Here is a 115343-nt window from a genome sequence, read left to right on the forward strand (position 1 = left end):
AATTGTGGGACAGCAATGGCCAAGGCTCCCTCATTTCAATCATGTTCACTTCAATCAGCAGTTAATCCTGCGCATCAATACTTTGACCATTCATATGCAGACTGTCATCACCCATCAGGTACAGATAAGCCGGCATAATCGATTCCGGGGTTGGCAAGGTTAGTGGATCTTCATCCGGATAGGCTTTAGAACGCATCGCAGTCCGGGTTGCACCCGGATTAATGCAGTTAAAACGCACATGTGGATGTACATTTTCTTTGGCAAACAGCTGGCTTACCGCTTCAATAGCAACCTTGGAAACTGAATAAGCTCCCCAGCGTTCACGCACCTGACGGCCTACACCTGAACTGGTAAAGACCACAGAAGCATGCTCAGATTTTTCGAGCAGAGGAAGCAGGGCCTGAGTCAGCACAAAGGGTGCACGCAGGTTGACAGCCATTACATCGTCCCAGACGCCGGGGCTATAGTTTGCCAGTTCAATCCGTTCACCGAGCATGCCTGCATTATGCAGAATTCCGTCCAGACGACCAAACTGTTTACTCAGTGTTTCGAACAGGAGCTCGTAATCACGCTCAGAAGCACTGGAAAGCTGTAAAGGCAGAATTGCCGGGCGTGGTGCACCCAAACCTTCAATTTCATCGTAGATAACTTCAAGCTTGTTCAGGGTGCGACCATGCAGCACTACCGTCGCGCCATGCAGGGCATAGCTGATCGCTGCTGCACGTCCAATGCCATCGCCGGCACCTGTGATCAGGATAATACGATCCTTTAACAGGTCTGAGCGAGGTTGATATTCTGAATACTTCATGAACGACCTCCTTATTTCTTGCTTATTGTTGTGAAGTTTAATGTTCTGACCGGAACCTGAGTTTTAGCCGAGTACTGGCTTTAAAACCAGATCCTGAATTCGTTGATGTAATTCTTCTACACTATGCACGATACAATCGGCCTGCCAGGCGTTTAAATTATCTTTATGTTCTAAAGGCAGATAACCATAGGCTGCCAGAATAGTATACATATTGGCTGCACGTCCGGCATCGATATCACGTGGATGATCGCCGACATAGATACAGTCTTCAGCCGCCAGGTCAATCTGTTTTGCTGCCAGATACATTGGCTCCGGATCCGGTTTGGTACGGCCCACATCTTCCGGGCAGACCAGTACCGAACAGCGCTCTGAGAGATTCAATGCCGCAAGCAGCGATTCACTTAACCAGCGTGGTTTATTGGTGACAATACCCCAAGGAATACTGCGTGCTTCCAAAGCTTCCAGCAGTGGATACATGCCGTCAAACAGGTCAGTATCTACTGCAATATCGGCACCATACAGGTCTAAGAAACGCTGACGATGCGCCAGCAGGAGTGGATCTTCCAGCTCGAGTTCCGGATAGACCAGCTTGACCATGGCACGAGCACCTTCTGAAACCTGAGTGCGGATCAACTCTGGTGCTACTACTTCACGGCCTTCTTCGCGGCACATATCCTGAATAATGCGGACAAAGTCGGCAGCAGTGTCAATTAAGGTACCATCGAGGTCAAAGAGAACTGCTTTCATTCAGCAGCTCCATTCGCCTGTTCTTTTGCCGTATAGACCATATAGTTAACATCTACATTTGGCGCTAACCAGTAACGTTTAGTCAGCGGGTTATAGTGCAGACCCGTCATATCTTTTAGTTTCAGACCTGCGTTGCGGATGTCATGCGCCAGTTCAGATGGCTTGATAAATTTGCTGTAGTCATGCGTACCACGTGCCAGCATACGCAGCACATATTCTGCACCAATAATGGCAAACAGATAGGACTTCGGATTACGGTTAATGGTCGAGAAGAACACATGCCCGCCTGGTTTTACCAGCTTATGGCAAGCCTGAATGATCGATGCCGGATCTGGAACATGCTCCAGCATTTCCATGCAGGTCACCACATCGTATTGTCCTGCTTGTTCCTCGGCGAGTTGCTCAACAGGAACCTGACGGTATTGAATATTGCTGACACCTTCCTGTTCCGCATGTAGACGTGCCACATTCAGGGGTGCTTCACCCATATCGATACCAAGCACATCAGCCCCACGGCGTGCCATGCTTTCGGCCAGAATGCCACCGCCACAGCCCACATCCAGAACTTTTTTGCCGCTCAAGCCGCCAGCATGTTCGTCAATCCAGTTCAGACGTAGTGGATTAATCATGTGCAAAGGGCGGAACTCGGAATGCTGATCCCACCATATGGCTGCGAAAGCTTCAAATTTGGCAATTTCTTGTGGATCAACATTCAATTGCGACATCGGTGTCACCTCAATCAAGTCGTTATATTTTAAAAAAGTTCAATGTTGATTAGTGTAGCGCTTCCTGCAAAAAAAGCGATAAAAGCCTTAAAAAAGTTCACAGAATAAAAACGAAAGCCGCATATTTGATTTATAGTATCTGCATAAGCTAATCATAAAGATTTTGAGGATCATAATTCCAATGAAAAAATTTATTTTAGGCACTGTTGCTGCATCTGTTTTAGCATTTTCTGGTAGTGCGATGGCCAACTTTGTAGCAGGCCAAGACTATCAAGTGCTGGCTAAGCCAGTCAAAGTTGAAAAGCCAGGAAAAATCGAAGTACGTGAATTCTTCTGGTATGGCTGTGGTCACTGCTACACACTTGAACCGCATATGCAGACCTGGTTGAAACAACTGCCTAAAGATATTCGTTTTGTCCGTACTCCAGCTGCGATGAACCCACTATGGGAACAGGCAGCACGTGCCTATTATGTGTCTGAAGCCCTGGGTGTTCGTCAAAAAGCGCACTTGCAGTTGTTCCATGATATCCATGCGAAGCAAAAACCAATTTTAGAACAAGCACAACTCGCCAAGTTCTATACCCGTTATGGTATTTCAGAAGCGAAATTTTACAGTACGTATAAATCATTCCCGATTTCTTCAAAAATCGCCCAGGCGAAAAATCTGGCCGCATCTTATCAGTTAACGGGTGTACCAGCCGTGACCGTGAATGGTAAGTATGTCGTTCAGGGTGATGATGCCAAAGTAATTCAGGTGGTAAATTTCTTGGTAGAAAAAGAGCGTAAGGCAAAATAATTTCTGCCTGATCTTAAAAAACCTGCACCTTGCTGCAGGTTTTTTATTGTTGAAAATATCTATTCTAGCTGCCTGAAGGCTGTTTATGCATGAATGCCTTGAAATAGCAGTTTCATCTGAATAACCGTCTGAGCTTTAAATTCTGCCGCGCGACTTTGTTGAAGATTGACATCTGACAGACCTTGAATACTCAGCCAACCCATCGCCCAATTCAAGGATAAATCCACGAGCATCTGGACCAGCAGCTTCAAGTGTTGAGGCGATTTGATTCCCTGAGCGGAATAAAGATTTCCCAGCTCATCGACCAGATCAGCAACCAAAAATTGCAGTTCTCGCTCAATACTGGTCCGCAAAAAGTCTGATCCGCCCCAACGTTCTGTACTAAAAAATAGCCATGGCTCAGGATGTTCTTCAACAGCCTGAAGGAAAAGATCAATTGAGGTTTCAGTGTCTGAATGTACTTGATACAAGTAAGCTTCTACCAGCCGATTTAAGACACCTTTTAAATTAATGGCGACTTGGTCGAGCAGTTCCAGACCCAATTGCTGCATGTCCTTAAAATGCCGGTAGAACGCCGTCGGCACCAGTCCAACTTCACGGGACAGTTCACGCAGGCTGATATTGCTAAATGCACGACCACGGCTACTCAGTACCAGTGCGGCATCTAGTATTGCCTGATGACTTTGCTGTTTGCGTTCTGCACGTAAAGACATAAAAATCTTCTCGATATTTCCCTTTAAGTTTAACAAAAAATCGGCAATCACGCAGCGCCATTCAGATGGCCTGATTTTGTATTTTGATCGAACAAGACTGAATTGATTTTGTAAATCATGCCAAGGGCCGGGCAATCTTGGCAGAGGCTTCTGCTATACTGAGCCGCAATTATTTTTCAGTCAAAGCAGGACTTATTTATGCGTATCGACCAGCGAGCATTAGATCAATTACGTGACATCAAAATTACCCGCAATTACACACGTTATGCGGAAGGTTCAGTATTGGTTGAATTTGGTCATACTAAAGTGCTTTGTACTGCCAGCATTGACAACTCGGTTCCCCGTTTCCTGAAAGGTCAGGGCCAAGGCTGGGTAACCGCAGAATATGGCATGCTGCCACGTTCAACACATACCCGTAGCGACCGTGAAGCGGCACGTGGCAAACAGAGTGGCCGTACTCAGGAAATCCAGCGTCTGATCGGCCGTAGCCTGCGCGCTATGGTGGACCTGAAAAAACTCGGTGAAAATACGATTACTATCGACTGTGATGTGATCCAGGCAGATGGCGGGACACGTACAGCCTCTATTACCGGTGCTGCGGTAGCATTGATTGATGCGATGAATGTGTTGCTTGAGAAGAAAAAAATCAAGCAAGATCCACTTAAAGGTCTGGTTGCTGCAATTTCTGTGGGTATCTTCAAAGATGAAGTATTACTGGATCTTTGCTATGAAGAAGATTCTAACTGCCAGACTGACCTGAATGTCGTGATGACTCAAGCTGGTGAATTTATTGAAATTCAAGGCACTGCAGAAGACAAGCCATTTACCCGTAGCCAATGCAATGACATGCTGGAAATGGCTGAGAAGGGCATCCAAGAGCTGATCAAGAAACAGCAAGAAGCTTTAGGCTGGTAATTTATCTTCTAGTGAAAAACGCATCTTCGGATGCGTTTTTTTATGGGTATTCTTAGGCTTCAACATTGCCTCACAAAAATTGAACAGGACCTATCTACTGTATCGCTATGTTTCGAGAGATGATTTTCAATCTACTTAACTATAGAGGGTCAACGTATGAAAATATTATTCATGGCACTTTCAGTCTGTACCGTTCTTGGTCTGACTGCCTGTGATAATAATTCCCGTGATGCAGATCGGGATGGTGCTTCTGCACCAGCAGGACAAAATACCAATTAGTCATCATACCCCAGTGTCACTTCATTCATCTTTATTATTTTTTTGTGCAAAAACTGCGCAAAAAAATCGAAAAATAAAAAAAAAGGGTGCTTCGCACCCTTCTTCTATCACGTATTCAGCAAGATCTAGGCATTAAAACGCATGGATAAATCAATTGCTTTCACATCTTTAGTCAGAACGCCCATCGAAATATAATCTACACCTGTACTAGCCACTTCACGTAAATTCTCAATCGTAATATTGCCCGAAGCTTCCAGTTTGCAACGACCTGCTACATGCTTCACCGCATCAACCATTTGCTGCTGGTTAAAATTATCCAGCATTACAATATCTGCCTTGGCTTCAAGTGCCTGATTTAACTCATCCCAGGTTTCTACTTCGACTTCTACCGGTTTACCTGGTGCTATCTGATGTGCCTTGGCAATGGCCTGTTCAATCCCACCGGCTGCCATAATGTGATTTTCTTTAATTAAAAAGGCATCGAACAGCCCCAGACGATGATTCTGACCACCCCCAATCGCTACGGCATATTTCTGTGCAATACGCAGGCCGGGAATGGTTTTACGGGTGTCTAACAGTTTGGTATTTAAACCTTCTAATTGTTTGACATAGCTTGCTGTTTTGGTCGCGACTGCAGACAGGGTTTGGACAAAATTCAATGCCGGACGTTCTACCGTGAGCAGGCTACGCGCAGAACCTGCCAGTTTCAGGAAGGCTTCATTTGCTCCGACACGGTCACCGTCATTCTTCAGCCAAATCACTTCAATTTTTGGATCGTAGGCTTGAATCAGAGCATTCACCCAAGGTTGCCCAGCCAGCACCATATTCTCACGACTGATAATGGTGGCAGTCGCCTGTTCATCTTCAGGTGTCAGCAGGGCAGTGATGTCACCATCACCAATGTCTTCAGCCAGCGCCTGTTGAATATTGATCTGAATCGACTGTTCTAGCAAAGCTTGAGATATGCTCATGAGTATTTCCGTATCTTTTGTAAGCCGTGAAAATTGCGCGTTATATTAGCACTGTTACATAAAAATGAGCGATTTTTCGTACAGTCATCACAGCTGAATTGAGATTTGGATACGAAAGTTTTAGCATTAAGCCAGCTGCATTGCGCAGCAGTCATTTTGATTGGGGATAGGAAAGTTTTTATGCAACAAGCACCTGCATTTCATGTGAAGGATGGACAACTCATCGGTGCACGCCAGATTCCCTCACCCAATTTTAACCAGCGTCCGGAAAATACCGAGATTCAACTGATCGTGGTGCATAACATCAGCCTGCCGCCCTCGCAATTTGGCGGTGGTTATATTGAGCAGTTTTTCCAGAATCAGCTGGATTGGTCAGTACATCCTTATTTTCAGACCATTCAGGGCATGCAAGTGTCCACCCATCTGTTGATTCTGCGTAGCGGGGAAGTGCTGCAGTTTGTCAATTTTAATGACCGGGCCTGGCATGCGGGTCGTTCGACCTATCTCGCTAAGAAAGAATGCAATGATTATTCTATCGGGATTGAGCTTGAAGGCAGCGATGACCTTCCCTTTGAACAGGCACAGTACGATGCACTGGTACAGGTGACTGCCTGTCTGCAAGCCCATTATCCAAAAATCCAGCAACATATTGCCGGACATTCTGATATTGCCCCGGGACGTAAAACTGATCCAGGCCTACATTTCAACTGGGTCGCATTCCGTAAACAATTGCATCATTATAAAAATACATCAATACCTGAATAGGAATGTGATAAAGCAATGAACTTCTGCCAGAAGTTTCATTACAATAGGCAAAATTTAAACATTAGGTGAACAGTATGGCGCTGTGGCGTTCGACCGTCATTGTCAGTGCGATGACCATGTTGTCACGGGTACTGGGTCTGGTCCGGGATATTGTACTGCTCAATGTCTTTGGTGCAGGCAAGGACTTCGATACCTTCGTGGTCGCATTCCGTATTCCCAATTTCTTCCGGCGTCTGTTTGCGGAAGGAGCTTTTTCACAGGCTTTTATTCCGGTATTGACCGAATATAAAACCACACGGACGCATGCCGAGGTACAGATCCTGATTAGTAGGGTATTTGGCTGTCTGTCTACCGTCATGAGCCTACTGACCTTCGTGGCCATGGTGGCTGCACCCGCCATTATTTATGTCTATGCACCGGGCTTCCATGCAGATCCAGAGAAGTTCGCATTGGCATCGGACATGTTCCGCCTGACCATTCCTTATCTGTTGTTCATGTCACTGACGGCTTTTGCCAGCAGTATCCTGAACAGCTACGGTTCATTCACTACACCCGCTTTTGCACCGGTGCTTTTGAATGTGGCAATGATTGCCGGCGCCTTGTGGCTTACCCCGTATATGGCCGAACCGATCATGGCATTGGGCTGGGCAGTATTGATTGCGGGTGCTTTGCAACTGGCGATTCAGATTCCGGAACTGTGGCGCAAGAAACTGCTGATTCCACCCAAAATCGACTTCAAGCATGAAGGCGTAGACCGCATCATGAAACTGATGCTGCCAGCGCTGTTTGGTGTTTCGGTGACGCAGATCAACCTGCTGCTAAATACCATCTGGGCATCCTTTATGCAGGATGGTTCGGTATCCTGGCTTTACAGTGCTGAACGTATGACGGAGTTGCCATTGGGCTTGATTGGCGTGGCAATTGGTACCGTGATTCTGCCATCTTTGTCGGCACGTCATGCCGAACAGGATCAGGTGAAATTCCGCAGTATGATCGACTGGGCGGCGAAAGTGATTGTAATGGTCGGCCTACCGGCCAGTATTGCATTGTTCATGCTTTCTACGCCGATCATTCAGGCGCTGTTCCAGCGTGGTCAGTTTGATCTGGAAGATACCCAGATGACAGCAATGGCGCTCCAGTGTATGAGTGCTGGCGTGATTTCATTCATGTTGATTAAAGTTTTTGCACCAGGTTTCTATGCCCAGCAAGATACCAGAACACCGGTACGTGTCGGTTTAATTGCAGTAGCGGCTAACGCGATTCTGAATGTTGTGTTTATTGGATTCTTCAAGCTGATTGACTGGCATGCAGAACACATGGCATTGGCTTTAGCTTCTTCAGGTTCAGCTTTGGTCAATGCCGGAATGCTATATTTCTATCTGCACAAGCGTGATATTTTCCGCTTTGGTGGCCACTGGAAAAAGCTCATGTTGCAGTTTGGTTTTGCCAACTGTGCCATGATCGCTGCGCTGGCATATGCATTGACTTGGTATAATGGTGAGGTATCGCAATGGATCCGTGTGACTGAAGTCATCGGGCTGTGTATTGTCGGAGTCACAGTTTATCTGCTTGCATTGGTATTGACCGGTTTCCGACCACGACATCTGAAACCATAAAATTCATGCAAAAAAATAAGAGCCATGAGGCTCTTATTTTTTACTTCTTATTCCATCGGTAGATGGTCTTGAGTCAGGACAAAATCCGTTACTCTAGACCTTACCGCGGGACAAGAAACCAACAATTGCAAGAATAACCGCAATTACCAACAGAATAATCGCGAAATCCTTAGACAGACCGGCTACTCCACCAAAACCCAGTAAACTGGCAATCAATGCAATAACAGCGAATATAATAGCCCAACGAAACATCTTTGAATCTCCATGTGTTTTTATTCTCAAAATTAGTATAGGGACAATAAGCTCTTCAAACTGTTAACCTTTTGTTGATAATCTGTCTAATAGTTAGTAATCGTGTGAGTATAGTTATCAAATGCTTACAGTACGTTTATTTTGTGCAGGGCTGCTATAATAGATTGCTCCTGTCTCATCTCTGCCTGCTGTTATGACTGATACTTTGCGTCCTGAATTCTGGAAACACTATACCCTGAACGAGCTGAAGCCTCAGGAGTGGGAAGCATTGTGTGATGGCTGCGGGCTCTGCTGTCTCATTAAATTTGAAGATGAAGATACTCAGGAAGTCACCTATACACGCGTTGCCTGTAAACTGCTTGACTGTCAGACCGCGCGCTGTTCAGATTATCCCAACCGTTTACAATTCGTGCCTGACTGTATTCAGCTCACGCCTGAAAAATTGGCGGCTATTCACTGGTTACCAGCCAGTTGTGCCTATCGCCGGGTGGCTGAAGGAAAACACTTGCCGTCTTGGCATTACCTGATCAGCGGTTCACGTGAAAGTGTCATTAAAGCGCGCAAGTCAGCTGCGGGCCGCTGTCTGAGTGAGCTCGAAGTCGATGAAGACGAAATGGAAGATCATATTGTGCGCTGGGTGCGCTAGAAGTTTCGTTCTAACACACAGTGCTATGCAGTAATTGCTGTGCTGCACTACCCGCCATTGGCCGATAGAAATAAAAACCTTGTCCGATCTGGCAGTCACAATTAATCAGGGTAGAAAGTTGCTCGGTATTTTCAATACCTTCTACCAGCACATCAAGCTCAATACTGGACCCAATCTGGGTAATAGCTTTGACAATTGCCAGTGCCGAGAGATCAGTATTCAGGCGTTCCACAAAGTTACGGTCAATCTTGATACAGTCCACCGGATATTCCTGTAAACGGGTCAGCGAAGAATGGCCAGTACCGAAATCATCTAAAGAAATATGAATGCCCGCCTGTTTTAACAAGTTCAGTGCGCGAATAACATAATTAGCTCCCCGTTCTGACAGACTTTGTTCGGTAATTTCCAGTTCAACCTTGTCTGCCGAAATATCGAAGCGAGACAGCCGTTCTAATAACTTTTCAGCATAATCGTCACGCAGGAATTCGACAGGCGCTGCGTTGATCGAGATTGGCAGAACTTCTAAGCCTTGTTCCTGCCATTGGGTCATATCTTCAAAGACTTTCAGCTGCATGGTTTCGCTGATTCTTGAGGCCAGTTCATAGTCCTGAAAGGCACAGAAAATACGGGATGGCAGCTGAACCTGGTGGTACTGATCTTTCCAGCGCAGCAGTGCTTCAAAACCAATCACCGCACCATCGGACAGGCGTACCTTGGGTTGATAGTAAGGAATAATCTGGTTTGAATTGATAATTTTACGTGCCAAAATTAGTTGACGGGTCATCTTGTCCAGCGATTCAAACATTTCCTGACTGAACATGCGGATGCCACCGCGACCACTGTTTTTCAGATCATTGAGTGCGATATCGGCACACTTTAATAAGTTAGAACTGTTGATGGCATCACGGGGATAAATGGCACCACCAACACTGATGCCACTATTAATACTTCTACCGGCATAACTGATCGGTATTTCCATCTGCTGACAGACCTTTTTAGCCACCTCTAACAGCTGTGATTCATGCTCAAGATTTTGGACCAAGACAGCAAATTCATCACCCCCTAAACGGGAGACGATGGCTTCAGGTCCAAGATTGTTCTTGAAGCGTTCCCCCAGGACATGTAAAAGATGGTCACCGGCAATATGCCCTAAGGTGTCATTGATATGCTTGAAATAGTCCAGGTCAATCAGGAGCAGCCCGGCTTGGCTCTGTTGTTGCCGTGCTCTGAACAGGACGCGTTTAAACTGTTTGTAGAAGGTACCGCGATTATATAGTCCAGTCAGCTCATCAATTTCTGTGACTGCTTTCAGCCGGGTTTCCACCTGTTTTTGCTGGCTGACATTACGTGAAACACACAGAATCTGTCGAGTCACATTGTGTTCATCCACGATTGGAGTGAGTAAATTATCCCAATACTCTGGTGCTTGACCCTGTAGCTGGCTAGTGCCGGAAAAACGGGCATTCATACCTTGGGCAGCACGCTTTAGCGCACGCCTGCCAGATGGACGGACCTCGGCAGGCAGCAGATTCAGCCAGGACATACCAAAATGCTGTTCGGTTTCGGACAGTCCCAAAGCCTGTCGGCCAGAACGGTTTACATGACTCAATTTACCATCAGGAGTCATGATTTTTATGCAGTCTAAGCTTGCATCCAGCATATTTTGCTGGGTAGCAATGATCTGAGAGAGTTGCTGCTGGATTTCAAAATAATCATGCACATCGGTCAGGGTGATAGCCCAGCGCAGCAGGCTACCCGTTTCATAATGAAACTTCATGTTCAGCAGACACATACGATAACCGTGATCGAGTTTCTGGATCCGGCATTGCAGTTCTGCATTCTGACGTTTATTCAGTGCAGTATGCCATTCGCTAATAAAATTAGATAAATCATCAGGATGAATAAACCGTTGCCAGTATTCCCGACCGTACTCATTCAGGTCAATCCCGAGATAGTCCTGCATGGCCGTATTAAAATATTCAATCTCATCCCGAGTCTGCAACCACATTGGTTGAGGAAGGGCATCAGCAAAATCCTGGATACATGTCAGCTCTGGGCCAGTGGTCGACCTGAAAGTATCTGACGGTAATGAATCCGGTGATTCAAACCGGGCAAAAGTGTCCAAATTCTGCTTATCAAATTCCATGTATTCACCGATACAGAGGTTTTATTTGATCTAACCCCGGACCCACTTATCTATTATTAGAATAAAAGAACATTCATTCAGCGCTAGCTGATCTAAAAAGAATATGATCAAATTTGTATGAAGATGCAAGGTCTAATTCACTTGAAATGATAAAAAATATTGTCATACGTCGGTACAGAGACAGAAGCTAGACAAACTTCATATTCGGAATTAAAAACAGCTAATGCTAGAATGCAAACAGATTAAAAGTGAGCCCATTATAAAATGTCAGACAGCCATATCCCTCTTCCTGAACGTTTGAGGCCACGTGACCTCAGGGAAATTATTGGGCAGGATCACCTGCTCGGTGAAAATGCACCTTTACGTCAGATGATTGATCAGGGGCATTTACCGTCTATCATTTTCTGGGGGCCACCCGGTGTAGGCAAAACCACAATTGCACTTTTACTGGCACAGGCAGTGGATCGGCCCTTTGTCAGCCTGTCCGCATTAAATACCGGGGTGAAAGAACTTCGTGAAGTCATTGCGGAAGGTGGTGATCTGCTGACCCCCGTGGTGTTTATTGACGAGATTCACCGCTTTAATAAGTCTCAGCAGGATGCTTTGTTAAATGCGGTTGAAAAGGGCAAAATTACCCTGATTGGTGCCACCACCGAAAACCCATCTTTTGAAGTCAACAGTGCCTTGTTGTCACGCTGTCAGGTTTATAGTCTAAACGCTTTAAGTGCCGAGGCAATTGAGACTTTATTGACTCAGGCGATTCAGTCTGATCGTTTCTTACAAGAACGTCATATCCAGATTGAAGAATTCGATGCCCTGATCCAGTTTGCAGCAGGAGATGCACGTAAAGCACTTAATTTGCTAGATCTGGTTGCCAGCACCTTTGAACCGGATATGGAAAATATCATCACCAACGCGGTGGTGGTAAAGGTAGCGCAGCAAAATATTGCCCGCTATGATAAGTCTGGTGAGCAGCACTATGATCTGGTCTCAGCCTTTATCAAATCGATTCGTGGCAGTGATCCGGACGCAGCACTATACTGGATGGCACGGATGTTAAAGGGTGGTGAAGATCCAGTCTTTATTGCACGCCGTATGCTGATTGCCGCCTCTGAAGATATTGGTAACTCCAATCCAAATGCATTGTTACTGGCGGGAGAATGCTTCCGTTCTGTTCAGGCCGTTGGAATGCCGGAATGCCGGATTATATTGGGACAATGTGCAGTTTATCTGGCCACCAGTGCCAAGAGCAATAGCACCTATCTGGCCATCAATAAAGCCATGGAATTGGCAGATAAAACTTCTCATCTGCCAGTACCATTACATTTACGTAATGCACCGACCAAGCTGATGAAAGAGCAGGGCTATGGTGTAGATTATCTGTATCCACATAATTATCCAGAACATTTTGTACTACAGGATTATATGCCACCGGAACTGAAAGGAACCAGGCTATATGAGTCAGCACGAAATAAACGTGAGGTTGAAGGAGAACGCTTACAGCAACGCCGCTGGCAACAACAGCAACAGCAGCAATAAAAATTTCTACGGATATCTACGGTTTATCCTTTTAGGTGTCTATTTTTATTGGTTTTCCTGCCAAAAGCTGTACGATCAACTCAGGCTGAACTCAGTCGCAAGTCCATTACTTTTTTAGAAACTTAAAAAGGTGTGCAAAAAAAAGCCCAGTTCAGGGAGAACCGGGCTGAAAATAGGATGTCCTTGGGGGAGATACATCCTAGAGGGTAGAAAAAATTCTGATCGGCAAGTCTGGCGAAAATAACTTCTAATGCCATGACCTCGCCTGCTATAGAAATGATTTTAAGAGCTTTGATCAGAGATGTAAAACTGATTATTTTTATTAATAGAATTCATTTTTTCGATGATTGTAAAAGGCAATAAAAAACCGAGCTAGGCAGCCCGGTTTTCGATTTGATTCTGCTGAGCAGATTGCAGCAATTCATCCATTTTATGGCGAATTCGACCTTCAATTTTGCGTACATTCTTGGCATTCAGAGATTTACTCATGGCACGTAGCGGGATAAACAGTTTATCTCCCATACCATCAACCAGGACAAACTCCGGTTTACCACTGCGCTTTTCACTGTACATGATGCCGGCAATATTCACTTCCCCATAAACAATATGCAGATCGCAGCAGGCATCAAAAAATTCATTCAGTGCTTTGGCATGTGTGTCATTAAACTCGCCAGTACGGCAGAGTTCGTGCAGGGTAATGCCGTTGCCATTTGGACTGATAATTTTCTCGACAACCAGCCCTAAGCCCTGATCTGTTTCCACAAAGCCATAGGGTGTTTCAATCGGGAAACTAAAAATGTTGTGCTTATAATGATTTTTACACAGCTGTAGGTATTGCAATACTTCACGGCGAAACTGCTTATATACACCTTGAGCATGCCCACGTTTAAAACGGCCGAGATGTGCCCATTCACCGTTATCATTGATGCGGTTTGGGTTCATCACTTTAATGGCTTTACTTTCATCAGTCGGATGCTGATAAACCAGTTTATAACCGCCTTTACCTAGAAGGGTAAGATCATTAAGTTGATACATCATGAAGACCTGAATAAAATAAATGGGAGAATTTTTAACCGTAATGTAACATAAAATACACGAAAAAGCCCACCTATACCCTTGGTGAAAGGAGTAAATGATAGTAACCGCTTGAGAAATAAATCAAATAACTGAGTGGTTCAGCTCAAAAAAATTGTAAATTAAGCTTCGAGCAGCTTTTGCATCTGCGCTTTAATTTTAGCCTCAACTTTACGTACATTTTTAGCATTGATACGCTTGCTCATGGCACGTAATGGAATAAGCAGTTTTTCACCCATACCATCGACCAGAACAAATTCAGGTTTATTATGCCGCTGTTCGGTATACATGATGCCGGCAATATTCACTTCACCATAGACAATATGCAGGTCACAACACTGATCAAAGAAGAGATCCAAAGCCTGTGCATGCTTCTCGGTAAATTGTTTTTCACGACAAAGCTCATGCAGGGTAATTCCTCTGCCATTTGGGCTGATAATTTTTTCCACGACTAGCCCCAAACCTTTATCGGTCTGAACAAAACCATACGGAGTTTCAACAGGAAACTCAAACTGGTTATATTGATAGTTGTTCTTGCATAACTGCAGGTATTGCAATAACTCACGGCGGAACTGTTTATACGCCCCTTGAGACAACTGGCGCTTGATCTTGCCATGACCTTTCCAGCCACCATCAATATCTACACGATCCGGATTCATGATCTTGATAATCTTATCGTCTTGCTCGGGGTGCTGAAAAACAATTTTTGAGCATCCTTGGCCCAGACGGGTAAGTTCATCAATTTTATACATCATGTAATGTTCCTGATAAGTCGAGGGATCTCATCCTAGGCCGATGGCGAAATGGACAGATGGGTTAATGCTACCTAAAAATAAGAAAAATTTCATGTGCTGACATAGAAATGATATTTAAACTGATGATTTGCAAAAGCATAAAAATAAAAAACCGAGCCATTCAGCCCGGTTTTTTGAATCTGTCGATAACAGATCAGATATTGTCTAAATCAATACCTAAACGTGCAGCAACTTCTTCATACGCTTCAACCACACCGCCCAGGCCTTGGCGGAAACGGTCTTTGTCTAGTTTTTTCTTGGTATCTTTGTCCCATAGACGGCAACCGTCTGGAGAGAATTCATCACCCAGTACGATACGGTCGTGGAACACACCGAATTCAAGTTTGAAGTCAACCAGAAGCATATTGCCCGCTTCGAATAATGCTTTAAGCACTTCGTTCACTTGGTAAGTCAGTTCTTTCATTTTTGCCAGTTGTTCAGCAGTTGCCCAACCCAGAGCAATCGCTTGAGATTCGTTCACCATTGGATCGCCAAGGGCATCATCTTTAAAGAACAATTCGAATGTAGGAGGTGTTAACTCTTTACCTTCTTCAACACCAAGACGACGGCATAAAGAACCCGCAGCATAGTTACGTACAACACACTCTACTGGAATCATTTTGAGTTTTTTTACCAATACTTCGTTTGGCGTTAATAGCTTCTCAAAATGAGTTTCAATACCAGCAGCAGCCAGCTTTTCCATGATGAAGGCGTTAAAACGGTTATTCACCTTACCTTTACGATCCAGTTGTTCGATCTTTTCGCCATTGAATGCTGACGCATCGTCACGAAAAACTAAAATCAGGTGGTCTTCACTGTCTGTGGTATAGACAGATTTCGCTTTACCAGTATAGAGCAAGGTTTGTTTTAACATGAGGGAACCTTCTACAAAAAAAAATGCCTAGAAAATGTCTAGGCTGGCCAATTTTGGTAAATCTGGTTTAACAGTTCTGCTGCTTTTTCGCGATCGGCAAAACTGTTATCAGGATTAAACACAGCCAGGGTGTTACTCGAACCTGCAGGAGAGAGTCTTAAAACATAGGTCTGCTGATCGACCTTAATCGTTACCTGGTAACGATCTTTGCTTTGACCAACGATGGAATGGTTAAGGCTGCTGAGCGTGGCAAGAGTGTATTGCCATATTGTAGCAGCATTTCCATCAATTTTGAGCAACGGATTTTGATTTCCATCCATCACCAGTTGCGGCTTTCCTGTTATATCTGTAACAGTTTCATCAGCTTGAGTTGAACGAACTGGCTCAGTAGAAGGGCGTGGCAGGGCAAAACGGTTGCCACGTTCATTTTCCAGTTTTGGTGCATGTTCAATCGCAAGCGGATCTACTGTCGGAGCAGGATACAATGGCGTTGCAGGACGAACCATAGCACCTTCAGGGTATTGCAGAGGCTCTAGCGTAGTGGTGTCCTTGTAATCCAAAGTGCCATTTTTAAAGGCCATTGAACTACAACCCGCTAAACTGAATGCTGAAAGGGCAAGGATAAGTCCTAAACGTAATTGCATAGTATTGTGCTCTTATTTAATGACGCCCGCTGCAGCAAGTGCTTCATGAAGCGGAGCGCGATATTGTTCTGCAAGTGGTGTTAACGGCAGGCGAATACCTGTACCGATGAGGCCCATGTCATGGAGTGCCCATTTCACAGGAATTGGATTCGATTCGCAAAATAAAATATTGTGTAAATTTGCAACCTGAGCGTTAAGCGCTTCAGCGTGAGCATCATCACCGCGAATAGCAGCGGCACACACTTCGCTCATGGCTTTTGGTGCAATGTTGGCGGTCACAGAAATGTTCCCTTTCGCACCATGTGCCATCAGCTGATATGCCGTTGCATCATCACCAGAATACACGGTCATGTCTTTGCCTTGTAAGCCAGCAATCAGTGCAGCACCGCGTTCAACATCACCTGTCGCATCTTTAATCCCGACAATTTGCGGGATATCTGCCAGACGAATCACTGTTTCGTTTAACATGTCCACACCGGTACGACCTGGTACGTTGTACAGGATTTGCGGCAGATCTACGGCTTCAGCAATCGCTTTATAGTGCTGATACAGGCCTTCTTGAGTTGGCTTGTTATAATACGGAGTGACTAGCAGTGCAGCATCTGCGCCCAGGTCTTTGGCTTCCTGGGTCAGCTCAATGGCTTCACGTGTTGAGTTTGCGCCTGTGCCGGCGATGATTGGAATGCGTTTGTTCGCGACACGAATGATTTCTTTGATCACTTGCGTGTGTTCACTCATGCTGAGTGTAGACGCTTCACCTGTTGTACCAACCGCGACAATACTGTTGGTGCCCTCTGCAATGTGCCACTCAACCAGCTTCTCGAGACCCTTCCAATCTACGCTGCCATCTTCAAACATAGGGGTGACGATTGCGACAATGGAACCCTGAATGGTCTGTGCTTGCTGAGTCATTTTAAAAAACTATCCTATTTGTCCATCCGAAGAGAATGAGAAAACATATTTGGGATGGGTTTGTATTTTGATTTGTAGCAAATTCAATGCATTTGCGCCGAATTGAATATTGCGTATGCAAATTATGACTGATCAGCAGCATAAGAACAATATGCTTTGCTGAAAGCCGTTCAATTCTTTATACAAAGCTCTGTAACAACAAGCAAGCAATAAAAAGAATGAAGCTTCTTGTAAAACGATAAAAAGAGAAGAGTATTTTCACATAGTCTGGATAATTGGACACTTAAATAGAATTGTCATATAAATGACTGTTTAAGTAAGTTATTACATTGAAAATTCAAATAGTTAAGCGATTTTTTAAGATTTATAAATGATTATCCAATAGCTAAAACATATCAATAATACAAGGATAGACATAGTTAAAAATGCCTTAAAATCGCTGTAATGATTCTTTTTAGATATTAGTGAATCCTTAGATATTTATTGAATGTTGGATTTTTTTAGCTGATCTGTAAGCCTTAAATCCTTAAACAGGAATTTTCTGGCAATGACAATAATTGTTTTTGCGACTTTCTAAGGATTGTATCTCAAACAACAGCACCGACTCCTGTATCTGTATATCCCACTAAAACATTCAACTTATTGGTAGTTAAATCCGACTTCGGTCTCATAGATGATGACGGCTCTATTTGAACGCTGATTGAACAAGGATAATCCAATGGAAAAATCAGATAATAAGCATGCTATCGTCACGGTCGCGATCTGTTTTCTGATTGCAGTGATTGAAGGCTTAGATATTCAGGCTGCAGGTATTGCAGCAGCGGGTATTCGTGAGCATTTTGGTCTCGATAGCTCACAATTGGGTGTATTTTTCAGTGCAGGGATTCTGGGTCTATTGCCTGGTGCACTGGTCGGTGGTCGTATTGCGGACCGTATTGGCCGTAAGACTGTTTTGATCTGGTCTACAGCGGTGTTCGCTGTATTCACACTTTGTACAGTATGGGTCAATAGCTTTAACTCATTATTGGCTGTACGTTTCTTGGCAGGTGCGGGTCTTGGAGCGGCAATGCCAATTTTAATTACGCTTGCATCTGAAGCTGTCACACCTGCAAATCGTGGTCGTGCAGTCGGCTTGATGTACGGTGGTATGCCAGTCGGTGCAGCAATTCTGTCATTGATTGCAGCGACTGAATTTGGTGCAAACTGGAAAAACATTTTTTACCTCGGGGGATTATTACCAATCATCGTGATTCCGGTGATGATGTTCTTATTGCCTGAGTCTAAAGAGTACTTAAAAGCGAAAGATCTAGCAGAAAATGCACCTGCTGATGCTGCGCCTAAAGGTGCGTTTAAAGATCTGTTTAACTCACAAAACCTGCTACGTACCATGTTCATCTGGGTAAGCTACTTCTTCACATTGATAGTGGTATACATCATGCTCAGCTGGTTGCCATCTCTATTCCAAGAACTTGGCTTCACACGTAAAGAAGGTGCTACGGCTCAGTTCTACTTCATGTTAAGTGCGACTGTAGGTACAGTGATTCTAGGTGTGTTAACTGACCGCTGGAAGAAAGCATACGTCATTCTATTAATGTACGGCGGTATCTTGGCCGGTCTATTGGCGCTAAACGCTGCAGGTTCATTAACACAAATGTACATGGCATCAGCGCTAGTGGGTGCATTCGTTATCGGCTGTCAAGGTGTATTGTATGCCTTCGGTGGTATCGTTTACCCAACAGAAGTTCGTGGTACGGGTGTTGGTGTGGCATCAGCAGTAGGCCGTATTGGTGCAATGCTTGGACCAGCAATTGCAGGTAGTCTGTTAACTGCAGGCTTCGGTGCGGCGGGCGTAATCTCAGCAGCGATCCCATGTATTATTATCTCAGCAGTATTCATGTTGTTCTTGGTTCGTAAAATGAACAGTGCGGCATAAGCGAAACTGAATAAAAAACCCGCAGGATGCGGGTTTTTTTATGTCTCAAAGAATGATTCAAACGACATAAATGAACGTCTTAAAACCTATGTCGCTATTCGAATTCAGCCATATTTGTCATGATTGCACTGAAAAATAATTACAAATAAGAAAGAGTGCTTGGCTCAAAAACTACGTATTGCGCATTTGCTATAACAACATCAAAACTATACGCTATGGATCATTCAGGGCGAAATTCAGCGTGAGTTACCTCATCTCCTTGAAACTCAAACACACTCTTTCTGGACGGGCATAGCTCAGCTTTGAAGATCAAGCGCGTATGGATGATGTAAATCTACACATCATTGTCTTTAAGCTTGATGCAATGCCGAAATATTTTGATTGGCTATATACGACGTTACACACGGGCTTATTGTTACTTTCATGTGGCATCGCTAGGTAAAGCCAAAATCTACTTACGTTTTTGTGCGCCATTTGGCCCAAGAATTGCTCGAATATGATTTTTGTCAGAATGCGCAGTCATTCTATTTTTGTCACTGGGACTAAAAAACAGCATGGTTTTTAGGCTATGCTTGGGCATCATCAAGATTTCAAGGAATGAGAGCGTATGCAGCAGAATGCCGCGTTGATTGTTGTGGATGTTCAGAAGGGATTTACCCCGGGAGGTAATCTGGCAGTCGCAGGTGCGGATCAGATTATTCCGAATATCAATCAACTAGGACAATACTTTAGTAATATTGTACTGACCCAGGACTGGCATCCAGAAAATCACATTTCCTTTGCAGCTCATCATCCTGACAAAGCTGCCTATGACACGATCCAGCTAGAGTATGGCCCTCAGGTGCTCTGGCCAAGCCACTGTGTGCAGGGCACTGCGGATGCTGAACTGCATCCAGAATTGGATCTGCCACAAGCGCAGCTGATTATTCGCAAAGGCTTTCATCAAAATATCGACAGTTACTCTGCTTTTATGGAAGCAGACCGGAAAACTAGTACCGGTCTGGCAGGTTATCTGCGAGAACGTGGCATCGATACGGTATTTATTGTTGGAATTGCCACCGATTTCTGTGTGGCGTGGACGGCGATGGATGCCTGCAAACTGGGCTTTAAGTCCTATGTAATTGCGGATGCTACTAAAGGCATTGACCTGAATGGTTCACTGCAACATGCTTGGCAGGACATGCTGGCTCAAGGGGTAAAAAGGATTTATCTGAAAGATATAATCGATGTGGCTTAAGCGCTGGCTTTTTATTTTTGAGCTGATCTGCTTTCAGACGAGTTGATATATTTATATATTTTGAGGTATCAAACGATGCCTCGATTTTCTTTTAAATGCCCCCGGATTTCCCACATGTCAGCACTCCTTCAATTTAGCCAGTTTGTCCAAAAGACCTTTGCTTTGTGGGTGATTCTGTTTTCTGCTATTGCCCTGATGCTACCGGAGCTTTTTGTCTGGCTACGTGCCTATATTCCCTGGATGTTGGGCCTGATCATGTTGGGTATGGGCATGACTATGACAGTAGGCGATTTTAAAAGTGTGTTACAGAGTCCAAAAGCAGTGGCAATTGGGGTAGTGGCCCAGTTTATGGTGATGCCAGGGCTGGCTTTTCTCCTATGTCAGCTGTTCCAGCTCCCGGCTGAAATTGCGATAGGGGTAATCCTGGTGGGTTGTTGCCCGGGTGGAACTGCATCCAATGTGATTACCTACATGGCCAAAGGCAATACAGCCCTGTCTGTGGCCTGTACTTCGGTTTCAACTTTGCTAGCACCTGTTTTAACGCCGACTATTTTCTATCTGTTGGCTAGTCAGTGGATTGAGATCAATGCCTGGTCAATGCTGGTATCAATTCTGCAAGTGGTATTATTTCCGATTATTTTAGGCCTGATTATCCGTGCCATTTTAAAGGCTAAAGTTGAGGCTTATATCCAGGTATTGCCACTGATCTCGGTGATTGCGATTGTCGCAATTGTCGCCGCAATTATTGCTGGCAGTAAAACCCAGATTCTGGAATCCGGACTAATGATTTTAGGCATTGTTGCCTTACACAATGGTCTGGGTTATTTACTTGGTTATTGGGCCAGCAGGATCTTTAAACTAGCTGAAATTGACTGCCGTGCGGTATCGATAGAAGTGGGCATGCAGAATTCTGGTCTAGGTGTGGCTTTGGCTGCGACTCATTTTGCTGCATCTCCCATCACAGCCGTACCGAGTGCCATTTTTAGCTTATGGCACAATATTTCTGGACCAGCCTTGGCCACTTATTGGGCAGCCAGAAAACCCGCTGAGACTGATCAGCAGAACTGATGCCAGCAGAAACAAGGAATAAAAAAAGCCCGATGCTAAGATCGGGCTTTTTACTCTTCAAAATTTATTAGGAGGCTTTAGATTGTTTCGATTTCAGGATATCGGTTCGGAAGCTTTGCGCCAGTTCTGCCATCTCGGCATCCATCCCATTCATCACGAAAGCATGACGAGTTAGGACATTGGTTGGATTTGGCATGCTGACCAGTTCATAGTGATCAGAAATAGATTTAAGTAAGAAGTTCGGGACATGTACCGCACTTTCACGCGCTATCAGTTGCTGTGCCAGACGTTCAGCCGCTTGAGCTGAATTCAGCTGCATTTCATCCACTTTCGAAGCAATCGCGCTACGTGTCTGCAAGACAAAACGTTTATCTTCACGGTAGCGTTTGTACAGCACTTCAGAAAGTAACTGGAAGACATAGCTGATCAGGGTGAGGCAGGCGAGGGCATTGGGCTTGTCTGCGGCAATACTCAGCGTTGCGCCTTTTTCATCAAACTTGTGTACCGTCCAGACATCCGAGCTGTTCAGTTTATAATGTTGTACGCACAGTTCAGTGGCCTTATTTAGGAAGATCTGACACAGGTTGAAATAAGGCACAGACACAGTCTTGTTGACCGAATCCAGCAGCTGTTTGGGATCATAGAACTGGATATTCAGTGAAAGAGTATCTTTTTCGACCACGACTGGCGTGTTGTCTTTTTCCTTTGGCTTATTGTGAACCGCTTGCTGTGCCTGAGCAATTGCCAAAGCCGCATTGTGTTTTTCCTGTTCCAGTGCCTGAGTCAGCGTTTGAATTTCAAATTTCAGACGTGATTCATTATTGATGCGCGCCAGGTATTCGCTGCGGCTTGGACGGGCAATGGCGCGATAAGCTAACCATAATAAACTATGCAGAATGAAAGAGAATAAAATCGCCGTCCACTGGGTACGCAGAATTTCACCGATACTTGGCTCAATCAAAGTAATCTCAACTGAACCGACTTTTTTCTCGTTAAGTAATGCTTCGCGGACAAAAACCTCGCCCTCTCGGGTTTTCGTCAGACCACCAGTGGCTAAAACCTGAGCATTTGCATCTAGGATGCGAATTGAGGCAACACTTGGGTTAGTGGAATAACGATTTGCCAGTAAAGCCAGTGAAACACGATTGGCTGGATCCAGCTCAGCCAGGCTGTCTGTCACCAGTTGACTGGTCATGAGCTGACCTTGGCTGGCACGGTTTTCATTCAGCTGGTGAGTGGTTGCCAATACCAGTAAGAAGGTATGAAGGGCAAAACTTATAATCAGTAGGCTAGCAAATAGCCCTTGTCTAGGCGCATTCAACGTAAACTTCCAAGGCAATTCTATTCAAATTCGATTATGATTCTAACAATAGTTGTAGCTCAGACCCGAGTCAATTCATGCGAGAAATCATTCTTATATCATTCTTAGGACCCGACCAGCCTAATCAATTTACACGATTAATGCAGGTTTTGTCCGCTCATTCCTTACAGATCCTGGATGTTGGACAAGCGGTTATTCATAACCAGTTGACCTTAGGTATTGTTGTATCTTCGGACGACCAGACCGCTACCGCATTAGCCATGAAGGAAATCCTGATTCTAGCACATGATATCGGGTTAACAGTGCGCTTTAAACCGATCTCTGTCACAGAATACAATCAATGGGTCAAAGAAGGGGGTCAGACCCGTTATATCGTGACCGCATTGGCCCCGGAATTAAAGGCTTCCCACTTGCAAGCCGTGACCCAGATCGTGTCCAGTCAAGGCTTTAATATTGAAACTGTAACCCGACTCTCCGGTCGTCCGGTACTGGACGGTGATGATACGGAGGCTGGACCAAAACGTGCCTGTGTACAGTTCAGCCTGAAAGGCCAGATGCTAGATGCCGCAGCAATGCGTACAGCCTGCCTCAGCCTGTCTACGGCACTGAATGTCGATGTTGCAGTTCAGGAAGATAATGTTTATCGCCGTAACCGTCGTCTGGTCTGTTTTGATATGGATTCAACCCTGATCGAGCAGGAAGTGATTGACGAGCTGGCGATTGAAGCAGGTGTCGGTGCACAGGTGGCTGAAATCACCGAACGTGCCATGCAGGGCGAGTTAGACTTCCAGCAAAGCTTCCGTGCACGTGTAGCACTACTAAAAGGTATGGATGCATCTGTGCTGCCGAAGATCGCAGAACGTCTGACCATTACTGAGGGCGCAGAACGTCTGATCTCTACCTTGAAAGCACTGGGTTATCGCACCGCAATTCTTTCTGGCGGTTTCCAGTACTTTGCTGAGCATCTGCAGACCAAGCTAGGCATTGATGAGGTCCATGCCAATGTCCTCGATGTTGAGGATGGGATGGTGACAGGTGAAGTCAAAGGTCATATTGTTGATGGTGCGCGTAAAGCGCATCTGTTAATGACGATTGCTGAAGAGATGGGTATTTCCCTGGAACAGGCAATTGCCGTGGGTGATGGTGCCAATGACCTGCCAATGCTATCGATTGCCGGTTTAGGCGTCGCATTCCGTGCCAAGCCACTGGTCCGTCAGAATGCCAATCAGGCGATTTCTAGTGTCGGTCTGGATGGCGTGCTGTACCTACTTGGTGTGCATGATAAAGACCTCAGCCGTGCCTGAGATTAGCGATTTTTAACATAGAAACGCGGTCAAATGGCCGCGTTTTTTATGCTGATTGATCACGCGCTGAAGAATAGTAGAGGGAGCTGTATAGAAATATACCGATCATCTTAAACGGAAAAATAATTTTTTCAGTGCAGAAAAACGGCGTTTATTTTGTAATGACACGCCAGCATCGATGGGGCAAATGTTTCGGAAAAACTCTAAAAATAAAAAATGTAATGACAAAATAATATCGCGACAGAATATGTCGTTGAACAGAAATAAAGGACTTTTTTTAGTTAAAAAACTCATCATAATGCTGGCATAGATAGACAAATCAATATATTCCACGAAGTGGGTTTTACGACATTCAACCATGAGAACCGCTGCATTGCTTGCATGATCTGGGGTTGGACGGAGGGGATTTTATGGTAACAGCGAATTTAGCAACAATTGTGGGCTTTAGTCTGGTAGCCGCTGCTGTACTTGTTGTGTTCTTCTCGCCGTATCGTCGCTGGTTAAGTTTTATGGTGGCTGGAATGTTTACCTGGGGGCTGATTGAAGTCATTCGCCTGGGAACACAGACACTATTTGAACTGCCAATGACCTATGGTTATTTAGCGGCGTTATCGAGCGTGATGGTCATAGTAACTCTACTGTTGCTACGTGAAGATCGTCGTGCCGAGCGTGCACTGGCCAAGCGCCGCTGCATCGAACATACACCTGTTTATGAAGATGACCAGCAGCAGTTATCCAGCCGATAATTACGCTATTAAAAACAATAAAAACAATAAAAACAAATGCACCTTAGGGTGCATTTTTTGTTAACGATCATCTACAAACTGCATGCTTAACCTCCTTGTAATTTATGCTAGGATAGCTATCAATTTTCGTACAATTACAATAGGCATAACTCATGAAACTGTCGTCAATTCCTGTCCTGAAACTTCCTTTGGTCGATCTCAGTACCGACCCGCTTGATTTACTGGTTGCAGGCTTGGCTTTGCGTATGAAGCAGTTGGCACGTACCAGTCCAAAATTTATTGAATTGGTCCATGAGCGTCAGTTCCGTATCCAGATCGGTACAGATGAAGGTCTGGCGCGCCAGATTATTGTCAATAACGGTGATATTGATACTGTATCAGGGAATGCTGAGCCGGCAGATTTTGTGTTGCAATTTGCAGACAGCGAGCAGGGCGTTAAAACGCTGATGAAAGGTGACCCAACCGCATTTATGACCGGCATGCAAAATGGTACTATCAAAATGGAAGGGGATTTCGGCTTGCTGGTCTGGTTTAACCAGGTGGCGAAAATGCTTCCACCAAAATTGCCAAAACCGGTGAAAGAAAAAGTGAAGCTGGTACGTCAGTTCATCAAAGAGAAAACGGGTAAATAAGATTTAAATTTTTTAAAAGATCTGGAATGCTAGTCAATTAAATAATTGGTTAGCATTTTTTTCGAGCTTAGAAACTATTGGACACGTGAAACGTCATCAGCAACTGTTTCAGGTAAGACTAGATTTAAGAAAGATTGTTTCTGCGAGATATATATTCATTGATAAGATCTGACGAGTTTTGCGGTGAGGAGCATTGCTCCGCAAGATGCCTCCCTTGCGAAGCTTCACTTCTAATTTGGGCAAAACTAAAATAATAAGGATTGATCTAAAATAGTTTATAAAGAAAAACTTTCGAGAAATAAAGATCAGAGAACTTGTTATTCAATTTCTAAATTAAACGTCACCGGTCCATCATTGACCAGATGCACTTTCATGTCGGCGGCAAAAATACCAGTTTGTACATGATCAAACTGGCTTTGTGCATATTCAACCAGCTGTTCATATAAGGCTTTTGCTTCAGCCGGTGGCATGGCCGGACCGAAGTCAGGACGTAAACCTTTTTGGGTTTGGGCCATCAGGGTAAACTGTGAAACCAGCAATAAACCACCGCCCGCCTGGGCAACGTTCCAGCCCATTTTTCCCTGTTCATCATCAAAGAAACGGTATTTTAGGATTTTATCAATCAACTTTTGACCTTTTTCTAAGGTATCTTCCTTGCCAATCCCTAAAAAGACCAAGATACCGTGCTGAATTTCGCCGGTTGTTTCACCCTCAACAACGACTTTGGCTTCTAGCACTCGCTGTAATAATGCGCGCATAATCAATTTCAGTCAGATTCAAAATTGCCGCCATTGTAGCAAGATCAGACTCATCTGATATTAAGCTAATATCTAAAAAACGAGCTTAATTTATTGATTAGCATTGATAATATTTTAAACTATCTAAAAACACGATCGTAATCATAAAAATTATCTGTTTTATCTATTTTTTACTCTCACGTATCTTAGCTGCATGCAGGAAAGGTATTAAATTGAGAGATTTAGAAATGTTTAAGCGTTCATTACTTGTTGCAATGCTTGCAACGGTGACAGCTGCACAAGCTGCGCCATTAACCAAAGATAACGGGGCACCAGTCGGCGACAACCAGAACTCGATCACTGCGGGTCCACAAGGTCCAACTTTGCTACAAGATGTGCAACTGGTTCAAAAACTGCAACGTTTTGGCCGTGAGCGCATTCCTGAACGTGTGGTTCACGCACGTGGTACAGGGGCTTATGGTGAATTCGTTACGACGAAAGATCTGTCTGATTTAACGATTGCTTCTTTATTCAAGGCCGGTACCAAAACTCCAGTTTTTGTGCGTATGTCTACCGTCATTCATGGTAAAAGTTCACCAGAAACCCTACGTGACCCACATGGTTTCGCAGTGAAGTTCTACACACAAGAAGGTAACTGGGACTTGGTCGGTAACCAGACACCGGTCTTCTTTATCCGTGATGCAATCAAGTTCCCCGACTTCATTCATGCCATGAAGCCAAGCCCGGTGACCAACGTACAAGATGCTAACCGTGTGTTTGATTTCCTGTCGAGCCAGCCATGGGCAACCAACATGCTGACCTATGTATACGGCAAGCAAGGTGTTCCAACCAGCTACCGCGAACAGGACGGTTTTGGTGTTCACGCTTACAAGCTGTATAACGACAAAGGCGAATACAAGTACGTGAAATTCAACTTCCGCTCTAAACAAGGCGTGAAGGGCTTGAACGTGAAAGAAGCGGCTGAGCAGCAAGGTAAAGATTTCAACCACTTGACCAATGACCTTTATAACAACATCTATGCAGGTAACTTCCCGAAATGGGATCTGTATATTCAGGTGCTTGATCCTAAAGACCTGGGCAAGTTTGATTTCGATCCGCTAGATCCAACTAAAATCTGGCCTACAAACTTAGTTCCAGAAACCAAAGTCGGTACCTTGACCCTGAACCGTATGCCGAAGAACTTCTTCAACGAGACTGAACAGTCGGCATTTGCGCCAGGTAACCTGGTTCCAGGGATCGAGCCATCAGAAGACCGTCTGTTACAAGGCCGTATCTTCTCTTATTCAGATACACAAATGTACCGTCTGGGTGCAAATCATCAGCAGATTCCAGTCAACCGTCCAGTGGTGAATGTGAACAACAATAACCAGGATGGCTATATGAATGTATCTGAGCGTGACTCAGATGTGAACTATGAGCCAAGCCGTAAAGAGCCAAAAGCTGCAACTGAAAAAGCACGTGCGGTACAAACACCATTATCTGGTCATGTACAGCAAATTGGCGTGAAAGAGCAGAACTTCAAGCAGGCTGGTGAACTTTACCGTTCATATACAGCTAAAGAGAAAGATGACCTGATCATGAACCTTGCTGCTGACCTGGGCAATGTCAAAGATTCAGAAACCAAGCACATCATGTTGTCTTACTTCTATAAGGCAGATGCGGACTACGGTATGCGTATGACCAAAGCTGTAAATGGCGACATCGCCATCGTTAAGGCCAAAGCTGCAAAATTAAAAGACTAATTCCGATTGGTCTTGAGGAACTGGTGACTAGGGCATAGCGCATCACCTCCAAAAAGTCCTGTAATACTCCAAACCTTTCCTGCACCCTAGGGGGAGTTTTACAGGCACTCCGTTTTTTATTTCATCTCAGGTCAATTGAGTCTTTAGAGACTTAAATTTTCCTTTCGATTTCTGTTGGAGTTCATCATGAAAGTTCTGCCATATGCATTTTTAGCCAGTATTCTTGCCTTTAGCTCCGCATTCGCAACTGCTGCTGAAGTGAAGAATGTCTCTCCTGCAAAAACTGCGGCAAGCGTTCAGATGACCTCACAACAGGAATTGATTGATCTGTTTTTTGCTGCTGCTAAAATCGGCAATAGCGAAGTGATCAATGAATTTTTAAAACATGGCTTTCCAGTCGATGTGCGCAATAAAGACGGTTATACCCCGCTGATGATGGCGACCTATTATGGTCATCAGAGTATTGTTACAACCTTGTTGAAACATGGTGCAGACCGCTGTGCCCGAGACAACCGCGGCAATACCGCTTTAATGGGGGCCTTGTTCAAAATGGAATTTGCCATTGCCAAACAGCTGCGTCAGATGGATTGTGATGCCCAAGCCAAAAAGGCCGGACAAAAAACCACGGCTGAATTTGCTAAAGTGATTGGCCAGGAAAAACAGCTACAAAAAATCATCCAGGAAGCAGAAAAACCTAAAGCAAAAGTAGACAAATAAGCTGTTATTTATGGCAGTACTTTGGTCTATATTTCTCCTGGCTGTATGTAATTGCTGTAATATTGCAGGGCTTTTTATGCTTTAATGCAAAGATAAGCACAGCGATATTTCCTAAGTTATGGCGCCAATCATCCAATCCCTGCTTGATACTGACTTGTACAAATTCACCATGTTACAAGTGGTATTACACAAGTTTCCGCAAACACACAGTCTTTATCATTTCCGTTGCCGTAATCTTGAAGATACGGTTTATCCACTCACGGATATCCTGGATGATCTGAACCATCAGCTTGATCTGCTGTGCCAGCTGAAATTTAAAGAAGATGAACTGCAGTATTTACGCAGCTTGCGTTTTATCAAAAGTGATTTTGTGGATTATCTGGAGCTGTTCCAGCTCAAACGCCGCTTTATCAAGGCGACCATCGACAGTGAAGGTCGTTTAGACATTACTGTTGAAGGCCCAATGGTTCAGGCCATGATGTTTGAAATCTTTGTCCTGGCGATTGTCAACGAACTGTATTTCAGCCGGATCCGTACTCCAGAAGTGCTGATAGAAGGTGAACGTCGGCTGCAGGCCAAAATGGAACTGCTGAAACAGTACGATGCTTCGCAGGATTCAAATGATCCGCCATTTCTGGTATCTGATTTTGGTACCCGCCGCCGTTACAGCTTCGAGTGGCAAAAGCATGTGGTGGAAGAATTTAATAAGGCAGCGCCACAAGTCTTCCGTGGAACCAGTAATGTACTATTAGCCAAAGAATTGGGTATTACGCCAATTGGTACGATGGCGCATGAATTTCTGCAAGCTTTCCAGGCACTGGATGTACGCCTGCGTGATTTCCAGAAAGCAGCACTTGAAACCTGGGTACAGGAATATCGTGGTGATCTGGGAATTGCCCTGACTGATGTGGTCGGGATGGATGCCTTCTTACGTGATTTCGACCTGTATTTTGCCAAACTGTTTGATGGCTTACGTCATGACAGTGGCGACCCTTATGAATGGGGGGATAAGGCTTACGCACATTATAAAAAGCTGAAAATAGACAGCAAGACCAAGATGCTGACTTTCAGTGATGGACTGAATCTGGAAAAAGCATGGAAACTGCATCAGTACTTCAAAGATCGCTTCCAGGTCAGCTTCGGGATCGGAACGAATTTGACCAATGACATGGGGCAGACACCGCTGAATATCGTGCTGAAACTGGTGGAATGTAACCGTCAGTCAGTCGCAAAAATTTCCGACAGTCCAGGAAAAACCATGACCGACAATGATACCTTCCTTGCGTATCTGCGTCAGGTATTTGACATCAGCGAAGTCGCTGAACAGTAATCTCAATCAGCCGTCTCCAACCTGAGGCGGTTTTTTTATGCAATGTCCTGTCTGTCAGGGTCGTTAGCATAAATTGTGATAAATAACCCAATAAAAACCGCATAATTGTAAAAATGAGCTGTGCTAAGATCAGACTGATTTGAACCAGAATACCTATGATAACGATGACAGCTTCAGCTTTTAATTTGGGTCTGCTGATAGAAACAGAAGACTTGGTGCCGCATCTGGGCAATGAAAAACTCCGTATTGTTGACCTGAGTCGTGCCTCTGTTTATGAACAGTTGCATATTCCGCATGCACTCCATTTACAGCCAAAAATGCTGGTTCGTCAGGAAGAGCAAGCTTTGGGTTTATTACCGGATCAAGAAGGCCTGGAAGCACTGGTTCGTTATCTGAATATTTCTCCTGAGCATCATGTCGTGGCTTATGATGATGAAGGTGGGGCTTGGGCAGGGCGTCTGTTATGGAACTTACATTGTTTAGGATTTGAGAACACCAGCTTACTCAATGGCGGTATTCATGCCTGGTTAGCGGCTGGGCTGCCGACTTCCTCTGATCCAGTGAAGCTGGAGCCAGTCGAACAACTGGTGCAAATCAACCTGAACCAGGAAAATGCAGTACGGATTGACTATGAAGCCCTACGTCAGCAGGTCGATCAAGGGCAGATCCAGCTCTGGGATTGCCGTACTGAAGATGAATATACCGGCCTGCGTCTGACAGCACGACGCGGCGGTCACATTCCGGGAGCACGTCATTTTGAGTGGAGTACTGCCCTTAACCGTGAAAATCATTTAAAATTACACCCTTTGCAGCGCACACAACAGCGCCTGGAACAACTGGGTTTTAATCTTAAGCAGCCTGTGGTGGTGTACTGTCAGTCACATCACCGCTCTGGGCTGGCCTATATCTTAGGACGTCTGCTCGGCTGGAAAATCCAGGCTTATGACGGTGCGTGGAGTGAATGGGGCAACCGCCTCGATAGTCCAATCGCTACAGGGGAGTTGCCATCTTGAGCATCACATCGCGTTTAAAACAACAATTATTTATCCAGGCTCAGAAAGTGGTGCCACAGCATCGTCTGTCTCGTGTGGTAGGTAAAATTGCAGCCAGTGAAAATCCGGTTGTAAAAACTGCGGTGATTTCTGCTTTTAAAGCCAAATACGGCATCGATATGTCGATTGCGGAGCAGACCAATGCCTTGAAGTTCAAGTCATTTAATGATTTCTTTACCCGCGGTCTAAGAACCGGAGTGCGTGCGGTTGACGCTGACCAGGGCAGTATTGTTTCTCCTGCCGATGGTGCCATTTCCCAGCTCGGCAAGATTGAAAATGGTGATGTGTTCCAGGCCAAAGGCCAAAAGTTTACAGTTGAAAATCTGATTGCCGATCCACAACTGGCGCAGCCATTCAAAAACGGTGAATTTGCCACAGTATATCTGTCACCACGTGACTATCACCGTGTGCATATGCCATTTGCTGGCACACTGACAGAAACCCTGTATGTACCGGGTGAACTGTTCTCGGTCAATCAGACGACAGCAGAAAATATTCCAGGTCTGTTTGCACGTAATGAGCGCATGGTGTGCCTGTTTGATACTGAGCTTGGTCGTATGGCAGTGGTGCTTGTTGGGGCCATGATTGTAGCCGGTATTGAAACCGTGGCGACGGGTAAAGTAAAACCTTCAGGCCGGATTGAATTGAACCAGCATAATCTGTTCCTGGAAAAAGGTGCAGAACTTGGCCGTTTCTACCTGGGCTCAACGGCTGTCATTCTGTTTGAAGAAAACAAGATGCAATGGGATGAGAAGTTTAAAGCCAATTCAACAGTGTTGATGGGTGAAGCTTTAGGGCATACCGTTTAAGAAAATTCCTCCTGACCTTCCTTTGAAAAGGGAGGAATTAAAAGGTACAAAAAAAAGCGCCATCAGGCGCTTTTTTTAGATCTAGAATTTATTTATTGCTTCACAACAATCGAATCGATACCACTATGCTGCAAAGTCTGTTGTGCAATCACTGCCGCTTCTACAGAATCATAAGGGCCGGAAACCACACGGTACCAGACCTTGCCATTTTCAACGCTTCTGACCACATCCGCAGATAGGCCATTCAGGATAATCTCGGCACGGCGTGCATCCGCCTGATCCGGATCATCAAAACTGCGTACTTGTAGAATATAGGTCGCTACTGGTGCAACAGGTTCTTCAGTTACCAGTCCCGGCTCATTCACAGTTTCAGGTGCAGCTTCCTCAGTTCGAGGAGCTTCTACAATGACCACAGCATCCTGTTTATTGGTTTCAGGCACAGCCTGTTCAGGAATTGGAGTAACCTGCTGTTTCGGCAACAGGTCATAGAAGCGATAATCCTTGTTGGTGTCTTCCTCTTCATAATGCTGAGAAGTGATCTGATCATTGTTTGGTTTTACAGGTTCCCATGGCTTCCACAGCATGAGCGCCACCAGAAAACTTAACACGATTAAAATGATCACGAGTGTGCCTAACCATGCAGGAATCAATGGCTTCTTTGGCTTGTTCGGACGTTCAGATACACCGCGTTGCGTTTTTCCAAACACTGGGGATTTCCTCTTGTATTTATTTTACCAGACAGAGAAAGGCATAACCGGTGTTATGCCTTACTCTCTGCATCGTATGTGATCGTAATACAAATGTCATTATACAAATCACCCACTCCACAGGATATTTTTATGAACTAGATGTCAAATTGGACATCTAGTTCATAGTTTTGGCTGTCTGCTTGCATGCTTACTCTGAACAAAGTTCTTCGTCTCGCGTCAAATAGAAAAGCACTGCTTTACATTTCCACTTCGAGCCCAGCCCTCATCTTGCGAGCATGCAAAGCAGTGCTTTGCTTACATGCTCACTTCGAACAAAGTTCTTCGTCTTGCGTCAATGTAAAAGCAGTGCTTTACATTGACTCAGGAGCTGATACGCCAAGAAGTTCCAGACCATTACGGAGCACTTGACGTACATTTACAGACAACAGCAGACGAGCTTGAGTCAGTTCAGCATCATCACCGAGTACTTTGTTCTCATTGTACCAACCATGGAACAATGCAGCCAATTCTTTCAGATAGTTACCCACCTGGTGCGGTTCATAGCTGTTTGCAGCACGAAACACAATCTCAGGGTAGGCTGCCAGTTTTGCTAGGATTTCAGTTTCAGTATCCAGCTCGAGTTTAGCGGCCAGACCACGTGCAGTCACAGCATCAAAGTTTACGCCAGTCGCAACCGCCTTTTCTAACATACGGCAGATACGTGCATGGGCATACTGGATATAGTACACAGCGTTGTCCTTGCTTTGTGATACTGCGAGATCAAGGTCAAAGTCAATGTGCTGTTCAGACTTACGCATCACATAGTAGAAACGTGCTGCGTCATTACCCACTTCTTTACGCAGGTCACGCAAAGTCACGAACTGACCTGAACGAGACGACATTTGTACCATCTCACCACCACGCCATAAGCTGACGAACTGCACTAACAGCACAGTCAGTTTCTTCGAATCATAACCCAGTGCATCAATTGCAGCTTTTACACGTGCGATATAACCGTGGTGGTCTGAACCCCAGATATCAATGATGTCGGTATAGCCACGTTGTAGTTTATTTAAGTGGTACGCAATGTCTGATGCGAAATAAGTCGTTTGACCATTACGGCGTTTGACCACACGGTCTTTTTCATCACCAAATTCAGTTGATTTGAACCAGATGTTGCCATCTTTTTCGTATAAGAAACCACGTTGATCCAGCGTTTGTAATGCTTCTTCAATTTTTTCTGTCAAAGATGCTTCACTGAACCACTGGTTGAAAGTCACACCAAATTCACCAAGGTCATCTTTAATATCATCAAGAATCGCTTTAAGCGCTGCTTGATGGAACACGCGGTAACCTTCGCCAATTAAGCTTTGAGAATTGAAGATTAAACCATCGATATGTTTTTCTTTATCGCCTGAAAGTACGACTTTATTGCCTTCAGCATCCGGTTCTGCCGCATATTGCACATCTTCATGTACGTCTTTGTAGACATCTGCCACTGGGCGTACATAGGCATCGCCATCCTGGTCGATGATGCTTTGTGCGATCTCTTTAACATAGTCGCCTTGATAGGCATTTTTCGGGAATACCAGTTCTTGGCCAGTCAATTCCAGATAACGTAAATAAGTTGAAGTCGCCAGAATATCCATTTGACGACCAGCATCATTCACATAATATTCCCGGTCAACTTTCGCACCTGTTGCCTCTAACAGATTCGCTACGGTCATACCATATGCAGCACCACGGCCATGACCCACATGCAGGCTAGAAGTTGGATTCGCAGAAACGAATTCCACTTGGATGCGTTTTTCCGCATTGGCCTGGGTACGACCATAAGTCGCTTGTTGCGCCTGGATCTGGTCCAGAACTGCGAAACGCTGATCAGCATTCAGGAAGAAGTTAATGAAACCCGGGCCTGCAATCTCGGCTTTGCTGATATCTGCAACTTCTGGCAAGGCAGCAAGAATTTTTTCTGCTAAATCACGCGGCTTCATACCCGCAGCTTTAGACGCGATCATGGCAATATTTGATGCAAAGTCACCGTGGCTACGGTCTTTGGTACGCGTCAAATTACTTGTATTGTTCCAGTCAGATGGGAGTACGTTTTGTGCCTGTAAGGTTTGCACTGCATGATCGAGAGCTGCTTGGATTGCCGTATTCATAATCAGTCGAAAATAGATATCGCAGAAAAACAGCAAATATAGCAAATTTCAGACTCTTTAGGTAAAACCATTTATGGGGGAATAAAAAATATACGATTGGTAGCTGTAAGATTTATACAAAATTGTCATTTATTCGTTCGTATATCACATAAACAATATCGTAATAAGCAAGTTGCAAAATTTGCTATAAAAATGAATCCTCAATCACTAAAAATAACTTATATTAACCAGACTGAAATAATAAAAAGAGCTTGCAGTGGATTCGCAACAACGTCCGGTTATCTTTGGCAATATTCCTAAACTTCCCGCTAAATGGGCACTGATAATTATCCCTTTCATCCTGTCCTGCCTGATGAGCGGTATCATTTCTTTCATTAATATGCTGCGTACTTTGGGCTGGATTGAAGGTTTTATTACCTTATCGCTGCACAACTGGATGATTTCCTAGGCGTTTGCTTTTCCGATCGTGCTGCTATTGTTGCCATTCATACGTAAGCTCACTGGCCTGTTGGTGGATATGAGTGGCTCACAACTGCCGAAGTAGATTGATTGATTGCATACAACTCACAAGTTGATTTACCTGCCGATTTTGAAAAGTATACAGCTGGCCCGAATGATCAATTTTCAGGACTCTGGCTTGCACTAGAGCAAGCCGGAAGATCTCCAGCTTTTTGAGATTAAGCAGGACAAAAGGATTACCAAGATTGTTCTAGCAGGAACTACACCTGACCTTGTACTGCTTAAAACACGCTTAAGGTTTCGTAGGATTATTATCTGACAAATAGAAACTTGGACGATAGCTCAATCCCTGAGATTTGAGCATACCCTAAGAATCAAAGCACATATTCGACAATGGCCCGGATAATCCCCAATACCAGGCCGATAAAGGCCCCGACCACCACGCCGTTGACCCGGATCATATGCAGATCGCCACCGACCTCATTTTCAATCTTGTCAATCATTTCACGTGAATCCCACTCATGAATCCGTTCACTGATAAAACGGATGACTTTCTCGCTGTATTGATCACTTAAGTCAACTGCCATATTACTCATACGGTTATTCAGTAATTCACGCACTGAACTGTTGGAAATGATATTTTCACCCACTTGCTGAATGGCAATACGTAGATTCTCTGCAATACCGGAATCTGCTTTTTCCAGATCTGCCTTGATCGCATCACAGAGAATCACCACGGCACCACTAATGAAGTTCAGTACCTGTGGGCTGTCCAGCAGGGCATCTTTGGCAGAATTTAGACGTTGACTGGCATCACTATCATTGTCAGCCAGTTGCAGCATCAGCTGATGGGCAGACTCTTCAATCTTTAAGCGCCAAGGATGATCGGGATCTGCCAGCATGGCTTCGACGCGCTGAATTACCGAGTCGATACTGCGCTGTTGCACGTCAATCCCGATCCAGCTGGCACCCTTTGCCAATTTCCACACCCCCATTTCCTTAAACAGGGTACGAGTCAGTTCACGGGTCTGCTTCGGATGTGATGTCATCCAGGCATGTACCAGATCGAGACCACGTTGCAATACGTCCTGATGGAAGTCATTTTCCAGCACGGCACGTAGCATCTCACTGGCCAGATGATTGATCTGGGTGCTTTTCACCCATTGCACACTATTGCTCTGAATAAAGCCGGAAATCTGTTCCTGACCGACAAATTCAAAGATCCGTGGAGCAGTCTGCTGGATGACCTGAGTCACCTGACGGTTATTCTCTGGATTTGCCAGCCAGCGGCCTGCTACCAGGCTCAGGTCGGTACTGGCCAGACTACGCTCCACAATCTGGGGAGACAGGAAGTTTTCCTGCACAAAGCGACCCATCGACTCGGCAATACGAGCCTTATTGCGTGGAATGATCTCGGTGTGATCACGCAGAAACCTGGGAATGGGCAACTTGCCAAAAGGATTGCGGAACAGAACGGTAATTGCGTACCAGTCTGCCATTCCACCTACCACACCCGCTTCTGCAGACAGTATCAGGATATGGACCAACCATACATATTCTGGCAGTAATTTGGCAGCGACCATCAGTGCCAGCCAGGTGACGACAGCCACAATTAAGGCAATGGTGGCAAAACGTTTACTGCGTTGCAGGCTCGGTGAACTGGTCTCTGTCTGCATAAAGACTCCTATTTAGTCGTAGTCACGGGCTGTGGCTGCAGTATCTCACCTGTTGGGCTCAGACCATATTTAGCGCCGAGCGATTGTAGAATCAAGCGAGCATCGAAGGCATCTTTGGGCGCCTGTCCCTGTTTAAAGCATTCAATCGTATAGGCAATCTGTGCTGGCTCTACAGTGACACGATACGGCATGTCATAGAAGGGATCAGGCCAATAAAAGGGATGCCGGCGATAATAGCCATAGGGATATGGCATGGGTGTGGGATAGACGATTGCTTCACGCGGAGGTCGTTGGGTACGGTTGCTTGGATCATCCAGCACCCGAAAGAACTGGAAACCATTCTGTATAGTCGTCTGGGCCGCCTTAACCAAGGTAATTTCTTCAGCTGTCCCAAAGCTCATGTTTGGACGCGCCTTGAAATTAATCCGGTAAGTCTGGGCATTGAGAGGTGTAGTATTGTACTGGCCGAGCTGGTCAAAGGTCAGTGGTTTGGAAGGTGTCGTTGCACAGCCTGAAAGCAGGGTAGTGCTTGCAAATGCTAAGGCGATGATGGTCTTTTTCATCTTCGTTCTCCTGATGGGGTGATCCAGCGACAGCAGTACCTAAAAATTCCTAGAAACTGCTATTCGGCTGGGTCAGGAAACTTAATTCTTCCTCGGTAGATTCACGGCTCAGAATCTGGTTGCGATGTGGGTAGCGTCCAAAGCGTTCGATAATGATTTTATGCTTGATTTCATATTCGAGATTAGACGGATTACCGAGGCGTTGAAATAGTTTGAAGGCATATTCATGAATCAGTCTGGATTCACTGTGCATGAACGGCATATATAAAAAAGCCCGCTGTTCCGGACTGAGCTGCTTGTCCAGATCCAGGCTAATGGCTTCCTGTGCCAGAGCTAGAGCCAGGCTATCCTGGGCAAAAGCACGTGCAGTACCCCGAAAAATATTGCGAGAAAACTGGTCCAGAACAATGATTTCTGCCAGACGGCCTTCGGCAGTTTTACGCCAGGACCATAATTCGGCCTGACTTGCCTGTTCCAGAATTTCTGAAAATTGCTCAGTCAAACTTTGGTCGAAATGGTCGCTTTTGGCAAACCAGTTCGGCTGGTTCTCGGCACTAAACCAGAAGTCCAAAATATCTTGATAATTCATAAGGTTTACAATTCATTAGCATTTATTTGTTAATAAAATCACAAATTTTACATGTCTTATAGAGAAAGTTTGTGTTAAAAATTTGCGGAATTAAAATCAATGGTTTGCCTGAAAAGCAGGCAGGGTGTAATGTGCGGATCTAAAATCACGTTATACTCTTATAAAATGATGATTTTATTTTAATAGTTTAGCCCATTAAGCGAGATTGTAATGAGTCAACCTGAATCGACCAGCCAAGCTGTATTACCAACTTGGGTGGATTCGTCGCTCATCAAGGGGATGCTGCGCGGAATTGAGCGAGAAAGCCTGCGTATGCAAGGTAATGGCTTTCTGTCGCAAAGGCCGCATCCTGTAGCACTAGGTTCAGCCCTGACTCATCCGCATATCACCACTGACTATTCTGAAGCCTTGATGGAGTTTATTACTCCGCCAAAAGACAGTATTCGTGGCGCTTTGGATTACCTGATGGATATCCATGCCATCGTACATCGCAAACTGGAAGATGAAGAAAAGCTGTGGCCGATGTCGATGCCATGCATGCTCGACAGCAGCGATGACAGCATTCCACTGGCGCAGTACGGTTCTTCCAATATTGGTTTATTCAAGACACTTTACCGTCGTGGTCTAGGTGTGCGCTATGGTCGCCGTATGCAGACCATTTCGGGCGTACATTATAATCTGTCTTTCCCGGATCATTTCTTCGAAGCGCTACAGGCCAACGAAAGTGATGAATCACTGCGTAACTTAAGCCTGCAGGATTACCGTAGCCACCGTTATATGGGGCTGATCCGTAATTTTATCCGACTGACACCATTGGTGATGTTCCTGGTCGGTGCTAGCCCGGCAGTGTGCCAATGCTTTATGACCGGTCGTGACCATCAGCTGTTGCCACTTACTCGCGGCACCTTATATACCCCATATTCAACTGCATTGCGCATGGGCCGTTTCGGTTATCAGAACTCAGCCCAAAAGCAGCTCGGTATTCATTACAATAACTTGCAGGACTATCTGGAAGGTCTGCAAAAAGCAGTTAAAACACCATATAAACAATTTACCCGTCTGGGCCTTGAAGATGCAGCAGGACAACCAATCCAGATCAATGATCATGTGCTACAGATCGAAAATGAATATTACAGTCTGGTACGTCCAAAGCAGGTGCCAGAAGCCGGTGAAACTCCATCACAGGCACTGGCAAATCGTGGTATTGGCTATGTGGAACTGCGTGCAGTGGATGTCAATCCATACAGCCCGATCGGGATTGATGAACATACCGCAGGCTTCCTGGAAGTAGTTGCACTGTACTGTTTATTGCAGGACAGCCCGGCACTGCTGAGCGATGAGCAGGACATCATCGAAAAGAATCAGGCTGAAGTGGTCAATCGTGGTCGTGCTCCGAATGCGGCTATTCTGGAAAATGGTCAAAAATATCTAATCGAAGACTGGTGTGCAGTTCATCTGGCGCGCATGCAGCCGCTGGCAGAATTATTGGATGCAGCATATGGCAATAATCTTTACACGACGGCCATGAAAACCATGCAAATCCGTGTTGATGAAGTCGATGCGACACTTTCTGCGCTTGTGGTGGGTGATATCCGTAAGCAGGGTGGCATGTGGCATTTCGGCCAGGTGCTGGCACAGCAGCATGCTGCGGTTTATCAAGCGCATCAGCTCAGTAAAAAAACCACTGCATATTTTGATGAGTTAGTACAAAAGTCCTTGCAGCAACAGCAGGAACTCGAGCAAGATAGCAGCATCAGCTTTGCTGAATATCTCGCTCAATTTCGATAAAAAACAAGAGGATCGACCATGAAATGGGGTTACCGCTTCGTGAGTGGTGCGTTATTTGCCGCATCCGTGATGGGGATGGCATTTGCATTATATCTAGAACATGTGCAGGGCCTTGAGCCTTGCCCGTTGTGTATTTTTCAGCGTATTGGCCTGATTGGTCTGGGGATTATTTCTTTCATTGCTTTCTTGCATAATCCGAAAGCAAATGGCATGAAACGCCTGTATGCCTTTTTAGGATCACTGAGTATTTTGTGGTCCGCAGGTGTAGCAGGACGTCATGTCTGGCTGCAAAACCTGCCGCCGGATAAAGTACCAAGTTGTGGTCCGGGTCTGGATTACTGGCTAGAAACCTTGCCAATGAAGTCGGTGTTCCAGCAGGTACTCAGCGGTTCAGGTGAATGTGCCAAAGTGGACTGGACTTTTCTGGGGCAGTCTTTACCAGTCTGGTCACTGGTATTTTTCTGTATCTTGTTACTAGTCAGTTTATGGCAGTTATTCCGTAAATATCAGACGGCGCCAGTCAAACGCCTAAGAGATAAATACTGATGCAAATAAAAGCCCTCATTTGAGGGTTTTTTTTATAACTGAATCAGGTCAGAGCAATGCCTTCAACACTTTCCAGATCCATCATATATTCATGGATCTGGTCAAAGACTTTGTCCTCCACACTTGGATAGAACCAGCGCACGATCTGTTCAGCCACTTGTGGGTGAAACCGGATTTCAAAATGGTTCAATCCATAGAAAATCGCTTTATGGGAGTCTGGAACTTTCAACTGAAAACGCGGGTTTGGATGTTCACCGAGCGCACTTTTGACACTGACCAGATAATCCCCAATCACATTGCGGGTGCGGTTATGCCGGTTTTCATATTCAATTGTACCGGCCACCAGATAGGTCTGGATATGTGATGGAATCGGTGCCGGCTTACGGTTATCATCCATCAGGCCAATCCTGACTTCATTATGTTCCCAGTCATCATCCCGAACACTGCCGTGGCGCAGATCCAGAATGCCATTACTGCGGATATTTACCACATGACCAATGATCTTTCCAAACGGGAAGCGTCCCAGTTTATCCTGCAGGCTAAAACCAAAGCGCTCTAATGCTGCACCATGATGTGGTGAGCCGAGGCAGACCAGATTGTCGATCATATTGACCCATTCATAGACATGCTGTTTGCCATAGAACAGGGCACTACGAGCGACTAATCCGCCCATACTGTGTCCGATCAGATCAATACTGGTAATGCCGGGATTCCGGGTGATCAAGTCATGCAGGGTATTGGCCAGACTATGGCCATTGGCGGAGATACGGCGTCCGGAATTATAGTTGAGGTACAACATGGTATTGTTATCACGCTGCGTCAGCAGCTTTTCACCAATCCCTTCATGCTTATGATTGGACCAGGTCAGATGATTCATACATAAGCCATGCACGAATATAGTAATCCGGCCAGTCAGTTCGCCTTGCTGCAATGAAGTATAGTGATCATAAACCACCATCGGCAATGCGATCGGATTTTGATGCTTGAGCAGATAGTCGCCAATGATGCCATTTAGCACACCAACCAGAAAATGCAGGCTCGGCGTCAGCGGCTTGTCATGCAGACGTGGGAATCTGGTAATAATACGGCGTAGTCCAGGGGCAACCATGGTATTGCCATAGTGAAACAACAGGTCATAGGAACGTTGATAGAGCCGGACAATGGCAGGCAGGTTCTGGATTTTTTCTGAATGACGTTCACTTAAACCAAAGAAACTATATAAGATTTCACGCTGGATAGTCTTGATCAGTTCTTGGGCAACATCATTAAACCGCATGGTAACAAGCTGAGCAAGTCCTTCCAGTACATCTGCCTGGGTAGGAGGAGTACGATCCCACTTGCAATAGGTTTCATGCAATGGCGTTAAGCTTGTCATCGGATCCGTTCCTTTCATCAATGCGAATATCTGAGACCTTTCTTTTTAAAGATGTTCGCGGTATAAATTCTTCTGAACTTTGATGTTTCTAATTTTTCTGGGAATATTCTTAAAATACCGAGGAACGTGAAGAACTGCGGTGTTTTTTGTCGGACAATTCACCAAAAACAGATTAGATAACGATGATCCATCTCTCATATATAAAATAGATTTTGATTAAAATATAGGCGCTTTTTATTAATAATTGATGAATGTCATTTACTTACACGGCTTTCGAAGCAGCGCTGCCTCGATCAAGGGCCAACTGCTTCAGCAGTATTGCGAAAAAAATCCACAAATTCAGGTGCATTTGCCGGATCTGAACATGTCACCTGTGGAGACAATTCAGCACATGTCAGCGCTGATTGAGTCACTGGATCATGTAAGCTTAGTGGGCAGTAGCCTGGGGGGATTTTATGCGACACATCTGGTCGCCAAGCACAGTGTGCCGGCTGTACTGATCAATCCGGCCATGCGACCATGGCAGCTGTTCCGCGAACTGTTCGATGATGAGCTGCCGTTACAGGTGCATCCGAACTGGCGTTTGGATAATTCACATCTTAATCAGCTGGAAGGACTGGCACTGCCAACTGCACAAGATGCAGACAAAATACTGGTACTGTTACAACAAGGCGATGAAGTTTTGGATTATCGTGAAGCACATCGCTATTATAGTGCTGCTCATCCTCCGGCGATGCTGATGACTGAGGCCAATGGCAATCACGGGATGGATGATTTTGCGGAGAAAATTCCGCTGGTGTTACAGTTTTTATTGGACTGCATAAAAAAGGAAACCGAATAACGTGTCTCAATATACGGCTCAATCTCTTGAAGTTCTGTCTGGTCTGGACCCGGTCCGTCGTCGTCCGGGCATGTATACCGATACCACTCGTCCGAACCATCTGGCGCAGGAAGTGATTGACAATGCTGTGGATGAGGCACTGGCCGGGCATGCCAACAAAATTACCGTGACAGTCTATAAAGATGGCTCGTTATCAGTCGAAGACAATGGCCGTGGTATGCCGGTGGATATTCACCCGGAATATGGTCAGAGCGGGATTGAAATCATCCTGACTAAACTGCATGCCGGTGGCAAGTTTAGTACCGATAATTACCAGTTCTCTGGTGGTCTGCATGGTGTCGGGATTTCAGTGGTCAATGCGCTGTCGACCCGTGTCGAAGTGGCCGTCCAGCGTCAGGGTAACCTGTACAAAATGGCCTTTGAAAATGGTGAACCGACAGGTCCGCTGGAAGTGCTGGCAGGTAAGGCACCCAAACGCGCGTCTGGGACTACGGTGCAGTTCTGGCCAGAAGCCAAATACTTCGATTCACCAAAATTTGCCCTGAAAGCGTTAAAGCATAATCTTAAAGCCAAAGCTGTTCTGGCCGCGGGTTTAGAGATCAATTATATCGATCAGATTAATGATGAGAAGATCACCTGGCAGTTTGAAAATGGTCTGGTCGATTATCTGATGGATGAGCTGGAAGACCGTGAGATCATCCCAGCACCCGCTTTTGTTGCAACGGGTGATGCCGAACGAGCCAGTGCTGAATTTGCCATTTGCTGGAATGTTGAAGGTGGCGAAAGCATCCAGGAATCCTACGTCAACCTGATTCCAACTGCGCAGGGCGGTACGCATGTTAACGGCCTGCGTTCGGGTGTGACTGATGCGATGCGTGAATTCTGTGAATTACGTAATCTGTTGCCGCGTAACATGAAGCTGTCTGCCGAAGATGTCTGGGACGGCGTGAACTATATCCTGTCACTGAAATTCCAGGAACCGCAATTCTCAGGTCAAACCAAAGAACGCCTGTCGAGTCGTGAAGCGGTCGGGGTGGTGCAGAATATTGCCAAAGATGCCTTTGCATTATGGTTGAACCAGAATTCAGATATCGCCATGCAACTGGCTGAAATGGCCATTTCCAAAGCAGGACGCCGTCTGAAAGCGGCCAAGAAAGTTGAACGTAAGAAAATTGTTGCGGGTCCAACTTTGCCGGGGAAACTGTCGGATTGTGTAGGCCATGATCTCGATCAATCTGAATTATTTATTGTGGAAGGTGATTCTGCCGGCGGTTCAGCCAAGCAGGCGCGTGACAAGAATTTCCAGGCGATCATGCCAATTCGAGGTAAGATTCTGAATACCTGGGAGGTCTCTTCTGATGAGGTGCTGGCGTCTCAGGAAGTACATAATATCGCGATTGCCATTGGGGTGGATCCGGGTTCGGATGACCTGTCTGAACTGCGCTATGGCAAGATTTGTATTCTAGCCGATGCCGACTCGGATGGTCTGCATATCGCGACTTTGCTTTGTGCATTGTTTGTGAAGCATTTCCCAACGCTCGTCGAAGAAGGGCATCTGTATGTCGCCATGCCGCCTTTATTCCGAATCGATGACAACAAAGATGTGCACTATGCTCTGGATGAAGAAGAGCTGAATAGCATCCTGAAAAAATGCAAAACCAAGAATCCGCAAATTACTCGATTCAAAGGTTTGGGTGAGATGAATGCCAGCCAGTTACGTGAAACCACACTTGATCCAAACACACGTCGTCTGGTGCAACTGGACCTGGATGATGCCCATCATACCGCAGGTTTACTGGATAAATTGCTGGCGAAAAAACGTGCCAGTGACCGCAAAGACTGGTTAGAGCAAAAAGGTAATCTGGCAGATCTGGTGGTTTAAACTACCGATTTTAAGCAATCAAAAAATCCCGCCAGAGCGGGATTTTTTATGAATCAAGATTAGACATCGCATAAAGAACAGTTAACGCCGCGGCAATTATGTAAAACCGAGCTGCGTGCGCTATTTTTGTTGGTACCGGGTCCTTCTACCAGAGGCCCTGCAAGTTGTTCAGCACCTGAACCCGGACGCCATTTGCTTTTCATATTAATTTGCTGATGACCAGTAATCATCGGTTTAGCTAAAGTCTGCTGTTGGCAATAATTACATTCAATCGTATCGGTCGAGATACGGGCAATTGGAACCCGTTGTTCAAAAATCCCCTCGCAATGCTCACAGCGGAAATCATATAACGGCATTTCTGTACTCCTGTAGCATGAAGGCCTTAAATTAAAAAGACGAGTAGCCGAAGGCTTTAGGTTGGATGACTACCCGTTGCGAAGCTAAAACAACAATAAATTGTAAAACTAGCGTTTATGCCCCCAGAACTTATCATCGTTCAGCGCACCCTGAGGCAGGATATTCTGTTCAAAAATTGAAGTTGGCAGAGATACGGTACATGCACAGTTCGGAATATCCACGATGCCACCGATACGGCCTTCAACTGGTGCCGCAGTCAGTAACATGTATGCTTGTGAACCGGTAAAGCCGAAGTTTTCAAGGTATTTGATCGCTTTTAAACACGCTTGACGATATGCCACAGTGGCATCCAGATAATGGTTTACGCCATCTTCAACGCTGATGCCTTCAAAGGTCAGCCACTGATCATAAGCCGGACGCACATTACTCGGCACAAAGATTGGAGAATCGATATTGTATTTTTCCATACCGCCTTTGATCAGGTCGAAGCCCACACGGGTAACACCGTCCATTTCGATCGCGCCACAGAAACCGATTTCACCATCTCCTTGCGAGAAGTGCAGATCGCCCATCGAGAAGCCAGCACCTTTCTGATAAACAGGGAAGTAAATACGGCTACCTGCTGCCAGGTCTTTAATGTCCGTATTCCCGCCATGTTCACGTGGTGGAACAGTACGTGCCGCTTCAGCTGCCATACGGTCGAATTCGGCACCTGTTACGCCACGCAAAACGGCAGTACGCGGATCAGGTGGGTTAGCCTGACCTTTAGGAACCAGTAACGCTTCACGGCGATTCCATTCCTTTAGCAAATCATGCGATGGCAAGGTTCCCATTAATCCAGGATGTTTTAAGCCGGCAATACGCACGCCCGGAATATGACGTGAAGTCGCAAATAAGCCTTTTAAATCCCAGATGGCTTTGTCAGCTTCAGGGAAATAGTCAGCCAGGAAGCCACCGCCATTTTCCTTGGCAAATACGCCCGAGAAACCGACATCTGAAATTGGCTGAATGTCGAGCAGGTCAATTACCAGCAAGTCACCTGGTTCAGCACCTTCTACATAGAAAGGTCCGGTCAGTGGATGGGCACGGGTGAGGTCGACATTTTTGACATCAGAAATGTCATCAGTATCTTTAATCTGCGCATCGAGGAAATCCAGACTTTCAATCAGGATTTCTTCACCCGGTTTCACCGAAGTCAGAAATGGTAAATCCGGATGCCAGCGGTTATGTCCAATTTCCGCCTGTTCTGCCAGCGGAACCCCCGGTTTAATTTTAATATGTTGCATGTTTTATCCCCTGTGTTGAGGTCGAATAAAGCTAGTTTTTGATGTTATTGCCCGTGTCATCCATGATGAACAGCGGATCTTCGATCACGCTTTCAACAGGAACTGACTGAACCTGGATCGTTTTGCCGTCATAATCAATGATGATCTGACCGGCTTCTGGATGCTGAATAAAAAACCTGGCGAGTTGTGGCTCAACCAGAACCCGAAAGCGGCGACTCAAGCCTCGTGCACCGAAGCGAACATCGTGTCCGGTAGACAGAAACTGGGTGGCAGCGGGTGTGAGTTCAACCGTGCGGCTCTGCTTACAGAGTCGCTGATTCAGTTTCTCGATTTCCAGACTGACCAGTGTTGGCGCGAAATCAGCTTCTACCGCTTCATAATTCAGAATGCGTTCAATACGATTCAGAAACTCTGGATCAAATTTCTTGTACAAGGCGCGTTCGGTAATCTGGCTGTCATCCAGTTTGGCCAGTCGGGCCAGTTTCTGAATAGGCTTTGGAAGCTTGGCCAGCTGTCTTAAGCGTGCCTGAGCATCTTTGGCGCCGACGTTACTGGTCATAAAGATCATGCAGTTTTTGAAATCCAGCACTTTGGTGCCTGCGGTCAGCTTTAAGGTTCCGGTTTCCAGAACGTTGAGCAGACCGCGAATGACTTCGGTACTGGCTTTTTCAATTTCATCAAACAGCACAATACCTGGCTTGGAAAAACTGCCCTGAATATGAGCTTCATCAAACAGGGTATTGCCTTCTTTAGAGCCGACATAGCCTGGAGGGGCACCTGTCAGTGCCGCAGCATAATGTTCCTGTGCCAGTGTGTTCATGTCGATCCGGCAGAATGCATCGGGCTTGCCATGGATTGCCTCAGCAATCAGCCGAACCGTTTCAGTTTTCCCCACACCCGTCGGTCCTAGCATCAATGTGACTGCCAGTGGCCGGGTGGGAGCATTAAAATCTGCCTTGACGGTTAAGAGCATGTTTTCAATTTCATCCAGGGCAGTACGCTGCCCAATGATATGACCACGGACATGCTGCATGACTTTTTCAGGATCAAAGCTAAAGCGAGAGGTACGTGCAATACGTTCTTTGCTCTGCATCTCATAACGCTGTTTGGCCAGGGTTTCCTGATTGGCACTGATGCGGTCGCTGGCAAATGTCATATCGAATACCTCCTCTCAGACCAAACTTAAGATGCTTCTTTTTCTAAGCCTTCATGTGGCAGATTGCCGATTGGGCATTCTGCAACACCGATGGTAGAGCGGGTAATTTTTTCCACGTTCTCTTGCGCTTTTTGAGCATCCAGAACCCAGGTTTTGTAGAAGTCGAATAGACAGTCCGCAACGCCTTTATCGCCGTCACCATTGTTATAGACACCGGTATAGCCGCGGTGCAGTAATTTAAATAAATGGTTTTGTGACTGGTCGTATTTACGTGCATCACGAATTTCATGCAGTGACAATTGCGCGTATTGGATGCCGTTTTCTTCTGTACCACATTCGCCCAAGGTACGGCCGTCGAAGCCGACTACCGCAGAGTGACCGAAATAGGTGTAAACGCCGTCAAAACCGGTACAGTTGGCAACAGCAACATAAACGTTATTTGCCCATGCCATGCATTTCGCCATGTTGATCTGCTGATCTGCAGCCGGGTACATATAGCCTTGGCAACGCACCACCAGTTCAGCGCCTTTCATGGCACAGTCACGCCAGATTTCTGGATAGTTACCGTCATCACAGATGATCAGTGATATCTTGATACCCTTCGGTCCTTCAGTCACATAAGTAGTGTCACCTGGGCACCAGCCTTCAATCGGGCACCATGGGATAATCTTGCGGTATTTCTGAACGATTTCGCCCTTGTTATTAATCAGGATCAAAGTGTTATAAGGCACCTTGTTTGGATGTTCCTCATGTTGTTCACCGGTAATCGAGAACACGCCCCAGACGTTGGCTTCAATACAGGCTTGCGAGAAAATCGCGGTTTCATCGCCTGGAATGGTGGCAGCGGTTGCCATCATCTCGTCATGGTCGTACATAATGCCCATGGTGCTGTATTCGGGAAAAACAATCAGGTCCATACCCGGAATACCCTGTTTGATTCCTTTCAACATTTCAGCAATTTTTTTTGCGTTCTTAAGCACTTCCGCTTTAGTGTGCAAACGAGGAATTTTGTAGTTTACAACTGCCACACCTACTGTATCTGGGCTGCTTGAGATATCACCGTGACGCATTCAAATTTCTCCAACTCTTTTATCGATTCAACTTTATGATTCGAGTGTCGCGTGAAATGCGTTACAGCAAAATACGTTGAATTGCGTATATGGAGGCGTAGACTGAAAGGAATTTTTAAATGTGAATAATCAAATAAAATATTAAAATTAGCTGCCGATTAATTAAGTGAAATAGAAATAAAAAATCCCCCGACGAATCGAGGGATGTAGAGAAAAATTACAGCCAGATTAAACCAGCAATATTAAACAGAAAGATACTTACTGATGGTGGTCTCATCGACATTTTCACGGACATTTTCATAAGCAAAGCGGCCCTTATCAATCACCAGGAAGCGATCTGCCATCGCCATGGTGAAACTCAGCACCTGTTCAGAGACCACAATGGTCAGATCACGCTGGTCACGAATTTCTTTCAGAGTTCTGGCAATGTCCTTGATAATAGAGGGCTGAATCCCTTCCGTTGGTTCATCTAGCAGCAGTACTTTAGGATTAGTCGCTAAGGCACGAGCAATTGCTAATTGCTGTTGTTGCCCACCCGATAAGTTTCCACCTTTACGTTTGCGCATATCCCAAAGTACAGGAAACAGCTCATACAGGTCATCCGGGACTTTGCCGTGCGCAGAAGCCGGTAAACCGGTCTGGATATTTTCCAGTACGGACATGGTAGAGAAAATCATCCGGCCCTGCGGCACATAAGCCACACCATTTTCTACGCGCTGGTAAGGATCCAGTTTTTCCAGATTCTTGCCATCCAGCTTGATTTCACCTTTGGTATTTTTAATATCACCAATCAGGGTTTTGAACAGGGTGGTTTTACCCATGCCGTTACGGCCCATGATTGCCACAATTTCCTTCGGCTGGATCTTCAGTTCCAAGTCGTGAATCACCTGACTTTGTTTATATCCTGAACACAAAGCATTAATTTCTAATAATCCGCTCATAGTGGCCTCCTTAGTGTCCCAGATAAACTTCAATCACTTTTGGATCATTTTGTACATCGTCCATTTTTCCGGCTGCCAGAATTTTGCCCTGGTGCAGTACTGTGACTTTGTCCGCAATGGTTTTGACGAATTCCATGTCATGTTCAATCACCAGCACAGAACGTCCTTTGCTGATTTCCCGTAACAGTTGCGCCGTCTGCTCACGTTCCGAGACACTCATCCCTGCGACAGGTTCATCCAGCATGAGCAGCTGTGGGTCTTGCATGAGTAACATGCCAATTTCCAGCCACTGCTTCTGGCCATGAGAGAGCAGACCGGCGGAGGTATCCAGCAGGTCAGTCAGGAAAATTTTGCCAGCAACTTCACGAATACGCTCATCGACATCTTTGGTGCGTCTGAAGAACAGCGCACCAAAGACATTACGGCCACGCGGGAAGGACATTTCCAGGTTGTCATAGACCGACAGATTTTCATAAATATTCGGGTTCTGGAATTTACGCCCAACCCCTTTACGGACAATGTCGAACTCTTTCAGTTTAGTCAGTTCAATATCATTAAACTTGATCGTGCCTGACGTTGCTTTGGTCTTGCCGCAGATCAGATCCAGCACTGTGGTTTTGCCGGCTCCATTGGGACCGATCACCACATGGACTTCGTTTTTATCCAGATAGAAGTTGAGATCACTGACTGCCTTGAAACCGTCGAAGGACACGGTGAGATCTTCAATGACCAGTACCGGTTTACTCATTTCTACGCCGACTTTGTTCATTTCACACCTCCTTCCACAATTGGATCGATCGTTTTATCCGGATTACTACTTGGCGGTGGCGAAGTGCTGTCGATCGGTTTCTTTTTCAAGAACAATGGACGAACATATTTTTCATACAGACCCGCTAAGCCATTCGGTAAGAACATGACCACACCGATGAACAATGCACCGAGGAAATACAACCATACTTCAGGAAAGGCTTCAGAGAAGTAAGTTTTACCCAGGTTCACCAGAACGGCACCATACACTGCCCCAATCAGTGACAGACGACCACCGACTGCAGCCAGAATGACCATTTCAATCGAAGGTACGATGCCGATAATCGTTGGTGACATGAAGCCGACTTGCAGGGTAAACATCGCACCACCAATAGATGACACCACAGCTGCGAAACAGAAAATGAAGACTTTGTACATGGCCACGTCATAGCCAGAGAAACGTACACGTTCTTCTTTGTCACGCATCGCAGAAAGCAGACGACCGAGTTTAGAACTGAGGACAAAACGGCTGATCATGATCACTGCAATGAGCAGCAGGGCATTAATGTAGTACAGGACATATTTGGCTTCATCGGTACGGATATCCCAGCCATGCAGGGTTTTCAGGTCTGTAATCCCGTTAATGCCGCCAGTGAAACCTTGTTGACCAATAATCAGAATGGTCAGGATCGCTACAATGGCTTGCATGATGATCGAGAAGTACACATCACCGACACGACGGGTAAACATCGCGAAACCGATGATGAAGGCAAGCAAGATTGGAATGATGATGATGGCAAACAAAGTAAACCCGAAGCTATGGAAAGGTTCCCAGAAGCCTGGCAAGCTGGTGATCTGGTTCCAGTCCATAAAGTCTGGAATTCCTGGCGTAGTTTGCGCTGCTGTAGATTGCATGTCTGAAGCTTCAAGTTTCAGGAACATGGCCATGCAGTAGCCGCCAATGCCAAAGAAAATCCCTTGACCTAAACTTAAGATACCACCGTGTCCCCAGCACAGAACCAGGCCGATTGCGACAAAAGCAAAAGTCAGATATTTACCCATCAGATTCAGACGGAAAATATCCAGGAACATTGGCATGACCAGCAGGATCAGTACCGCAAGAATCACCAGACCAATCGCACCTTCTTTACCGCCTAAAAAGGCATTCATTAGATTTTTCATAATATCTCTCCTGAATCCCTATTTACGTACTTTGATTGAGAAGAGACCCTGAGGACGCAGCATCAGGATAATAATGACTGTAGCCAGTGTGAGGACTTTAGCGACAGAACCAGAAAGGAAGAATTCCAGAATAGATTGTGCTTGCGCGATACTGAATGCAGAGGCAACAGTGCCAAGCAAGCTTGCAGCGCCGCCGAAGACCACGACTAAGAATGTATCGACGATATACAGCGAACCGGCTGTAGGACCAGTAGAACCGATGGTTGTGAAGGCTGCACCCGCAATACCTGCAAGCCCACAACCCAAGGCAAAGGTTAAGCTATCAACACGTTTGGTATTGATCCCGACAGCACCACTCATAAAGCGGTTCTGGTTGGTTGCACGAAGCTGTAAACCCCAGCGTGAACGGTAAATCAGAAAGTAGACAAATGCAGTAACACAGAGGGTAACGCCCACCAGGAACAGACCATTGATAGGAATATCGATGGCTTCCGTCGGTTGATAAGAACCCATTAACCAGTCAGGTAAAGTCGGGCTGACTTCCTTGGGGCCGAAAATAGAACGGAACAGCTGCTGCATGATGAGGCTTAAGCCCCATGTTGCAAGAAGTGTATCGAGTGGCCGTTGATAGAGCCGGCTAATCATGAGCCGTTCCACCATGTAACCGATAATGCCTGCTGTGAGGAAGGCTGCAATGATTGCAATCAGGAAATAATAAGGTAGGAGTTGAGGGAAAAAACTTTCAGTCAGTGTGGAAATGAAAAATGTCGTATATGCACCAATGGTCAGAAACTCACCATGTGCCATGTTAATTACGCCCATTTGCCCAAAGATAATTGCAAGGCCGAGCGCCATCAATAACAGCACACAGAACACAGAGAGACCATTAAAGCCTTGCATGGCAAATATTGCACCGAATTCTGCAAATGATAGATCCATCGCATCATCCTCCAAGCTTTAAAAAATTGTGTGGAATAAAAAGATCAGGAGAATGGCTTCCCCTGATCATGTGGCTGTTAACTCAGTAACCTTTAGGGAATGGGTTTGGTTTGATTAGACCTTTAGACTCGTAAACAACCTTGAACTGACCATTTGGTTGCACTTGACCAATACGTGATTTGCTCCATAAATGGTGGTTCGGGTCAATTTTTACGTAGCCTTCAGGCGCGTTTTTCATTTCTAGGCCTTTAGATGCTGCAGTCACTTTCGCGACATCGAAGCTACCGGCTTTTTCAACTGCGGCTTTCCATAACCATGGACCAAGGTAGGCTGCTTGTGTTACGTCACCTACCACCGCTTTAGGGCCATATTTCGCTTTAAAGGCTTTTACGAATGCAGCATTATTGGGGTTATTCAGGCTTTGGAAATATTTCATTGAAGAGTAGAAGCCCTTCATGTTTTCGCCGCCAATCCCCAGCAATTCATCTTCAGTCACTGAAAGGGTAAGCAGTGTCTGTTTGTCGCCTGTTACGCCCGCAGCTTTCATTTGTTTGTAGAAGGATACGTTTGAACCGCCCACGACTGCTGCAAAGATGGCATCTGGTTTACGCAGTTTGGTTTTGTTGATGAGGGAACCGAATTGTGTATGGCCCAATGGATAGTATTCTTCGCCAACCACTTTACCTTTCAGTACTTTCTCGATGTGGGTACGGGCAATTTTCATGGTGGTACGCGGCCAGATGTAGTCAGAACCAATCAGATAGAAGGTTTTGGCTTTTTTCTCTTTTGCTAGCCAGTTCAGTGCTTCAAGTACCTGTTGAGTTGCTTCCTGACCGGTGTAGATCACGTTTTTAGATTGTTCTAAGCCTTCATAGAAGGTTGGGTAGTAAAGTAGAGAGTTGTTGCGTTCAATAATCGGCAATACGGCTTTACGAGAGGCTGAAGTCCAGCAACCGAAAATTGCAGCAACACGGTCTTTTTCAGACAATTTACGTGCTTTTTCGGCAAAAGTTGGCCAGTCAGATGCACCATCTTCCTGAATAATTTTGATCTGTCGGCCGAGAACACCGCCCTGTTTATTAATCTGTTCAATTGCCAGACGTTCTGCCTGGATTGAACCAGTTTCAGAAATCGCCATGGTGCCGGTTGCTGAATGTAGCTGACCCACATACACAAACTTGTCATCGACTTTAAGTTTGGTGGTATTGACCTTTGCTGTTGCAGGAGCACTGGCATTGGTTAGTGCTGGTGCCAGCAGGAATGGAACAGCAAGTAAACCTGCCAGTAATCCAGATGTCTTTATTTTTGATTTCAAGCTCATGTCGGGTTCCCCTATAGAATTAGATGTGCTGATGCGCTTAATCATTGGTTTGCGCTTGGTATGGAACTAAGCCTAAGGGGAGTTAAAAAATGAGCATATACGTCACTTTACGTATATAACCTTCAGTCGGATTATTTTTAGATACTGATAGGCTGGGCATAGTTATTGCTTTTAAGAGCAGATATTTAGCTTTATTTGATCTGTATGGACCCAACAGCGAATACCAGTCAGGCACCGCAGCGCGTCATTCATACCCGGCGTAAATACAATACCTGGGTGGTCGATGAAAGTATTGAGGATTACGCCCTGCGCTATGCCCCTAAATCCGTCCGTAAATGGTCACTATGGACAGTGACCAATACGGCACTTGCGGCCGTCAGTTTCCTGGCAATGGAGGCACTTGGAGCAACCATGCTCTGGCAGTACGGTTTCAGTAATGCTTTCTGGGCACTGGTGGTTGTGGCGATTATCATTTTCCTGACCAGCTGGCCGATTGGTTATTATGCTGCCCGTTATAATGTCGATATTGATTTACTGACCCGTGGTGCCGGATTTGGCTATATTGGCTCCTCCATTACCTCGGTCATTTATGCCAGTTTCACCTTTATCTTTCTCGCCTTTGAAGCCGCTATCATGGCGCTGGCATTGGAGCTAGGCTTAGGGATACCCCTGAGTATTGGCTATCTAATTTCAGCACTGGTGATTTTGCCATTGGTGGTCAAAGGCATTGGCTTCATCAATAAGGTGCAGGCCATCACTCAACCACTTTGGTTATTTCTGCTTTTATTACCATGGTGCTTTGTCTTGGTGAAGCAACCTGATTTGATCAGCAATCTTGCATTCATTGAGGGCGCAAAAAGCCAGAGCGCTGCCTTTAATCTGTCTTTTTTTGGTGCATCCTGCACGGTGCTCTTTGCCTTGATCACCCAGATCGGAGAACAGGCGGATTATCTGCGGTTTTTACCCGATAAAAAACATATTCAGCGTAAATGGAATTGGGCAGTCTTTTTAGGTGGACCAGCTTGGATTCTAGGCGGATTTATCAAGATATTCATGGGTATGCTACTTATGGCGCTGGCAATGCAGTATCTGGTTGCCGATTCCGAACTGAGTAACCCCAATTATCTGTACTGGATTGCCTATCAACAGGTGGTCAATCATCCCAGCATCGCTTTATTTCTGACTGTTCTATTTGTCTGCGTCGCCCAGATCAAGATTAATGTTACCAATGCCTATGCAGGGTCATTGGCCTGGTCGAACTTTTTTGCGCGTCTGACGCATAGCCATCCAGGGCGCGTAGTCTGGCTGGTATTCAATATCTTTATCGCTTTGCTGTTGATGGAACTTGGGGTAATCCATGCGGTGGAGCGTGTGCTTGGCTTATATAGTAATGTGGCCCTTGCTTGGATCGGTGCCATTGTTGCGGATCTGGTGATCTGTAAACCACTGGGACTGAGTCCAAAAGGAATTGAATTTCGACGAGCCTATTTATATGACATTAATCCGGTTGGAGTCGGTAGCCTGATCATTGCATCGGTCTTATCCATGCTGTGTTACTGGGGCGTTTTTGGCGAGATTGCCCGATCCTTGGCCGGTTTTATTGCATTGGGTACGGCGATGTTATGTGTACCGCTAATTGCCTGGTTTACCAAAGGTAAATACTACTTGGCACGTCAAGAAAAGCCTGAGCTGAAGTTGGTCGAAACCCAAACCTGTGTAGTCTGTGAGCATGATTATGAAACTGCAGACATGGCCAGTTGTCCAGCCTATAGCAGTCAGATCTGTTCTCTGTGCTGCACGCTTGAAGCACGTTGTCATGACCTGTGTAAGCCGCATGCACGCTGGTCTTCACAGCTCAGAGTTTTTGCAGCCTGGTTCCTGCCGAAATACTGGGTACAACATATTAATACCCGATTGAGTCTGTATATCCTGCTGATTTTCGTCTTAGGCGTGGTGCTGGCAGTTAGTCTGAGCCTGATTTATTTACAGGAGTCTGCCAGCCTGGGTGCTTTGTCACAGCAGCAGGATGCGCTGACAATGCTGTTCGTCAAAATCTATGCCGTACTGTTCCTGCTACTGTGTGTAGCCGCCTGGTGGTTAGTGCTGAATGATGAAAGTCGACGTCAGGCACAGCTGGAAAGTAATACCCAGACTCAACTGCTGATGGATGAGATTGAAGCGCATAAAGTTACCGATCGCCAGTTGCAGGATGCCCGCATTCAGGCTGAAAAGGCCAATGAAGCCAAAAGCCGTTATGTGATTGGTATCAGTCATGAATTACGAACACCGTTGAACAGTATTCTCGGTTATAGCCAGCTACTGCAGAAACAGGAAAAACTGTCTGAACAGGGCGAATCTGCCCTGGGCGTGATTAGCCGGAGCGGTCAGCATCTCACTTCTCTAATTGATGGTCTGCTGGATTTGGCACGGATTGAAACTGGTAAGATTTCTTTGGAAAATTCCAATATCGACCTGCCAAAATTTCTTAAACAGATCGTGCATATATTCGAGCCACAGTTTGCCCAAAAGCAGCTGAAGTTTGATGTGGAGATCAGTAGCAAGATTCCACAGTATGTCCGTATTGATAAAAAACGTCTGGAACAGATACTGATTAATCTGTTGGGTAATGCTTTGAAATTTACCTTGGAGGGGGGAGTCAAATTTAAGGTCGATTACCGTTTTCAGACCGCTTATTTTGAAATTCATGATACGGGTTGTGGGATTGCTGAGTCGGATGTTGAGCGGATCTTCCAGCCTTTTGAACGTGGTCGTAATGTGGTACAGGGCAGCTTTGCCGGCACGGGTTTAGGGCTGCCAATCGTGAAGCTTCTGGTCGATATTCTTGGTGGCGAGCTGACCCTGAGTAGCCAGTTAAAACAGGGTTCAGTGTTTAAAATAAAACTGTATTTGCCTTCTAAATCCCTGATCCATCCGATCGCTGACGTTGCCTCTAATACTGTAACCGGTTATACCGGAGAACGCCGTAAAATACTGGTGGTTGATAATGAAGCGACCGATCGTGGTCTGGTTCTGAATTTTCTTAAACCCTTAGGTTTTATTTTAGAAGAGGCAGAATCAGGTTTAGCCTGTTTGCGTCAGGTTCCAGAATTTAATCCTGATCTGATTTTGATGGATTTAAGTATGCCTTTACTGGGCGGCTGGGAAACGGCGAAATTGCTGCGCCAGAATAAAATCACCAATGTACCGATTATTATTATTTCCGCAGATGCTAATGAGCGGATGATTAATCCGGAAACGGATGTATTGAATGAAGACTTTTTAGTAAAGCCGGTCGATCTCAATTTATTATTAAACAAGATTGGCGATAAGCTGGGCTTAAGCTGGCTTCATCAGCATGAGCAGCAGACAGAACAAGAACAGCCTTCTGATCAGAAAGCACAGATCTCCACGCTGGTGGTTGAAAGCGAAAATGAATTGAACCCATCCATTTCATTGTTGAATGTGGCAGAGGTGGTCATTCAGTTGGAACAGTATTTAAGTATTGGTTTTATCCGGGGGGCAAAAGATGTCCTGCATGAATGTGGCCAGCACTTTGAACAATATAACGATATATGGCATCAGATTGAGCAGGATTTAAAACAATTTGATTTTAAAAGAGCAATTCAGCGACTTCATGAGCATGCAGATGTGCTGAAGTAGGGGTAAGGTGGACATGTTGGAAAGTATTTTGATTGTGGATGATATACCTGAAAATCTAAGTCTATTGCATGAGAGCCTGGATCAGGCTGGCTATCAGGTACTTGTGGCGACCAATGGATTTGATGCAATTGAAATTGCGCATCGCATTCAACCCGACATGATCCTGCTTGATGGCAGTATGCCGGAGATGGATGGTTTTGAAACCTGCACTCAGCTTAAAGCCAGTCCAGTGACTGAACATATTCCAGTGATCTTTATGACCGGGCTGACTGAAACCGAGCACATTCTTAAAGGCTTTCAGGTCGGTGGGGTAGACTATGTCACCAAGCCTTTAAATATTGATGAAGTTCGGGCACGAGTAAAAACCCATTTGTTACAGGCTCGTTTAATGCATCAGCAGCGACAAATGCTGGATGCAACCGGCAGTGCGATTCTATCGCTGAATCTGGAAGGTGAAATTATCTGGCAGACCCCAATCGTCAGTGAATTACTGAAAAATCATCAGGTGGATGTACAGCATTTTCAGTCCAGTTTGAATCAGTGGCTACAGGACTTACTCAAGCAGCCAGATCAAGCACATTTACTGCATGGTCAGTATGGTTATGGCCATCAGCAGTTACAGCTTAACCTGCTCACCAAACTGTATGCAGGGCATATCTCTAAACATGTATTGGTGCAGTTGAAAGAGCAGACCCAAATGCCGAGCGCAGAGGAAATCGCGCAGGCTTGTCCCAACCTGACACCGCGTGAAGCAGAAGTGATGCATTGGGTCACGATGGGGAAGACCAACCGGGATATTGCCGAGATCCTGCAACTCAGCCCACGGACGGTAAACAAGCATCTTGAGCATGTCTTTGAAAAGCTCTATGTAGAAACACGGACGGCTGCGGTATTGCATGTCATGTCAGCCTGTCAGAATCAGGCAGTGGCTTAGTTTTCCCTTAGTAGAGAAATCTTTTGGAGGATTTACAACCTCACCCTAACCCTCTCCTAGAAGGAGAGGAGACTTAAAATTTTTATTTAGATCTCGGTATTTTCATTCCAGAGGAAATAGCCGCCATACTGACTTGGTCTAAACTCACCACCAATTTCTTTTCCTTGCTCAGTTAGAAGGTGTTTACCATTTTCATTGAGTTTTAGAAAACCTTTCTCTGTCATCTTATCGAGCAAATCAGCTGTTTTAATTTTGTGCTTTGCGGCGAGTTTAGACGTGGTAAGTCTAGAAAAAGTATTACTTTCTTCATCTACCTCAGTTTCTTTAGAACCAGATTCATTTTTCACTTCATCTAGACTAATTCGGACTTCTTCACTGATACGTATAACCCGCTGAGCTTCCTCGTAGGCTTCTTTAAAGACAATATCATCTTCGTATTTGCGAACCAGAATGCCCATCTCATTATTATTGACCTGACTAAACTCATAGAGATTTAAGCTTGAGATAATACATTCAGACTCATTGAGATAGCATTTAGCATGTAAGTTCTTACAGAAACTAAGACGGACATAATCAAGTTTTTGCAGCCATTTAATCTCTTCTGGATGTAGATCGCTCTTCCCATATACGATGCGAATATCAATTTTTAGCCGATCTTTATCTTCTAATAACTCTTTAATTCGATCATTCAAACGCAAGTATGGACTAATCAGGATTAAACGTTCTTTTGCACTCTTAATCAGCTCTTCCAGGAAGAAATTCGTTGCGCTAGTATTTAAAAATTTTGCCATCGTTTCCCTCTAATCTATTTTTATTGTCTGCGGTATATTAAATGATAATTTTTATAAAATTGAAGATTTATTCAACTTTCAAATAAACTCCACTCGCCGACACATTATGACCAAAACCACAACTCATGATGTTAGTTTCTTTTACATGAAGCTGCTGCCCAACTTTTGAATCAAATTTAAAATCCAAATCAATTTTACAGTCATCTGCACGATAGCTGGTTTGAGTTTTCTTAAATGGCATGGTGGTCTGGAATTCACCGATATTCGGTCCATAAATCAGACTGCGAATTCCCATATATAAGCCATTAAATTCTATTGCATAGGACTTTGCAATACGTTTCACTTCAATAGTATTCCATTGCCCAAAACCCGCGTAACGTACATATTTTCCAGACAGGTGAGAACTTTGCCTTGGGGCAGGAAGCTGTTTCAAGTTGAACTGACTGTTTTTAGCGTCAGGATAGACAGAAAACCAGGCACGTGCCCATTGCGGTTTGCCTAGTTTGGCATAACTCAGGCCAACATTATTAAACGCAGTACTAATTGCGTGCTCGGTAAAAGCAATGCCGCCATCTTCTACATTCATACTGCAAAAGCTTGACCATGCTGCCTGCTGTTCAAACTGTTCAACGGCCTTGGCATACTGTTTCTGATCATAGAATTGCTTGCCAGTGGCTGCATAGCTTTTGACTTTGGCACAGCCAGCCCGTAATTCCTGTTGAAAGGGGGTATCTGAAAAACAAAGAGGACTCAAAGCAGTCAGGGCGATAGCAGCTAAAGACTTATACATGGTTTGCTCAGTTTTAATTCTTATTCTGAATAAAACATATAGCATACTTCAAGTAAATATCGGTCTTGTGATTAGAATAGATTTCCTTCAATTTTAAGTATTTCAGGAAACTGATAGACATCGCAATTATGTCCGGTACCAATCCGGTCGACCACAGCAAAATCACTGGGCGCCTCTAGGGTCAGCAGGGGATGATGCCAGGTACCTGCCCGGTAATTGATCCCCTGTGTCCCATCTGTAATAAATGCACAAAGCTGAGACAGATCCGGAGTATCTGTATCCAAACTTGGCGCAACGACAATCAGGAACTTTTGTCCCTGCATGGGGATAAAGGCTTGAGAACCATTCGGATGTCGTTCCAGCATGGAGATTTCAAAAGGAATTTGTGTACTTTTAATATTTCTAAAAATACTGATCCCCGCTTTGGCATCTCCTATAATTTCAGTCATCACCAGCGCATGATAACGCTCGGTATGTGCATCGTTGATATGGAAATAGTCATTACCCTGACAGCTGATGACTTCACCAAAACGAGCAAAGTTTTCACTGGTTAATAACTGAATTTGGATGGTATTTTTCATTCTTTTATATTCCCTTTGCTCGTATTTTTATGACAAGACTTTCTTGATTAATCTCACTATTTTATCCCTGTATATTAAGTAAGCAAGAAGGATACTTTGAGGAAAATGTGAGTAGAAAGTAAATGAGCGGATTTGATCTGTCAGAAGGTATGGATAAAGTTTGGCAGTGAACCCGATTCTGAGATCAGGTCCACTGCCATCTGTTAAAACAGCTGTTCGATTGACCATCCTGTGGAGAGGGAGGGTCAATCGCATTAATCAGCTACCTTTCCCCATAAACGGATACGGCTAATACCGCCATCAGGAATCATATTCACACGGATATGTGAAATCTTTTCATGTGCCAGAATTTCATTGATAAAGCTATGCACGTGATCCATCTGCATGGGCTGGGCTTCAAGCAGGAAAGGCCAGAACATGCTTTGTGGAATCAGTTGCGGATCAGTCGCATCTTCTATATAGACGGCTTGAATAGAGACTTCTGCTGGATAGTTACCTTTGAAGTGTGCAGTATCAATATCAATTTTTTCAATTTTTCCAGCTTGGCCTAAAGCCAGAATACACCAGTCAAAACCTGGAGCACGGCGACGTTTGGTTTCCCAGCCATCGCCCATATTGATGCCACGGCCTGGGTTAATCAGGTTACGTGGATGACCAAAGTGCGCATCACTGTAGGCAATCACACGACCGCCATTTTCTAGTGCCAGCAGATCCAGAGTTTCATTGCTGTCTTTTAACTGAATCTGGACCTCCCCATAAACGCGTAGACGGGCTACACCACCATCCGGGTAGATATTTAAACGCAAATGGGTATAAGTGTTTTCTGAAGCAACTTGAAAAATATGATGCTGGCTTGGACCTAATATACTGTTTGGTAAAATTTGGTGCCATTCAACCTGCTCCAGGTTCTGATCTGGTGCATAGCAGGCTTCAACTGCAGCGGAGGCAGGATAGTTGCCACTAAAAAAAGTGGTATCAATATCCAGTGCACTAATTTTTCCCGCAACACCGAGCTTTACAATTGCCCAGTCATAGCCGGCATGACGCTTGCGGCGGGTTTCCCAACCGTCCATCCATTTGCCATGATCATCGAACTTATCTTCGACAAAAATAGGTGCTGTAAATTGGAGCATGCGCTGTGCTTCAGCAAAAAAATCATCTGAACATTGCAATACTTTTGCACCAATACGCTCATCTGCCAGATTAGTAAGTTGCTGTAACTGTGCAGGTATTTCAAAAGCAGGTGCAAACAGGGTCGCCATATCAATCTTCCATTCTAAATCTATTCAACTGTCATTTCTTACAGGCTAAACATAGCCAATGCCCTGTTTTTTCTCCCCAAAACAAGGCAGTTCTTTAAAAAATAATGCACAGCATGTGCCAACTTAAATCTGGGTATTTGAAACTATTCGGAAAATGGCACACTTTTCGCTTTGTCTCCCTGAGATGGATCAACATTTATGAACTTAGGGGGAACAATGAATATCACCATTATTGGCGCCGGGATGGCGGGCTTAACCACAGGCATTGCATTAAAGAAGTTCGGACATCAGGTCAGCATTTATGAGCAGGCCGAACAGATCTTGCCCGTGGGTGCTGCGATTTCTCTCTGGTCCAATGGGGTGAAATGCCTGAATTATTTAGGTTTAACTGATCAGGTCGCCCAACTGGGCGGGCAGATGGATAATCTGGCTTATGTTGATGGTCTGACTGGCGATGTGATGACCCAGTTCAGCCTTTATCCGCTGATTGAAGAAGTAGGACAGCGTCCATATCCGGTCTCTCGTGCCGAATTACAGAATATGCTGATGGATGAATTTGGTCATGCTGATATTCATCTCGGTAAAAAAATGGTGGCGCTCAATGATGATGGACAACAGGTCACCGTTAGCTTTGCAGATGGTTCAGAAATTCAAACAGACTTGCTGGTTGGTGCCGATGGAACCCATTCCATGACCCGCGCTTATGTGCTCGGTGAAACTGTATCGCGTCGATATGCCGGTTATGTGAACTGGAATGGTCTGGTTGAGGTATCGGAAGATTTAGCCCCTGCTGATCAATGGACCACTTTTGTCGGTGAGGGTAAACGTGCTTCACTGATGCCGGTTGCAAATAACCGTTTCTACTTCTTTTTTGATGTGCCCTTGCCAGTAGGGCTAGAGAATGAGCGTAGCCAATATAAAACATTACTCAAAGAATACTTTAAAGACTGGTGCCCTCAGGTTCAAAAGCTGATTGAGGCAATTGATGAGCAGCGTACCAATCGTGTCGAAATTCATGACATCGAACCATTTGCCGATTTTTACAAAGGCAATGTCGTCATTGTTGGCGATGCAGCCCACAGTACAACGCCGGATATTGGTCAAGGCGGTTGCCAGGCGATGGAAGATGCCATCTATCTGGCTCGTGCACTTCAGATCAATACACTGGGATTACAGGACTCATTACGTCGCTATCAGAATAAACGCAATGAACGTGCGAATGAACTGGTGCTGCGTGCGCGTAAGCGCTGTGATGTCACTCATATGAAAGATAAAGAGGTAACAATGGAATGGTATGAAGAATTACGTCGTGAAAATGGCCCACATATTATGAAAGGCATTATTAGCAATATTATCGGTAACCCTTTGGACTGAAACTTGTATGAAAATTCATGATAATAAGCATATAAAATAATAACAATGATTGATCAGCAGAAGGGCGTAAGCCCTTTTTTTTATCTCTGTATTTTCTTGTTGCAGTCAGTTTTTAATATAGAAAAATCTAAAGTGAATTTTGATCCAGGTTCAGCTGAAGCAAGACCAGATCACGCCACTGACCAAATTTTTCTCCCACCTGTGGCATATAACCCGTTTGAATAAAGCCAAGTTTTCGATGCAAATGAATGGAGGCTATATTTTCCGAATCAATTGCTGCCACCATGATATGTATGCCCTGCCTGCTGGCAATTTCCATTAAGCGCAATAACAACTGTTTTCCTATCCCTTGACCAGTGTAGTCAGGATGGAGAAAGACCGAATGTTCAATTGTTTTAGAGAAACCCTGAATACTACGGAACTCATCATAATTGGCATAGCCAATGACTTTAGCTGTAGGCTGATGTTCTGCAACGAGTACCGGATAGTTCTGATCTTGAAGGGTTTTGAACCAGGCCTGTATATCTGACCATGCCATCGCAGTATGGTTCCAGGTGGCAGTACCGTTGATAATCTCCTGATTATAAATATTAAGGATACTTTCAAGGTCGTCTATATTGGCTGTACGGATCTGAACTGCACTCATTGAACCACCTACTGATTAAGTTAAATTAAAGAAATAAAAAAAAGCAGAACCGAAGTTCTGCTTTTAAGATAACATCTCTTAGAAGTGATACTTCACAAGAGCGCTGACATCGTGTTGATCTAAACCTTTAATGGCATATTTGTTATTCCAGACAGAATGCTCAATACCAAGGTAAAGTTTAGTCTCAGGAGAAATGTGTTTGCCTACATTCCATTTGTACTGAGATGTCCAGTTCAATTCACTTGCGTGACCATTTTTCTCAGCAGTTGACCAATCCAGGAAAGCATCTGCCAGGAATTCTTCAGAACCGATTTTAAATGGCACTGCATAAGTGATGGTCATTTGATAATCATCTGGTGTGTCATCGTTGTCAGCTTTGTAGAAATTGATATTCGCATAACTTGTGTATGGAATATCAAGTGCAAAACCAATACCATATAAGTAGTTGTTAAAGTCAGTATTAGCGCTAGCGCTGCCTTCCCAAGTTGTCGCGATAAGAACGTCTTTAATTGGACCCAATTCAAGTTTTTGAACTGTTACAGCGCCCAGGCTTAAACGTGGTGCAACTTCGAAATAGGTTTCATTACCAAAGTCAGTATTACTACGGTCAGCAAAAGCAAAAAAATCGCCATACTTAAGACCTGCTGCATATTCAGCAGTAATCGTGGTCTGTTTGTTGTCATCACCTGCAAAAGGGACAGCATAGTTTTCACCATACAGACCTGTTAAGCTAAAGTCTTGCCAGATAGGTGCTGCTTGAGTAACAGCCGCAGTAGAAGCCAATGCACAAAGTGCTACGATTTGTTTAAGTTTCATTTAAAATCTCTCCCCCAAGAAAGCAGATAAAGCATACAGATTAATAAGTAAAAATAAAGTGAAAATTGATCGGTAACTGAAATTTATATGCAATATTCCGACCAACTTTTTTAACCCAGGTTTAGTGGTGGCTATCTACTACCGGTTCAGCATTGGCCAAATTCTTAGTCTGAAACCAGTTTAAATGGTTGAATAAGATATTCAGTAAAATGGCCATTAAACAGGTTGAACTAATACCAGAGTGGAATAAAGTTTGAATCCATTTTGGAAAATCTGCATAAAAACTATGATCAATAATAGGCACCATACCGGCAGCAATTGACGTTGCTACAATGATCAGGTTCTTTTGCTCGTTATAGTCAATCTTCGCTAAGGTACGAATACCACTGGCTGCAACTGTTCCAAATAACACCAAGCCTGCACCCCCCAGCACCGGTACGGGAATAGACGCAATTAAACGGCCCATAATGGGTAGCAAGCCCAGTACCACCAGAATAATGCCGCCTGCGGTCACAACAAAACGGCTCTTAACTCCAGTAATCGCTACCAGTCCAACATTCTGTGCAAAAGCACTTTGCATAAACGAACCGAAGATAGGGGCTGCGGCACTCGATAGCATGTCCGCACGCAAACCATCAGAAATACGGTCAGCATCGACTTTGGTGCCAACAATTTCACCAACTGCAATAATATCAGCCGTGGTTTCAGTCATGATCACCAAAGTCACAATCAACATGGAAAGAATGGCTGTCAGTTCAAAAGTAGGCATGCCAAAAGCAAAGAAGCTCGGGAATTGTAACCATGCGCCATCTGCCACTTTAGAAAAGTCACCAAAACCGATTAAACCTGCAATTATGCTTCCTAATACAATAGATAGCAGAATGGACAAACGACGTACTGTGGCATTGCGGGATAAATTCAGCAAAATCACAATAGCTAAGGTCATTAGCGCCAAGCTAACATTTTCTGCGCTACCCCAGTTTTCAGCATTTTTGTTGCCACCCATCATCCAGCGTACTGCAACTGGCAGTAAGGACAGACCAATGATGGTGATCACACAGCCAGTGACTACCGGTGGGAAAAACCGGATAATTCTAGAGAAATAGGGTGCCAGGAAGAAACCGATCAGACCAGAGACAATTACAGCGCCATAGACTGCCTGCAATCCTCCTCCGGTGGTCACGATCGCCACCATAGTGGCTACGCCAGCAAAAGATACCCCTTGTACCAAAGGCAAACGAGCACCGACATATTTTACGCCTGCTGTTTGTAAAATCGTTGCCAGGCCACCTACAAATAGTGCTGCGGCAATCAACAGACCGATTTCCATACCACTCAGGCCTGCAGCAGTACCCACAATCAGGGGTGGGGCAATAATACCGCCATACATGGTCAATACATGCTGCAAGCCATAAGCCGCACTTTTTCCAACCCCTAAAAATTCGTGTTCGGGTGAGACAGTTTTTTCTTGTTCTGACATATAAAATCCTTCTCTATTCTGAATAATGAGCGGGCTAACTTAACTACCGCGATAGGTCGAATAAGCAAAAGGGCTGATGAGTAATGGAATGTGATAATGCTGAGCAGCATCTAAAATGCTGAAATGGATCACAGCCTTTGGGAAAAATGTAGCCAAGCCTTGGACATCAAAATAGGCTTTGGTTGCAAACTCGATGCTGTAGTCACCGGTGCTAATAATGTCTAAGCCAAAATCCGGCACCAGTACCCGGCCATCATTATTGGTGCTAGCAGTCGCCAATACCTGACCTGTGGCATCCATTAATTTGACTTCAACATCGGCTGCAGGTTTACCCAGATGAGTATCAAGAATATGGGTGCTGATCATGAGTCAATCTCCTGTGCCAGACGTAACAAAGCAATTTCTAAAAGTTGCTGATGAACAATACGCTTTTCAGTATCCAGGTCATTCACCAGGCGGTAATTCAATGCTGTCAGAATCTCTTCGCTACTACGACCTGCTGCGCGAATCAGGAAGATGAAATCAAATTTTTTCTCATAGGCCAGATTGCCTTTTAGCAAAGCGGCTTGAGTTTCTTCATCTTGTGAAATCGAGGCCTGTTCCCGTTCGGAAAAACCTTCTTCTTTGGCGGTTAAAGCAGTCTGTGCCTGCTTTTCACCAATCCGAGGATGGGTTGCGAGCGCCTTGTAAATTTCTTCCCAAGTCCAGGTCTGTGCCTGTCTTTTGGCAGCTTCGAGCAGCTCATCGCATGAAGTAAAAGGTCGTTGCTGTTTTAATTCTTTAGCCCAACGGTCAATATGCACACACTGCTTGAGCAGCAGTTCAATATCGCTGTCAGATGCCTGGTTAAATTCAGTTAATTGCATAATTAAAGTTTGTTATCCATATTTCTCACTGGAAATTGCAATAACAATGCCAAATTGTTGAAAATCGCCTAATAGGGGGGCAACCAAAAGGTCAAAATAAAAAAAGAGAGCATGAGGCTCTCTTTGGATGATTTGAGTGAATGATTAATCTTGGTGCGCAGGAAAATGATGCGTATACCAATGCTGTGCAATATCGTTGCGACGACAGATCCATACTTTGTCATGGCTCTGTACATAATCCATAAAGCGCTGCAAGGCTTTGAAGCGTCCCGGACGTCCGAGCAGGCGACAGTGCATGCCAATTGACATCATTTTTGGTGCAGTTTCCCCTTCACTGTAGAGCACATCGAAGGCATCTTTTAAATATTGGTAAAATTGCTCACCTGAATTGAAACCACCCGGAGAGCTAAACTTCATATCATTGCACTCTAATGTATAGGGGATGATCAAATGAGGGCGTTTTTGACCATTTGGTTCAGTTAAGGTGCTCCAAAATGGGAGGTCATCACCATAATAATCAGAGTCATATTTAATCTGAGAAAATTCAGCTAATAATTGACGTGTATTAGGACTGTCGCGTCCGGTATACCAGCCAATTGGTGTTTCACCAAAGAGTTCAGTCAGCACGCTTAAGGCCTGATCCATATGCTGACGTTCAATTTCAATCTCCATATCCTGATAATGCAACCAGCGCTGACCATGTGAGACCACATCATAATCAGCCGCCTTAATGGCCTCGACGATATAAGGATTACGAGCCAGTGCCATACCGACTCCAAAAATTGTCATAGGCCAGCCACGTTTTTGAAACTCCTCATGAATACGCCAAAAACCAGCACGTGAGCCATATTCATACATTGAATCCATGGAGCGATGTACTGCCGGAAAACTGGCAGCCCCCACGATTTCGGACAGAAACTGCTCGGAACCGCTATCACCATGTTCGACATGATTTTCACCGCCTTCTTCATAGTTCAATACAAACTGTACCGCGATTCGGGCAGCATTGGGCCACTGTGCATGTGGGGGGGTGCCGTGATAGCCGATTAAATCGCGTGAATATTCTTGCTTTTGTATCGTTTCAATCAATTGTTTTCCGCGTAAGTAAGCAGTTGTCACTATTGGTTGTCCTTTTGCTAAAAAAATCAAAATATCACTTGCATATTTTTAAGAGAGGACCGATATTCAAGGTATAAGGACACGGTTCTGCAGACTCAAAAATGTGTTCATCATTCAATGTGGAGGGTTAATCCAAAACGATTTGAAGAAGTGAAATGCAATACAAAACAACAAGCTACAAACGTGCCAAGATAAAAAATCTGCACTAAAAAGTTACAATGATTTGAGGATGGTATTTTATGAACATTGAACTCCGTACCGATAAAAATATTCGCAATAGTGATCGTCTAATTACTTACGTTCGTACCGAATTAAATCAGGAATTCCAGCGCCACAGTGAGCGTATTACCCATTTCTCCGTGCATCTTAGTGATGAAAATGCCGCAAAAGGTGGCGATGATGATATTCGCTGCATGATCGAAGCACGTCCTGCTGGCTTGAAGCCAATTGTGGTCAACCATCATGGTCACAATATTGATACCGCAATTCGTGGGGCCATTGATCGTTTAAAACGCAGCCTGGAACATGTAATTGAGAAAAAAGACAATGTGCGTGGTAATCCGCTAAAACTTGCCGAAGAAACGGTTACAGATATAGAAGAATAAAAAGTTTGCAGATGAAAAAGGCCCCTACGGGGCTTTTTTCAATTTTAGATAAAATAAACGAATGAGAATAAAACAAATCCTGCTTTATTCGGCATAATAGTCGAAAACGAATTGAAGTGAGCTCCATCATGTTAACTGCGCAACAACAGCTTTTTGTGCAAGCACTCGAAGAACTGGATCTGAATCAGGTGAAAAAGCTCCTGGCAGATGGACTCAACCCAAATTTTATTGATATGGAAAAAGGCCCGGTCATTTCTGTCTGGTCAGATGGTCTGTTCAAGTGGTGGGAAGAAGTTTGCGAGGCTTATGAAGCGGGCAATGTTCTATCTAACGAAGAAAAACAACAGAAGCTTCAAGTGCATCTTGATATTCTGGATGCCCTGATTGCAGCCAAAGTGAATCTGCACCTGTGGGATGCCGAAGAAATTTATGGTCCACTTTGGGACGCCGCCAGTGCTGCCTGTGTACCTGCCGTACAACGTTTACTGGATGAAAATGTCGATCCAAATACCCGGGATGAAGACGGCCTGACGATTCTATCTTCAATCTGTGATCTGTTCTTTGACTGTGACTTTGATGAAATTAACTGGGCAGAAGCACTGGAAGAAGAAAAGCAGACACTGGAACTGCTGCGTAGCCGTGGCGCGAAGATGTCCAAAGAACTCGCTTAAGACTTAAAAAGAAAGAGTAGCAATCTATGACAACATTAAAGACATTGGGTTTTGTGGCACTGGCAACTGCGAGCGCGCAGGTATTTGCTGCAGATTTTGCTTTCGACCGTCCAGGCACGGGGTTTAGCACGACGACGATACCAGTAGGGCAGTTAGCCTGGGAACAGGGCCTGCCTTCTGCCAGCTATGTTGAATCAGGCAATGACTATAGCACCACACTCAATGCCGATATGTTGTTGCGTACCGGTTTAAGTGACAGCCTAGAATTACAACTGGGTTGGCAGGGCCCATCCTGGTCTAAAAGTAAAATAGATGGCATTAAATCAGAAGATGATGGTCTCGGTGATGTCAGTATTGGTTTGAAAAAAGCCATTGATCTGGATGATGAGCGACTTTCAATGGCCTTACTGGCTGAAGCACTGATTGCGACAGGTAATCCAGGCTTTAGTAATGAAGAAGATATTTATAGTTTAAGTTCAGCTGTGGCTTATCAATATAATGATCTGGTCAATACTTCAGTTACCATGCGCTATGAATGGCAGGATGATCAGTGGGCCATCCAGGCCGTACCGACACTTCAATATAAAATTACTGACAAATGGTCAGGCTTCTCGGAATTTGTCTATCGCAAGGCTGAAAGCCAGGATTATGAATATGGGCTGGGTACAGGCGTAATGTATGCCCTGAATGATCGTGTTCAGCTGGATGCCAGCGTGGGCGTGGATCTGAATGGTACTGATAAGAGTTATACCTCAGGTCTGGGCGTAGCGTTCCTGTTCTAGGAGTTTTGACCAGTCGTCATGGATGCCGAAAAACTGAAAGCCTGGAGTAGATCTGGCTGCCGAATCCTGTTCGGGAGCCTGCTGCTAAGTTGTGCAGTACAGGCGCAAGCACCTTTATTGTCGCCTGATCAGGCTTTTCCATTTACGGTGGTTTCCAGCAGTCCGCAGCAGGCGGAACTCAGCTGGGAAATTCCAGACAACTATTATATCTATCAGCATATGGTGGAAGTTCAGCAGGGTGGTCAAACACTGCAACTGGATTTGCCACCTGCTGAAGACCTGCATGATGATAATTACGGTCAGACTCAGGTTTACTATCAACAATTACAGTTCAATATTCCGACACAAGCCTCGCAAACCTATCAGGTGACCTGGCAAGGTTGTGCCAAAGATCGGCTCTGCTATCCACCACAAACAGTTGAATTTAAAACTGATCTATCCGGTTTGGTGCAATATCAGCCTACAGGAGCTAGTTCTAAACAGTTACTTGATCTGAGCAATTCATCAGACCAGCAAAATACTATTCTGAATAATAGTTCTGAATCTGTCGAGGTGAGTACATTAGATAATAAGGATGGCTCCAGCTTTGCTGCCAAAGACCAGAAATGGTCTGAACAACTGGCAGAAAGTTCATTAGGCTATGGCCTGTTGCTGTTTTTTGGCTTAGGTATGCTGCTGGCTTTCACGCCTTGTTCCTTGCCAATGTTACCGATCTTGACCTCACTGATTGTGCGGGATCGACGCGGAATGCAGGCCTGGATGGTTGCCTTATGCTTTGTCATCAGTATGGCTCTGGTCTATGCAGTACTGGGCTTGATTGCTTCTTCTGCCGGACTAAATTTCCAGCGCTGGCTACAGCAGCCCGCTACTTTAATTGCCTTTAGCCTATTATTTGTGGCTTTTGCCCTCAACCTGTTTGGTCTGTTTGAAATCAAGTTGCCACAGCGTTTGGTACATCGACTGGATCAGGTTCAAGCCATGCAACAGGGCGGGACTCTGGTCAGTGCCAGTATGATGGGCATGGTGTCAGCACTGTTGGTGGGTCCTTGTATGACAGCACCGCTGGCAGGGGCATTACTATTTATTTCTCAAACCCAAAGTCAGTGGCAGGGTGCTTTGCTTCTATTTACCTTAGGCTTTGGTATGGGAACTCCTTTGCTACTAGCCAGTGTTCTCGGTTCGCGTATATTGCCTAGAGCGGGACATTGGATGAATCAAGTTAAGGTTCTGTTTGCCTTTATCATGCTGGCGCTGGCATTGTATTTTATTCGCCCCCTGATTTCAGAAGCAGCACTACAGTGGCTCTCTCTTGGGCTGGGTTTAAGCTTTGTGGCCTACATATTGGCACGCTTGTTTTGGATAAATACCGGACTGCGATGGTTGTATATCATCTGCCTGGCAACGGCAGTGCCGTATATTATTTATAGTCAGTATCAGCACAGTCAGCGCTTTTTTGTTGAAACTTCTCAGCAACAGGCGACTTGGCATGTCGCAGCGACTGCTACCGATTTTGAGCAGTTACTGGCTACAGTACCAAAAGGGCAGCGAGTTATTGTCGATGTCTATGCCGACTGGTGTGTGGCCTGTCAGCCCATCGAACACCGGGTGCTAAAATCAGCTCAGGTACAGCAGGCTTTGGCACCGTATTTTCTGATCAAACTGGATCTCAGTCATTATGATGTAACGCATCAAGCACTGTTAAATCAGTGGGAAATTCTGGGTCCACCGACATATCTCTTCTTGAATGACCGGCAACAGGAGATTCGCGGCTTGCGTTTGACTGGGGCTTTTACTGAAGCTGAATTATTAGAACAAATAGAACGTTTTGTTCAAGCGCAATAAAATAATTTTATGTACTGTGCAATTATGGAAAAGCCAATTAAATCACGAATGATGCAGTTGCATCCCGCCATCAAGTGTAGCGTTATAGGCTTTAACCAGATTACGACCACTCGCTTTGGCCTGATACAGGGCTTTATCTGCCTGACTCAATAACTGTTGCGGACGCAGTTCTGGACTGGACAAGGCAATACCAAAACTTGCGGTGACATGAATGCGCTGGCCATCATCACTATAAATTTCCAGTTGCTGAATTGCAGTACGGCAGCGTTCAGCCACCTGAGCTGCCTTTTCCAGATTGGAATTTTTCAGAACCAGAATAAATTCTTCACCACCAAAACGGCCAACCACATCACTTTCACGTAGCAGCTGGGTGAGTGCCTCACTCACCCTGATCAGGGTTTCATCACCTTTATGATGCCCATAGTAATCATTAATTCTCTTGAAATGATCCAGATCTAACAAAACTAAGGCATAACTTTCCAGTTTCACGCTATTCAGTTTATCCAGACATTGATTGATACTACGTCGGTTAAACAGATTGGTTAATGGGTCAATCTGGCTTAGGTGCTGAATCAGTTTTTCACGGTGTCGCCACTGGCTGAGCAGGATTTCAAACAGCATCATACAGATAGTCAGAATAGGCAGAATAAAATACAACATGGATACCAGCCAGAAACCGTTATAGAACAGTTTGCCTGGAATGGTAAAAAGTGGTGAATAAGTAAGCTGGCCGGTATAGCTCAAATAACCGCAAATACTGAGAAAAATTGAAGCTGGAATCAGCATGCTATATACCAGCGTTCGAGAAAACAGGACCAGCCCTACTGTAATCAGGCTCACATAGGCAATCATGGCCACTGGACTGACGACACCAACAATATAGGCATCACGGCAAAGGGAAACCACAAAGATGCCGACTGAGATATAGGGCAGATAACGTTCGACGCGGGTGTTATTTCGAAATTTATAACAGGGATAAATCAGGCAAAGCAGAATCAGTAAAAACAGGCTATTGAGGATAATCTGCATTTTTGCCACGCTTATATCCACATATTGCCAATATTCAGGACTGAGTAAAACAAAGATATCCCAAAGCATCCAGCTGAGATGGATACCACAGCCAAGTACAAGCATGAGGATACATTTTTTCAGTATCCCCCAATTCATCACCACTTCTTCTTCAACCAGATACTTGGTAATTTTATACTTGAAAATAGCTTGCAGAGCAGGCGAGATACGCTTCATACAAGGCTGTATCCTATAATGACCATTCTAAATTATAAATATCGTAATAAATAAAATGTTTTATTTCTTGGGCTTAAGATAACATGAATATACTGCGAAAGAGAATGGTTATATTTTGTACAGCTAGGTCATTTTAGTAAAGTTTGAAATTTACATCGTTGTAACATGCGAAAAGATTACAGGATAGGCAGGTCACAGTGATGCATTTGGCTTTTTAAATATTTACCAAATAGAAAATTTTCCTGCACCATCCTGAAAATTGAAAAATATAAAAACTGGGCTTTTAGTCCCGATCCAGACGGTGTGCAAAGTCGGCCAAATCAGCCAGAGATTGTCGGGCCTCATCAAACCAGGCGCTAAACATCTGAAAATTGTGCCACATACCAGTATATAGTTTGAACTCTACTTCAACCCCTGCTGCGAGGGCCTTATCACGGAGACGCTGCGCATCATCCAGCAGAATTTCCTTGGAACCGACCTGAATATGCATGGGTGGCAGACCAGTTAAGTCGGCAAAATAAGGTGATACTTCAGGATTGCCATGCTCGATCGACGAAGGTACATAGTATTGAATACCACTTTCTAATGTTTCAATGGATAACAGGGCATCATGTACCTGATTGTAGCGCAAGGATTCACTGGTCAGGGTCAGATCAACAAATGGAGAAAGCAGGATCAGACCACTGGGCTGCGGAAGTTCCAGTTTCTGAATTTTCAGGGCTAGCGCCAATGCCAGATTTGCCCCACAAGAATCTCCAGAGAGAATGATATCTTTGGCTTGCACGCCTTGATCTAACAGTTGCATATACACATTGAAAACGGCATCCAGTGCGGCTGGATAAGGTGCTTCAGGAGCAAGTGGATAATCTACATGCAGCATCTGCATCTGGGTACGGGCAGCAATCTGGCTCATAAAAGCACGATGGGTCTTCATTGAACCCAAATAAAAGGCACCCCCATGAATATGGAAAATCAGCTGGGTGGCTTCTTGCTGTGGCTTGATTTCCTCTGCATTCAGCCCTGCCAGTTTTAAGGATCGTATTTCAACATTTTTGTCTACAGGAAAAAGTTTGCAGAACTGTTCAAGGGCTTTTCTAAGCGCAGCAGGCGGGAGATTAAACTGGCTGGGTTTACGGATGGAAGTCTTTAAAATCGTTTCTGTAATTAACTGTTTCGTAAGGGGACTAATCTTCATTTTCTTTCCATCTTTTTATGTTTTCATTGGTCTGGTATGTTATTTACCAACAATATTTACAAGGTTACACTAGATAGTCACATCCAGAAATTGAAAAATTGTTGTGACTTAATTAATACTACAACGGTCTACTCACAGACTTAGGGAAAGAGACAAAAATGAAAAAAATCGCGCTTATGTTAGGACTACTGGGTTTAAGTGCATTGGCGAATGCCGCAGATCCTTTAAACGGAACAGTCTGGAAAACAATTGATGACAAAACCAATCAGCCAAAGGCGATTGTAAAATTTACTGAACAAAGCAATGGGACGTTAAGTGCCAGCATTCAGAAGGTTTTGACCAAAGGTGAAGAAAATGCCTGCACAAAATGTGAAGGTCCATATCACAACAAATCTCTAAAAGGCCTGACCATTGTTAAAGGTCTGAAAAATGTTGGCGGTACCAACTATGAAAGTGGTTCGATTCTTGATCCGCAATCAGGTAAGACCTATAAGCTAAAAGGTAACCTGGCTGATGGTGGTAAGAAGCTGCAACTACGTGGCTTTATTGGTGTAGCAGCGCTGGGCCGTAACCAGACCTGGATTCGTGCAAACTGATTCTGAGTCTGAGACTGTTAAAGCCTGACGATTGTCAGGCTTTTTTGTAGCTATAAATCGGTTGCTATATTGAACTTTATTATCAGTTCGCTTTAATTATTCAGCGCACGATAGGCAGGCTCATCAAAACCCGCGATAAAACCTGAACCAGTTGCCAGAATTGGACGTTTAATCAGACTGGTATGAGTCATTAAGGCAGCAAGCAGATTCTCTTCATTTGCCAAGGCGGTTTGCTGCTCTTCTTCACTGAGTTTGCGCCAGGTGGTACCTTTTTTATTCAGCACAACTTCCTGACCCAATGTATCCAGCCAGGTCTTTACAGTTTCAGCATCGACTCCCTGTTTTTTATAGTCATGAAACTCATAGTTCAAACCCAGTTCACCCAGCAGATCAAATGCTTTCTTCATTGAATTACAATTTTTAATTCCATAGATCTTCAACATGATCATCACCCATCTAAATTTTACTGTAGCTTAGCGAAATTTAATGATTACAACCATGACTATGAAGAAAACCCAAAGTAAAAAATGAGATAAAAATAGATACATAGCAGATACAGGAATGTCATGAAATTGACATCTGATTTGTGCAAAATAGTAATCAAGATAAAGGCGCGAAATAAAAAGAAATGAGAAGCGGCTAATAGAGGCGCTAAAATGAGAAAACCCGCATCTAATCATCCTGATTATGCGGGTCTCATCTCAACGTCCGATGTCACATCCATGCAAAACAAGCTAAATCTTGTAGTCTGTTTTATTTCTTCCTACGGCTTCCTGTCCTTTTGCTGTCATCCTGACATGTCCTTGTGCCGTGTAAGTATAATGCTCCGTATTTAGCTTTAAAAATAGCTGTTAATACGTCTTGTTATGTAAGTGATTAACACTAAATCAGTGAACAATTGTTCACTGAATTTATCTATTGGATTAAAGTTTGTAGTCAATAATTACTGGAGCATGGTCACTAAACCATTCATCTCTATACACCCAGGCATTTACGGTACGCTCTTTCCAGTCGGGTGAACAGGCTTGATAATCAATTCGCCAGCCTACGTTTTTGGCACGGGCCTGGCCGCGATTCGACCACCATGAGTATAGCTCAGCTTCTTTGCGTACTTCACGGAAAGTGTCGACATAGCCCAGATCATCATAGATGTGATCCAGCCAGGCGCGTTCATGTGGCAAGCAACCAGAGGCTTTCTGGTTACCTGACCAGTTTTTAATGTCGATGCGTTTATGCACGATGTTGTAGTCACCACATACAATGATAGATTTATCTTCGTCGCGCCATTGTTTCAGGATCTTTTTATATTCATCCAAGAAGTGATCTTTACGTGCCTGTGCTTCATCACCCGATGAACCGGATGGCAGATACAGCGAACAGATATGTGCAGTTTTCTCTAAACCTAAGTCAAATTCGGCAGCAATAAAGCGGCCTTGAGAATCTGCCAGTTCAAAGCCCAGACCATCGGTCAGAGAAACAAAAGGCAGGCGGCTATAAATGGCGGTACCGGCATAACCTGGACGTTCAGCCGGGAACAGGTGTGTATACCAGCCTTCAGGCTTGAATTTGTCCGTCCACTGCGCATGCGTGATCCGGCTTTCCTGCATGCAAATCACGTCGGCATCAGACTGTTCTATCCATTCCAATAGACCTTTGGTGACAGATGAACGTAAGCCGTTGACATTAATTGAAACGACACGAAGAATTTTTTGATCACCTGGATAGCTACTCTTTGGTATCATGCGCAAGTCTTACCTTAATTAATGGATTTAGGAGCACCTCATGTCAACGCCAGCTCAGTTTAACCCGCAAGCTTTTATCGAACTCGCATTATCACGCGGTGTGCTTAAATTTGGTGAGTTTACTTTAAAATCAGGTCGTGTGAGTCCTTATTTTTTCAACGCAGGTTTGCTGAATGATGGCGAAGCGTTGACTGGCCTGGCATCTGGCTATGCAGCAAAACTGACTGAATGTGACAATGTTGAAGTGATCTTTGGTCCTGCATATAAAGGTATTCCATTTGTGGCGGCAACCGCAGTTGCATTATCGCAAAATCATGGCGTGAGTGTGCCTTGGGGCTTTAACCGCAAAGAAGCCAAAGATCATGGTGAAGGCGGTGTACTTGTTGGTGCTGCTGTAGAAGGTAAAAAAGTCTGGATCATTGATGATGTGATTACAGCAGGTACTGCAATTCGTGAAGTGGTCACCATCTTGAAAAATGCCGGTGCGCAAATCGCGGGTGTGCTGGTCGCATTAGACCGTCAGGAAAAAGGTCAGGGCGAACTGTCTGCGATTCAGGAAGTGCAGCAAGAGCTTGAGATTCCTGTACATGCCTTAATTACCATGAAGGATTTAATGGACTATCTGGAAGCGAAAGGCGACCTAGCAGCTTTGGCGAAAATGGAAGATTACCGTGTTAAATATGGGATCTAAGCCTAGATTGGCATAGAAAAGGAAGCTTGAGCTTCCTTTTTTTGTAGATGTTCAATTTGCTAAACATTTGAAATTTATTATCTCTGTCTATTCTTGTAAGCATTGGCTTACATCAATTCCAGCACTTTGCGGCTGTTTTGAATAGTGGAAATTTCCTATGATAGCTTTAACAGGAATAGGAGGTTCCACACAAGAATAACAATAGATAAATACAAGGAAAGTAAGGTACGACAGGAGTTATACCAAGCGAACCCATACGGAAAGCCCCTGGCAGGATGCTAGGGGTTTTTCATTTTTATCTTTTATAAAGTCTAACTGAGCAGCAGTGATTCAGAAACATGATTCTTAAAAATTCACTTTTGATAAGCTAAACAGACAATCAGAAAACCTTTCACCAAAATTATGAATCTTCAGTGCTAAAAAAAGCACCTGAAGGTGCTTTTTCTTATTGCTGGGCTAAATTATAGCGCAACGATATTGATCGCATTTGGACCTTTTTGACCATCAACCACGCTAAAAGAAACGCGTTGACCTTCAAACAAAGTTTTGAAACCAGAACTGCTGATTTCTTTGAAATGAGCAAAAACGTCAGGACCTGATTCTTGTTGAATAAAACCAAAACCTTTAGTTTCGTTAAACCATTTTACTGTACCGGTAACTGTAGTAGACATAATATAACCTGTTAAATTTTAATAATTTTAGTCATGAAAATGACTATGGATAACTTGGAAAAACAACAAGAATTGAAATAAAGATCTGAAAAAACGGAGGATTATAAATAATACTGCGGCACTTAAAGAAGCTTAACTAAACAACGCTTTTTTCTAGTTAAAGACAGCATAGCCTAAATCAGAAAATATTCAAGTTTTTTATATTTATTATTTATTTTTCTTATAAAAGTGGCTCCATTCTTGTTTTTTAAAGAATTTCAAGCTGTTTGCTTGAGCTTTATCGGTTGTATTTAAGCTTTAACCAAGCTAAACAATAAATACACGTTGTGTTTGTGTTACTTTATGTTAATCAAAATCGTTCAGTACCCAGCAAGATTTTACTAAGTCAGTGTATTTTATAACTTTGGGTAAATTAGTATTTATAGTTTTAAGATAGTTATCGTCATTGTTTGTGTATAAAAATCCACCTATATTAAAATTCAATTGGAAAAATTAACTATAAGAATTTCTTGATTTTAATTTAAAACCAAATACGAGTGAGTCTCATGGATTACTGGAACAGTGTGTTACTTATATCCATCATCACCGTGGTTGGACTGGCCATGATCATCCTGTTCGTCGGATGTAAAATGTGGAAGAACTTGGTGGTCACTTTACTGATTGCCACCTTGATTGGTTTTCTGATTGTATGTACAATCAATTTTGTTTTTGGCGATCGTCTTCAATTTCTATGGGGTGCCCCTGAGACTGGCGATAGCAATTTTATGCTGGAAATGGGGCTGATGAGCCTGTTAATTGGCGGTGTGAGTACCTTTATCATTATGTTAGGCACTTTGGTTGCTAAAAGTAACAGTGGAAATCAAGGCGATGAAGACTAGTTTTTCGCAAAATAACAAGTCTTTTAATGAGCGGGAAAGTGCAGAAAAACATCGCATGTACAGTTCATAGGCTTAAAAAATCTTTCTCAGCCAAATGTATAGTGCCATAGCGCTACGGGGCATAAATGGAGCTTCATATCCCGTAGCTGCATAATTTTCTGTATCAAAAATTTAGAACATCATTCTTAGACCTGCACCATAGATCCAGCCTTTTTCAGAATCAGAGCTTTGCTGCCAGGCTGTCTGTTTGTTGCCTTTACTATATTCATAACCCACTTCCAGATAAGGCATGAGCTTTTTGCTCAGTTCATAGCGTGTTTCCAGGCCCAAGGTGGCATGACTAAGGCCGGTTTTTTTCGCATTCGCTGCCTGATCATTCAGGATGACATCCAGTTCGACAAAGGGTTGCATAATCAGTTTCTGAGTCAGTAACAGGTCACGCTCTGTTTCCAGTTTTAATCCGACAAAGTCATCTTCACCGACATAGACATGAGCATCCGTTTCGAAAAAGTAGGGGGCCAGGCCATGCAGGCCAAATACTGCATCGAAGCGCTCGTTCTGCTGGTTTGTAGAAGGCTCGGCTAAATTTTCCTGCCGATAGCGCACCCCGGTCTGCACATCCCAGAAATCAGAAATATTTCGGCTATACAGCACGTTGGCATCATATTCGGCCGGATGGGATTCCTGTTTGTCGGCTTCTAACTTGAGGAAGATTTTATTTTCATCCGTGCCAATTCTGGCTTGGTTCTTGGACTTGAATGCCCCATTTCCCTCTGAACTATGCTGCCATTTCTGGTCCAGAATGATCTGGCTATAAATCTGTGCGCCATGTTCTTTACGGTGGTCATGTTGGCTGGCAGAACTGACTGAATTTTGTGGTGTGCTCAGCGCCTGCTGTTGATGTGATAACTTTGGTGGTTGATAGGATGAGGCATCTGCTGTTCCAGTATGCTGTGCGTGGTTATCAGCCATGTTTTGCATGGCATGATGTCCGCTATGATGCTGATGTTCAGCATGGCTTGTATGATCGCTAGAAGCTGCCGCAAAAATACTCAGACTGCTTAGGGTAAGCGCACTGCTGAGCACTGACTTTACAAAAAGATTAGTGATGTGCATGGCTTGCTCCTTCAGCTGCTGCTGGTTTTGAAGGCATTTTTTGTGAAGAAGGGTGAGATGTTTGATCTGCATCAACTTGTGCCACAATCAGCTTGTTCATCATACCGGCACTCATGTGATAGAGCAGATGGCAGTGAATTGCCCATTCTCCCAGTTCGTCTGCTGTGAGCAGGGTAGTCACCGTTTTCCCGGGCGGCACAATCACAGTGTGTTTATTTGGCATATTTGCAGCAGACTGACCATTTTCCAGCTGCATAAACATGCCATGTAAATGCATCGGATGGGCCATCATGCTGTCATTGATAAATTTCAGCCGGATCCGCTCGCCATATTTCACCTGAAGTGGCTCGGCATCACTGAATTTTTTACCATTCATGGTCCAGATATAGCGCTCCATAGTTCCACCCAGACGAATCACCAGTTCACGTTCTGCTGCGCGGGTATCAGGTTGTGGTGTCAGGGCTTTGAGGTCTTGATATTGCAAGGCTTTGTGCCCTGCAGGCGTAGACATATTGGCCCAGCCCTCAACCGGCTGATGAGGCTGATTGGTTCCGGACATGGCATTATGACTTGCATGCATGTCGTGCTGGGCATGTTGATCATGTTCACTTGTGGCAGTCTGCATGGTCTGACTGCTGTGTGTGTCATGTGACATGTATGTTGTTCGCCATGTCCCATATCTTCCATGGTCAATAAGGCACGAGGGCGCGGTGTTGGTAATTGAACCGGAGCCGGGGCTTTACTTGAATCAGTTGCCTGATGCAGACTGCCAATGGCAAAGCCTGAGCGGTCGATCGATTCCGCTTCAATCTGGTAATGCGCTGCAGTGGGTTCCACAATCACATCATACGTTTCAGCGGTTCCGATACGGAATTCATCTACATTGACCGGCTGCACCGGTTGTCCATCGGCACTGACCACGGTCATTTTCAGCTGGGGAATACGCACATCGAAAAACGACATGGCAGAAGCATTGATGAAACGCAGGCGGACTTTTTCATTGGGCTGGAACTGGCCACTCCAGTTTTGTTGCGGCGTTTTTCCATTGACCAGAAAGGTATAACCGGTAACATCAGATAGGTCGGTTTTCAGCATACGCATCTGGTTCCACATCTTGCGGTCTGACCAGGTGGCCTTCAGGCCATCACGTTTCACCTGCTGGAGTACATCGCCCAAGGTTTCACGCTGGTTCTGATAATATTCGGCCGATTTTTTTAAATTGTTCTGAATCTGCTGGCCGCTTTGTTCGTGAAAATCTGACAGCATCACCACATAATCCCGCTCGGTTTGTTCATGTGGAGGTAGTAATGTCTGTGCTTTGGGGCGAATCACCAATGCGCCATAGAGGCCATCCTGTTCCTGACCTTTGGAATGTGCGTGATACCAATAGGTGCCGTTTTGACGAACCTTGAAGCGATAAGTAAAAGACTGTTTCGGTTTGATCCCCTGAAAACCGTTAAATCCGGGGACACCATCCATCAGTCCGGGCAGGAGGAGGCCATGCCAGTGCAGCGAGGTATCCTGATTGTTCAGGTTGTTTTGTACATGAATAATTGCTTCATCGCCCTCTGTAAATTCAAGTGTCGGAGCCGGGAACTGACCATTGACGGTAATACGCTGCACAGGTTTACCGGTCAGATTGAGTTTACCTTCATCAATAATCAGATGATATTCTTTCACTGCAGCAAAAGCAGAGGACGAGATCACACATAAGCCTACAAGCAGGCTGTGACGAAATTTGATAGACATAACTTGATCCTGAAATTTATTAAAAATATTTAAAAATTTGGATCAGGCTTTGGGAGGACGGAGAATATCTTGCCAGTAACCGCTAAGGTGACGGGCAGTATAAGGGAAAGAAAGTTCGGTATTGGCTTCGTAGGGGTGCAATATAGTCAACGGCTGCGGTTCGGTATTTAACCAGCTCATCATGCTTTGGCAGGCACTAAAGCTGCAATCGAGACATTCATGTTGTTGAGTCGAAGCTTGATTATCACAGTGTTGAGAAGCGGGAGCATACGTTGCATGTTCTATGGTAGCCATCTGTGAGGCGTGCTGATCACCATGTACCATTTGTTTGGCACAAGGCTGTTGTTGCATTTGAATCAGATGCATGGAGTTCGCGGATGCTACAGACATAGTGCCCCAGCCGATGGCAAAAACCATCAGCAGGATAAACCAGGCCTGTTGAAAAAAGCGTTGCAGCACGAAGCACCTTGAATCGCAGAATGCGTATTATTTTTAAGCATAAAAGTTCTGCAGGGATTTGGCAATAATACAGGAGCACTTAACAATGCAGATGGCTTAAATATTCCAAAGAAGCTGAAAGATTTATTTAAAAATTAGAAAGCTTGTGATGAGCAGTCAGGGTTATTCTAATCAATCATCTTTATCGGACTGCTGTGTTTCCTCACATTTTTTGCAGTCCAGTTCTATGCCCAGTTTTTCCCTTCGACCTGATTCAGTCATGACCCAGGGACGGTTTTGCCAGGGCGGATCATGCCGTACATGTTGACCATGTCCACAGGCCAGTTCAGCGACCCAATGATTTTCCTCATCTAAATGAAAACCGACGATAGCTTGCAACATCTTTAGATTCATCCTTAACACAAGAATGCATACATACTCATGCAAAATCTGAATAAACAAAAGAATAATCTCGGCTATACTCATTGCCAAATTCATTTTGAAAAAAGAGCACAGAAATATGCGCGTACTTGTTGTGATGGATCCCATCGAAAATGTAAACCTGAAAAAAGATTCAACCATGGCGATGCTTTGGGCAGCCGCACGCCGTGGTCATGAACTGGGTTATGCATTACAGCAAGATTTGTATATTGATCAGGGTAAAGCATTTGGTTTGATCTCACCACTACAAGTGTTTGAAGACTATAATCATTACTATGAATTAGGTGAAAAGCGTAAAGAATCCATCGCGGCATATGATGTGGTGTTAATGCGTAAAGACCCACCTTTTGACATGAATTTTGTCTATGCAACTTATATCCTGGAACAGGCTGAACGTGAAGGTGCCTGGATCATTAACAAGCCGCAAAGCCTGCGTGACTGTAATGAAAAGCTGTTTGCCACCCAGTTCCCGGAACTGCAAGTACCAACTTTAGTGACTTCACAACAAAGCCTGATACGTGAATTCATTAAAGATCATGGTGATGTCATTGTTAAACCCTTAGATGGCATGGGGGGAATGGGGATTTTTCGTCTGTATCAGGACGGAGTAAATATCGGTTCGACTATCGAAATCCTGACCAATAATGGGACTCAGCCCATCATGGCACAGCGTTATATTCCAGAAATTGTTGAAGGCGATAAACGTATTTTGATGGTAAATGGTGAACCGGTACCTTATTGTCTGGCACGTATTCCCCAAAATGGTGAAGTGCGCGGCAACCTGGCAGCAGGTGGTCTGGGGGAAGCGCGTCCTTTAACTGAAAATGATAAAGCCATTGCTGCAAAAGTTGGCCCATTTTTACGTGAAAAAGGTCTGGTCTTCGTGGGTCTGGATGTGATTGGTAACTATGTCACTGAAATTAACGTGACCAGTCCAACCTGTATCCGTGAAATTGATACCCAGTTTGGGACTTCGATTGCGGATGACCTGTTTGATGTGCTGGAAGCAGGGGTCAAGCAGGCCTAAGTTTTGTAATTATAAATAAAAAGAGCCTCCATTGAGGCTCTTTTTATTTACCATGCCATCGGAACAGATAGCTGCTCATCATCAGACCGAGTACCGAAAGGCAGGCAGTAACCAGTGCAATATTGGCCCATTGTCCGGTCGCAGAAACCAGTGATGCACTCAGTGGCGGGACAAAAAACTGTGCAAATGCCGAAACTTGAAGAACAAGGCCGACACTGGCTGCCGCGGCATTGGCCTGAGGTGCATATTTCAGAGTAATGGCAAAAACAGTCGTCGGAATAATTCCGCCAATCAGTGAAAACAATACAGCACTCAGTACCTGTAATTCCAACATCAACCAGGAACGAGCAGCAAAGGCCAGAAAGCTGGTCAGCATCATGCTGATAAAACCAGTCCAGAGCAGGGTTTTCGGCTGCCAGCCACGTTGCAACAGCATACCGGCACCAAAGGTACCACCCAGATTGGAAACCACGACCAGTGAAGCCAATATACCTGCAGTTTTTAAATCAATCTGATTCGCGACATACATACTCGGTAAAAAGCCGATTACAGTCAGCCACTGACTGGTATAACAGGCAAAAATTACCGCCAGACATAAAATTGGTGGATGAGTAATGGTGACCCGAACAATTTCCCAGAAAGAAGAACTGGTAGCCGATGATGATGCGGTTTCAGAGGTAGGTACTTGCGGTTCAAGATGCAGATAACGATGTACCATTAAGGCAATCAACAGACACAATCCACCGAGTAAAACCCAGATGGTCTGCCAATGCAGCCATTCCAGCAATATCGGAATACACAGAACGGCTAGACTCACCCCTACACCCATATAGGAACTCCACAGCCCCATCTTGAAATTCAGATGTTCTAGCCGGCTGATCCTTTTCAGAATGGCTGGTGCACACAGGGAGATGGTCAGGAAGCCGATGCCTTCAGTAAAACGAAAAAAATATAATGCAGCGACATGCTGAGTCCAGAGTCCGGCAATACTGCTGAACCCTAGAATCGTTAGCGCCAGAATCAGGCAACGTTTTAGACCAAATTTTTCAGAGAATGCACCAATACTGAGTGCAAACAGCATGCCTGCGCCCTGAACCAGAGACAGGGAAAAACCTGCTTGGGTAAAACTGAGTCCTAAGTCCTGCTGCAAAATTGGAATTACGGCAGAGAGTTTGCCGACATGAATGGCAGCCAGATAACCTGCCAGGATCACCCAGCTATCATGCACTGAAATTTTTGACATCTGTCATCGCTTTATCTGTTAAATCAATTCATTAAAGAATTGATGTTATTTATTAAGAATATAAATAACATAGAAAAAGAATAAATTTCATGCTGTTTAGACCTAAGTTTAGGTCTGAAAAATAGTGATCAGTGCAATAATGTTTTCGCTTCATCCTGCGATAAAATCTGTTTTATATCTATAAAAAAGAAATCATTGAAATCAATTAATAAAATCCGTTTTTTTTCTGAAAATTGAATAAAAATGCAGACCTGATTATAAATACAGTTTAAACTTTAAAATCGTGTGAAAAAAAACAATGAAACGCTCGTTGAAATAAAGTAAATAAACTTTCATGGCTTAGCGATTGTGATTACAATTGACGACTTAAATTACACATCCTGTTTATATTTTAGAATTGAAGAATTAGACCGTGACCGATGCTCAGCAAAAACAGCCTAAACATGTCATGATGATGGCCGCAGGTACCGGTGGACATGTATTTCCAGCGTTAGCCGTTGCAAAAGACTTAGAACAGCAGGGGATCAAAGTGTCCTGGTTGGCAACTCCGGCAGGCATGGAAAACCGACTTTTAAAAAACCATAATATTCCAATTTATCAGATTGATATTCAAGGCGTGCGCGGCAATGGCGTAGTACGTAAATTGGTGGCACCGTTTAAAATTCTAAAAGCCACTCTTAGCGCCATGAAGTATATGAAACAGCTGAAGGTGGATGCTGTCGCCGGTTTTGGTGGCTATGTCGCCGGTCCAGGTGGTCTAGCAGCGCGAATGCTGGGCATTCCCGTGATTATTCATGAGCAAAATGCTGTAGCCGGTTTTACCAATACCCAGCTGTCCCGTATTGCCAAAAAAGTCTGTCAGGCATTTCCGAATACTTTTCCGGCCCAGGATAAAATTGTCACTACAGGCAATCCGGTACGTAAAGAAATTACTGAAATTTTCAATCCGTCCTGGCGTTATCAGGAACGGGAAAAAGCTGGCCAGCCACTGCGTATTTTAATTGTCGGGGGTTCACTGGGCGCTCAGGCACTCAATGAATGTGTGCCTGAAGCCTTAAAACAGCTGAATGTCCCATTGAATGTTTATCATCAGTGTGGTCAAAATCATGCAGATGCGACCCGTGCCCGTTATGCTGATGCACCTGCAACTTTAAATATTGAAGTACAGCCATTTATTGAAGATATGGCACAGGCCTATAGCGATGCGGACTTAATTATCTGCCGTGCCGGTGCGTTGACCGTAACTGAAATTGCCACAGCAGGCGTGGCCGCAATCTTTGTGCCATTACCAAGTGCGGTAGATGATCACCAGACCGCCAATGCCCGATTCCTGGCAAATCTTGGCGCAGCAAAAATCTGCCCGCAAGCCACAATGACCCCAGACAGTTTAAAAGCGTTGCTGGAACCGATGCTGAATCGCCAGCTTCTTATGGAAATGGCTGTAAAAGCACGCCAGCAGGCTCAACCAGATGCAACCCAACACGTGGTTCGTTTAATTCAAGAATTGTAAACCGAGTAAATTATGTCTCCATCAACTCCAGCTGACCAAGCGAAAAAATTAATCAAAGTGCCAGAAATGCGCCGTATCAAACACATTCATTTTGTGGGGATCGGCGGTGCTGGCATGTGTGGTATTGCTGAAGTATTGAAAAACCAGGGTTATAAAGTCTCTGGTTCAGATATTAAAGCGTCCAAAACCACGGCTCAGCTGGAAGAAAATGGAATTAAGGTTTACATCGGTCATGCCGCTGAAAATATTCAGGGTGCCAATGTCATTGTGGTTTCAACCGCCATTGATCCTGAAAATCCGGAAATTAAGACTGCGATTGAAAAGCGTATTCCAGTGGTTCGCCGTGCTGAAATGCTGGGTGAATTGATGCGCTACCGTCACGGTATTGCAGTAGCAGGTACTCACGGTAAAACGACAACCACCAGTCTGGTGACTTGTATGTTGGCCGAAGAAAATCTTGATCCAACCTATGTGATCGGTGGCTTGCTGAATCGTACGGGTGTGAATGCTGCATTGGGTGCCAGTCGTTATATCGTGGCAGAAGCAGATGAATCAGATGCCTCTTTCCTGCACCTGCAACCAATGGCGACGATTGTCACCAATATCGATGCTGATCATATGGATACTTATGGCGGCAGCTTTGACGTGCTGAAAGATACTTTTGTTCAGTTCCTGCAAAAACTTCCGTTCTACGGCCTAGCCGTGGTATGTGGTGATGATGCCAATATACGCGAAATTATGCCGCGGATCGGTCGCCCACTCCTTACCTATGGTTTCAATGAAGACAATGACATTCGTGCAGTTGATATTGAACAGGATGGCATGCAGTCGCACTTTACGGTATTGCGTAAAGATCGTGAGCCGCTGCGTGTTACGATCAATATGCCGGGTGCACATAATATTCTGAATTCACTGGCAGCAATTGGTATTGCGACTGATGAAGGCGTTTCTGATGCTGCGATTTGCCGTGCCTTAGAAAGCTTTAGCGGTGTTGGTCGTCGCTTCCAGGTGCAAGGTCAGTTTGAGCTTGAAGGCGGTGATGTGAAGCTGGTGGACGACTATGGTCACCATCCTAAAGAAGTGGAAGCAACCATCAAGGCGGCACGTGCCAGCCATCCAGACCGTCGTCTGGTAATGATGTTCCAGCCGCACCGTTTTAGCCGTACCCGTGACTGTTTTGAAGACTTTGTTGATGTATTGTCCACGGTAGATCAGTTGTTATTACTAGAAGTTTATTCAGCAGGGGAGAAACCAATCGTTGGTGCAGATAGCCGTGCTCTGGCGCGCAGTATTCGTCTGCGTGGTGAGGTAGAGCCGATTCTGGTTGATCCGGTTGAAGGAAACCTCAGCAATGTCATGAAAAATGTGCTACAAGCAAATGACCTGCTGCTGACTCAGGGTGCCGGTAATGTAGGTGCAATTTCAATTGAACTTGCTCAGAATCATCTATATGTAAAGTAGTCGCCGTGTGTGGCTCAGATAGAATTGACCAGATTTAAAAGTTTAAGGATATAAACGTGTCAAATGCTTCAAAATTCGGAAAAGTTGCCGTATTGCTTGGTGGTAAATCTGCAGAGCGTGAGGTTTCGCTAGACAGTGGTACGGCAGTGCTTGAGGCATTGCTGCGTTCTGGGGTGAACGCCGAAGGCTTCGATCCTCAGGAGCGTAGCATCACGGAGCTGACGGCTTATGATCGTGCTTTCATTGTGCTGCATGGTCGTGGTGGTGAAGATGGTCAGATTCAAGGTGCACTGGAGTGGCTGAATATTCCTTATACCGGTACAGGCGTACAGGGTTCAGCGATTGGTATGGACAAGGTTAAAACCAAGCAGGTTTGGCAAGGTTCAGAACTGCCAACAGCACCTTACCGTATTGTGACCAAAGATTCGAATGCTGAAGAAATCGTTGCAGCACTGGGCTTGCCACTGATTATCAAGCCAGTGCATGAAGGCTCAAGCATTGGTATGAGCAAGGTTGAGAAAATCGAAGACTTCGCCACTGCCATTGCGAAAGCGACTGAACATGATGCCATTGTGATGGCAGAGAAATGGATTACCGGTCGTGAATTCACTATTGTTTTGTTAAATGGTCAGGCACTTCCGGTAATTCGTTTGCAACCACCAGAAGATGTGGCTTTTTACGACTATGAAGCCAAATATAACCGTAATGATGTACAGTACGGCATTCCATGCGGTCTAAGCGAAACAGAAGAAAAAGAACTGCAAGCCTTGGCTTTACGGGCTTTCCAGGCAGTAGGTGCTAGCGGTTGGGGTCGTATTGATGCCATGCAGGATCAGGACGGTAAGTTCTGGCTACTGGAAGTGAACACGGTGCCAGGCATGACCAGTCATTCTTTGGTGCCAAAAGCGGCAGCAGCAGTAGGCTATAGTTTTGAAGCGCTATGTGTGGCGATTCTGGAACAAACTCTGAACGGTGTGGCTCACTAAGATATGGCTCAACTTCCTGCATCCATGCGCCGCAAACGTGCTGCGATTACATCAATTCACGACAAGCCGCCCACACGAAAAGAAAAAATGGCCAATCTAGGTGGTTGGTTACTGCTGTGTGTGGCGTTTGTAGTACTTGCTGCAGGAATACTGGGATTCTATCGTGTGATGACCGATGCCCAGGTAGCAGAGCTTGAGGTGATTGGTTTTCGTTCGGTGGCAGAAGAACGTCAGATCCTGCAACATGTATCGCCAATTATTACCGAAAATTATTTTACCTCGGATTTAAGATCAGTCCGTGATAAAACTCTAGAATTATCTTGGGTAGATCGTGTTGTGGTATCACGTGCCTGGCCGAATGCAATTCGGGTAAGGGTAATGCCGCACCATGCAATTGCACGTTGGGGCACTGGACGTCTGCTCAGTGATAGCGGGAAAATTTTTACTGAAGTACTTCCTCGCAGTTATCCTGAATTACCGTTACTGCATGGTCCTGCCAGCCAGGCCAAAACCATGATGCGTCGCTATAACGAAATTAATCAGCTGTTCGCACCGCATGGCATTCGTTTAAAAGAATTATATCTAACAGAGCGCATGACATGGTTTATGCAGTTTGATTCGGGATTACGCGTGATTGTGGATCAGGATCAAACCATGAGCAAGCTGCAACGTCTTAGCCATCTTTCCTATAGCGATTTGAAGCCAGTTTGGTCTAGAATTTCTTCAATTGATCTGCGCTATAGAAATGGGCTTGCGATTCAGTGGAAGAATGCAGTTCCACCAAAGATACAAAATGGTCATTTTATTGTAACGAATAATGACACCGGCGTTGAGAACGGCGTTACAGTAAAGCCATAATGTTCGGCTTTGAAAAATAGAGGCTTAGAGCCATAAATTAAACACAGGTAATGGTAGTAACGAATAATGAATGAAGCTGTTCCCTCAGTTGTTGCGATTGACATTGGGACGCACAAAGTTTCAGTTTTGATTGGTAAGGTACATGCGCCAGACAATATCCAGGTCATTGGGATGGCGACTGCTCGTAACCGAGGCATGAATAAAGGGAAAATTGTAAGTCTCGATAAAGTCATTACCGCAATAAAAAATGCCGTTCAAGAAGCGGAAGACATGGCGGAATGCCGTGTACATTCAGCCTGGATTTCAATTCCAAGTGCGGAGCTGAAAAGCTTTTATGCTTCAGGCCGTACTTCAGTTGACAATACAGAACATACAATTACCACCAGTGAAGTGGTGCGTGCGCTTGAACTGGCCAAAGCCAGTCATCAGATCTCAGATCATTACCTGGTTAGCGCAGTTCCACTAGGTTTTGAGCTGGATGATGCACCGGAATGGGTATTGAATCCGATCCGTATGTCGGCGCACAGCATGACTGGGCATTATCATTTAATGATGTTGCCAATTAGCACCATGCAGAATATTGACCGTGCCCTGAAAGGTGCCAATATTGGTGTAGAGCGCATGGTGGTATCATGTCTGGCCACTGCTGAAGCCAGCTTGCTGAAAGATGAAAAAGAGTATGGGGTATGTCTGGTCGACATCGGTGCCGGAACCACAAATCTTGCAGTTTATCTGGATGGTCGTCTGGCACTTACCCATACCATTCAGCGTGGTGGAGAACATGTAACACGTGATATCGCAGCGGTGTTACAGACTACCACTGAAGAAGCTGAACGTATTAAGCTGTTATATGGTTGTGTCGATCTGAAAGTGGTAAAACCGGACCATATGATTCAGTTCCAGGGTATTGATGGTCCGCAGACTATTAGCCGGATTGAACTGACCGAGATTATTATTGCGCGTTATAGTGAAATTCTGGGCTTGGTGCGTGATGAACTGGAAAACAGTGGTGCAATGCAGGGGCTGTACCATGGTGTGGTATTAACGGGTGATGCCAGCCATATTGAAGGTATGGTCAGCTATGTACGCCGCACTTTAGGTATATCGGCGCATTTGGGTAATCCGCCAGCGCCAGTACATGCAGATGAAGCACATCAGGCAGCGCTGCGTCGTTCGCAGTACGCTACAGCTGCAGGTCTGCTGATGTTCAGCCAGAGTGACGCGCAGGAAACCATCGTAGAATCGGAAGAAAATGAAAGACTGTCAGTGACTCAGCGCGTTAAACGTGCTTGGTCAGGCTTTAATGAAACATTGAAGTCAATTTTTTAGTCGACATTTATTGTGAATATTGTTGAGAAGTTGTAGTAAAAAATGCCTGCACTTGACAACTGAGTTGTGGAGCAGCATTCTTAAAAACAATTTTTTATTAAGATCAGGGCAGTATACGGGCTTAGTGACTGCCAGTACTAAATTAGGAATTTTATAGGTCATGGCCTCATTTGAATTTTTTGAAGACGATCAAGACGATAGCATTGGTCAAGCCCGTTTCACTGTGTTTGGTGTAGGGGGTGCGGGTGGTAATGCTGTACAGCATATGCTGCAATCAGACATCCAGGGTGTAAAATTTGTCTGTGCCAATACTGACAAACAGGCACTGGATCGCATGGAAGCTGAATTTAAAATTCAGCTGGGCGAACAAAGTACCCGTGGTCTAGGTGCAGGTGCAAACCCACAAGTCGGTCAAGCGGCAGCAGAAGAAAGCCGTGAACTGATCCGCCAGCATCTTGAAGGCACAGATATGGTATTCGTGACTGCTGGTATGGGCGGCGGTACAGGTACCGGTGCGGCACCAGTGGTTGCAGAAATTGCTAAAGAAATGGGTATCCTGACAGTTGGTGTCGTTACTACGCCATTCAACTTTGAAGGTAAACGCCGTTTACAGTCCGCTGAGAAAGGTATTCAAGCCCTGGAACAGCACGTGGATTCCCTGATCATCATTCCAAACCAGCGCCTGCTGAAAGTATTCCGTGACATCTCGATGAAAGATGCTTACAAGAAGGCAGATGACGTTCTGTTAAATGCAGTACGCAGTATCTTTGATCTTGTGGTACGTCCAGGTCATATCAACCTTGACTTCGCCGATCTGAAAACAGCGATGAGCACACGTGGTTATGCCATGATGGGTGTAGGTCTTGGTCGTGGTGAAAACCGTGCACGCCAGGCAGCTGAACAGGCAATTCGCAGCCCATTACTGGATAACGTCACTATCATGAATGCCAAAGGTATCCTGATTAACGTGACTGGTGGTGATGATGTAACCTTTGGTGAAATTGAAGAAATTACCGATGTTGTGAACCAGATCGTGGATCTGGACGAAGGTCAAGTCTTCTATGGTACCGTATTTGATCCAGATGCGCGTGATGAAATTAGCGTAACTGTAATCGCAACAGGTCTGACCCGTAACTCGGCAGATGCTGCTGAGCCTGCGAAACGTACCAATGTACAGCAGTCACGTCCTGTAACAGCACCGGCTGCAGTAGATGAAGATGATGTGCCAGCGATTCAGCGTCAACAAACTGGTACAGGTGCGGCAGCGACGCCGGCTGCCTCTGTTTCAAGCCCACGTCCAACGCCAATGAGTATTCAGGATTATCTTAAAAATCAACAGCGTAAGTAATATGTAACAATATGTGTTTACGATGTTTCAACAGAAAAGGTGGTTTTAGGGCCACCTTTTTGTTTTTTATCAATGGCTAAATATGCTACCGTATAGCGGTTTTGTTGATGAACAGATGATAAAAGCATGTTGAAACAGCGTACCCTGAAACGTGTCGTGAAAGCGAGCGGCATCGGTCTTCATAGTGGGCAGAAAGTCATGATTAACTTCGTGCCACACCATGCCGATGGGGGAATTGTATTTCGACGCATCGATCTGAATCCACCAGTTGATATACCCGCCAATGCCATGCTGATCCAGGAAGCCTTCATGTGCTCGAATCTGGTTCAGGAAAATGCCAAAGTGGGTACCATTGAGCATCTCATGAGTGCCATTGCCGGTCTGGGCATCGATAACCTGGTTATTGAAGTATCAGCTTCTGAAGTGCCCATCATGGACGGCAGTGCCGGTCCATTTATCTATCTGCTGATGCAAGGTGGACTTCAGGAACTGCAGGCACCAAAGAAATTTATTAAAATCATCAAACCTGTAGAAGCGCTTATTGATGATAAGCGTGCGGCTTTTAGCCCACATGAAGGCTTTCAGCTTAACTTCACCATCGACTTTGATCATCCTGCTTTCAAGAAAGAATATCAGTCTGCCACCATCGACTTCTCTACTGAAACCTTTGTATATGAAGTCAGTGAAGCACGTACCTTTGGTTTTATGAAAGATTTGGATTATCTCAAAGCCAATAATCTGGCACTTGGTGCAAGTCTGGAAAACGCAATTGGCGTGGATGAAACTGGGGTAGTCAATGAAGAAGGGCTACGTTTTTCAGATGAATTTGTGCGTCACAAGATTTTGGACGCTGTCGGTGACTTATATCTGATGGGTCACCAGATTATCGCTAAATTCGACGGTTACAAGTCAGGCCATGCCTTAAATAACCAGCTTTTGCGTAATGTCAGCAGTGATCCGGATAGCTATGAAATTGTAACATTTGATGACATTGAAACTTGTCCAATTCCTTATGTGAATGTGACATAAGTCATTGTCTTTTAGTGTATATGTTATATTATAACAATATAGAATGAGAACTGGTTCTCGCAATTTACATTGTAAATCAACATGATTTAATTTGTATGTTATTTTTTATTGCTTGCCAAACGTAGTAAAGCTTGGCTAAGCTTAGGGTCGCTTATAAAGTCAGCAGCACTACGGAGCATATCCTGTGTTTCTGGGCTTAAGGCTCTTTCGGATTTCTCTGTAATCAAAGGTGTTTTGGATGGATTTCGTAAACACACTTGTAGTTTGGTTAAGTCCTTTAATTCGCTAATTTGAGAGAGTTGTGAAACGTATTGCTTCTGTAAGTAGGCCAACTGAGAAATCATAGCTTGGTTTTCACCAGTAAGCGTTAACACACCATTTTGATAGCAGACAACCTGCCACTGTTCCGGTTTGGGCAACAAAGGTTGAATGAGTTTTGTAAGTTTCTGCCATGCAGCAACTTGTGATGAGAGAAACGAGAAGTTTCCTGTTTTTATGTGTTTTCTTGTTTGTTGAAAAACGTTGACAGGTTCAGACATACATCATTCCTACATGATTATGCCTTAATCTTATGCGCTCTTTTCGGTAGATATCAAGGAAGAGATCACCCAAGGAACTCGATTAAAACAGTTTTAGAGAGGTTTTTTATGCATTTGCGACGTATTTTGTTGGCATTTTCCCTGGCGAGTTCAGCTGCTTCTGTAGCATTCGCAGATTTAGTGGATCTAAATCAGGAAAGTGGATCCGTCGATCGTCTTGAGCAGCTTACACGGACTTTAGCACAGGGCGCTTATACACAATCAGATGATGTTTATATCCCTGCTGAAACCAAATTAAGCGTTCAGCTCCGTGAGAAGCCAGTTGAGCTCAACAATGCAACGATTGAGAAAAAGTACGGCGCTTCTAAGTCTACATCTAAATCTTCTTCAAGTTTTTCATCTTCTCCATATTCCTGGTTAGTTGCACATCCTCTGCCAAACCTGAAACGTGTCAGCTCTGACTTTGGTGGGCGTACCATGAATGGTCGCGCTGAAAACCATTCTGGTCTGGATATGTCTGCACCAAGCGGTACACCGATCTATGCGACGGGGCCTGGTATTGTGACCAAGTCAGGTTGGGGTACAGGTTACGGCCAATACGTGGAAATTAATCACGGTAATGGTTACCTAACTCGTTATGCACATGCTTCACGTCTGATTGCACGTGTGGGTGATCGCGTAGAAGCAGGTGAGCACATTGCCAACGTAGGATGTACAGGTCGCTGTACAGGCCCGCATTTACACTATGAAGTAGTAAAAGACGGTCAGCGTAAGAATCCTTCAACTTATCTTGCCATGCTGCCATAAGGCCTGTCAGGTCATTTAAGCTACCCTGTACATAACACCTACAGAAAAAGCACATCCATATTTAAAAGTAATAAATCTCTGGTCTCTTTCTAAAATGAGAGAAACTGGAGATTTATTGCTTTCAGGTCTTAATTTATCACTAAAAAATATGAGCAATGTATAATTTTGATTCTTTACTGACTCAGATTTGTATCTTTGTGTAATAAATGATCAATAGGTATTTAGCTGCTAAATACCCTGGCATTCGCGCATTCAGCGTGGGCGATACCTGTCACTGCCCTAAATATGATACATATAAACGATTAATGTAGATCTTTAGGAACAGTAGATTATGGCGTTTTATGGCGATACAGACGCGCAAGAAACTCAAGAATGGCAAGACGCTTTTGACTCTGTTTTGCAACACATGGGCACTGAGCGTGCAGCTTTCTTATTAGAGAAACTTTATCAGCGCGCGATTGCTAAGCATGTTCCCATTCAGCGTTTAAATACTCCTTACTTAAACACGATTTCTGTTGAAGAACAACCACCTATGCCGGGTGACCAGGACATGGAGCGCCGTATTCGTGCGTTGATCCGCTGGAATGCACTGGCGATGGTTCTTCGCGCGAACAAAACTGGCGATGATCTAGGTGGCCACTTGGCCAGTTTTGCATCATCCGCAACATTATATGATGTAGGCTTTAACCACTTCTTCCGTGCCAATAGCGACAACTTCGGCGGTGACATGATCTATTATCAAGGTCACTGTGCTCCGGGTATCTATGCACGTTCATTTCTGGAAGGCCGTTTAACGGAAGACCATTTAAATAACTTTCGTCGTGAAGTAGATGGCGTTGGCTTACCTTCTTATCCACATCCATATTTGATGCCGGATTACTGGCAATTCCCGACTGTATCGATGGGTCTGGGTCCGATTATGTCGATCTACCAGGCACACATTCAAAAGTATTTGATGAACCGTGGCTTGATCAAGGAAGAAGATCGTAAAGTCTGGGCTTACCTGGGCGATGGTGAGATGGATGAACCAGAAAGTACCGGTGCAATCTCTCTGGCTGGCCGTGAAAAGTTAGATAACTTGATTTGGGTGGTCAACTGTAACCTGCAGCGTCTTGATGGCCCGGTACGTGGTAACGGCAAGATCATCCAGGAACTTGAGTCGCTATTCCGTGGTGCAGGCTGGCGCGTCATTAAAGTCGTTTGGGGCCGTCATTGGGATCCATTGCTTGCCAAAGATGAAACTGGCGCTCTAAAAGCGATTATGGAAGAAGCGGTAGACGGCGATTACCAACGTTATCAAGTAAAAGGTGGTGCTTATACACGTGCGCACTTCTTTGGTAAATACCCAGAAGCTGAAGAGCTGGTTAAAGGTTTAAGTGATGAAGACATCGATAACTTGAACCGCGGTGGTCACGATCCATTCAAAGTATATGCAGCCTATGCAGAAGCAATGAAATCCACAGGTCAGCCAACCGTTATCTTGGCGAAAACAGTGAAAGGCTATGGCCTGTCTGAAGAAATTGAAGCGGTGAATAAGACTCACCAAATCAAGAAAATGCAGCTTGAGTCGTTGAAATATGTACGTAACCGTTTTAACTTGCCATTTACTGATGAGCAGTTAGAAGAAGTTCCATTCTACCGTCCAAGCGAAAACTCGCCTGAGTTGAAATATATGAAGGCACGTCGTGAGGCGCTCGGTGGTTACCTGCCTGCACGTCGTAAGGAAAGCGAACAGCTTGCGATTCCAGAACTGTCGGTATTTGACGCAGTACTTGCAGGTTCTAACGGTAAGCAACAATCAACCACCATGGTGATGGTTCGTTTAATTTCTTCATTATTGAAAGAAAAAGCCATCAAAGACCGCGTGGTTCCAATCGTTCCAGATGAAGCACGTACATTTGGTCTGGAAGGTATGTTCCGTCAGCTGGGCATTTATGCTGCACATGGTCAAAAATACACGCCTGAAGACCAGGAACAATTGATGCATTACCGTGAAGCAAAAGACGGTCACATGCTTCAAGAAGGGATTAATGAAGCGGGTGCGATGAGTGCTTGGGCTGCGTTGGCAACCAGTTATTCAACCAATAACCTGCCAATGATTCCAATGTACATGTACTACTCTATGTTCGGTTTCCAGCGTATTGCTGACATTGCATGGGCGGCAGGTGATGCGCAAGCACAAGGCTTCTTGCTGGGTGCAACAGCGGGTCGTACTACATTGAATGGTGAAGGCTTACAGCACCAGGATGGCCATTCGCATATTCTTGCGAATACGATTCCAAACTGTATTTCTTATGATCCTTGCTTTGGTTATGAGCTTGCCGTGATTGTTCACGATGGCTTGAAGCGTATGTACGTGAATCAAGAGCGTGTGTTCTACTACTTAACCGTAATGAACGAAAACTACGAGCATCCTGCAATGCCACAAGGTGTTGAAGAAGGCATCAAACGTGGTATGTATCTGCTGGAAGAAGACGAGAAAGCTACTGTCCAGTTGCTTGGTTCAGGTGTGATTCTGCGTGAAGTGATCAAAGCTGCGAAGATCCTGCGTGAAGAATATCAAATCCATTCAAACGTATACAGCGTAACCAGTTTCAACGAGCTGGCACGTGATGGTATGGCGTGTGAAGAATACAACCGCTTGCATCCGCTGGCTGAAGACGTGAAAGAAGCATGGGTATCGAAACAGCTCCGTGGTACTGAAGGTATCGTGGTGTCTGCAACAGACCATATGCGTGCGTATAGTGAGCAAATCCGTGCCTACCTTCCAGACAACCGCCCATTCGTTGCATTGGGTACTGATGGTTATGGCCGTTCCGATACACGTGCCAAACTTCGTAGCTACTTCGGTGTAGATGCTGCTCATATTGTGGTTGCTACATTGAAGAAACTGGCTGACGAAGGTGAAGTAGATGCGCGTTTAGTGAAAGATGCGATTTCTAGCTTTGAGCTGGATACTGATCGTCCAGTTGCATGGGCGCCACAAGCAACGCCTGAACTACACGCTGTTGCTGACTACAAGGAGGAGAACTAATCATGCAAATTACGACTCCTGATATTGGTGTAGATAAGGCAACAGTTGCTGAAATTCTGGTGAAAGTGGGTGATACCATTGCCATCGATGAAAGCATTGTACTGCTGGAATCTGACAAAGCCTCTGTTGAAGTGCCTAGCACTTCAGCAGGCGTGGTAAAAAGCATTCTGGTTAATCAGGGTGATGAAGTATCTGAAGGTGCAGTACTCATTGAATTAGAGGCTGAAGACGATGCCAATGCTGTAGAAACCCAGCAAGCTGATGTGTCAGACAAAACTTCGGAAAATACGCCGACTTCATTACCTGATGATGAAATCCTTCAGGAAGTGGCTTCACATCAGCCGGGCACTGCGGCTAAACAAAGCCAGGCACCTGCTGCTAATAGCGCTGCATCTGCGACTGTTGAAGTGAAAGTGCCAGATATCGGTGTAGAAAAAGCACTGGTGGGTGAAATTCTGGTACAGGTCGGTGATGAAATCACGGTTGATCAAAGCATCGTGGTCGTAGAGTCTGATAAAGCGACTGTTGAAGTTCCAAGCACTGTCGATGGCACAGTAGAAGCTATTCAAATTAAGGAAGGTGACACCGTTAAAGAAGGTGTGGTTATCCTGGCAGTGAAAACTGCGGCTTCAGTATCGGCTCAGCAAGCAGCTCCTGAGCCGGCTGAACAGGCTCCTGCACCAGCAGCACCTGAAGCCAAAGCTGAAACTGTTGCACAGGCACCCGCAGCGCCTGCGGGTGATGTAGAAGTGAAAGTACCTGACTTGGGTGTCGACAAAGCTGCTGTAGCAGAAATTCTGGTACAGGTCGGTGACAAAGTTGAGAAAGATCAAAGCATCATCGTGGTGGAATCGGATAAGGCGACTGTCGAAGTGCCAAGCACGACTGCAGGTGTGATCAAGTCAATTCATGTCGAGCTCGGCCAGAACGTTTCTGAAGGCATTGCTCTGATTACGATTGAAGCTGCAGGGCAGGCAGCACCTGCGACAGCTCCGGCTCCCAAAGCAGAAGTGCCAGCAGTTAAAGCTGCACCTGCACCAGCTGCAGTGCCAAAAGCTGAGACTACTGCACCTGAAACGCAAAATGCAGACAAGCTCACCAAAGAGCAGAACGCTGCCAATGCCAAAGTCTATGCCGGTCCCGCAGTTCGTAAGCTTGCACGTGAGCTGGGTGTGGTACTTGCTGAAGTCAAAGCATCTGGTCCGCATGCGCGCCTGATGAAAGAAGATCTGTTTGCATATGTGAAAACACGTCTGACTGCGCCGGCACCTGCTGCAGTTGCGCCAGCCGCGGCTGCACCCGCAGGCTTACCAAAATTACCAAGCTTCGATGCATTTGGTGGCGTGGAAGAGAAAGCCTTGACGCGTTTGCAGCAGGTTTCTATTCCGCAGTTGTCTCTCAATAATTACATCCCGCAAGTGACACAGTTCGACTTGGCCGATATTACTGAACTTGAAGCATGGCGTAATGAGCTGAAAGGCAACTTTAAGAAAGAAGGTCTAAGCCTGACCATTATGTCATTCATTATCAAGGCAGTAGCACACCTGCTGAAAGAAGAGCGTGAATTTGCAGGTCATTTGGCAGATGACGGTAAGTCAGTCCTGTTGCGTAACGAAATCCATATGGGGATTGCAGTCGCAACACCAGATGGTTTGACGGTTCCTGTACTGCGTAATCCAGATCAAAAATCCATTAAGCAAATTTCGAAAGAATTGGGTGAACTGGGTCAAAAAGCACGTGATAAGAAACTTTCGCCGAAAGATCTGCAAGGTGCGAATTTCACGATTTCAAGTCTTGGAGCAATTGGTGGTACAGCGTTTACCCCACTTGTGAACTGGCCACAAGTTGCAATCCTGGGTATTTCACCTGCGACCATGCAACCGATTTGGAATGGTGAGGGCTTTGATCCACGCTTAATGCTTCCATTGTCATTGTCATACGATCATCGTGTGATTAATGGTGCAGATGCGGCACGCTTCACCAATAAGTTAAGCAAATTGTTAAAAGATATTCGTAGCCTATTGATCTAATGCATTATTGCTTTAATAGAAAGACCCTGCTCCGGCAGGGTTTTTTTATATTACGATTTGTAAATATGGATGCTCTTGATTATAATGAGCTTACTTCATTGGGGAGTAGCCGCCTTTTGCGCAAAGCGAAAGGGTGATGGTCAACATATTTGTCCTGAACCGGACATGGTCATCATAGCAAAGAACCAAATGAGCTTCTCGAAGCTTTCTTTTGTTGGCAAGACCTTTGATTTACCATTCTGCAGATTTTGGCTGGCGGGAAGGGTAAGTCATCGGTAGCACATGCCAGCCAGAGAAAGACACATGTACGAATTCCTTCTTTCAACTGCCGTCGTAGCACTTGCCGAAATGGGCGATAAGACCCAATTGCTTGCCTTACTGCTTGCTGCGCGATTCAGAAAGCCTGTTCCTATTCTTGTTGCGATCTTGCTAGCGACCTTGATCAACCACGGTTTGTCTGCGGTATTGGGTCAGTGGATTACCACGGTAATGAGTCCAGATGTGTTGTTATGGGTTGTTTCAATTGGATTTATTGCAATGGCGATCTGGATGCTGATTCCGGATGAACTTGGTGATGAATCTTCTAGCATCAATAAATGGCAAAAATTGGGAGTATTTGGTGCGACCTTTATCCTATTCTTCCTGGCAGAAATTGGTGACAAAACCCAAGTTGCAACTGTAGCCCTGGCAGCACGTTTTGACAGTGTGCTTTGGGTAATGCTGGGAACCACAATAGGTATGATGATTGCCAATGCACCGGCAGTTTTTATTGGGGATAAGCTGGCAAACCGCCTGCCAATCGCCTTGATTCACAAAATTGGTGCGTTGATCTTCTTGTTGATTGGGATTGGTACCTTGCTCAAACATTATTATTTCTAATTCATAAGAATAATCTATTAAATCCTGAGCTAAAAACTCGGGATTTTTATTGTGAAATAGCTCTCAAAATGCTGATAAATAAGGCTATATAGACATTTTTATTTATTGTAAGTTTCTCTGAATACTTATATGTTAACAACAACACAAAAATCATTTTTAAATGTATAAAATTGGGGAAAGTTATGGCTTTTGAACGTACCACATCACAGGTTTTATTCGATGATGGCATCCACAAGTGCATTAGTTTTACCAGCCTGGTAAAAGGTGAAGGCGTTCAGGCCAACCAGTTTTTAATTATTGATAATAACCGTGCGGCAGTACTGGATCCGGGGGGTGACTTGACTTATGTGCCGCTCACCATGGAACTGAACAAGTATACCCGTCTGGCCAATCTGGACTATGTCATGGCCTCGCATCAGGATCCGGACATTATCACTTCGATGCCGCGCTGGTTAGTCTATACCGATGCCAAAGTGGTCGCGTCCAAGCTCTGGGCACGTTTCTTGCCGCACCTGAACTCTGCCTTTATGAGTGACCGCATGAAAGGTAACTGGTTAGATCGTCTGGTGGAGCTGCCGGATCATGGCCAGATTATCAAACTGGGCAATTCCAATATTGTGGCAATTCCTGCTCATTTTCTGCATTCAGTGGGTAATTTCCAATTCTATGACCCGATTGCAAAAATCCTGTTTTCAGGCGATATGGGCGCGTCTATGGTCGAAGACGCTTCGCGTCCACTGGAAAACTTTGCGGCGCATATCCCGAAAATGAAAGGCTTTCACCAGCGTTATATGTGTAATAACAAGGTGATCCGTCTCTGGGTGCAAATGGTACGTACCATGGATGTAGAAATGATCGTGCCACAGCACGGTACACCGTTTGTGGGCAAAGAGCAGATCAATCAGTTCCTGGACTGGATTGAAACCCTGGAATGTGGCACTGACCTGATGGATGAAACGGTATTTACCTGTCCGGAATAACAGGAAAAATTAAAAAAATACTTGAGTGAAAAAACAACATTTTTTATATTTTCGGATTCCAAAAAATCTTTTTGATGACGAGAATTTATAAAAAATGTTGTCTCAAGTTCCAACACAGGATGCATGTTTAAGTTGTGGCGCATGTTGCGCCCATTTCAGGGTGTCGTTTTACTGGGCAGAGAGCATTCCGATGCCAGAGCACTATACCGAACCTGTTACATCGGTGTATTCGTGTATGGCAGGGACCAATCAGAAAAATCCGCGCTGTATTGCATTACAAGGTACGATTGGTGAGCAGGTCAGTTGTGGTATGTATGAGCTACGCAGTACTTCATGTAAGGACGTGCAGGTTGCTGATGTGCAGTGCAATAAAGCCCGCATTGCCCATAATATGATTCCATTCATCCAGATCGATCGAGATGAAGCCGAGAATGACGATAACTTTGAACGCGTCAGCTAAATCTGCATGCAAGATTTACAAAAGCAGGGCTTAGGCTCTGCTTTTTTATTGGGTATAGGTGTTGGTATGATTGAGCCTTGAATCTGCCATGTTGCAGGCAAATAATTATCTTTCCATGATCTGTTTTTTTATTTCACTATCTGTGGAAAAGAACAAGTGCATAAATGATTTTGTAAGCTTAATTATTCTTCTTGTTGGATTGGAATATTTAAACTGTTGATTGAATAGTCGAATTTATAAATTTAGCCAGTTAAATTAGATCTAAGTCCAGATTTCGAAAAAATAAATTTTGCAATTGCAATGAAATTTAGAGCTAAATTTGTTTATAATGGCGCACGGAAATTACCAGTGAGACTGTTATGTTGACCATCGTTCAAGACGCGTTAACCTTCGATGATGTCCTATTACTCCCTGCCTACTCTACTGTTCTCCCAAAAGATGTCTCTCTAAAGACACGCCTGACTCGCGGCATTAACCTGAATATTCCTCTTGTGTCTGCAGCTATGGATACGGTGACTGAATCCCGTATGGCGATTGCAATGGCGCAAAATGGTGGTATCGGTATTCTGCACAAAAACATGGATATTGCTGCACAGGCTGCTGAAGTACGTCGTGTGAAGAAATTCGAAGCGGGTATGGTGAAAGATCCAATCATTGTTACCCCAGAAACTACCGTTCGTGAGTTGATTGCCTTAACTCAGGCAAACAATATTAGCGGTGTACCTGTTGTTAAAGATGGCAAAGTGGTTGGTATCGTGACAGGTCGTGATACACGCTTTGAAACCAATCTTGAACAGCCAGTCAGCAACATCATGACAGGTCAGGAGCGTCTGGTCACAGTTCGTGAAGGTGAGTCGAAAGAAAACATCCAGGCCTTACTGCAAAAACACCGTATCGAAAAAGTTCTGGTTGTAAATGAACAGCAAGAACTGAAAGGTTTGATCACGGTTACAGATTTCCGCAAAGCTGAAAGCTATCCAAACAGCTGTAAAGATGACCTGGGTCGCCTACGCGTGGGTGCTGCGGTTGGTACGGGTGCAGAAACACCAAGCCGTGTTGAAGCATTGGTTGAAGCTGGTGTAGACGTGATTGTCGTCGATACTGCACATGGTCACTCTGCTGGTGTGATTGAACGTGTACGTTGGGTAAAACAGAATTTCCCACAAGTTCAGGTGATTGGCGGTAATATTGCGACGGGTGATGCTGCACTTGCACTTCTGGATGCTGGTGCAGATGCTGTTAAAGTGGGTATCGGTCCTGGCTCCATCTGTACGACGCGTATTGTTGCGGGTATTGGTATGCCACAAATCTCTGCAATCGATTCAGTTGCGAATGCATTGAAAGAACAGATTCCATTGATTGCTGATGGTGGTATCCGTTTCTCTGGCGATATGGCAAAAGCGATTGGCGCTGGTGCAAGCACCATCATGGTGGGTTCACTGTTGGCTGGTACCGAAGAAGCACCAGGTGAAGTTGAGTTCTTCCAGGGTCGTTACTATAAAGCTTACCGTGGTATGGGCTCATTAGGTGCGATGGCTGGAGCAACAGGTTCTGCAGACCGTTATTTCCAGGATTCTAAAGCAGGTGCCGAGAAACTGGTTCCAGAAGGCATTGAAGGCCGTGTACCTTATAAAGGCCCAATGGGTAACATTGTGCATCAGATGATGGGTGGTCTGCGTTCATCTATGGGTTATACCGGTTCTGCAGTGATTGAAGATCTTCGCCAAAATGCGAAGTTTGTGAAAATCACTTCTGCAGGTATGTCTGAATCTCACGTACATGACGTGACGATTACCAAGGAAGCGCCGAATTATCGCGTTGGCTAATTTCCTTTCTGCACTCATTCGAAAAAAGCCGTCATACAAATGACGGCTTTTTTGTTTTGGTGTAAAGTGTCACACATTGTAAAAATGGATGATGGAAATCACCCAATAAGAAGTGAGACAACGATGAGTTATTTTGGCACCGATGGTATCCGTGGCAAGTTTGGCGAATTGCCAATTACGCCTGAGTTTGCGCTTAAATTAGGCTTTGCTGCAGGAAAGGTACTAAAGCGATATAGCAAGAAAAATAAACCGCTGGTGGTGATGGGAAAAGATACGCGTTTATCAGGCTATATTTTAGAATCTGCCTTACAGGCAGGCCTGAACGCAGCAGGTGTTTATGTACATTTACTGGGCCCATTACCGACTCCTGCAATTGCCCATTTGACCCGTGCACTGCATGCCAGTCTGGGTATTGTTATTTCAGCTTCTCATAATCCGTATTTTGATAACGGGATTAAATTCTTCTCGGGTGAGGGCAAAAAACTGCCAGATACTTTGCAGGATGAAATTAATCAGGAGCTCGAAAAAGAAATAAGTATTGAAGATACGGCGAACTTGGGTAAAAGTTTCCGTGTCAAAGATGCTAATGGTCGTTATATCGAATTCTGTAAATCGACTTTCCCATATCATTTAGATCTGAATGATTTAACGATTGTAGTGGATTGTGCCAATGGGGCAGCCTATAACGTTGGTCCTGCAGTATTCCGTGAATTGGGTGCAAAAGTTATTGCAATGTTTGATGATCCTGATGGTCTCAATATCAATAAAGACTGTGGCTCAACACATCCTGAGAATCTGCAAAAAGCAGTCGTTGAATATCAGGCTGATCTTGGGATTGCCTTTGATGGAGATGCTGACCGTGTCATTATGGTCGACAAAAACGGTGAGCAGATTACTGGTGACCATATTCTGTATATCCTTGCGACTCAGGCCAAAAATAAGCCAGCAGGAATTGTGGGCACACTCATGAGTAATATGGCGCTGGAACTGGCTCTAGAAAAAGCCCAAGTCCCATTCTTGCGTGCCAAGGTGGGTGACCGTTATGTATTACAAGGTCTGGAGCAAAAGGGCTGGGTCACTGGCGGTGAGCCATCCGGTCATATCCTGACATTAGACAAGAGCACCACGGGTGATGCCATTATTGCTGCGCTACAAGTATTGACAGTGATGGTCGAGCAGAAGAAAGCCCTGCATGAACTGGTAGCTGATTTCCGCTTGTTACCGAACGTATTGGTCAATGTACGTCTGGATGCCATGTTTGATCCGTACGCCGTCCCTGCGCTTGCTGCTGAATTTGAAAAAGCAGAACAACAGCTGAAAGGCCGTGGCCGCTTGCTGATTCGTAAGTCAGGTACTGAGCCGGTTATTCGTGTTATGGTGGAAGGCGAAGACCTGGATGAAGTCACTACACTGGCCCATTCATTGGCAGATGCTGTACGTGCCAATGCTGCCTAAACTTGCTGACTGATTATAGAGAGATGGAATGACTGATTTAATTAAAGATCTGAGTGAACTACGTCTGAATTATCAGAAAGGCGAGCTGCTTGAGGATCAGGTTAAACTGGATCCACATGAACAGTTTTTGCTCTGGTTTAACCATGCCCTGGCAGCGCAATTGCATGAGCCTTATGCCATGTCACTGGCTACGGCAAATGCGCAAGGTCGTCCGCATGTACGCACAGTCTTGCTGCGTGGGGCGACTCCAGATGGTTATGCTTTCTATACCAATTATGATAGCCAGAAAGGGATGGACCTTGAGGTAAATCCTTATGCTGAGCTGTTATTTTACTGGCAGGAGCAGGAACGACAAATCCGTGTTTCTGGGCGTGTAATTAAAATCTCCGAAGAAGAATCCACAGATTATTATCATAAGCGTCCACGTGACAGTCAGATTGCCGCGCATGTCAGTACGCCCCAGAGTGGTGTGATTGCCAGTCGTGATGAGCTGCAGCAGCGTTTCTGGGACTATCATGATACGATGGCGAACCAGGAACAGCTTGATAAGCCAGAATTCTGGGGTGGTTACCGTTTAGTACCTGATTATTATGAATTCTGGCAAGGACGTCCAAATCGTTTGCATGATCGTCTGAGTTATACCAAGAATGACGATGCCTGGACATTGCAGCGACTGATGCCATAAATGCCAAAACTTGAAATCAAGCAGCGCCCTTTACTGACCCATCCTGAATCTTTTCAGGACGTACCGTCTTTTATTGCAGAGATTCTGGCACGCCGTGGAGTGGAATCGCAGCAGGAGCTTGAGCTGAAACTCAAGTATCTGTTGGCACCGAGCATGAAAGGCTTGCCGGAAGCGATTCAGCTGATCGATGCAGCGATTGATGCAGGTCAGAAAATCGTGATTGTCGGTGATTATGATGCCGATGGTGCCACCAGTACGGCATTAATGCTGCTGGCACTGCGTGATATGGGAGCGGATGTTGATTATCTGGTCCCCGACCGTTTTAAATATGGCTATGGCCTAACGCCGGCAATTGCTGATCTGGCATTTGCCAGTTTTACCCCTGATTTGCTCATTACTGTGGATAATGGTATTTCCAGTCATGACGGGGTGAAGCAGGCACAAGATCATGGTATGCAAGTGATTATCACTGATCACCATCTTACCACCAAACCGACACCTGCTGCTGAAGCGGTGGTCAATCCAAATCAGCTTGGTTGTGAATTCCCAAGCAAGGCATTGGCTGGGGTAGGCGTGGCTTTCTATGTATTAGCCAATCTATCTACCCATCGTAAGAAGCTTGGTAAGTCTTCTACAGTAATCACCAACTATCTGGATCTGGTGGCACTGGGAACGTATGCAGATGTAGCTAGCCTGGACTATAACAACCGTATTTTGGTTGATGCTGGACTGAAACGGATACAGCAGCACTTATGCCGTCCAGGGATTAGTGCACTGCTGGAAATCGCAGGGCGGGATGCAGCAACGTTAAAAGCCCAAGATCTCGGTTTTGTACTCGGTCCGCGCATTAATGCGGCTGGACGTATGGAAACCATGGATATCGGGATTGAATGTCTGCTCGCTAAAGATCTGGCAACTGCTTATCCACTCGCAGAACAGCTGAATCAGCTCAATGTCGAGCGCCGTCAGGTCGAAGGCAAGATCAAGCAGGAGGCGCTGGCTGAACTGGAAAAAATCCAGCTGGATGAAACAGAGCTGCCAGCTGCCCTGATCATGTTTGAACAGCATTGGCATCAAGGCGTGATTGGAATTGTCGCTGGACGTTTAAAAGAACAGTTTCATCGTCCAAGTATTGTTTTTGCTGCAGATGAAGATGGCATTCATATCAAGGGTTCTGCACGTTCAATTGAGGGGATTCATATCCGTGATGCGATTGAGCGGGTGGCTGAACAAAATCCACATATTGTCAGTCACTTTGGTGGGCATGCAGCAGCAGCAGGACTGACCATTAAAAAAGCACATTTTGCTGAATTTAAGCAGACCTTTGAACAGTTAATTGGCAGTATGGATGAAAGTCTGTTTACTGCAACGTTATGGACTGATGGGGAGCTGCCAGCCTCTGCATTTCAGATTGATACAGTAGATCTTCTGCATAATCTGAGCCCATGGGGACAAAAGTTTCCACAACCCATATTTGAAGGCATATTTAAAGTATTGGATTATCGCTGGCTCAAAGAGGTACATCTAAAGTTGCGAGTGGCGCTGGAAAATGGACAGGTGGTGGATGCGATTGCCTTTAATGCAGCCAGAAAATATCAGTTCGATCCGATGCAGGACAGTGTACGTCTGGTCTATGAACTGGATAAAAATATCTTTAATGGCAATGTCAGTTTGCAGATGCGGATTGCACATCTGGAACAGTAAATAAAAAAACCGCTCAAAAGAGCGGTTTTTTTATACTCTCTAATATTTAATTAGAAACGGAATGTACCGTTAATACCAAAGGAGTCGGCACCATCAGTTGTAGTGTAATTTAGACCAGCAGCAATCGTTGGAGTAAAGAATTTTTGAGTACGGATACCAAAAATAGTATCTGAATCATCTGCAGTAGAATCTGCAAGAGAAACACCTACACTGAATGTAGGATCAATATATAGGTCAGCAGCTAAACGATAAGTCGTTTCATCACCAATGTAAGTTAAGCCTTCGAAATTAGTATAATGATTACCAATTTGAGTCACATATTTAGCGCGTAGAGATACTGCGGTGTCATCACCTACAGTTAATGCATTTAAGAAGTTAGTGGTGAAACCATAATTTGCAACTTGTACAGGATCAATATTTTCATTTGCTAGTCCTGCTGCTAATAACAGGCCATTAATTGGTAAATAGCCTAATTCAATTGCATATCCAGTATTATCTTCATTAGCAAAATCAACTTTATTAAGGGCACCGCTCACATAAAACTGCGTATTGGGAATAAAGAATTCACCACTAATACCAATTACATCGATATCTTCATCTCCATCACCACTTGCATTGGCATAACCAAGGCCAATATTGCTTGCTTTATCCATAAACGCTGCTTCAGCTAAAGGACTACCTTTACTCTGCACGCCATTTAAGTAATATTTTCCATTGATAAATAAAGTATCTAAATCACCCGCATTATCAATATCAGTATTTTCATATCCAATATTGAGTTCGGCTTGATAAGCATTTGTCATTCCACAAGCAGCAAATAAGGCTGTAATTAAAGCAATTTTCTTAAACATTTTAAGCTCTCGGTTGTTATTGATAAAATTTGAAATTTTATACTTGTAACAAATTGTATGTTTTTTATTCTTATGGTCAAGACCATTGGTCTTATTTTGGTGCATTAAAAAAGCCCCTCCGAAGAAGGGCTTTTTTATTAAAAGTATGTCTAACTTAGATTAGAAGCGGTATTTTGCAGCTACACCAAATTTGTTGTAGTCATTATTACCTGCTTCACCAAAGCCTACACGGCCTTCAAGGCTAACTTGCTGGTTGATGAATTTACGTGCACTCACACCAAATTCACTACGGTCGATAAGGTCATTGTTCTGATAGTCAGCACCAACGCTTAAAGTTTTATCGATAAAGTAGTCAGCTTTCAGGTTGTACTCATCAAGATCACCAAAAGCGGCACCAGCTTCAAGGTTAATGTCTTTACCGTTGCTTAAGGTAGTCACATATTTTGCACGAAGTGTTGGATCTACACCGTCATCACGGTCGTTATCCCATCCTTTCACACCAGCAGCAATCAATAAGCCTGGTGCTGGAAGGTAACCCACTTCTGCAGCATAAGTCGTTAGGTCATTATCGAAGTCATCATTGTCTTGCAAGTCATGACCACTCACCTTACCACCTAGATAGAAGTCTGAATTCGGTACAAAGTATTCTGCACCGACACCGTAACGATGTGCTTCAGCATCACCAATTTCATCATATTGGTATTCAGCTTTCACATTACTTGCACGATCAAGGAAAGCAGCTTCGGCTAATGGTGAATTACGCGTTTGTACAGGATTAAAGTAGTAAGTGCCATCTACACCGAAAGAGCCGCTTGAACTACCGTTGTCCGGATCTGTTAAGCCTGCTGATGCACCAATTTCTGCTTGATAAGCATGTGCTGCGGTACCCGTAAAAGCTACGGCTGAAATTAGTGCTGAAGCGATTGCTAATTTTTTCATGCGGATACTCCCTTCTGAAATTTTGGCTGGGATTTAATACATTTTTTGTTACAGTTTCAGTCTAGCCCAAATCGGCAGATCGTCAATCAAGGGAAAGTTACATTAATGTCAATACAGTAATTTTGTGTAATTTTATGATTTTAATTCATTGAAATATAAATAAAAAAAACAATGTTTTGTTTTATTAAAACTATGTAAAGATTGTGAATTTTAGAGATTTTGATTAATAAATAATCAGAAAATTTATGATTAAATAGACTGGTTGAGTTTTAAAAAATTAGAAATTTTTCGTTAATAAAATTCATTTTGAATGCATTTTCTCTCTATATGAAGATGAATCAACACTGCTAAATTGATTGAGTTGAATTATTGAAATAAATATTTATGGCAGGCAGAAATCATACAGATGTCCTGTTCAAACTGTGGGAAAGGACTGTGATATAATTGCCTGCTAAAAATTTATGCCTTATTGATTGAGAGAAATTCACGTGGAAATTAATCCTTATCTACTCCAGCTAAAAGACTTGAACGAACGTGGTCAAACACTACGGGGGTATCTTTGACTACGATCTGAAAAAAGAGCGTTTGGAAGAGGTTCTCCGTGAATTAGAAGATCCAGCCATCTGGAATGATCAGAACCGTGCGCAGGCTATGGCCAAAGAAAAAGGCGAGCTTGAGAATGTACTGAATGTACTGGATGGTCTGGCGAATCAGCTTGAAGATGCACAAGCCATGCTTGATCTGGCTGTAGAAGCCGATGAAGAAGCCATGCTTGAAGATGTTCAGGCAGAATTGACAACAGCAGAGGAAGAGCTGGCAAAGCTTGAATTCCGTCGTATGTTCAGCAACCCGATGGATCCAAACCCTTGCTATGTGGAAATTCAGGCAGGTTCCGGCGGTACTGAAGCACAGGACTGGGCGTCTATGCTGCTACGTATGTACATGCGCTGGATCGAACGTCATGGTTTTAAAGCTGAATTAATGGAAGAATCTGACGGGGATGTCGCCGGGATTAAATCCGCGACGATTCGTGTCGAAGGTGAGTATGCCTATGGCTGGTTACGTACCGAATCTGGGGTACACCGTTTAGTACGTAAATCACCATTTGACTCGGGCAACCGTCGTCATACTTCATTCTCTGCAGTATTTGTATCGCCTGAAGTAGATGACAATATCGAAATTGAAATCAATCCTTCAGATGTCCGTACCGATACCTACCGTGCGTCAGGCGCGGGTGGTCAGCACATTAACAAAACTGACTCTGCAGTGCGTTTAACCCATATTCCAACCGGTATTGTGGTGGCCTGTCAGAACCAGCGTTCACAACATGCCAACCGTGACCATGCCTGGAAACAGTTACGTGCAAAACTCTATGAACTGGAAATGAGCAAACGTAATGAAGCTGCACAGGCATTGGAAGATTCCAAGTCTGATATCGGCTGGGGTAGCCAGATCCGTTCTTATGTCCTTGATGATTCACGTATCAAGGATTTGCGTACAGGGGTAGAAAATTCCAATACTGGCGCAGTTCTGGACGGTGATCTGGACAAATTTATCGAAGCAAGCCTGAAACAAGGCCTGTAAGAAATCGTTTAAAAGCTGGCGTAACAAAGCTTTAACAGACTGTGACTCTTATATCTAAATTATTCGATATATAAATCGAAAAAATACGATATAATGGGAGAAATGCTGCAATCAGCTTTGTTGCGCACGACTATGTGATGTGACTATGGACTTTGATCTGATCTTTAAAGCACTGGCAAATCCCACACGCCGGCAAATTCTGGAATGGTTAAAAACACCAGAGCAGTTTCTGTCTGCCGAAGAATGTGACGGCTTTCAGCGTGGTGTTTGTGCGGGCCAGATTGAAAAATTAGGGCAAGTTTCGCAGTCCACCATGTCCAATCATTTGTCCGTGTTACAGCAGGCGGGATTAATTACCGCCACCAAACATGGGCAATGGTCATATTTCTCCCGCAACGAAGCTTTGATTCAGCAGTACATCGAACATCTACAACAACATCTCTAAAATAGATCTAGAGGTCGGAGTCAGTATGGCTGAATTAAATACCCCCCTGAAACTGGGTGCGCTTGAATTAAAAAACCGTGTCATCATGGCACCTTTAACCCGTAGTCGTGCAACTGATGAGCGTGTCCCAACCGCGATGATGGCTGAGTACTATGCCCAACGTGCAAGTGCAGGTCTGATCATATCTGAAGCAACGGTTATTTCTGAAGAGGCCAATGGTTACCGCAATACACCTGGGCTATTTACAGATGCACAGGTCGAAGGCTGGAAACTGGTAACCAATGCTGTACATGAGAAGGGTGGTTTAATCGTTGCCCAACTATGGCATGTGGGGCGTGTTTCTGATCCAGAGCTTTTAAATGGTGAAACACCGGTATCGGCGAGTTCAGTACAACAAGCCGGTCACGTCAGCCTGTTACGTCCTAAGCGCCCTTATGTTCTTCCACGTCCGCTGGAAATCTCAGAAATTCATGCCATTACCGAGCAATATAAGCAGGCTGCTATTCGTGCCAAAGACGCCGGTTTTGATGGAGTAGAGTTGCATGGCGCCAATGGTTATCTGATTGACCAGTTCCTGCAAACCAAGACCAACAAGCGTGAAGATGAATACGGTGGTTCTGTTGAAAACCGGGCTCGTTTCCTGCTGGAAGTGGTGGATGCCTTGATCGAAGTCTGGGGCGCAGATCGTGTTGGTGTGCATCTGGCACCACGTGGTGACGAGCATGACATGGGTGATGATGATCCACGTGAAACATTTGGTTATGCGATGGAGCAGCTGGGCAAACGTCAAATCGCGTTTTTCTTTACCCGTGAATATCTGGCTGAAGACAGCATTTCTGAATATATGAAACAGCGTTCAGGTGGCGTGCCGTATATTGCCAACATGCGCTTGAGCCGTGAGGATGCTATTGAACTTTTAGCCTCAGGTAAAGCAGATGCGGTCTCTTTTGGTAAGGCCTATATTGCCAATCCGGACCTATACGAGCGTCTGTTGCAAGATGCACCGCTGAACGAGCTAAAACTGGAAAATATGATCGGCAGTCAGGCGGCTGAGGGTTATATTGATTACCCGACTTTGGCAGAAGTAAAAGTTTTAAGCACAATAGAATAATCTGAAAATGAGCCACATCGGTTAACATGTCGATGTGGCTCTGTTATATTTTGCCGATTCACTCAATTTCGGGGCAACATTTGGCTACTCCTTTTTGGTACAACGCGGCACTGACACTGATCAAGCCTTTATATCAGTCACGTATTCGCAAGCGTGCGGAAAGTCCTGAACAACTACAACAGGAATTGCTTGAGCGTTTTGGTCCGTTTCAGACCCCCAAAAACAAACATGCCATCTGGTTTCATGTGGTTTCGGTTGGAGAGACCAATGCAGCACAGCCACTGATTGAATATTATTTAAAATCAGGCCATCCGGTGCTGGTGACCAATACCACTAAAACAGGTCAGGCACGCGCCAAATCTCTTTTTCTTAAAGAACCCTATTTAAATTTATTTCAGGCCGTTTATTTGCCTGCCGATCAAAAACATCTGATTCGGGATTTTTATCAGAAATATCAGCCTAAATTGCTATTATTGATGGAGACCGAGCTCTGGCCAAATCTGATTGATCAGGCACCTGCTTTTAATGTGCCTTGCCTATTACTGAATGCCCGTCTTTCTGAAAAATCCGCCAAAGGCTATGGCAAAGTCGAAGGCCTAACCCGTGGTATGCTTAAGAATTTAACCGGCCTTTTGGCTCAGGATACAACAACCCAGCAGCGTTATATTGATCTAGGTATAGCTTCAGAAAAAACTCAGGTCTTGGGCAATATCAAGTTTGATATCACGGCACCGCAGCAATTTATTGATCATGCGGCTCAATTGAAACAGGAATGGTCTTTGCAAGGCCGTAAGATCATTACTCTCGCCAGTACGCATGCACCTGAAGAACAGCAGCTGATGGCCGAATTAAAACCGGCTCTAGATACTGATCCAAACTTACTGTGTATTGTGGTGCCACGTCATCCGGAACGTTTTGATGAAGTGTTTCAGGCCGCGCAGGCTCTTAACTTAACCACCCAACGCCGTAGTTTGGAACAGAAAATTGAAGCGGATACCCAGATTTATCTGGCAGATTCAATGGGTGAGATGTGGCTGTGGTATGCACTTAGCCAAGTCTGCTATGTCGGTGGTTCTTTAAATGAGCCTGGTGGTGGACATAATATTCTGGAGCCGATCGCACTAAATGTGCCTACGATTCTGGGTAAGAATTATTTTAACTTCCAGACTATTGTCGATGAGTTTATTGAAGCTCAAGCTGTAGAAGTGGTAGAGAATGTTCAGCAGGCAGCTACAACTTTGCTGAAGATTCTAAATGATTCATCCAAGGCAGAAAGTTTAAATACCGCAGCACAAAAGATTATGCAGCAGAATCAGGGTTCGCTTGCCAAGCATATTGCAATAATAGATCAGTATTTGTAAAACTGCACCACACTCGCATATATCGGTTTACTACTAAAAGTTTAATTGTAGAGATGACCTACTTTTCAGAGATGAAAAGTAGCAAAAATCTTTTGTTTGATTGAGGATACATCCATGTACCCTAATCAAACGGGTGACATCCATGTCACCTGTCACGAATGCCAATGGCGAGTTGTTATTCCTATATGACTCATTGTTGTGCTGATGATTGTCGTGCAGACAATGCGTTACTGAATTAAATCTTTTGATTGGTTTTTAGTTATGAACATCGTCCTACTTGATCCTCGTCAAACCCAATCTGAGATTTGGACGATCAGTGCCAAACGCCAATTGGAACATTTGCAGACACATTTGGACATTCAAGTCGGTGATACGCTAAAAGTGGGTATCCGTGAAGGGAAACGGTATCTCACAGAAATTATCGAAATTACAGAAAAAATAGTTCGTCTGAAACCCTTAAAAGAAGAAGCTGTGCCTGCGAAGTTGCCAGTGACGCTGATTGTGGCTTTACCACGTCCAAAGGTACTGCGTCGTCTGATAATGGATGCGGTGACACTTGGGGTGGAGAAGATCATTCTGCTGCATAGCTATCGGGTTGATAAAAGCTATTGGCAAACTCCATTTTTACAACAGTTAGATCATTATATAGAGCTGGGACTGGAACAGGCCGGGGATACGATTGCGCCGAAAATTGAACTCTATAAACGTTTTAAGCCCTTTGTAGAAGATGTACTACCGACCTTGATTAGTACAGATTGCCCGGCTTATGTGGCGCATCCTTATGCTGAAAGCAAAATGCCTTTTGCAATTGAGCGTCCGTGTACGGTGGTAATTGGACCAGAAGGCGGTTTTATTCCTTATGAAGTAGATCTGCTTATAAAAAACGGCTGCCAGGCTGTGAGCCTTGGCAACCGTATTATCCGTACTGAAACAGTAATCCCTTATGTCTTAGGTCGACTGTTTAGCACGGCCTGAAGCATCTTCAGTATTTTCACCACGGTACACTTTTACTTCCTGTACAGGGTAAGGAATTGAAATGCCATGTTCCGCGAAGGCTTCAATCACATGTTCCTGAACGGTACTGATTGAATTACCTGTAGAATTTTCCTGGGTATCGACCCACCAGGTTACCGTCAGGTTAATCGAGAAGTCAGCCAGTTGAGTCACATTGACATTAAAAGCAGGCTGGCTGAGGATCAACTGATCCTTGTCCAGAATTGCCATAATGATACTCTTGGCTTTCTGCACATCATCTTCATAGCCAATTCCAACCACAAACTGACAGCGGCGGCGCGGATAAGCCGTATTTACCGTCACGGCACTGGTATATACCGTTGCATTTGGAATCACAATACGGCGGCCATCGGGTGAGCGCAGGAAAGTTGCACGGATCTGGATATCTTCTACCGTACCCTCCATGCCTGAAACAATAATGTCATCGCCAATT

107 protein-coding genes, 2 pseudogenes and 1 riboswitch (1 of these 110 running past the window's edge) are annotated in these 115343 nt (G+C 44.7%); of the genes and pseudogenes, 56 read left to right on the forward strand and 53 right to left on the reverse strand.

Going from position 1 to position 115343, the window contains the following annotated elements:
• Positions 1–61: 61 nt before the first annotated feature.
• From BK820_RS03435 to ubiG, 3 genes are all read right to left on the reverse strand, one after another.
• The gene (locus BK820_RS03435) at positions 62–808 is read right to left on the reverse strand and encodes a YciK family oxidoreductase (RefSeq protein ID WP_004813911.1); all 747 of its coding nucleotides are present in this window, start codon (positions 806–808) and stop codon (positions 62–64) included.
• A 63-nt stretch (positions 809–871) separates the two neighbouring features.
• Positions 872–1555, reverse strand: a complete 684-nt coding sequence (locus tag BK820_RS03440; protein WP_048882124.1) for an HAD family hydrolase — start codon at positions 1553–1555, stop codon at positions 872–874.
• Entirely contained in the window at positions 1552–2280 is a 729-nt protein-coding gene (gene ubiG, locus BK820_RS03445) for a bifunctional 2-polyprenyl-6-hydroxyphenol methylase/3-demethylubiquinol 3-O-methyltransferase UbiG (RefSeq protein ID WP_048882125.1), read from the reverse strand. The genes BK820_RS03440 and ubiG overlap by 4 nt, the downstream gene beginning before the upstream one ends.
• Before the next feature lie 181 nt (positions 2281–2461).
• Between ubiG and BK820_RS03450 the strand changes: the two genes are divergently transcribed.
• Positions 2462–3076: a thiol:disulfide interchange protein DsbA/DsbL gene (locus tag BK820_RS03450; RefSeq protein ID WP_071320109.1), complete on the forward strand. Its 615-nt coding sequence runs from the start codon at positions 2462–2464 to the stop codon at positions 3074–3076.
• Positions 3077–3159: 83 nt separating this feature from the next.
• Here BK820_RS03450 and BK820_RS03455 read toward each other — a convergent pair whose 3' ends face one another.
• Entirely contained in the window at positions 3160–3789 is a 630-nt protein-coding gene (locus BK820_RS03455; RefSeq protein ID WP_071320110.1) for a TetR family transcriptional regulator, read from the reverse strand.
• A gap of 198 nt (positions 3790–3987) precedes the next feature.
• On the opposite strand from BK820_RS03455, the gene rph reads away from it, so the two are divergent.
• Positions 3988–4704 carry a ribonuclease PH gene (gene rph, locus BK820_RS03460; RefSeq protein WP_004813903.1) on the forward strand — a complete coding sequence of 239 codons (717 nt, stop codon included), beginning with the start codon at positions 3988–3990 and terminating at the stop codon, positions 4702–4704.
• Positions 4705–4860: 156 nt separating this feature from the next.
• A complete protein-coding gene (locus tag BK820_RS15740; RefSeq protein ID WP_004813902.1) occupies positions 4861–4983 on the forward strand; it encodes a hypothetical protein in 123 nt (40 codons plus the stop codon).
• A 125-nt stretch (positions 4984–5108) separates the two neighbouring features.
• On the opposite strand, the gene nadC is transcribed toward BK820_RS15740, so the two are convergent.
• A complete protein-coding gene (nadC, locus tag BK820_RS03465) occupies positions 5109–5954 on the reverse strand; it encodes a carboxylating nicotinate-nucleotide diphosphorylase (protein ID WP_071320111.1) in 846 nt (281 codons plus the stop codon).
• Positions 5955–6134: 180 nt separating this feature from the next.
• Here nadC and ampD point away from each other — a divergent pair, with 180 nt between their 5' ends.
• On the forward strand, positions 6135–6719 hold the full coding sequence (ampD, locus tag BK820_RS03470) for a 1,6-anhydro-N-acetylmuramyl-L-alanine amidase AmpD (protein WP_004813900.1): 585 nt from the start codon (positions 6135–6137) through the stop codon (positions 6717–6719).
• A gap of 65 nt (positions 6720–6784) precedes the next feature.
• A complete protein-coding gene (gene murJ, locus BK820_RS03475; protein ID WP_171260586.1) occupies positions 6785–8335 on the forward strand; it encodes a murein biosynthesis integral membrane protein MurJ in 1551 nt (516 codons plus the stop codon).
• A 93-nt stretch (positions 8336–8428) separates the two neighbouring features.
• Here murJ and BK820_RS03480 read toward each other — a convergent pair whose 3' ends face one another.
• Positions 8429–8587 (reverse strand): DUF1328 domain-containing protein, encoded by a 159-nt coding sequence (locus tag BK820_RS03480; RefSeq protein ID WP_004647174.1) that lies wholly within the window; start codon positions 8585–8587, stop codon positions 8429–8431.
• 193 nt (positions 8588–8780) lie between these two features.
• Here BK820_RS03480 and BK820_RS03485 point away from each other — a divergent pair, with 193 nt between their 5' ends.
• Entirely contained in the window at positions 8781–9233 is a 453-nt protein-coding gene (locus tag BK820_RS03485; protein WP_005220481.1) for a YcgN family cysteine cluster protein, read from the forward strand.
• Positions 9234–9243: 10 nt separating this feature from the next.
• Here the strand turns inward: BK820_RS03485 and BK820_RS03490 are convergent, their stop codons facing one another.
• Positions 9244–11379: a putative bifunctional diguanylate cyclase/phosphodiesterase gene (locus tag BK820_RS03490; RefSeq protein ID WP_071320113.1), complete on the reverse strand. Its 2136-nt coding sequence runs from the start codon at positions 11377–11379 to the stop codon at positions 9244–9246.
• Between the two features lie 264 nt (positions 11380–11643).
• Here BK820_RS03490 and BK820_RS03495 point away from each other — a divergent pair, with 264 nt between their 5' ends.
• Positions 11644–12918, forward strand: coding sequence for a replication-associated recombination protein A (locus BK820_RS03495; protein WP_071320114.1), 1275 nt, complete (start codon positions 11644–11646; stop codon positions 12916–12918).
• Positions 12919–13290: 372 nt separating this feature from the next.
• On the opposite strand, the gene BK820_RS03500 is transcribed toward BK820_RS03495, so the two are convergent.
• From BK820_RS03500 to dapA, 5 genes are all read right to left on the reverse strand, one after another.
• Entirely contained in the window at positions 13291–13956 is a 666-nt protein-coding gene (locus tag BK820_RS03500; protein WP_071320115.1) for a YrbL family protein, read from the reverse strand.
• A gap of 158 nt (positions 13957–14114) precedes the next feature.
• Complete coding sequence (locus BK820_RS03505; protein WP_048882133.1) at positions 14115–14747, reverse strand: YrbL family protein; 633 nt, start codon at positions 14745–14747, stop codon at positions 14115–14117.
• A gap of 193 nt (positions 14748–14940) precedes the next feature.
• A complete protein-coding gene (gene purC / locus BK820_RS03510; RefSeq protein ID WP_005220503.1) occupies positions 14941–15660 on the reverse strand; it encodes a phosphoribosylaminoimidazolesuccinocarboxamide synthase in 720 nt (239 codons plus the stop codon).
• 38 nt (positions 15661–15698) lie between these two features.
• Positions 15699–16304, reverse strand: a complete 606-nt coding sequence (locus BK820_RS03515) for a lipoprotein-34 precursor (NlpB) (protein ID WP_071320116.1) — start codon at positions 16302–16304, stop codon at positions 15699–15701.
• Positions 16305–16316: 12 nt separating this feature from the next.
• Positions 16317–17216 (reverse strand): 4-hydroxy-tetrahydrodipicolinate synthase, encoded by a 900-nt coding sequence (gene dapA / locus BK820_RS03520; protein WP_071320117.1) that lies wholly within the window; start codon positions 17214–17216, stop codon positions 16317–16319.
• 718 nt (positions 17217–17934) lie between these two features.
• Here dapA and mhpT point away from each other — a divergent pair.
• The 3 genes from mhpT (at position 17935) to BK820_RS03535 (ending at position 21454) form a co-directional block, all read left to right on the forward strand.
• The gene (gene mhpT, locus BK820_RS03525) at positions 17935–19149 is read left to right on the forward strand and encodes a 3-(3-hydroxy-phenyl)propionate transporter MhpT (RefSeq protein WP_071320118.1); all 1215 of its coding nucleotides are present in this window, start codon (positions 17935–17937) and stop codon (positions 19147–19149) included.
• A gap of 607 nt (positions 19150–19756) precedes the next feature.
• Positions 19757–20386: a bifunctional nicotinamidase/pyrazinamidase gene (pncA, locus tag BK820_RS03530; protein ID WP_008305864.1), complete on the forward strand. Its 630-nt coding sequence runs from the start codon at positions 19757–19759 to the stop codon at positions 20384–20386.
• Positions 20387–20500: 114 nt separating this feature from the next.
• A complete protein-coding gene (locus BK820_RS03535) occupies positions 20501–21454 on the forward strand; it encodes a bile acid:sodium symporter family protein (RefSeq protein WP_071320119.1) in 954 nt (317 codons plus the stop codon).
• Between the two features lie 67 nt (positions 21455–21521).
• Here the strand turns inward: BK820_RS03535 and BK820_RS03540 are convergent, their stop codons facing one another.
• Complete coding sequence (locus tag BK820_RS03540; protein WP_071320120.1) at positions 21522–22775, reverse strand: hypothetical protein; 1254 nt, start codon at positions 22773–22775, stop codon at positions 21522–21524.
• A 77-nt stretch (positions 22776–22852) separates the two neighbouring features.
• Between BK820_RS03540 and serB the strand changes: the two genes are divergently transcribed.
• From serB to BK820_RS03560, 3 genes are all read left to right on the forward strand, one after another.
• Positions 22853–24079 (forward strand): phosphoserine phosphatase SerB, encoded by a 1227-nt coding sequence (gene serB / locus BK820_RS03545; RefSeq protein WP_071320121.1) that lies wholly within the window; start codon positions 22853–22855, stop codon positions 24077–24079.
• Positions 24080–24489: 410 nt separating this feature from the next.
• Entirely contained in the window at positions 24490–24825 is a 336-nt protein-coding gene (aciT, locus tag BK820_RS03555) for a ciprofloxacin tolerance protein AciT (RefSeq protein ID WP_004890907.1), read from the forward strand.
• 152 nt (positions 24826–24977) lie between these two features.
• The gene (locus tag BK820_RS03560; protein ID WP_004813874.1) at positions 24978–25457 is read left to right on the forward strand and encodes a hypothetical protein; all 480 of its coding nucleotides are present in this window, start codon (positions 24978–24980) and stop codon (positions 25455–25457) included.
• A 317-nt stretch (positions 25458–25774) separates the two neighbouring features.
• Here BK820_RS03560 and dtd read toward each other — a convergent pair whose 3' ends face one another.
• Positions 25775–26215, reverse strand: coding sequence for a D-aminoacyl-tRNA deacylase (dtd, locus tag BK820_RS03565; RefSeq protein WP_071320122.1), 441 nt, complete (start codon positions 26213–26215; stop codon positions 25775–25777).
• Between the two features lie 227 nt (positions 26216–26442).
• Between dtd and BK820_RS03570 the strand changes: the two genes are divergently transcribed.
• The 5 genes from BK820_RS03570 to asd all read left to right on the forward strand — a co-directional run bounded on the left by BK820_RS03570 (position 26443) and on the right by asd (position 31865).
• Positions 26443–27957, forward strand: a complete 1515-nt coding sequence (locus tag BK820_RS03570) for a catalase (protein ID WP_071320123.1) — start codon at positions 26443–26445, stop codon at positions 27955–27957.
• A 186-nt stretch (positions 27958–28143) separates the two neighbouring features.
• Complete coding sequence (locus BK820_RS03575; protein ID WP_071320124.1) at positions 28144–28674, forward strand: ankyrin repeat domain-containing protein; 531 nt, start codon at positions 28144–28146, stop codon at positions 28672–28674.
• 118 nt (positions 28675–28792) lie between these two features.
• A complete protein-coding gene (pncB, locus tag BK820_RS03580; RefSeq protein WP_048882144.1) occupies positions 28793–30004 on the forward strand; it encodes a nicotinate phosphoribosyltransferase in 1212 nt (403 codons plus the stop codon).
• A 164-nt stretch (positions 30005–30168) separates the two neighbouring features.
• Positions 30169–31017, forward strand: coding sequence for a sulfurtransferase (locus tag BK820_RS03585; RefSeq protein ID WP_071320125.1), 849 nt, complete (start codon positions 30169–30171; stop codon positions 31015–31017).
• Positions 31014–31865 (forward strand): archaetidylserine decarboxylase, encoded by an 852-nt coding sequence (gene asd / locus BK820_RS03590; protein WP_004813864.1) that lies wholly within the window; start codon positions 31014–31016, stop codon positions 31863–31865. Before BK820_RS03585 ends, asd begins: the two co-directional genes overlap by 4 nt.
• 92 nt (positions 31866–31957) lie before the next feature.
• On the opposite strand, the gene BK820_RS03595 is transcribed toward asd, so the two are convergent.
• Positions 31958–32572, reverse strand: coding sequence for an SPOR domain-containing protein (locus BK820_RS03595; protein WP_004813862.1), 615 nt, complete (start codon positions 32570–32572; stop codon positions 31958–31960).
• Positions 32573–32925: 353 nt separating this feature from the next.
• Positions 32926–34716, reverse strand: coding sequence for an arginine--tRNA ligase (gene argS / locus BK820_RS03600; protein WP_071320126.1), 1791 nt, complete (start codon positions 34714–34716; stop codon positions 32926–32928).
• A gap of 256 nt (positions 34717–34972) precedes the next feature.
• Here argS and BK820_RS03605 point away from each other — a divergent pair.
• Positions 34973–35260 (forward strand): annotated as a pseudogene (locus BK820_RS03605) (DUF2798 domain-containing protein).
• Between the two features lie 289 nt (positions 35261–35549).
• On the opposite strand, the gene BK820_RS03610 reads toward BK820_RS03605, so the two are convergent.
• From BK820_RS03610 to BK820_RS03620, 3 genes are read right to left on the reverse strand one after another with little or no spacing between them, the layout of a single operon-like run.
• A complete protein-coding gene (locus BK820_RS03610; RefSeq protein WP_071320127.1) occupies positions 35550–36851 on the reverse strand; it encodes a DUF445 domain-containing protein in 1302 nt (433 codons plus the stop codon).
• 8 nt (positions 36852–36859) lie between these two features.
• A complete protein-coding gene (locus tag BK820_RS03615) occupies positions 36860–37414 on the reverse strand; it encodes a CC0125/CC1285 family lipoprotein (protein ID WP_071320128.1) in 555 nt (184 codons plus the stop codon).
• Positions 37415–37463: 49 nt separating this feature from the next.
• Positions 37464–38003, reverse strand: coding sequence for a DUF924 family protein (locus BK820_RS03620; protein WP_071320129.1), 540 nt, complete (start codon positions 38001–38003; stop codon positions 37464–37466).
• Between the two features lie 210 nt (positions 38004–38213).
• Between BK820_RS03620 and gshA the strand changes: the two genes are divergently transcribed.
• Together gshA and BK820_RS03630 are read left to right on the forward strand one after the other, a co-directional pair.
• Positions 38214–39791: a glutamate--cysteine ligase gene (gshA, locus tag BK820_RS03625; protein ID WP_004890871.1), complete on the forward strand. Its 1578-nt coding sequence runs from the start codon at positions 38214–38216 to the stop codon at positions 39789–39791.
• An 18-nt stretch (positions 39792–39809) separates the two neighbouring features.
• Positions 39810–40337 carry a disulfide bond formation protein B gene (locus BK820_RS03630; protein WP_071320130.1) on the forward strand — a complete coding sequence of 176 codons (528 nt, stop codon included), beginning with the start codon at positions 39810–39812 and terminating at the stop codon, positions 40335–40337.
• A 43-nt stretch (positions 40338–40380) separates the two neighbouring features.
• Here the strand turns inward: BK820_RS03630 and BK820_RS03635 are convergent, their stop codons facing one another.
• Positions 40381–41712: a PGAP1-like alpha/beta domain-containing protein gene (locus BK820_RS03635; RefSeq protein WP_071320131.1), complete on the reverse strand. Its 1332-nt coding sequence runs from the start codon at positions 41710–41712 to the stop codon at positions 40381–40383.
• Positions 41713–41959: 247 nt separating this feature from the next.
• Between BK820_RS03635 and BK820_RS03640 the strand changes: the two genes are divergently transcribed.
• Together BK820_RS03640 and parE are read left to right on the forward strand one after the other, a co-directional pair.
• Positions 41960–42553, forward strand: coding sequence for a YqiA/YcfP family alpha/beta fold hydrolase (locus BK820_RS03640; RefSeq protein WP_071320132.1), 594 nt, complete (start codon positions 41960–41962; stop codon positions 42551–42553).
• A gap of 1 nt (position 42554) precedes the next feature.
• Positions 42555–44435, forward strand: a complete 1881-nt coding sequence (gene parE, locus BK820_RS03645; RefSeq protein ID WP_071320133.1) for a DNA topoisomerase IV subunit B — start codon at positions 42555–42557, stop codon at positions 44433–44435.
• A 59-nt stretch (positions 44436–44494) separates the two neighbouring features.
• Here parE and BK820_RS03650 read toward each other — a convergent pair whose 3' ends face one another.
• The 9 genes from BK820_RS03650 to urtA all read right to left on the reverse strand — a co-directional run bounded on the left by BK820_RS03650 (position 44495) and on the right by urtA (position 53434).
• On the reverse strand, positions 44495–44791 hold the full coding sequence (locus BK820_RS03650; RefSeq protein ID WP_004813845.1) for an FmdB family zinc ribbon protein: 297 nt from the start codon (positions 44789–44791) through the stop codon (positions 44495–44497).
• 108 nt (positions 44792–44899) lie between these two features.
• Positions 44900–46078: a formamidase gene (gene fmdA / locus BK820_RS03655; RefSeq protein WP_001163819.1), complete on the reverse strand. Its 1179-nt coding sequence runs from the start codon at positions 46076–46078 to the stop codon at positions 44900–44902.
• 31 nt (positions 46079–46109) lie between these two features.
• A complete protein-coding gene (locus BK820_RS03660) occupies positions 46110–47234 on the reverse strand; it encodes an AAA family ATPase (protein ID WP_071320134.1) in 1125 nt (374 codons plus the stop codon).
• 26 nt (positions 47235–47260) lie between these two features.
• The gene (locus BK820_RS03665; RefSeq protein ID WP_071320135.1) at positions 47261–48304 is read right to left on the reverse strand and encodes an aliphatic amidase; all 1044 of its coding nucleotides are present in this window, start codon (positions 48302–48304) and stop codon (positions 47261–47263) included.
• A gap of 242 nt (positions 48305–48546) precedes the next feature.
• Positions 48547–49245 (reverse strand): urea ABC transporter ATP-binding subunit UrtE, encoded by a 699-nt coding sequence (gene urtE / locus BK820_RS03670; RefSeq protein ID WP_004756673.1) that lies wholly within the window; start codon positions 49243–49245, stop codon positions 48547–48549.
• Positions 49246–49255: 10 nt separating this feature from the next.
• Positions 49256–50014, reverse strand: coding sequence for an urea ABC transporter ATP-binding protein UrtD (gene urtD / locus BK820_RS03675; protein WP_071320136.1), 759 nt, complete (start codon positions 50012–50014; stop codon positions 49256–49258).
• Entirely contained in the window at positions 50011–51174 is a 1164-nt protein-coding gene (urtC, locus tag BK820_RS03680; protein WP_004890852.1) for an urea ABC transporter permease subunit UrtC, read from the reverse strand. The genes urtD and urtC overlap by 4 nt, the downstream gene beginning before the upstream one ends.
• A gap of 18 nt (positions 51175–51192) precedes the next feature.
• Entirely contained in the window at positions 51193–52113 is a 921-nt protein-coding gene (urtB, locus tag BK820_RS03685) for an urea ABC transporter permease subunit UrtB (protein ID WP_000365952.1), read from the reverse strand.
• 82 nt (positions 52114–52195) lie between these two features.
• A complete protein-coding gene (gene urtA / locus BK820_RS03690; protein ID WP_071320137.1) occupies positions 52196–53434 on the reverse strand; it encodes an urea ABC transporter substrate-binding protein in 1239 nt (412 codons plus the stop codon).
• Positions 53435–53638: 204 nt separating this feature from the next.
• Between urtA and BK820_RS03695 the strand changes: the two genes are divergently transcribed.
• Both BK820_RS03695 and BK820_RS03700 read left to right on the forward strand, forming a co-directional pair.
• Positions 53639–57094 carry a hybrid sensor histidine kinase/response regulator gene (locus tag BK820_RS03695; RefSeq protein WP_071320138.1) on the forward strand — a complete coding sequence of 1152 codons (3456 nt, stop codon included), beginning with the start codon at positions 53639–53641 and terminating at the stop codon, positions 57092–57094.
• A gap of 13 nt (positions 57095–57107) precedes the next feature.
• The gene (locus BK820_RS03700; RefSeq protein WP_071320139.1) at positions 57108–58028 is read left to right on the forward strand and encodes a response regulator; all 921 of its coding nucleotides are present in this window, start codon (positions 57108–57110) and stop codon (positions 58026–58028) included.
• 86 nt (positions 58029–58114) lie between these two features.
• Here the strand turns inward: BK820_RS03700 and BK820_RS03705 are convergent, their stop codons facing one another.
• From BK820_RS03705 to alc, 4 genes are all read right to left on the reverse strand, one after another.
• On the reverse strand, positions 58115–58819 hold the full coding sequence (locus tag BK820_RS03705) for a phospholipase D family protein (protein WP_071320140.1): 705 nt from the start codon (positions 58817–58819) through the stop codon (positions 58115–58117).
• Between the two features lie 67 nt (positions 58820–58886).
• Positions 58887–59609: a hypothetical protein gene (locus tag BK820_RS03710; RefSeq protein WP_071320141.1), complete on the reverse strand. Its 723-nt coding sequence runs from the start codon at positions 59607–59609 to the stop codon at positions 58887–58889.
• Between the two features lie 71 nt (positions 59610–59680).
• On the reverse strand, positions 59681–60190 hold the full coding sequence (locus BK820_RS03715) for an ureidoglycolate lyase (RefSeq protein ID WP_071320142.1): 510 nt from the start codon (positions 60188–60190) through the stop codon (positions 59681–59683).
• 254 nt (positions 60191–60444) lie between these two features.
• Positions 60445–61452, reverse strand: coding sequence for an allantoicase (alc, locus tag BK820_RS03720; protein ID WP_071320143.1), 1008 nt, complete (start codon positions 61450–61452; stop codon positions 60445–60447).
• 216 nt (positions 61453–61668) lie between these two features.
• Here alc and hpxO point away from each other — a divergent pair, with 216 nt between their 5' ends.
• Entirely contained in the window at positions 61669–62826 is a 1158-nt protein-coding gene (gene hpxO, locus BK820_RS03725) for an FAD-dependent urate hydroxylase HpxO (RefSeq protein ID WP_048882163.1), read from the forward strand.
• Positions 62827–62953: 127 nt separating this feature from the next.
• Here the strand turns inward: hpxO and BK820_RS03730 are convergent, their stop codons facing one another.
• The 6 genes from BK820_RS03730 to puuE form a co-directional block, all read right to left on the reverse strand.
• Entirely contained in the window at positions 62954–63472 is a 519-nt protein-coding gene (locus BK820_RS03730; RefSeq protein ID WP_071320144.1) for a GNAT family N-acetyltransferase, read from the reverse strand.
• Positions 63473–63550: 78 nt separating this feature from the next.
• A complete protein-coding gene (locus BK820_RS03735; protein WP_071320145.1) occupies positions 63551–64288 on the reverse strand; it encodes an outer membrane protein OmpK in 738 nt (245 codons plus the stop codon).
• A 121-nt stretch (positions 64289–64409) separates the two neighbouring features.
• Positions 64410–65768 carry a nucleobase:cation symporter-2 family protein gene (locus tag BK820_RS03740; RefSeq protein WP_071320146.1) on the reverse strand — a complete coding sequence of 453 codons (1359 nt, stop codon included), beginning with the start codon at positions 65766–65768 and terminating at the stop codon, positions 64410–64412.
• A gap of 39 nt (positions 65769–65807) precedes the next feature.
• Positions 65808–66134 carry a hydroxyisourate hydrolase gene (gene uraH / locus BK820_RS03745; RefSeq protein ID WP_005220531.1) on the reverse strand — a complete coding sequence of 109 codons (327 nt, stop codon included), beginning with the start codon at positions 66132–66134 and terminating at the stop codon, positions 65808–65810.
• Positions 66131–66634: a 2-oxo-4-hydroxy-4-carboxy-5-ureidoimidazoline decarboxylase gene (gene uraD, locus BK820_RS03750; protein WP_048882167.1), complete on the reverse strand. Its 504-nt coding sequence runs from the start codon at positions 66632–66634 to the stop codon at positions 66131–66133. The genes uraH and uraD overlap by 4 nt, the downstream gene beginning before the upstream one ends.
• Positions 66635–66778: 144 nt before the next feature.
• Positions 66779–67753 (reverse strand): allantoinase PuuE, encoded by a 975-nt coding sequence (gene puuE / locus BK820_RS03755; protein ID WP_071320147.1) that lies wholly within the window; start codon positions 67751–67753, stop codon positions 66779–66781.
• Positions 67754–67992: 239 nt separating this feature from the next.
• On the opposite strand from puuE, the gene BK820_RS03760 reads away from it, so the two are divergent.
• From BK820_RS03760 to dsbD, 4 genes are all read left to right on the forward strand, one after another.
• Positions 67993–68358 (forward strand): HPF/RaiA family ribosome-associated protein, encoded by a 366-nt coding sequence (locus tag BK820_RS03760; RefSeq protein ID WP_004813805.1) that lies wholly within the window; start codon positions 67993–67995, stop codon positions 68356–68358.
• A 128-nt stretch (positions 68359–68486) separates the two neighbouring features.
• Positions 68487–69029 (forward strand): ankyrin repeat domain-containing protein, encoded by a 543-nt coding sequence (locus BK820_RS03765; protein WP_071320148.1) that lies wholly within the window; start codon positions 68487–68489, stop codon positions 69027–69029.
• A gap of 26 nt (positions 69030–69055) precedes the next feature.
• Positions 69056–69811, forward strand: coding sequence for a transporter (locus BK820_RS03770; protein WP_071320149.1), 756 nt, complete (start codon positions 69056–69058; stop codon positions 69809–69811).
• 18 nt (positions 69812–69829) lie between these two features.
• Complete coding sequence (gene dsbD / locus BK820_RS03775; RefSeq protein ID WP_071320150.1) at positions 69830–71653, forward strand: protein-disulfide reductase DsbD; 1824 nt, start codon at positions 69830–69832, stop codon at positions 71651–71653.
• A gap of 42 nt (positions 71654–71695) precedes the next feature.
• On the opposite strand, the gene BK820_RS03780 is transcribed toward dsbD, so the two are convergent.
• Positions 71696–72898: a GGDEF domain-containing protein gene (locus tag BK820_RS03780; protein WP_071320151.1), complete on the reverse strand. Its 1203-nt coding sequence runs from the start codon at positions 72896–72898 to the stop codon at positions 71696–71698.
• Positions 72899–73181: 283 nt separating this feature from the next.
• The gene (locus tag BK820_RS03785) at positions 73182–74093 is read right to left on the reverse strand and encodes an alpha/beta hydrolase (protein ID WP_071320152.1); all 912 of its coding nucleotides are present in this window, start codon (positions 74091–74093) and stop codon (positions 73182–73184) included.
• Between the two features lie 158 nt (positions 74094–74251).
• Between BK820_RS03785 and BK820_RS03790 the strand changes: the two genes are divergently transcribed.
• Positions 74252–74689, forward strand: a complete 438-nt coding sequence (locus tag BK820_RS03790; RefSeq protein WP_004813793.1) for a DUF2147 domain-containing protein — start codon at positions 74252–74254, stop codon at positions 74687–74689.
• A gap of 92 nt (positions 74690–74781) precedes the next feature.
• Here the strand turns inward: BK820_RS03790 and BK820_RS03795 are convergent, their stop codons facing one another.
• Both BK820_RS03795 and BK820_RS03800 read right to left on the reverse strand, forming a co-directional pair.
• The gene (locus BK820_RS03795; RefSeq protein ID WP_005220539.1) at positions 74782–75132 is read right to left on the reverse strand and encodes a Spx/MgsR family RNA polymerase-binding regulatory protein; all 351 of its coding nucleotides are present in this window, start codon (positions 75130–75132) and stop codon (positions 74782–74784) included.
• 480 nt (positions 75133–75612) lie between these two features.
• Positions 75613–76431 carry an exodeoxyribonuclease III gene (locus tag BK820_RS03800; RefSeq protein WP_071320153.1) on the reverse strand — a complete coding sequence of 273 codons (819 nt, stop codon included), beginning with the start codon at positions 76429–76431 and terminating at the stop codon, positions 75613–75615.
• Positions 76432–76471: 40 nt separating this feature from the next.
• On the opposite strand from BK820_RS03800, the gene pyrE reads away from it, so the two are divergent.
• Positions 76472–77122 (forward strand): orotate phosphoribosyltransferase, encoded by a 651-nt coding sequence (gene pyrE, locus BK820_RS03805; RefSeq protein ID WP_071320154.1) that lies wholly within the window; start codon positions 76472–76474, stop codon positions 77120–77122.
• A 461-nt stretch (positions 77123–77583) separates the two neighbouring features.
• Here pyrE and BK820_RS03810 read toward each other — a convergent pair whose 3' ends face one another.
• Positions 77584–77793, reverse strand: coding sequence for a cold-shock protein (locus tag BK820_RS03810; RefSeq protein ID WP_004281299.1), 210 nt, complete (start codon positions 77791–77793; stop codon positions 77584–77586).
• Between the two features lie 545 nt (positions 77794–78338).
• Between BK820_RS03810 and BK820_RS03815 the strand changes: the two genes are divergently transcribed.
• Positions 78339–78671 (forward strand): hypothetical protein, encoded by a 333-nt coding sequence (locus BK820_RS03815; RefSeq protein WP_071320155.1) that lies wholly within the window; start codon positions 78339–78341, stop codon positions 78669–78671.
• Between the two features lie 171 nt (positions 78672–78842).
• On the opposite strand, the gene BK820_RS03820 is transcribed toward BK820_RS03815, so the two are convergent.
• The 4 genes and pseudogenes from BK820_RS03820 to BK820_RS03835 form a co-directional block, all read right to left on the reverse strand.
• Positions 78843–79787: a copper resistance protein B gene (locus BK820_RS03820; RefSeq protein WP_071320156.1), complete on the reverse strand. Its 945-nt coding sequence runs from the start codon at positions 79785–79787 to the stop codon at positions 78843–78845.
• A pseudogene (locus tag BK820_RS03825) lies at positions 79774–81536 on the reverse strand (copper resistance system multicopper oxidase). The gene BK820_RS03820 and the pseudogene BK820_RS03825 overlap by 14 nt, the downstream one beginning before the upstream one ends.
• Positions 81537–81578: 42 nt before the next feature.
• Positions 81579–81995: a hypothetical protein gene (locus BK820_RS03830; RefSeq protein ID WP_071320157.1), complete on the reverse strand. Its 417-nt coding sequence runs from the start codon at positions 81993–81995 to the stop codon at positions 81579–81581.
• A gap of 171 nt (positions 81996–82166) precedes the next feature.
• A complete protein-coding gene (locus BK820_RS03835; protein WP_004813770.1) occupies positions 82167–82376 on the reverse strand; it encodes a DUF3565 domain-containing protein in 210 nt (69 codons plus the stop codon).
• A 118-nt stretch (positions 82377–82494) separates the two neighbouring features.
• Between BK820_RS03835 and gshB the strand changes: the two genes are divergently transcribed.
• The gene (gene gshB / locus BK820_RS03840) at positions 82495–83442 is read left to right on the forward strand and encodes a glutathione synthase (protein WP_004890785.1); all 948 of its coding nucleotides are present in this window, start codon (positions 82495–82497) and stop codon (positions 83440–83442) included.
• 43 nt (positions 83443–83485) lie between these two features.
• Here gshB and BK820_RS03845 read toward each other — a convergent pair whose 3' ends face one another.
• Positions 83486–84685: an MFS transporter gene (locus tag BK820_RS03845; protein ID WP_004890782.1), complete on the reverse strand. Its 1200-nt coding sequence runs from the start codon at positions 84683–84685 to the stop codon at positions 83486–83488.
• 412 nt (positions 84686–85097) lie between these two features.
• On the opposite strand from BK820_RS03845, the gene murG reads away from it, so the two are divergent.
• From murG to lpxC, 7 genes are all read left to right on the forward strand, one after another.
• Positions 85098–86195: an undecaprenyldiphospho-muramoylpentapeptide beta-N-acetylglucosaminyltransferase gene (gene murG / locus BK820_RS03850; protein WP_004890779.1), complete on the forward strand. Its 1098-nt coding sequence runs from the start codon at positions 85098–85100 to the stop codon at positions 86193–86195.
• 12 nt (positions 86196–86207) lie between these two features.
• Positions 86208–87656, forward strand: coding sequence for a UDP-N-acetylmuramate--L-alanine ligase (gene murC, locus BK820_RS03855; protein ID WP_004890776.1), 1449 nt, complete (start codon positions 86208–86210; stop codon positions 87654–87656).
• Between the two features lie 56 nt (positions 87657–87712).
• Positions 87713–88642 (forward strand): D-alanine--D-alanine ligase, encoded by a 930-nt coding sequence (locus tag BK820_RS03860; RefSeq protein ID WP_004813759.1) that lies wholly within the window; start codon positions 87713–87715, stop codon positions 88640–88642.
• Between the two features lie 3 nt (positions 88643–88645).
• Positions 88646–89500 (forward strand): cell division protein FtsQ/DivIB, encoded by an 855-nt coding sequence (locus tag BK820_RS03865; protein ID WP_004890774.1) that lies wholly within the window; start codon positions 88646–88648, stop codon positions 89498–89500.
• A 66-nt stretch (positions 89501–89566) separates the two neighbouring features.
• A complete protein-coding gene (ftsA, locus tag BK820_RS03870; RefSeq protein ID WP_004813755.1) occupies positions 89567–90829 on the forward strand; it encodes a cell division protein FtsA in 1263 nt (420 codons plus the stop codon).
• Between the two features lie 160 nt (positions 90830–90989).
• Positions 90990–92177, forward strand: coding sequence for a cell division protein FtsZ (ftsZ, locus tag BK820_RS03875; protein WP_071320158.1), 1188 nt, complete (start codon positions 90990–90992; stop codon positions 92175–92177).
• Between the two features lie 126 nt (positions 92178–92303).
• On the forward strand, positions 92304–93206 hold the full coding sequence (gene lpxC / locus BK820_RS03880) for a UDP-3-O-acyl-N-acetylglucosamine deacetylase (protein ID WP_071320159.1): 903 nt from the start codon (positions 92304–92306) through the stop codon (positions 93204–93206).
• Between the two features lie 98 nt (positions 93207–93304).
• Here lpxC and BK820_RS03885 read toward each other — a convergent pair whose 3' ends face one another.
• A complete protein-coding gene (locus tag BK820_RS03885; RefSeq protein ID WP_048882179.1) occupies positions 93305–93745 on the reverse strand; it encodes a DciA family protein in 441 nt (146 codons plus the stop codon).
• Between the two features lie 108 nt (positions 93746–93853).
• Between BK820_RS03885 and BK820_RS03890 the strand changes: the two genes are divergently transcribed.
• From BK820_RS03890 to recJ, 10 genes are all read left to right on the forward strand, one after another.
• Positions 93854–94552 (forward strand): M23 family metallopeptidase, encoded by a 699-nt coding sequence (locus BK820_RS03890; protein ID WP_004813747.1) that lies wholly within the window; start codon positions 93854–93856, stop codon positions 94550–94552.
• A gap of 331 nt (positions 94553–94883) precedes the next feature.
• Positions 94884–97586, forward strand: coding sequence for a pyruvate dehydrogenase (acetyl-transferring), homodimeric type (gene aceE / locus BK820_RS03895; protein ID WP_071320160.1), 2703 nt, complete (start codon positions 94884–94886; stop codon positions 97584–97586).
• Positions 97587–97588: 2 nt separating this feature from the next.
• A complete protein-coding gene (locus tag BK820_RS03900) occupies positions 97589–99616 on the forward strand; it encodes a 2-oxo acid dehydrogenase subunit E2 (RefSeq protein WP_071320161.1) in 2028 nt (675 codons plus the stop codon).
• 88 nt (positions 99617–99704) lie between these two features.
• A riboswitch (yybP-ykoY riboswitch) is annotated at positions 99705–99848 on the forward strand.
• A 71-nt stretch (positions 99849–99919) separates the two neighbouring features.
• A complete protein-coding gene (locus tag BK820_RS03905; RefSeq protein ID WP_071320162.1) occupies positions 99920–100495 on the forward strand; it encodes a TMEM165/GDT1 family protein in 576 nt (191 codons plus the stop codon).
• Positions 100496–100677: 182 nt separating this feature from the next.
• Complete coding sequence (locus tag BK820_RS03910; RefSeq protein WP_004813740.1) at positions 100678–101475, forward strand: oxygen-binding di-iron domain-containing protein; 798 nt, start codon at positions 100678–100680, stop codon at positions 101473–101475.
• Positions 101476–101569: 94 nt separating this feature from the next.
• Positions 101570–101935 carry a YkgJ family cysteine cluster protein gene (locus BK820_RS03915; RefSeq protein WP_081409033.1) on the forward strand — a complete coding sequence of 122 codons (366 nt, stop codon included), beginning with the start codon at positions 101570–101572 and terminating at the stop codon, positions 101933–101935.
• Between the two features lie 359 nt (positions 101936–102294).
• The gene (gene guaB, locus BK820_RS03920) at positions 102295–103761 is read left to right on the forward strand and encodes an IMP dehydrogenase (protein WP_048882183.1); all 1467 of its coding nucleotides are present in this window, start codon (positions 102295–102297) and stop codon (positions 103759–103761) included.
• 123 nt (positions 103762–103884) lie between these two features.
• A complete protein-coding gene (gene glmM / locus BK820_RS03925) occupies positions 103885–105216 on the forward strand; it encodes a phosphoglucosamine mutase (RefSeq protein ID WP_071320164.1) in 1332 nt (443 codons plus the stop codon).
• Between the two features lie 28 nt (positions 105217–105244).
• Complete coding sequence (gene pdxH, locus BK820_RS03930) at positions 105245–105901, forward strand: pyridoxamine 5'-phosphate oxidase (RefSeq protein ID WP_071320165.1); 657 nt, start codon at positions 105245–105247, stop codon at positions 105899–105901.
• Positions 105902–107605 (forward strand): single-stranded-DNA-specific exonuclease RecJ, encoded by a 1704-nt coding sequence (gene recJ / locus BK820_RS03935; RefSeq protein ID WP_071320166.1) that lies wholly within the window; start codon positions 105902–105904, stop codon positions 107603–107605.
• Positions 107606–107655: 50 nt separating this feature from the next.
• Here the strand turns inward: recJ and BK820_RS03940 are convergent, their stop codons facing one another.
• Together BK820_RS03940 and BK820_RS03945 are read right to left on the reverse strand one after the other, a co-directional pair.
• The gene (locus tag BK820_RS03940; RefSeq protein WP_071320183.1) at positions 107656–108456 is read right to left on the reverse strand and encodes a putative porin; all 801 of its coding nucleotides are present in this window, start codon (positions 108454–108456) and stop codon (positions 107656–107658) included.
• A 159-nt stretch (positions 108457–108615) separates the two neighbouring features.
• The gene (locus BK820_RS03945) at positions 108616–109395 is read right to left on the reverse strand and encodes a putative porin (protein ID WP_004813724.1); all 780 of its coding nucleotides are present in this window, start codon (positions 109393–109395) and stop codon (positions 108616–108618) included.
• Positions 109396–109883: 488 nt separating this feature from the next.
• Here BK820_RS03945 and prfB point away from each other — a divergent pair.
• From prfB to BK820_RS03970, 5 genes are all read left to right on the forward strand, one after another.
• A protein-coding gene (gene prfB, locus BK820_RS03950) for a peptide chain release factor 2 (RefSeq protein ID WP_143045183.1) occupies positions 109884–110979 on the forward strand; the annotation gives its coding sequence in 2 pieces (ribosomal slippage) (positions 109884–109955 and positions 109957–110979; 1095 coding nt in all).
• Positions 110980–111124: 145 nt separating this feature from the next.
• Positions 111125–111424 carry an ArsR/SmtB family transcription factor gene (locus BK820_RS03955; protein WP_071320168.1) on the forward strand — a complete coding sequence of 100 codons (300 nt, stop codon included), beginning with the start codon at positions 111125–111127 and terminating at the stop codon, positions 111422–111424.
• A gap of 25 nt (positions 111425–111449) precedes the next feature.
• Complete coding sequence (locus BK820_RS03960) at positions 111450–112535, forward strand: alkene reductase (RefSeq protein ID WP_071320169.1); 1086 nt, start codon at positions 111450–111452, stop codon at positions 112533–112535.
• Between the two features lie 80 nt (positions 112536–112615).
• Entirely contained in the window at positions 112616–113896 is a 1281-nt protein-coding gene (locus BK820_RS03965; RefSeq protein WP_071320184.1) for a 3-deoxy-D-manno-octulosonic acid transferase, read from the forward strand.
• Between the two features lie 261 nt (positions 113897–114157).
• Entirely contained in the window at positions 114158–114871 is a 714-nt protein-coding gene (locus tag BK820_RS03970) for a 16S rRNA (uracil(1498)-N(3))-methyltransferase (protein WP_071320170.1), read from the forward strand.
• Here the strand turns inward: BK820_RS03970 and BK820_RS03975 are convergent.
• On the reverse strand, positions 114845–115343 hold the 3' portion of the coding sequence (locus BK820_RS03975; protein WP_071320171.1) for a mechanosensitive ion channel family protein. Its footprint extends 482 nt past the window's final position; only the last 499 of its 981 coding nucleotides appear in the window; the start codon falls outside the window, past its right edge; it ends in the stop codon at positions 114845–114847. The two genes, BK820_RS03970 and BK820_RS03975, sit on opposite strands and share 27 nt — an antisense overlap.

Source organism: Acinetobacter sp. LCT-H3 (genome assembly GCF_001866125.1).
Classification (GTDB): domain Bacteria; phylum Pseudomonadota; class Gammaproteobacteria; order Pseudomonadales; family Moraxellaceae; genus Acinetobacter; species Acinetobacter schindleri.

Bases quoted from the DNA above. Each gene is read 5' to 3' on its own strand.
- BK820_RS03835 (WP_004813770.1), bottom strand. From the start codon at position 82,376: ATGTTGCAAGCTATCGTCGGTTTTCATTTAGATGAGGAAAATCATTGG.
- BK820_RS15740 (WP_004813902.1), top strand. From the start codon at position 4,861: ATGAAAATATTATTCATGGCACTTTCAGTCTGTACCGTTCTTGGTCTG.
- BK820_RS03885 (WP_048882179.1), bottom strand. From the start codon at position 93,745: ATGTCTGAACCTGTCAACGTTTTTCAACAAACAAGAAAACACATAAAA.
- aceE (WP_071320160.1), top strand. From the start codon at position 94,884: ATGGCGTTTTATGGCGATACAGACGCGCAAGAAACTCAAGAATGGCAA.
- urtD (WP_071320136.1), bottom strand. From the start codon at position 50,014: ATGAACAAAGTCGGCGTAGAAATGAGTAAACCGGTACTGGTCATTGAA.
- BK820_RS03560 (WP_004813874.1), top strand. From the start codon at position 24,978: ATGAAACTGTCGTCAATTCCTGTCCTGAAACTTCCTTTGGTCGATCTC.
- dapA (WP_071320117.1), bottom strand. From the start codon at position 17,216: ATGACTCAGCAAGCACAGACCATTCAGGGTTCCATTGTCGCAATCGTC.
- BK820_RS03865 (WP_004890774.1), top strand. From the start codon at position 88,646: ATGGCTCAACTTCCTGCATCCATGCGCCGCAAACGTGCTGCGATTACA.
- BK820_RS03915 (WP_081409033.1), top strand. From the start codon at position 101,570: ATGTTGTCTCAAGTTCCAACACAGGATGCATGTTTAAGTTGTGGCGCA.
- BK820_RS03800 (WP_071320153.1), bottom strand. From the start codon at position 76,431: ATGATACCAAAGAGTAGCTATCCAGGTGATCAAAAAATTCTTCGTGTC.
- BK820_RS03535 (WP_071320119.1), top strand. From the start codon at position 20,501: ATGTCAGCACTCCTTCAATTTAGCCAGTTTGTCCAAAAGACCTTTGCT.
- aciT (WP_004890907.1), top strand. From the start codon at position 24,490: ATGGTAACAGCGAATTTAGCAACAATTGTGGGCTTTAGTCTGGTAGCC.
- BK820_RS03630 (WP_071320130.1), top strand. From the start codon at position 39,810: ATGAAATGGGGTTACCGCTTCGTGAGTGGTGCGTTATTTGCCGCATCC.
- uraH (WP_005220531.1), bottom strand. From the start codon at position 66,134: ATGATCAGCACCCATATTCTTGATACTCATCTGGGTAAACCTGCAGCC.
- BK820_RS03730 (WP_071320144.1), bottom strand. From the start codon at position 63,472: ATGAGTGCAGTTCAGATCCGTACAGCCAATATAGACGACCTTGAAAGT.
- nadC (WP_071320111.1), bottom strand. From the start codon at position 5,954: ATGAGCATATCTCAAGCTTTGCTAGAACAGTCGATTCAGATCAATATT.
- BK820_RS03795 (WP_005220539.1), bottom strand. From the start codon at position 75,132: ATGTTGAAGATCTATGGAATTAAAAATTGTAATTCAATGAAGAAAGCA.
- BK820_RS03455 (WP_071320110.1), bottom strand. From the start codon at position 3,789: ATGTCTTTACGTGCAGAACGCAAACAGCAAAGTCATCAGGCAATACTA.
- BK820_RS03570 (WP_071320123.1), top strand. From the start codon at position 26,443: ATGTTTAAGCGTTCATTACTTGTTGCAATGCTTGCAACGGTGACAGCT.
- BK820_RS03440 (WP_048882124.1), bottom strand. From the start codon at position 1,555: ATGAAAGCAGTTCTCTTTGACCTCGATGGTACCTTAATTGACACTGCT.
- BK820_RS03615 (WP_071320128.1), bottom strand. From the start codon at position 37,414: ATGAAAAAGACCATCATCGCCTTAGCATTTGCAAGCACTACCCTGCTT.
- BK820_RS03640 (WP_071320132.1), top strand. From the start codon at position 41,960: ATGAATGTCATTTACTTACACGGCTTTCGAAGCAGCGCTGCCTCGATC.
- BK820_RS03515 (WP_071320116.1), bottom strand. From the start codon at position 16,304: ATGCAATTACGTTTAGGACTTATCCTTGCCCTTTCAGCATTCAGTTTA.
- BK820_RS03845 (WP_004890782.1), bottom strand. From the start codon at position 84,685: ATGTCAAAAATTTCAGTGCATGATAGCTGGGTGATCCTGGCAGGTTAT.
- argS (WP_071320126.1), bottom strand. From the start codon at position 34,716: ATGAATACGGCAATCCAAGCAGCTCTCGATCATGCAGTGCAAACCTTA.
- BK820_RS03890 (WP_004813747.1), top strand. From the start codon at position 93,854: ATGCATTTGCGACGTATTTTGTTGGCATTTTCCCTGGCGAGTTCAGCT.
- BK820_RS03505 (WP_048882133.1), bottom strand. From the start codon at position 14,747: ATGATGTATAAAATTGATGAACTTACCCGTCTGGGCCAAGGATGCTCA.
- BK820_RS03970 (WP_071320170.1), top strand. From the start codon at position 114,158: ATGAACATCGTCCTACTTGATCCTCGTCAAACCCAATCTGAGATTTGG.
- pdxH (WP_071320165.1), top strand. From the start codon at position 105,245: ATGACTGATTTAATTAAAGATCTGAGTGAACTACGTCTGAATTATCAG.
- pyrE (WP_071320154.1), top strand. From the start codon at position 76,472: ATGTCAACGCCAGCTCAGTTTAACCCGCAAGCTTTTATCGAACTCGCA.
- ftsZ (WP_071320158.1), top strand. From the start codon at position 90,990: ATGGCCTCATTTGAATTTTTTGAAGACGATCAAGACGATAGCATTGGT.
- gshA (WP_004890871.1), top strand. From the start codon at position 38,214: ATGAGTCAACCTGAATCGACCAGCCAAGCTGTATTACCAACTTGGGTG.
- glmM (WP_071320164.1), top strand. From the start codon at position 103,885: ATGAGTTATTTTGGCACCGATGGTATCCGTGGCAAGTTTGGCGAATTG.
- BK820_RS03435 (WP_004813911.1), bottom strand. From the start codon at position 808: ATGAAGTATTCAGAATATCAACCTCGCTCAGACCTGTTAAAGGATCGT.
- guaB (WP_048882183.1), top strand. From the start codon at position 102,295: ATGTTGACCATCGTTCAAGACGCGTTAACCTTCGATGATGTCCTATTA.
- BK820_RS03900 (WP_071320161.1), top strand. From the start codon at position 97,589: ATGCAAATTACGACTCCTGATATTGGTGTAGATAAGGCAACAGTTGCT.
- BK820_RS03610 (WP_071320127.1), bottom strand. From the start codon at position 36,851: ATGCAGACAGAGACCAGTTCACCGAGCCTGCAACGCAGTAAACGTTTT.
- BK820_RS03660 (WP_071320134.1), bottom strand. From the start codon at position 47,234: ATGACATTTGCCAGCGACCGCATCAGTGCCAATCAGGAAACCCTGGCC.
- BK820_RS03780 (WP_071320151.1), bottom strand. From the start codon at position 72,898: ATGAAGCGTATCTCGCCTGCTCTGCAAGCTATTTTCAAGTATAAAATT.
- BK820_RS03735 (WP_071320145.1), bottom strand. From the start codon at position 64,288: ATGAAACTTAAACAAATCGTAGCACTTTGTGCATTGGCTTCTACTGCG.
- serB (WP_071320121.1), top strand. From the start codon at position 22,853: ATGCGAGAAATCATTCTTATATCATTCTTAGGACCCGACCAGCCTAAT.
- urtE (WP_004756673.1), bottom strand. From the start codon at position 49,245: ATGAGCGGATTATTAGAAATTAATGCTTTGTGTTCAGGATATAAACAA.
- BK820_RS03940 (WP_071320183.1), bottom strand. From the start codon at position 108,456: ATGTTTAAGAAAATTGCTTTAATTACAGCCTTATTTGCTGCTTGTGGA.
- gshB (WP_004890785.1), top strand. From the start codon at position 82,495: ATGCGCGTACTTGTTGTGATGGATCCCATCGAAAATGTAAACCTGAAA.
- BK820_RS03665 (WP_071320135.1), bottom strand. From the start codon at position 48,304: ATGCGTCACGGTGATATCTCAAGCAGCCCAGATACAGTAGGTGTGGCA.
- pncB (WP_048882144.1), top strand. From the start codon at position 28,793: ATGGCGCCAATCATCCAATCCCTGCTTGATACTGACTTGTACAAATTC.
- BK820_RS03820 (WP_071320156.1), bottom strand. From the start codon at position 79,787: ATGCACATCACTAATCTTTTTGTAAAGTCAGTGCTCAGCAGTGCGCTT.
- urtA (WP_071320137.1), bottom strand. From the start codon at position 53,434: ATGAGCTTGAAATCAAAAATAAAGACATCTGGATTACTGGCAGGTTTA.
- BK820_RS03485 (WP_005220481.1), top strand. From the start codon at position 8,781: ATGACTGATACTTTGCGTCCTGAATTCTGGAAACACTATACCCTGAAC.
- BK820_RS03715 (WP_071320142.1), bottom strand. From the start codon at position 60,190: ATGAAAAATACCATCCAAATTCAGTTATTAACCAGTGAAAACTTTGCT.
- BK820_RS03490 (WP_071320113.1), bottom strand. From the start codon at position 11,379: ATGGAATTTGATAAGCAGAATTTGGACACTTTTGCCCGGTTTGAATCA.
- murC (WP_004890776.1), top strand. From the start codon at position 86,208: ATGTCTCCATCAACTCCAGCTGACCAAGCGAAAAAATTAATCAAAGTG.
- BK820_RS03650 (WP_004813845.1), bottom strand. From the start codon at position 44,791: ATGCCGTTATATGATTTCCGCTGTGAGCATTGCGAGGGGATTTTTGAA.
- alc (WP_071320143.1), bottom strand. From the start codon at position 61,452: ATGGCGACCCTGTTTGCACCTGCTTTTGAAATACCTGCACAGTTACAG.
- recJ (WP_071320166.1), top strand. From the start codon at position 105,902: ATGCCAAAACTTGAAATCAAGCAGCGCCCTTTACTGACCCATCCTGAA.
- BK820_RS03790 (WP_004813793.1), top strand. From the start codon at position 74,252: ATGAAAAAAATCGCGCTTATGTTAGGACTACTGGGTTTAAGTGCATTG.
- ampD (WP_004813900.1), top strand. From the start codon at position 6,135: ATGCAACAAGCACCTGCATTTCATGTGAAGGATGGACAACTCATCGGT.
- BK820_RS03620 (WP_071320129.1), bottom strand. From the start codon at position 38,003: ATGAATTATCAAGATATTTTGGACTTCTGGTTTAGTGCCGAGAACCAG.
- BK820_RS03500 (WP_071320115.1), bottom strand. From the start codon at position 13,956: ATGATGTATCAACTTAATGATCTTACCCTTCTAGGTAAAGGCGGTTAT.
- BK820_RS03710 (WP_071320141.1), bottom strand. From the start codon at position 59,609: ATGTATAAGTCTTTAGCTGCTATCGCCCTGACTGCTTTGAGTCCTCTT.
- BK820_RS03495 (WP_071320114.1), top strand. From the start codon at position 11,644: ATGTCAGACAGCCATATCCCTCTTCCTGAACGTTTGAGGCCACGTGAC.
- BK820_RS03910 (WP_004813740.1), top strand. From the start codon at position 100,678: ATGGCTTTTGAACGTACCACATCACAGGTTTTATTCGATGATGGCATC.
- dtd (WP_071320122.1), bottom strand. From the start codon at position 26,215: ATGCGCGCATTATTACAGCGAGTGCTAGAAGCCAAAGTCGTTGTTGAG.
- urtC (WP_004890852.1), bottom strand. From the start codon at position 51,174: ATGAAAAATCTAATGAATGCCTTTTTAGGCGGTAAAGAAGGTGCGATT.
- BK820_RS03785 (WP_071320152.1), bottom strand. From the start codon at position 74,093: ATGAAGATTAGTCCCCTTACGAAACAGTTAATTACAGAAACGATTTTA.
- BK820_RS03810 (WP_004281299.1), bottom strand. From the start codon at position 77,793: ATGTCTACTACAGTTACCGGTACAGTAAAATGGTTTAACGAAACTAAA.
- urtB (WP_000365952.1), bottom strand. From the start codon at position 52,113: ATGGATCTATCATTTGCAGAATTCGGTGCAATATTTGCCATGCAAGGC.
- BK820_RS03740 (WP_071320146.1), bottom strand. From the start codon at position 65,768: ATGTCAGAACAAGAAAAAACTGTCTCACCCGAACACGAATTTTTAGGG.
- BK820_RS03760 (WP_004813805.1), top strand. From the start codon at position 67,993: ATGAACATTGAACTCCGTACCGATAAAAATATTCGCAATAGTGATCGT.
- pncA (WP_008305864.1), top strand. From the start codon at position 19,757: ATGCAGCAGAATGCCGCGTTGATTGTTGTGGATGTTCAGAAGGGATTT.
- BK820_RS03765 (WP_071320148.1), top strand. From the start codon at position 68,487: ATGTTAACTGCGCAACAACAGCTTTTTGTGCAAGCACTCGAAGAACTG.
- BK820_RS03815 (WP_071320155.1), top strand. From the start codon at position 78,339: ATGGATTACTGGAACAGTGTGTTACTTATATCCATCATCACCGTGGTT.
- BK820_RS03585 (WP_071320125.1), top strand. From the start codon at position 30,169: ATGACAGCTTCAGCTTTTAATTTGGGTCTGCTGATAGAAACAGAAGAC.
- rph (WP_004813903.1), top strand. From the start codon at position 3,988: ATGCGTATCGACCAGCGAGCATTAGATCAATTACGTGACATCAAAATT.
- mhpT (WP_071320118.1), top strand. From the start codon at position 17,935: ATGGAAAAATCAGATAATAAGCATGCTATCGTCACGGTCGCGATCTGT.
- hpxO (WP_048882163.1), top strand. From the start codon at position 61,669: ATGAATATCACCATTATTGGCGCCGGGATGGCGGGCTTAACCACAGGC.
- ubiG (WP_048882125.1), bottom strand. From the start codon at position 2,280: ATGTCGCAATTGAATGTTGATCCACAAGAAATTGCCAAATTTGAAGCT.
- BK820_RS03945 (WP_004813724.1), bottom strand. From the start codon at position 109,395: ATGAAAAAATTAGCAATCGCTTCAGCACTAATTTCAGCCGTAGCTTTT.
- BK820_RS03700 (WP_071320139.1), top strand. From the start codon at position 57,108: ATGTTGGAAAGTATTTTGATTGTGGATGATATACCTGAAAATCTAAGT.
- BK820_RS03960 (WP_071320169.1), top strand. From the start codon at position 111,450: ATGGCTGAATTAAATACCCCCCTGAAACTGGGTGCGCTTGAATTAAAA.
- purC (WP_005220503.1), bottom strand. From the start codon at position 15,660: ATGTTAAAACAAACCTTGCTCTATACTGGTAAAGCGAAATCTGTCTAT.
- dsbD (WP_071320150.1), top strand. From the start codon at position 69,830: ATGGATGCCGAAAAACTGAAAGCCTGGAGTAGATCTGGCTGCCGAATC.
- BK820_RS03770 (WP_071320149.1), top strand. From the start codon at position 69,056: ATGACAACATTAAAGACATTGGGTTTTGTGGCACTGGCAACTGCGAGC.
- BK820_RS03695 (WP_071320138.1), top strand. From the start codon at position 53,639: ATGGACCCAACAGCGAATACCAGTCAGGCACCGCAGCGCGTCATTCAT.
- BK820_RS03480 (WP_004647174.1), bottom strand. From the start codon at position 8,587: ATGTTTCGTTGGGCTATTATATTCGCTGTTATTGCATTGATTGCCAGT.
- BK820_RS03450 (WP_071320109.1), top strand. From the start codon at position 2,462: ATGAAAAAATTTATTTTAGGCACTGTTGCTGCATCTGTTTTAGCATTT.
- fmdA (WP_001163819.1), bottom strand. From the start codon at position 46,078: ATGCAACATATTAAAATTAAACCGGGGGTTCCGCTGGCAGAACAGGCG.
- BK820_RS03705 (WP_071320140.1), bottom strand. From the start codon at position 58,819: ATGGCAAAATTTTTAAATACTAGCGCAACGAATTTCTTCCTGGAAGAG.
- uraD (WP_048882167.1), bottom strand. From the start codon at position 66,634: ATGCAATTAACTGAATTTAACCAGGCATCTGACAGCGATATTGAACTG.
- lpxC (WP_071320159.1), top strand. From the start codon at position 92,304: ATGTTGAAACAGCGTACCCTGAAACGTGTCGTGAAAGCGAGCGGCATC.
- BK820_RS03635 (WP_071320131.1), bottom strand. From the start codon at position 41,712: ATGACAAGCTTAACGCCATTGCATGAAACCTATTGCAAGTGGGATCGT.
- BK820_RS03575 (WP_071320124.1), top strand. From the start codon at position 28,144: ATGAAAGTTCTGCCATATGCATTTTTAGCCAGTATTCTTGCCTTTAGC.
- BK820_RS03955 (WP_071320168.1), top strand. From the start codon at position 111,125: ATGGACTTTGATCTGATCTTTAAAGCACTGGCAAATCCCACACGCCGG.
- ftsA (WP_004813755.1), top strand. From the start codon at position 89,567: ATGAATGAAGCTGTTCCCTCAGTTGTTGCGATTGACATTGGGACGCAC.
- BK820_RS03905 (WP_071320162.1), top strand. From the start codon at position 99,920: ATGTACGAATTCCTTCTTTCAACTGCCGTCGTAGCACTTGCCGAAATG.